Genomic DNA, 115343 nt, shown 5'->3' on the forward strand with positions numbered 1-115343 from the left:
AACACAGGTCCCTGCAAATCCGTAAGGAGAAGTATAGGGGCTGACGCCTGCCCGGTGCTGGAAGGTTAAGAGGAGAAGTTAGCGCAAGCGAAGCCTTGAATTGAAGCCCCAGTAAACGGCGGCCGTAACTATAACGGTCCTAAGGTAGCGAAATTCCTTGTCGGGTAAGTTCCGACCCGCACGAAAGGCGTAACGATCTGGACACTGTCTCAACGAGGGACTCGGCGAAATTGTAATACCCGTGAAGATGCGGGTTACCTGCGACAGGACAGAAAGACCCCATGGAGCTTTACTGCAGCTTGACATTGGATTTTGGTATAAAATGTACAGGATAGGTGGGAGGCTTGGAAGCCAGTACGCCAGTATTGGTGGAGCCGCCGGTGGGATACCACTCTTTTTGTACTGAAGTTCTAACCTAGGCCCCTGAATCGGGGTTGGGGACAGTGTCAGGCGGGCGGTTTGACTGGGGCGGTCGCCTCCTAAAGAGTAACGGAGGCGCCCAAAGGTTCCCTCAGCGCGGATGGAAATCGCGCGAAGAGTGTAAAGGCAAAAGGGAGCTTAACAGAGAGACAAACAAGTCGACCTGGTACGAAAGTAGGGCTTAGTGATCCGGTGGTTCCGAGTGGAAGGGCCATCGCTCAACGGATAAAAGCTACCCTGGGGATAACAGGCTTATCTCCCCCAAGAGTTCACATCGACGGGGAGGTTTGGCACCTCGATGTCGGCTCATCGCATCCTGGGGCTGTAGTAGGTCCCAAGGGTTGGGCTGTTCGCCCATTAAAGCGGTACGTGAGCTGGGTTCAGAACGTCGTGAGACAGTTCGGTCCCTATCCGTCGCAGGCGCAGGAAATTTGAGGAGATCTGACCCTAGTACGAGAGGACCGGGTTGGACGGATCACTGGTGTACCAGTTGTCTCGCCAGAGGCATAGCTGGGTAGCTATATCCGGAATGGATAAGCGCTGAAAGCATCTAAGTGCGAAACCAGCTTCAAGATGAGATTTCCCACAGAGTTAATCTGGTAAGACCCCTGAAAGATGATCAGGTTGATAGACCGGGAGTGGAAGCATGGTGACATGTGGAGCGGACCGGTACTAATAGGTCGAGGTCTTGACCTTTAGATTCCTAGATTGATGATTGAATGCATGAAGCTGATTTGTTGTGCAGTTTTGAGAGAACGAGCTAGAAGCACGGGAAAGATTAAAGAAGGAATCGGTAAGCCGATTCCAACTAGATCGAACCTTGAGCTTCGAACCTCCAACCTCGAAAAGATCTGGTGACTATACCGGAGGGGTACCACCCGTTCCCATCCCGAACACGGAAGTTAAGACCTCCTGGGGCGACGATACTGCAAGGGAAAATAGCACGTTGCCAGGTAATTAAGAACAGAGCATCTATTTTGGTGCTCTGTTTCTTATATACAAAGGGTGTTCAATTAGGAAGTTTGAGTATCCTCCTGGGGCGACGATGCTATAAGGAAAGATAGCTGTTGCGACGGCTATGGATGGCTTAGTGCCATGTGGGAAGTACAATCCATCTCTAAAATTAGCATTTGATATTGCCAAGGTTTTTCGTACGACGGTAGATGATTTATTTATAGTCACCGAAGATTAAGAGGGAATATAAGACCATCCTTGTTACAAAACAATTTTTGCTTAAACAGAGTATAATCAGTAAAAAATTGTAAGTTGACGTTCTAATGTGGATCTGATATTACAATTTTTTCTGTCGCTTAAAAGAATAATGCAATTATGTATAAAATACATATTGGTATTTATTTTAAGGTGTAGATTTTTTGTCTCTGCAAAGTATTGAAATTTTGACAGTATTAACGATTTAGCATGTTAGAAAATTTAGCAGTTGACTTTGCGTAATGAGTCTGATATTATAAGTCTCTGTCGTTGATGGAACTGCATCACAGACGCTGCAATCGACGAATGACGTGATGTGAATAAAATTAAGCTTTTTTTATTCAAAAAAGCAACGATGAAGAAATTGGTAGTTGACATTTCTAAAAAAAACTGCTAAAATCAACAATTGTGACTAGAGAACAAAAATGTCTCTGGTGGCGCAAAGGTCATTGAAAACTGAACAACAAGAATGAATTAAAAGCTAGACTCGTCAATGAATTTTTGGTAAACAAACGAGCTGAATCAAGCTCCGTAAATAGTTTTTATGGAGAGTTTGATCCTGGCTCAGGACGAACGCTGGCGGCGTGCCTAACACATGCAAGTCGAACGGAGATAGTTAATGAAGCTTGCGATTTAGCTATCTTAGTGGCGAACGGGTGAGTAACGCGTGGGTAACCTGCCCTTAAGACCGGGACAACAGCTGGAAACGGCTGCTAATACCGGATGTATTGTCCGAGAGGCATCTCTTGGAGAAGAAAGCTGGCCTCTGAAAATGCTAGCGCTTAGGGATGGACCCGCGTCTGATTAGCTAGTTGGTGGGGTAGCGGCCTACCAAGGCGACGATCAGTAGCCGGCCTGAGAGGGTAAACGGCCACACTGGGACTGAGACACGGCCCAGACTCCTACGGGAGGCAGCAGTGGGGAATCTTCCGCAATGGACGAAAGTCTGACGGAGCAACGCCGCGTGTATGAAGAAGGCCTTCGGGTTGTAAAATACTGTTGTTAGGGAAGAACGGCATCTGTGTAAATAATGCAGGTGATTGACGGTACCTAACGAGGAAGCCCCGGCTAACTACGTGCCAGCAGCCGCGGTAATACGTAGGGGGCAAGCGTTGTCCGGAATCATTGGGCGTAAAGGGCGCGTAGGCGGCAATATAAGTCTGATGTGAAAGTGCGGAGCTTAACTCCGTAAAGCATTGGAAACTGTATGGCTTGAGGACAGGAGAGGAAAGTGGAATTCCACGTGTAGCGGTGAAATGCGTAGAGATGTGGAGGAACACCAGTGGCGAAGGCGACTTTCTGGACTGTAACTGACGCTGAGGCGCGAAAGCGTGGGGAGCGAACAGGATTAGATACCCTGGTAGTCCACGCCGTAAACGATGAATGCTAGGTGTAGAGGGTATCGACCCCTTCTGTGCCGCAGTTAACACAATAAGCATTCCGCCTGGGGAGTACGGCCGTCAAGGTTGAAACTCAAAGGAATTGACGGGGGCCCGCACAAGCGGTGGAGCATGTGGTTTAATTCGACGCAACGCGAAGAACCTTACCAAGGCTTGACATCCAACTAATCCCGTAGAGATATGGGAGTGCCCTTCGGGGAAAGTTGAGACAGGTGGTGCATGGTTGTCGTCAGCTCGTGTCGTGAGATGTTGGGTTAAGTCCCGCAACGAGCGCAACCCCTATATTTAGTTGCTAACAGGTAAAGCTGAGAACTCTAGATAGACTGCCGGTGACAAACCGGAGGAAGGTGGGGATGACGTCAAATCATCATGCCCCTTATGTCTTGGGCTACACACGTGCTACAATGGACGGTACAGACGGAAGCGAAGCCGCGAGGTGAAGCAAATCCGAGAAAGCCGTTCTCAGTTCGGATTGCAGGCTGCAACTCGCCTGCATGAAGTCGGAATCGCTAGTAATCGCAGGTCAGCACACTGCGGTGAATACGTTCCCGGGCCTTGTACACACCGCCCGTCACACCACGAAAGTTTGCAACACCCGAAGCCGGTGGGGTAACCGTAAGGAGCCAGCCGTCGAAGGTGGGGTAGATGATTGGGGTGAAGTCGTAACAAGGTAGCCGTATCGGAAGGTGCGGCTGGATCACCTCCTTTCTAAGGAGAACCGATTGAAGCTAGACTTCAATCTACTCCAAGGTCGGTACTTAGAGTAAAGCAGTGCAAACTGGACTGACTCTCAAGTAAGGTGAGTTTAGCAATTTATTTCTTGTTGTTTAGTTTTGAGTGACCTGAGCACAGTAATGTGTAAAAGAAACACTCAAATAATGTCCATACATATCAGAGATTCTGGTAAGTATGGAAAAACATCCTTGTTCTTTGAAAACTGCACAACGAGAAAAGCAGAATGCGAAATGCGAAAGTAAAGACAACGAAATGGCGTTCAAATTCTAAAGCGCAAAAACTTAACGTTTTCGCGCGTGGCAAATTTGAACTTAGGAGCATCTATGCTCCGTCAGGTAAGAATTACTAAGCGCATAGGAGACATTCAAATCATCTATAACAAGTCGAGGAAGAACCAGAAGGTCAAGATATAAAGGGCATACGGTGGATGCCTTGGCGCCAAGAGCCGAAGAAGGACGCGGTTAACAGCGAAATGCCACGGGGAGTCGTAAGCAGGCATAGATCCGTGGATGTCCGAATGGGGCAACCCATCCAGAGTCATATTTGGATATCCTGTACTGAATAAATAGGTACAGCGAAGGCAAGTCGGGGAACTGAAACATCTAAGTACCCGGAGGAAAAGAAAGAATAATCGATTCCCAGAGTAGCGGCGAGCGAAACGGGACTAGCCCAAACCAATCCAGAAGACAGAGGCCAGAAGCCAGAGGTCAGAATGCAAGCAAGCATCTGGCGTCCGGAATCTGATTTCTGACTTCTGGGTTGGGGTTGTAGGACTCTCAAAACGGGACAGTGTTTTTAGCTGAAGCGAACTGGAAAGTTCCGGCATAGGAGGTAAAACCCCTGTAAGCGAAAAGAAGACTGGCTTAGAGAGTATCCTGAGTACCGCGGGACACGAGAAACCCCGTGGGAAGCAGGGGAGACCACTCCCCAAGGCTAAATACTACTTGGCGACCGATAGTGAACAAGTACCGTGAGGGAAAGGTGAAAAGCACCCCGGGAGGGGAGTGAAATAGAACCTGAAACCGTATGCTTACAAGCAGTCAAAGCGTTTAGGCGTGATGGCGTGCCTTTTGTAGAATGAACCGGCGAGTTGTGATATGCAGCGAGGTTAAGTATTTAAGATACGGAGCCGAAGCGAAAGCGAGTCTAAATAGGGCGACTAGTTGCATGTTGCAGACCCGAAACCGTGTGATCTACCCATGGTCAGAGTGAAGGTGAGGTAAAACTCATTGGAGGCTCGAACTCACTGTCGTTGAAAAGGCAGGGGATGAACTGTGGGTAGGGGTGAAATGCCAATCGAACACGGAGATAGCTGGTACTCCCCGAAATAGCTTTAGGGCTAGCCTCAATGGATGAAATACGGGGGTAGAGCACTGAATGGGCTAGGGGCTTAAAAGTTACTGAACCCTATCAAACTACGAATACCGTATTTTTAGAAGTTGGGAGTCAGACTGTGGGGGATAAGCTTCATAGTCGAGAGGGAAACAGCCCAGACCGACGGCTAAGGTCCCAGAGACTACGCTAAGTGGAAAAGGATGTGGAACCGCAGGGACAACCAGGATGTTGGCTTAGAAGCAGCCACCATTTAAAGAGTGCGTAATAGCTCACTGGTCGAGTGGTTCTGCGCCGAAAATGTAACGGGGCTCAAGCGTAGCACCGAAGCCGCGGCATACAGAGGTCAGATGACAGAGACCAGAAGTCGGAAAGAGGTAAAAGATGATAGAAAGCTATCGTGATCTGAGGGTATATCAGATTGCATATAAGCTAGCACTAGAAATTCATCGAATAAGCCAAAGATTTCCTGACTTCGAAAAGTATGAGATTGGGAGCCAAATAAGATAACAGATGACAGATGACAGAAGCCAGAGGTCAGAACGAGAATCTGACATCCGGCATCTGGTATCTGGATTCTGGAATTACAAATGGCCCAAGGATCAAAAGAAGAAACGAAGGTCTTGTTAGAGATAGTGAAAGATCTAGGTTATATCCAAGAAGAAGAGTATAAAGAATTGTTTAACAGATATGATGAGTTAGGCAAGCAACTCTATAAGCTTCATCAGAATTGGGAATAATCTGGCTTCTGGAATCTGTCATCTGACTTCTGAATGGGTAGGGGAGCATTGTCACAGCGTAGAAGGATAACTGTAAGGTTTACTGGAGTGGTGACAAGAGAGAATGCCGGTATGAGTATGCGAAAAGGAAGGTGAGAATCCTTCCCGCCGAAAATCTAAGGTTTCCTGGGGAAGGCTCGTCCGCCCAGGGTAAGTCGGGACCTAAGCTGAGGCCGAAAGGCGTAGGCGATGGACAATTGGTTGAAATTCCAATACCACCATAAATCGTTTGAGCGATGGGGTGACACAGGAGGATGACCTGAGCGTGCTGTTGGTTATGCACGTCCAAACATCAAGTGGGTGCTGTAGGCAAATCCGCAGCGCTAAACCGTGAGATGTGATGGGGAGCGAAAATAAGTAGCGAAGCGGGATAGTTCATACTGTCAAGAAAAGCCTCTAGTGAGAAATGTGGTGCCCGTACCGCAAACCGACACAGGTAGATGAGGAGAGAATCCTAAGGCGCGCGAGAAAACCCTCGTTAAGGAACTCGGCAAAATGACCCCGTAACTTCGGGAGAAGGGGTGCTCTGGCAACAGAGCCGCAGAGAAATAGTCCAGGCGACTGTTTAACAAAACACAGGTCCCTGCAAATCCGTAAGGAGAAGTATAGGGGCTGACGCCTGCCCGGTGCTGGAAGGTTAAGAGGAGAAGTTAGCGCAAGCGAAGCCTTGAATTGAAGCCCCAGTAAACGGCGGCCGTAACTATAACGGTCCTAAGGTAGCGAAATTCCTTGTCGGGTAAGTTCCGACCCGCACGAAAGGCGTAACGATCTGGACACTGTCTCAACGAGGGACTCGGCGAAATTGTAATACCCGTGAAGATGCGGGTTACCTGCGACAGGACAGAAAGACCCCATGGAGCTTTACTGCAGCTTGACATTGGATTTTGGTATAAAATGTACAGGATAGGTGGGAGGCTTGGAAGCCAGTACGCCAGTATTGGTGGAGCCGCCGGTGGGATACCACTCTTTTTGTACTGAAGTTCTAACCTAGGCCCCTGAATCGGGGTTGGGGACAGTGTCAGGCGGGCGGTTTGACTGGGGCGGTCGCCTCCTAAAGAGTAACGGAGGCGCCCAAAGGTTCCCTCAGCGCGGATGGAAATCGCGCGAAGAGTGTAAAGGCAAAAGGGAGCTTAACAGAGAGACAAACAAGTCGACCTGGTACGAAAGTAGGGCTTAGTGATCCGGTGGTTCCGAGTGGAAGGGCCATCGCTCAACGGATAAAAGCTACCCTGGGGATAACAGGCTTATCTCCCCCAAGAGTTCACATCGACGGGGAGGTTTGGCACCTCGATGTCGGCTCATCGCATCCTGGGGCTGTAGTAGGTCCCAAGGGTTGGGCTGTTCGCCCATTAAAGCGGTACGTGAGCTGGGTTCAGAACGTCGTGAGACAGTTCGGTCCCTATCCGTCGCAGGCGCAGGAAATTTGAGGAGATCTGACCCTAGTACGAGAGGACCGGGTTGGACGGATCACTGGTGTACCAGTTGTCTCGCCAGAGGCATAGCTGGGTAGCTATATCCGGAATGGATAAGCGCTGAAAGCATCTAAGTGCGAAACCAGCTTCAAGATGAGATTTCCCACAGAGTTAATCTGGTAAGACCCCTGAAAGATGATCAGGTTGATAGGCCGGGAGTGGAAGCATGGTGACATGTGGAGCGGACCGGTACTAATAGGTCGAGGTCTTGACCTTTAGATTCCTAGATTGATGATTGAATGCATGAAGCTGATTTGTTGTGCAGTTTTGAGAGAACGAGCTAGAAGCACGGGGAAGATTAAAGAAGGAATCGGTAAGCCGATTCCAACTAGATCGAACCTTGAGCTTCGAACCTCCAACCTCGAAAAGATCTGGTGACTATACCGGAGGGGTACCACCCGTTCCCATCCCGAACACGGAAGTTAAGACCTCCTGGGGCGACGATACTGCAAGGGAAAATAGCACGTTGCCAGGTAATTAAGAACAGAGCATCTATTTTGGTGCTCTGTTTCTTATTTGCTTTCCATGAATAATTCAGTATACTATAGGGTAAATTGATTGAGAAATAGCAGTAAATGGAGAGTAAATGATGGATACACTTCGGACTAAAGAAAATCAGCCCGTGAATAATGGTGCAGACGATAACTATTTATTTTTTTCCAGCCTGGAGCTCATTGACTATTTTGTTAATAACTTAGCAGATAAAGACATCAGAACTCAAACGAAAAGAATACTTGAGATGGCCAGAGTTTTTATGAGAAAAAAAGATTTTAAGCTGGAAGATATTTATTCAGTACTCATTATGGTTAAAAATATCGGACTTGGTTCCCAGATTGATGAAGTCTTTTCTTTATATTTTAAAGAAGGAAATTACCCTATTCGGGTTTTTATTCAAATTGCAGATTTAGAAAGCACAGCCGATGTTGAACTGGAATTTTCAGCCTATCGGGGCCAAAAAAAATATATCAATAACGGAAAGCTTTTTCTGTCTGAAGGGCCTTTCTCACAAGGGGTTATCATAGAAAATTATTATCACGGTTCTGCTATACAGCCCTTTTCTTCACTTGACCAAAGGCTTATTGAGGGTGACTTCAAGCAGGCTGTCAGGCAGTGCTTGGAGAACCTGAAGAATACTCTGGAGTCCGCAGGGAGCAGTTTAAATCAGATTTATTCTTTTATGGTTTATTTAAAAGATTTGAATGCACTTCCCGAGGTTGAAGAGATCGTCGGACAGTATATCTCTAATCAGAGTGAAATACTCCAAGACGCGATAAAGATTGAGCAGTTTAAGGGCAATCATAATATCGAAATTGCTTGTTCTGCTTATTTGTGCTAATTATATTGGGATTTATTACCTATTTTTATTTTTGATAGAATTCTAAGACAATTTTAAGAGCAGGCTGGTAATCTGATTATCAAGATTTAATATTAGCCGTTTCTTGTTCTTTTGTCATGGTTATATTACTATATTAAAGGCAAGGAAATGATTCAAAAATCTAACGTGTTTATTTAAAATGCTTGTTTGAATGAAGGAGAATTTGATGGAATTTATTACGAGTTTGATTGATATTGTCTTACATATTGACAAATACCTGGATATGTTGGTCCAAACGTACGGTGTCTGGGCGTATCTGATTATCTTTTTAATCATTTTTTGTGAAACCGGACTTGTTGTAACACCGTTTCTGCCGGGGGATTCTTTGCTTTTTGTCATCGGGGCTCTGGGAGCAACAGGGGCGATGGATATTAAATTTGCTTTTATCCTACTGCTTATTGCGGCAATCGCAGGAAATACGCAGAATTATTTCATTGGAAGATTTTTTGGACAGAAAGCCTTCAATTGGAAAGACAACAGACTCTTTAAAAAGAAATATCTCATTCAAACCCATAGTTTTTATGAAAAACATGGCGGGAAAACGATTTTTATTTCACGGTTTTTACCAATTATCCGGACATTTGCACCATTTGTCGGAGGGATCAGCAACATGAGGCTGTGGAAGTTCATGCTCTACAATATATGTGGGGCTTTGGCCTGGATTTCACTTTTTGTGATGGGCGGATATTATTTTGGGAACATTCCGACAGTCGAACAGAACTTTTCATTAATCATTTTTGCGATTATTTTCATCACTGTTTTACCAAGTGTCATTTTTGCTCTTCGCCAAAAGTTTTCGTCGTAAAGGTGCATTCAGGAGGATAGAAAAATGGCTGATAATATTAAGGAAATTGAACAATACGAAGATGCAGAGATCATAGTTGAGCCACAGGAGATGGAGCGCTGGCAGAACAAGGCTAAAGACTATGTGGACAACCCTGTAAAGACGGAAAATTTGCTTACTGAAGCTCTGAAAAAAGCGGATAACAATAAAAACCGCGATGTAATCCAGAATATCTGGGATAAAATTCAGTTGCTCTTTTCTTTATTAAAAGACTGGTTAAACGGTGATTACAGAACGATCTCCAAAACGGCCATAATTTCTGTCATTGCCGGGCTTATCTATTTCGTATCCCCTGTTGATCTTGTTCCTGATTGGATTGCTGCACTGGGACTAGTCGATGATGCTGCTGTTCTTGGGCTAATATTCAACCAGTTAGACAAGGAATTGACCAAGTATAAAAAATGGAAAAGCCCTGAGTTCTAATATACAATAGGACAACGATAGACAACGATAGAATTAATGACATGAGAAACACAAACAACCCGAGAATTAAATCCCGGGTTGTTTTTATTATATTTAGTGGGGTTGATCAGGAGTATTGAATCTTGGCGCTTGGGGGTCTTTAAGTTCATTGAAGTACTTTCCAGGTGTTGAGAGATCAAAGTATACCTTGGAATCCTGAGTAACTCCCCAGTCTTGGAGTGAGCCTGTATTCTGGAGCATATTGAATGCTTCCCGGAAAAGTGTATTATGTGCTTCTTCCCTATTCAAAAGGAAGTCAATCGTTTCTCTTACCCCTTTATCGTTAATCTGCCGGTAGAGATATTCATAAACTACTTTTGCCCTTGTTTCAGCCGATATATCTGACAGCAAATCCGCAGCGAGATCGCCGGTACACTCGATATATGCTCCGGTCCAGGGATAGCCTGAAGCATTGGTTAACATGGGGGCAAGTCCGCCGATGACATGTGATTCCACGGTGCCAACAGAAGTATTCATGGCTTCAAGCGTGTGGCCGTTTAATAGATTGACTGTCTGGGCGACCATTTCCATATGACTTAATTCTTCTGAAGCAATATCCATGAAAAGATCCTTAATCTTTTCATCTTTGATGCGATAACTCTGAGACAGATACTGTAAAGCTGCTTTGAGCTCACCATGCGGTCCGCCTAACTGATCTAACATTAAAGACGCATAATTTGGGTTAGGACCGTCGACGCGTACATCTTTCAGCAGCTGCTTATCATGTTTGAACAAATGTATTTCTCCCTTCATTCAGATTTTAATCGTTCGTTACCATCTATAGTCTTGCAATATTCTGATTGATTATACAAAGAAGAACAATTGAATTTTAACTTTTTGCATAATAACAATAGATTTTCAGCAAAATATAATGGAGATTGATAATAGGAGGAAATGAAATGCAATTAAGCCAGAAAGAAAAAATGCTTTTAGAAGACCTGAAAAGCCACGAGCAAATGTTTGCTCAAAAATGCAGTGAATTTGCCAATCAAGCTCAAGATCCACAACTCAAACAACTCTTTCAGAACATGGCGCAGCATGAACAGCAGCATGTCCAAAAAATTGATCAAAGTTTGAGCCAAACTTCCGGAATATCAGGCCAGCCTCAGGGCATGACGGGTCAAAAAGATTCGATGCTTTGCCATGATATGCTCTCAACAGAAAAATATCTCTCTGGGGCCTATAATACAGTAATTTTTGAAATCCAGGATACCTCCCTCCGTCAGGACCTGAATAGTATACAGAGTGAAAAGCAAAGGCAGGGGGAAGAAATCTTCAGGTATATGCAAAATAAAGGAATGTATACGGTTCACTAAAAAATGAAAGAGGGTATCGCTAACACTACAAAGTAGTAGTTTTGCGGTTCCCTCTGTCCTTTTCGTATCTTTAGGGACAATTTCAGCAAGATCATAGATCATCAAAAATGTTGGAGGGTTACATGATGCAGCTTACAAGTAAAGAAAGATCTTTATTGGAAGATTCCAAGAGCCATGAAGAACTGTGTATTAAGAAGTACAATAACTATGCCGGTCAGACCCAGGATCTGCAGCTTCAACAGTTGTTTCAGAGTCTGGCACAAAAAGAGCAGGAGCATCTGACAAGCCTTAACCAGATTTTAAGCGGCGGAATTCCGAATATCCAACAGGGTCAACAGCAGCAACAGCCCCAATTTATGACGTCCGGTATGGGACAGGCCGGAATGGTCAATCAGCAGGATGCCGATCTTTGTCAGGATATGCTTTCAACGGAAAAACATATTGCTTCGACGTACAATACGGCCATTTTTGAATTCAGAGATACCAACATCCGCAGAGTATTAAATCATATCCAGACGGAAGAGCAGCAGCATGGCGAATCTATTTATAATTATATGCAAAGCAAAGGGATGTATCAGGTCCATTAAGATACACGAATATCTCAAAACCTCAGCTTTTTAAATTTCCAGACCCCGGAGCGATATTTTATTCGCGCCGGGGTCTGATTGTTCATTGTGATTGCTTGTAAGTAAAAGCTATACCGAAAAATAATTTTCGGTTGTTTTTTCTGTAATTTTTTAAAGCCTAAGACTTATCTGCACACCTCATGTCCTAAAAAGCATATTTATAAGCATGTACTGAAATATTGGTTAAATTTAACACAAAAAAGAATTTCTAATAATAAAAGGAGGAAAAATGGTGGTTGATAACCCCGAAAATGAACAAAAAGCAAGTGGAAAAATATCTCGCAAAAATTTTGTTGACTGCTTACAAATCATAAAAGATGAATTAAGAGATATTCAATCGTCAGTAAGCAGTATAAAAAATGTTGGGGATATACAAGGTCCGGATGGTTCTGAAAAAGGACTTTATTTTTCAGAAATTAAGGCTTCCAGCGCGAGAGCATTTAATAGCTATAAATCTATACTGGACACCTTAAAATTTATTTCTAATAAAACCGGTGTTAAACCCAGTATACTGGAATCGGTAATTAATGTTATTGAAAACGGTTTTGTATCAATAAGATCCCAGATAGACAATATCAAAGAAAGCCCTGGAGTTGAAGCGGTATTACGGAAAGAGGATTCTTTAACAACGATTAAACAAATATGTGACAAGTTATTAATATGTATTGAGGTACTGGGGGGACTTTTCTTATGTGGTGAGACGTTAAAAATTGTTCATGAAAGAAAGCCAGATAATGAAACATGTCCCAAGAATTTGCCGGGCAGAAAAAAGATTGTGATTGTTAATAATAGAAAAATATGTGTTACTGCAGCAGGCGTACTATTTCTCTGCAATAAGGCATTTAAATTCCATTGTAAAAAAAAGGAACACTGTCATAAGCATTCTGACTGCAAGAAAATATTGAAATTGCTTGAAAGCCCGACTTTTGGACTAGCAGAAATTAAAACAGAAGTAAAATCTATAGAAGACGCTGTTTACCATCCGTTTTTTGGCCTGCAGGAGATCAAATCCGAGGTTCAGCTTATCGAGTTTGAAGTCCAGAATATTGAGGAAAAGTTAGATAGTCCAACATTCGGACTTGCTGAAATTAAGACAGAAGTGTTCAGTATAGGCACACTGCTGGAGAGCATCTATACGAGCATAATCGGTGCAACCTTTGGGTTAGCAGAGATCAAATCCGAGGTCGCAGCAATCGAGGGAGCAGTGTTCAGCCCAACATTCGGATTGGCTGAGATTAAGACCGAAGTGTTTAGTATTGGTACTCTGATTGAGAGTATCTACACGAGCATCATCGGAGCAACCTTTGGGTTAGCAGAGATTAAATCCGAGGTCGCCGCGATCGAAGGAGCAGTGTTTAGTCCAACATTCGGGTTAGCCGAGATTAAAACGGAAGTATTCAGCATCGGCACCCTGGTCGAAGGAATCTACACGACCTTGGTAAGCTCAACCTTTAGCTTAGGTGAGATCAAGTCTGAAGTAGCGGCGATTGAAGGAGCGGTCTTCAGCCCGACATTCGGATTGGCTGAGATTAAGACCGAAGTGTTCAGTATAGGCACACTGCTGGAGAGCATCTACACGAGCATCATCGGAGCAACCTTTGGGTTAGCAGAGATTAAATCCGAGGTCGCCGCGATCGAAGGAGCAGTGTTTAGTCCAACATTCGGGTTAGCCGAGATTAAAACGGAAGTATTCAGCATCGGCACCCTGGTCGAAGGAATCTACACGACCTTGGTAAGCTCAACCTTTAGCTTAGGTGAGATCAAGTCTGAAGTAGCGGCGATTGAAGGAGCGGTCTTCAGCCCGACATTCGGATTGGCTGAGATTAAGACCGAAGTGTTCAGTATAGGCACACTGCTGGAGAGCATCTACACGAGCATCATCGGAGCAACCTTTGGGTTAGCAGAAATCAAATCCGAAGTAGCAGCAATCGAGGGAGCAGTGTTTAGTCCAACATTCGGGTTGTCGGAGATCAAGACCGAAGTCTTTAGCATTGGCACGTTAGTCGAAGGCATCTACACGACCTTGGTAAGCTCAACCTTTAGCTTAGGTGAGATCAAGTCTGAAGTAGCGGCGATTGAAGGAGCGGTCTTCAGCCCGACATTTGGGTTGGCTGAGATTAAGACCGAAGTGTTCAGTATAGGCACACTGCTGGAGAGCATCTACACGAGCATCATCGGAGCAACCTTTGGGTTAGCAGAGATTAAATCCGAGGTCGCCGCGATCGAAGGAGCAGTGTTTAGTCCAACATTCGGGTTAGCCGAGATTAAAACGGAAGTATTCAGCATCGGCACCCTGGTCGAAGGAATCTACACGACCTTGGTAAGCTCAACCTTCAGCCTAGGTGAGATCAAGTCTGAAGTAGCGGCGATTGAAGGAGCGGTCTTCAGCCCGACATTTGGGTTGGCTGAGATTAAGACCGAAGTGTTCAGTATCGGCACATTGGTCGAAGGCATCTACACCACTTTAGTTAGCTCGACATTTAGCTTAGGTGAGATCAAGTCCGAAGTAGCAGCAATCGAAGGAGCAGTGTTTAGTCCAACATTCGGGTTGGCGGAGATCAAGACCGAAGTCTTTAGCATCGGCACGTTAGTCGAAGGCATCTATACGGCGTTAGTAGGTTCCACTTTCAGTCTGCAAGAGATCAAATCCGAGGTCGCAGCGATCGAGGGAGCAGTGTTTAGCCCGACATTTGGGCTAGCAGAGATCAAGACAGAAGTATTCAGTATCGGCACCCTGGTCGAAGGCATCTACACGACCTTGGTCAGCTCAACCTTCAGCCTAGGTGAGATCAAGTCTGAAGTAGCAGCGATCGAAGGAGCGGTGTTCAGCCCGACATTCGGGTTAGCCGAGATCAAGACGGAAGTCTTTAGCATTGGCACGTTAGTCGAAGGCATCTATACGGCGTTAGTAGGTTCCACTTTCAGTCTGCAAGAGATCAAATCCGAGGTCGCAGCGATTGAGGGAGCAGTGTTCAGTCCGACGTTTGGGTTGGCCGAGATTAAAACCGAAGTCTTTAGTGTTGGTACCCTGGTCGAAGGAATCTACACGACTTTGGTAGGCTCGACATTCAGCCTGCAGGAAATCAAGTCCGAAGTAGCCGCAATCGAGGGAGCAGTGTTTAGCCCGACATTTGGGCTGGCAGAGATCAAGACAGAAGTATTCAGTATCGGCACCCTGGTCGAAGGAATCTACACGACCTTAGTAAGCTCAACCTTCAGCTTAGGTGAGATCAAATCTGAAGTAGCAGCAATCGAGGGAGCAGTGTTTAGCCCGACATTCGGGTTAGCCGAGATCAAGACGGAAGTCTTTAGCATCGGCACATTGGTCGAAGGAATCTACACGACCTTGGTAAGCTCAACCTTCAGCCTAGGTGAGATCAAATCTGAAGTAGCGGCGATTGAAGGAGCGGTCTTCAGCCCGACATTTGGGTTGGTTGAGATTAAAACCGAAGTATTCAGTATTGGCACTCTGGTCGAAGGAATCTACACGACCTTGATCAGCTCAACCTTCAGCTTAGCTGAGATCAAATCCGAAGTGGCAGCGATAGAGGGAGCAGTGTTCAGTCCGACATTTGGGTTGGCTGAGATTAAGACAGAAGTGTTCAGTATAGGAACACTGCTGAAGGCATCTATACGGCGTTAGTAGGTTCCACTTTCAGTCTGCAAGAGATCAAATCCGAGGTCGCAGCGATTGAGGGAGCAGTGTTCAGTCCGACGTTTGGGTTGGCCGAGATTAAAACCGAAGTCTTTAGTGTTGGTACCCTGGTCGAAGGAATCTACACGACTTTGGTAGGCTCGACATTCAGCCTGCAGGAAATCAAGTCCGAAGTAGCCGCAATCGAGGGAGCAGTGTTTAGCCCGACATTTGGGCTGGCAGAGATCAAGACAGAAGTATTCAGTATCGGCACCCTGGTCGAAGGAATCTACACGACCTTAGTAAGCTCAACCTTCAGCTTAGGTGAGATCAAATCTGAAGTAGCAGCAATCGAGGGAGCAGTGTTTAGCCCGACATTCGGGTTAGCCGAGATCAAGACGGAAGTCTTTAGCATCGGCACATTGGTCGAAGGAATCTACACGACCTTGGTAAGCTCAACCTTCAGCCTAGGTGAGATCAAATCTGAAGTAGCGGCGATTGAAGGAGCGGTCTTCAGCCCGACATTTGGGTTGGTTGAGATTAAAACCGAAGTATTCAGTATTGGCACTCTGGTCGAAGGAATCTACACGACCTTGATCAGCTCAACCTTCAGCTTAGCTGAGATCAAATCCGAAGTGGCAGCGATAGAGGGAGCAGTGTTCAGTCCGACATTTGGGTTGGCTGAGATTAAGACAGAAGTGTTCAGTATAGGCACACTGCTGGAGAGCATCTACACGAGCATCATCGGAGCAACCTTTGGGTTAGCAGAGATCAAATCCGAGGTCGCAGCGATCGAGGGAGCAGTGTTTAGTCCAACATTCGGGCTTGCAGAGATCAAGACGGAAGTATTCAGCATCGGCACCCTGGTCGAAGGAATCTACACGACCTTGGTCAGCTCAACCTTCAGCTTAGGTGAGATCAAGTCCGAAGTGGCAGCGATCGAAGGAGCAGTGTTTAGTCCAACATTCGGGTTAGCCGAGATTAAAACGGAAGTATTTAGCATCGGCACCCTGGTCGAAGGAATCTACACGACCTTGGTAAGCTCAACTTTCAGCCTAGGTGAGATCAAGTCTGAAGTAGCTGCGATCGAAGGAGCAGTATTCAGCCCGACATTTGGTTTGGTTGAGATTAAAACCGAAGTATTCAGTATTGGCACTCTGGTCGAAGGAATCTACACGACCTTGATCAGCTCAACCTTCAGCTTAGGTGAGATCAAATCCGAAGTAGCAGCGATTGAAGGAGCAGTGTTTAGCCCGACATTTGGGCTGGCAGAGATCAAGACAGAAGTATTCAGTATTGGCACCCTGGTCGAAGGAATCTACACGACCTTGGTCAGCTCAACCTTTAGCTTAGGTGAGATCAAGTCTGAAGTAGCAGCGATCGAAGGAGCAGTGTTTAGCCCGACATTTGGGTTAGCCGAGATCAAGACCGAAGTATTCAGCATTGGCACGTTAGTCGAAGGCATCTATACGGCGTTAGTCGGTTCCACTTTCAGTCTGCAAGAGATCAAATCCGAGGTCGCAGCGATCGAGGGAGCAGTGTTTAGCCCGACATTTGGGCTGGCAGAGATCAAGACAGAAGTATTCAGTATCGGCACCCTGGTCGAAGGAATCTACACGACCTTGGTCAGCTCAACCTTCAGCCTAGGTGAGATCAAATCCGAAGTAGCAGCGATCGAGGGAGCAGTGTTTAGCCCGACGTTTGGGTTGGCCGAGATTAAGACGGAAGTCTTTAGCATTGGCACGTTAGTCGAAGGCATCTATACGGCGTTAGTCGGTTCCACTTTCAGTCTGCAAGAGATCAAATCCGAGGTCGCAGCGATCGAGGGAGCAGTGTTTAGCCCGACATTTGGGCTGGCAGAGATCAAGACAGAAGTATTCAGTATCGGCACACTGGTCGAAGGCATCTACACGACCTTGGTCAGCTCAACGTTCAGCCTAGGTGAGATCAAATCCGAAGTAGCAGCGATCGAAGGAGCGGTGTTCAGCCCAACATTCGGTTTGGCGGAAATCAAGACAGAAGTATTCAGCATTGGTACCCTGGTCGAAGGGATTTACACGACTTTGGTAAGCTCAACCTTTAGCCTAGGTGAGATCAAGTCTGAAGTAGCCGCGATCGAAGGAGCAGTATTCAGCCCGACATTTGGGTTGGCGGAGATCAAGACCGAAGTCTTTAGCATTGGTACCTTGGTCGAAGGAATCTACACGACCTTGGTAGGCTCGACATTCAGCCTGCAGGAAATCAAGTCCGAAGTAGCCGCAATCGAGGGAGCGGTGTTCAGCCCAACATTCGGATTGGCGGAAATCAAGACAGAAGTCTTTAGCATTGGAACGTTAGTCGAAGGAATCTACACGACCTTAGTAAGCTCAACCTTCAGCCTAGGTGAGATCAAATCCGAAGTAGCAGCCATAGAGGGAGCAGTGTTCAGTCCAACATTTGGGTTAGCCGAGATTAAGACCGAAGTATTTTCAATTGGAACCTTGGTTGAAGCCATTTTCACGACAGTAGAAAATTTGTCCGGGAGCACATTTATCGAAGCAATCTATACAGCAGTCTATAGCCCGACGTTTGGGTTGGCGGAGATCAAGACCGAAGTCTTTAGTATCGGTACCCTGGTCGAAGGCATCTACACGGCTATTTATAGCCCGACCTTTGGTTTAGAAGAGATTAAAACCGAAGTATTTCAAATATTGAAACAAAGTTTCAGTCAGGATTTGACCACCGGTATTGCTCAACGGGATAATCCGAATAATAATGACGATTTTTACGTCGAGGTTTTGAACAATAGAACAGCTACTGTCAGTGTGACGCTTACAGTCTTTGATTTTTCTTCAGGCACGGGGATCTCGGCACTTGGGACACCAACGCTACTGACCATTGGGCCAGGCAATGTAATAGAATTTGCTAGTTTGAATCTTAATGCAACAGTCTTGAATAGGTATGAGGTTACACTAACCAATGTCACGGATGGAATCTATATTTGGTCGGCTTTTCGGCTGGCCAGTGGGGAATTGAGCCCGGCGAATACCTTCAGAGCGGGTGAATTTGTACCGCTTCTGCCCTAATAACAAAAACACGCTGGGGGAAAGCTTCATTTCAGCGTCATTAAATCAAATTCTGTTTTTCATCCGGTCAGCGATCAATACGCTGGCCGGATGCTTATAATCAAATAAGAATTGAAAACGTTCCTTATTGTTTGGCATTTGAATATAGTAGCAAAGAGGAGGGTGCTATGATTACCATCAGCTTATGTATGATCGTCAAAAATGAAGAAGAACATCTGCCCAATGTCCTTCATTGTGTGAAGAATATTGTAGATGAAATCATCGTGGTGGATACCGGTTCGGATGACAAAAGCAAGGAAATTGCTCGCTTGTACCAGGCCGGAATCTATGACTGGGATTGGACGGACGATTTTGCGGCTGCCAGAAATTATTCCTTTGGCAAGGCAACAATGGATTATATCCTGTGGCTGGATGCTGACGATATTTTGGAACATCAGGAACAGCTTGCCCTGCTGCAATTGAAGCATGTGCTTAATCCCAATGTGGATGTTGTGCTGATGAAGTATTGTGTGAACACCGGGGTAATAGGAGATTCCATGTCAACTTTTTACCGGGAACGACTTGTAAAGCGGAGCAAGAATTTCCAGTGGCGTGAGCCGGTACACGAGTATCTGGATTTTAACGGCGAAATTTTAACGACAGATATCTGTATCTGTCATGCCGGCACAAAGTTCAATTCGCCAAGGAATTTACGCATTTATGAAAAAATGCTGGCCGAAGGAAGAAAGTTGAACGCCAGAAACAGTTACTATTTTGCTAGAGAACTCTATAACTGCGGGCGATTGGCAGAAGCCATCCACTATTTTGAGGATCTGTTAGTCGGCAGTGAAGATATTATGCTTTATTATCTGGATGCGTGTATCCGGTTAGCTATTTGCTATGCTGCCCAAAACAATCATGACAAAGTGCTGGATTCCCTGCACAAAAGTTTTAAGTACGATATACCGCGGGCTGAAGTTTGCTGCAGGCTTGGTTATTATTATAAGAGCAGAGAAGATTATAAAAAGGCCATTTTTTGGTTTGAACTGGCTACTAAATTGAAAAAACCGAATCAAACATGGGGCATGGTTGAACATGATTGTTGGGACTTTATCCCTTATACGGAGCTTTGTTCGTGCTATTACCGGGTGGGGCATCCCAAAGAAGCCTTATACTACAACAGCTTGGCATTGGAAACAAAGCCGAAAGATGCGATGAGCCTGAGTAACAAAGCTTTCCTGGAAGGTGTAATAAAAGGATCATCCCCTGTTTCACCTGACGCATTGCATGAGTCGCTAAATTTACTGTATCCAAAGAGTTAATATTGCCAAGTAACAGATTCCGGAGTTTTGCATATTTTGTAGTACAAGTTTAATAAATGGAGGTAGAAAAAATGGCATACTTTCCCGATCTTTGCAGTAGGTTGGGCTCGGCATCTTTTACTGCGATCAATGACTCGGAAACCTTGACACTCGGCAGCAGGATCTATACGTTTTTAGATACTCTTGGAGCAACACCTCCCGCGGGAAATGTTCATATCGAGATCCAAGCTGGATTGGCTGACACAGTAAAATTATTAGCCAAAGCGATCCGAGGCGAGGCGGATATCAGTATTCTATATGCAGCAGGCGAGAGTAATAACCCTGAATGCACAGCCTATTGGACAAGTCAGAGATTTGCACTTGACGATGTCCAAGTGACGGCAGGTCAGAATGTTTATATTGTGGAAAGAGAAGAGGATTCCAATACACCCATAACCCTGTCAACAACATGTAGCGGCTGTTCTCTGAACTCTTTAAGGCGTGCCGGCTTTTCAAGGTATTTTCTTGATGGAAACAATGCAACAGATGCTCAACAAAGTATAAGAGGTTCCTACCAGATGATTCTGCCAATAAATTTTGTTGGCCTTGCGTATACAATTAATTGTATTAATAAAATTTATTGCTCGATGAGTTCTGCAAGTTGTATTGAAATTGACTTATACCGGAGCCCTGATGAAGTTACTTTTACCAGAGTCGTAAGAAGTACGAGTTTTCCGGGTGCATCATATGGCGCACTAATATGTGAAGATGTGGATTGTGATTCGATATCAGCAAATGAAGGGCTTTATTACCGACTTGGCACCGATGGAACTGATCCGACAAATTATATCGATATCAAAGTCTCCTATGTGGCGGTGTAGTAACAGAATGACAATGGTCTTGTCTTGAAAGGGGAACAGTTGTTGAAAATTGCCTGCTTTTCCGCATCACCGATCATGAAGTATGGGCTGATGCCTGGTTTTGAAAAAAATGGAGAGGAAACAAAAATATTCCCTATGGCCTGTATGGGTGACGAAATGGTGACTCTGGAATTGGACGGACAGGTTATCCGCGTTCCCTATACCGAGCAGGACAAGATTAATAGCTATATTGGCAAATGCGTAGCCCAATATGGACCGGATTACGTTATCCTGGAAGGCTATCAGGGGGAACTGGCACTTGGCATTTCCATGGCCTGTGAAAAGTATGGCTGTGGGTTCATTTACTGGAGTATTGAAGATCCGGTGGGTTTTGCTAGAACACTGCCTATAGCAAAAATGGCCGATATTGTATTTACGACCGCTTTGGAGTGTATCCGTGAATACCGGAATCAAGGAATTCAGGCCCATCTTCTTATGTTTGGCTGCAATCCTGAATTCCACCAAAGCGGGGTATATAGGCCCCAGTATGACCTGGATTTTGCTGTGCAGGCTAGTTGGTACAATTTTGCTTCCAGAATAGAGGGCTTTAACATTTTGTTAAAGCCTTTGCTGGGATTAGGTCATAAGTATCGCATTTGGGGATACAATTGGGACAGTGATCCACAGGCCCGCGCTTTTCTAGGAGATAATGGGGACCATTTCGCCGGGATTCTTCCCAATGAGAAGCTGCCGGATCTATGTGCTTCTGCCAGAATCATTCTAGGATTTCAGTGTGACTCCTCCAGTATTACGCAGACCAGTATGCGGAATTATGAGGTGCTTTCTTGCGGGGGATTCTATCTTTGTCAATATACCAAGGCCAGTGCCTATATTTTCCGTGAGGGAGCCCACCTTGAACTTGCCAGGGATAAAGAAGAGGCCGTGAGTAAAGTGTTATTTTACTTGGCCCATGACCAGGAACGTATCAGGGTTGCCCGGCTGGGGCAGGAGTATGTGCATAGAAGGCACTCATATGAGGTCAGGGTTAGTGAGGATGTTCTTCCTCACATTGAACGGAGAGCATAAGGGAAACCGCTAAGATCAGAGAACTACGGGTCTGAATTGTTTTGTGCGGCTGAAAGCCTTTTATAGATCATTAACATTTGCTGGCCGCACCAGCATCCTTTGTTTTGGGAATTTATGATTTTCAAAAAGCATCTCCCAAAGCCATTGATTTCTGAGGGAAAACTGTTTTCTGAAAGAATAATCTGATGTTCAGGACAAATCGGAGGCTTTTCATTATAAGGAACTAGAAGTATATAATATTGGCCGGTACTTAAGAGATGTTGAGCAAATACTTCAGCCGGGTTCGGAAAGTGCTCAAGACAGTTGCTGGAGATAATAACATTAAAGCGATCTTTTTGAGGATCGAGGATTTCTGAACGGAAGTTGCCGGACGGGTAATCAGCTTTGCATTTTTTGACAGCAGTCTCTGAAAAGTCCAGACCGGTTACATGAGCGTTTGAAAATCTTTTGCTAATCTCCTCAACTCCTTGTCCCAGAGCGCAGCCCCAATCCAGGATAAAGGGACTCCCATCCTTAATGTATTTACACACTTCTTCGGGCAGATTCTCCAACAGCATCCTCATGAAAAATCTTGTCTGATTCTTTCCTCCTGCCGTTTCCCAATTAACATCAAACCGGCTGTCCCAATACTCTTTAGAGTTTATCGTCGTCATATTTTTGTCTCCTCCTCATTCGTGTAATAACAGCATATTCATCGTACAAAGCATTGTTCACCAAAGGCCTATTATCATAGATTCTCAAGTATCCGGCAAAGAGGAGATGGAATTAAAGCGGGTCCATTTATTAAAATACGATATTAAAAAGTCTAAGGTTCTTGGGATTGCTCCACAATTGACGGCAATAAAAGGGCCATTTGGTCTGCTTTGATTATGGATAGCTTGGCAAACACTTCTTTACCCGTACCGTTTTCTCCTTGAAGGAGAAAATGAGCATCGAATTTGGCAAATTTTTGAGCCAGTTTGACGGAATTCACCATCGGCTCAGAACTGCCGATAATTTTATCAAACATAAATTTGGTTTCCGACATCACCGTATGGGATACATTTCTTCCGCTATGTTTTCGTATGGCTAATAGACATCCGAAATTTTGTCCAAACTTATTTGACATTGAATAAATAGAAGTCAGTTTCAATTTTTGATGTGCATAGGTAATGTCGATATCAACATCGTCTAAAGATTCTCCTGATTGAAGTACAGACTGGATCAGAGGCTGCTGCCCGAATACGGATTCAATTTGCTGACCGATTATTTCCTGACCCAGATTACTGACAATCTTTTCAGCATTTCCATTAACCTGAGTAATAATCCCTTTATTATTTATTTTACATAAATATTTGGGAAATTGGTCCATCACAGAATAGACTTGATCGCAGTCGTACCGTTGTTATCAAAATCAAAAATTAGTAAGAGTTAGAATTGTGTATCTGTTCCAAATACTTTACCAAGCCCCCGGAGGCTTGAATAATATTTTTCGAAATTTGCGCTTACATCAAAAAAAAATTTTATGATAAACTTAAACTACAGCGTGCGATTTGGTAAACGTAAGTCCATTTGCCATCACCGGGGCTGTATTTTTTACGGTTGGAGCCGAATATTTGATAGGGGCGGAGCATGGATAATTATATCAGCATCACAGGTGCAAGAGAAAATAATCTAAAAAATATAAGTCTAAAAATCCCCCGCAATAAGCTGACAGTATTTTCGGGTGTTAGCGGCTCGGGATCCCACGGTTGAAACGGAAAATAGGCGCTTTATGTCAGGTTGGCCTCGGCTATATTAAACTCGGTCAGGCGTCAACAACTTTATCAGGCGGTGAAGCGCAGCGTGTAAAGCTGGCAACCGAGCTGCTTAAACCAGCTACGGGATCGACCGTATATATATTTGACGAGCCGACGACGGGATTGCATATGGCTGATATTCAAATACTTATCGATATGATCCATAGACTTGTTGACGCCGGGAATACCGCAGTTATTATAGAACATAATCTCGATTTAATAAAGAATGCGGATTTTATTATCGACCTTGGGCCAGAAGGAGGGGTTGACGGAGGAAACGTCATATGCAGCGGCACACCCGAACAGGTTGCCGGGTGCGGCGAAAGCTATACAGGTCAGTACTTGAAAAAGTATTTAGGTATAGAATGAGGCAAATAAATGACATATACACGCTACTCAAATCTTGAATTGTTGAAACTGCCCGATTGTGACGGGCTTCTTGAAAACGGCAAATGCAAATATCTGGATGTTCCTGCTTGTCTGGGGGAAAACTGTTCGTAATATCATAACAGCCGGGAAAAGGTATTTGCGCGCCTGCGTTCGTTAGATAAAGAAAAGCAGGAGCATATCTCCCGGAAATATTATAGCAGTAAACGCCCTTGGGCGAAAACCGAAGTAAAACCAAGGAGGGAACATAGGTATGTACAAGATAAACGATCTTATAGTATATGGAAAAACGGGTGTTTGCAAAATCATGGATGTCACGATCCCCAAAGATAACAGCTTTGAAAGAGACCAGCTTTATTACGTCCTGCAACCGTTGTATGAGAATAGCGTAGTCTATACGTTGGTCAATACGAATGTATTCATGCGTCCTATCATATCCGCGGAGGAAGCCGAACGCCTTATTGATATGATCCCCAAAATTCAAGCCGAGCCGTATTACAACGATCGTATGCAGGAGCTTACGCAACACTATGAAGCTGCTATAAAAGCTTATAATTGCGCGGATTTAATTGAGCTTGTCATGTCTATCTATGCTAAAAAGCAGATTGTCAAACAGCAAAACCACAAATTCGGACAGATAGACCAGAAATTTATGAAACAGGCGGAAGAACTTCTATTCGGCGAGATTTCAGTCGCGCTCGGTATTCCACTAGACAAGGTGCAGAAGTATATTGCATCAAGAGTTGAAGAACAATAAATACTGTTAATTTTGTACAAAATCCCATGGCAGTTGATTGGTTGAAGGTAAAAAGTACCTGATTGGTTAAAAATAAATAGAAATTTTGTGAAGTACTGCCAAACGCAGTGCTTACTTATTTCCCAAAATGGTGATAATAAAACAAAGTTGAATAATGGGAGGTGATTGCCATGATGACGACAAAGATACCCAATAGGTTGGCTCAAGAAAAGTCTCCGTATCTCCTCCAGCATGCCTACAACTCGGTTGATTGGTTTCCTTGGGGTGAGGAAGCTTTTCAGAAAGCCAAAACGGAAGATAAGCCTATCTTCCTATCTATTGGGTATTCTTAAAGAAAAAGCTTGTTGTCATTGGTGTCAGTTTCGTAAAAGCATGTAACTTAATATCGCTTGAATCCTTAGTTTTCAGCACTTTGCGCGATATATGACTTTCATGACGGATGGCGATGATTTCAGGAATAAGGTGTTGAGAGATAAAGTTGATGTTTCGGTTGTATTGGAAATGGAGTGTGTAGACATGTTTACACAGTGCTTTAATTAGAGTGTTTAGGCATGTCGATATTACGCAGTGTCGGGCAAATTTGAGACTGGGCAATGATGAGAGAATGTCGGTTTTTTAGCGGCATTCTCTTTTTATATAGGGTTCAACAGAATAATTGGAAATAAATTCATATAAATCGTATAATTAGATCAATAAATTGTTTTCACTGATTTTATATGTTGATTAGGCCATTTTGTTATTGGAAAGGGTTAGATCGGATTCATATAAGGCGAATAGTACAATCACAGGAACCTCGTATTTCAGAGGTTCTGAGTCGCGAAAATGGGAATTACATATTCATTCTAACGCCTCAGACGGATATTGTTCTCTTCCGATATTATTGAGAAAGCCAAGGAAAGAGGCCTAGTGGTCATTGATTGATTACTGTAAACAAAATAAAGTCCTCAACCCTGTGCTTGACAAATATTAGTGATAAGCAGTATGAATTTTATAATAGGGGGAAGAAAGCGTGTCAACAAATATTTCAAAGCATAAAAGAGATGACCTTGTGAATAAAATCAAGGCCATTCGTTCCTATATTGCCAGTTCTTATCAAGATGAAAATACGGGTAATCTTTTAACATATTTGAGTGAACTGGAAAAAGAGATAAAGGCAAAGAAGTATGGACTTGTGTTTGAGGAGCATCGTGAACGCATTGATAAACTCTTAGATACACATACCCCCTTGCTGACCGAGGAGCGAAATTTATTCATTGATAATGGTGGTCTGCTGAACTTTCTAATTGAAGGCGATAACCTTGCCACATTACAACTACTCACGAAAACCCATCGTGGGAAGATAGATCTTATATATATCGATCCGCCGTATAACATGGGAAAGGACGATTTTGTGTATGATGATAACTTTGTTGATAAAGAAGATGGCTTTCGGCATAGCAAGTGGTTATCGTTTATGGAGCGGCGACTAACTATTGCGCGAAACTTACTCACGCCGAATGGCGTTCTTGTTATAAGCATCGGGTATCATGAGTTAAACAATCTCATCCTGCTCTGTGAGAATCTGTTTTTTGGCAAGCAGGTTGTTACTGTGACTGTGCAGACATCTGGCGGTAAGCCCTCTGGCGGATTCAATTATTTGCAGGAGTATCTGGTGTTCGTGACACCGCAAGACTTCAAGGCTATGCCTACCAGCTTTGCTGGCGGCAACACAAACGCCCCATTTCATGGCATGAATCTAGCGACATTCGATCAAACTCAGCGACCGAACCAAGCCTACCCCATATACATCAATAAAGAAACTGGTCAGGTTGTCGGCTGTGGATTATCGCTGACAGACCGGGTACGCAACGGGAGCTATACAGGCGAATTGCGGGATTTTAAATTTGACTATGAGGAAGCCCCAGAAGGTTGTGTAGCAGTCTGGCCAGTAAGTAACAAAGGCATACCTTGCATTTGGAGACTGATTGCCTCCCGTCTAATGAGAGATTTAGCAAAAGGGTACATCAAGGTTATTAAGCAGAAAGCATCGCGAAACAAAAATCAGTATGCCATCCAGTTTCTTGCAGCAGGTATCATATCAAAAATCGAAAGCGGTGAGGTATCTGTTGCGGGGAGAGAAACAAGCAACCAAACCATTATACTCGGTGATTATAAAAGTGAGGGCGTTGGCATTCCGACAATATGGACAGAAAAGGTTTTCTATACTGCAAAGGGAAGCAGTCAAATACTCAGTATTTTCGGCAATAAGAAATTTACATATCCCAAACCGATGGAGTTGATTCAAGAGGTTATCCGTGCCTGCTGCGCTTCCGATTCAACAATACTCGACTTTTTTGCTGGTTCAGGCACAACGGGGCACTCTGTGATGGGATTAAATGAGGAGGGCGGCACTGGACACCGCTTTATCCTATGTACTAATAATGAAAACAATATTTGTCGTGATATAACCTATGAGCGCATGAAGCGCGTGATCGACAAAGAGGGTTATGCCGCCAGTTTGAAGTATTATAAAGTTGACTTTGTCCCCATCAGCGAGCGCATGTATTATGAGTATGCTGATGAACTTCTGCGACATGTTCGGGAACTAGTGGAGTTGGAAAACGGCATCAACTTTACGGGTAACGCAGAACTTGCCATTGTGCTAACCGATGAAGAATTAGACGGATTTACCAGGAATATTAACGTGTTTAAAAAATGTCGCAAACTCTACCTTGGACATGATGTTTTGCTGAGTGGAGAGCAGGAAGCCCTGTTAAAAGAGCAACATATTCAAGTAAATATAATCCCTGACTATTATTACAAAGAATTGGAGGGCTGATCATGAATATAACGCTTGCTAACTTTCAGTTGAGAGCAATCGCAGAGTTGATGGATGGGATGAATTCCGATAAACGGGAAATCATTTTAAAAAGTTGTACCGGTAGTGGTAAAACGATCATTCTTACTCATTTTATGGATACATATTTTAAGAGCTTCCATAAAAAAGTGTTTGTTTGGTTAACACCCGGCAAAGGTGGGCTTGAAGAACAAAGCAAAGCTAAAATGGACAGATATATTCATGGAGCTTCTACGAAACTCCTTTCTGACGTAATGACAAGCGGATTTGAGGAAAATGATTCTTGTTTTATTAACTGGGAGAAACTCACAAAGAAAGGCAATAATGCGCTGAAAGACGGAGAGCGTGCAAACTTTCTTGACCATATTGATAAGGCTTTAGACGGAGGGCTATCATTTATCATCATTGTGGATGAGTCCCATCAAAATGATACAATTAAGGCAGATGACATAATTGAATATTTTAAAACCAAAAAAATGATTCGCTGTTCGGCAACCCCTAAAAATTATAAAAATGCCTTTATGGTTAATATACCTGAAGAAGATGTCATTGCCGAGGGACTTATTAAAAAAGTATTAATCATTAATGAGGATTTTGAACATGACATTAGCGTAGATGATCAGGTGACATATCTTATAGATAAAGCAATTGCTAAGCAGCAAGAGATTCATTCAGAATTTCTACGCCGTAAGATTGAAATTAACCCATTAATTATTGTTCAACTGCCGAATAACTCAGATGCTTTACTTGAAAGGGTGGAGTCGTACTTTGATTCTAACGGGATTACTTATGAAAACAATCAACTTGCAGTTTGGCTGGCCGATAAAAAACAGAATCTTGAAGAAATAGAAGAACCCAATGCAGCGCCGATAGCAGTAATTATTAAACAGGCAGTTGCAACAGGCTGGGACTGTCCACGGGCACAGATACTTGTGAAACTTCGAGATAATATGAGCGAAACATTCGAAATTCAGACTATCGGGCGTATTCGTCGCATGCCGGAAGTAAAGCATTATGAAAATGATTTATTGGATAGCTGTTACCTTTACACATTGGATGAAAAATTCACTGAAGGAGTCAGATTAGGACTTGGAAAAGGTGCACTGGACGCCATAAAGCTTTTCTTAAAGCCCGAGCATCGAAAATTTGCAATCATAAGTGAATACAAAACCGATGTTCCCTTCCCTCGAGATGCTAAGCTTGCGCTAAAGGTCATCTATAAATACTTTGAAAAAACCTATCATATAGATGATAAGATTGCTGAAAACAAAAAAAGACTGGAGGCTCATCACTATTACTTTAAAGGGGAGATTGTTGATTCCACAAAATCTGGATCCGTTTCCACCCTTGTTAAAGAGTCGTTCGATAATTTATATGAAATTAACGTCCACGAAACTTTGAATACACACAAACATGGAAAGGAATATCACCATTGTGCGGCTGAAATAGGCTTAAAGATTAGCCTCGATTATAGTACTATCAATACATTGTTGCGCAGACTGTATCTGAAAGATTTAAAAAGTCCTGAAAAGATATTAGAACTCGAAGTTAGGAATCTATATTCATTTGTCATAAACAATAAGCAAAGGCTAAAAGATGATATTGCTGCAGCAATGGCAAGTGAGATGGAGCAATTAGGCTGGCCAGTAAAAAATATTACTGAAAAACCTGTCCCGTTTCCGCAACAATTTCTTTTTACATACGATGGTAGCGCTAAATCGCAGATTGAAATGGCCAAGAATGTTTATAAAGGCTATTTATCTTCTGCAGAAGTCCGTTCAACCTCTGAGAAATTGTTTGAAAAATACTGTGAGAAAAGCGATGCTATTGAATGGTTTTATAAAAATGGAGATAAGGGTATTGAATATTTTTCCATAGTATATGAAGATAATTTCGGCAAACAGAAATCCTTTTATCCGGACTATATTGTTGGCACAAAGGAAGAAGTTTGGGTCGTCGAGACCAAAGGTGGCTTTACAAAATCAGGGCAAAGTGAAGATATAGACCAGTATACCCCAAAGAAATTTGCTGTCTTGAAAAAATATCTTGCTAAATATAACTTAAATGGCGGCATTATACGACAAGACAAACAAAGTCAAGAGCTTTGCATTTGCATCGATGATTACAACGACGATATAAAAAGTAAGAGCTGGAGATTGTTAAGTCAAGTCTTATAGATAAGCAGAATGGAGGAGAGTAAATGAACACTTCTGAAAATAGTAAGGATATACCTATTTATTTCTATTACCTCGCTATTGAAAAAAGGAAATCTGAAAATGATGATGTCGCGTATAATATGCAAGATATTGTTTTATCATTTTCAAATCTCCTCGCATTTATCTACAAAAAGGCCTTGACTGAACGTAATATAAAAAATGAAATCCTTGAAAAAGTCATCTGGCTTGATTCATTTGAAGATTTAAAAGATGGTAATTACAACTTGATATTCAAATCTGCAAAATATAATCACGTTCGAAATGAGATTGATACAATTACAATGGAAGAATTAGGGCCTAGGAAGCGCCCGCAAGACGGGGATGAAGAAAAAACACATCTTTGCATTCGTCTTAACAAAAAACAAAATCGGTTTCTTGCCGTTCATGAAAGTAACCATTATGGCATATCCATTACTAGCATTACATCATATCTCAATCAACAGTTTGAAAAATATAATGAGGAAACTGATGATAAAAACCATTATAAACTTACATATGAAATTATGCCTGGAGATGAATTCTTAACTGAACTTAAAAAAGCTAAATCAATCTCGTTTCTTCAATTAACTGTTGATAGAGGCGAATTAAACAATCCATTTCTTAAGTTTGCGAATCGAGCAGATATTGCTGAAACAGTAGATATTATTATTAGAAGACCCAAGCGCAGCAGGAATTTTCCCGAGAACCTAATTAGAGAATATTACAATGATATGCAACAAGACAATAAAATCAGGCGTATTGTTGCAAAAGGATCGCGAACAGGCGGCAGTTTTGAAGCAGCCACCGATTTAGTAAAAATGAAACATTCGTTGAAAGTGAAAAGAGTATCGATTACAAACGAAGTGGATAGTGCAGATTTTTTCGCTCACGCTCAATTATTTATTGATGAAGCGAGGGAGGTTCAATGAAAAGGATGTTATTATTTCTGCCAATTTTTGATTACTTAAAAACACGTAGAAACCTTGCAAAAAAAATTTTGATTTCGCTTATACCGGCATTAATAGTAATAATTTATGCTCTATTTTTTAATGTACGGAATGGTATCAACATTTCGGAAGTGTTTATGAATTTTGTGAGTGTTCAAATAAACGCTGTCGCGATACTGATTTCTTTTTCACTTGCAATTATCACTATTTTGGTCTCTGCCGACAATAATAATGTCCGCAGATTGAAAGAGCAGGAAGTCACTGAGGGGGAATACAAACCACTTGACGGAAAGCCATTAACACTATTTCAAGTTCTCTTGTCTAACATTACTTACAACGTATTTATAGAGATTGTTTATTTAGCTATTTTAATCGGTTTTATATTTTTGCAGACGGTACTACCTATCGAAGCGATAAAGTATTTGACTGGAATGAGCATATTCTTTATCATACATATTCTGCATGTATTGCTGGAATCCGTGGTTCAAATGTATTTGACCTTTTGGGAAGATAAATCCAAGGCTTAATTTATACATAGCAACAATAACGAGATCGCTTGCTGGAAATCTTATAGCTATCTCCCCCAGCCTGTGGTAGTGTATGTGGCTGAAGGGAGGTAGTTTTTCTATGAATAAGATTATAACCAGCATAATTCTTACAGTCATGTTTTGCGTTTTGTGTAGTCATGTGGGTACGGTTTCCGAAGCAAGTCAGTTTATTGTGTGTGCTGGAGGTGGTTAAAATGAAAATATCACAGAAAAAAATACCCTAAACTGTTGTTACAGAATTGATAAGAAAAGGGCGTACTGAATATGTGATATATATTAAATATGCCCCCGACTGAAAGGGGACTTATGAATTTATGGCAAAAAAGATATCTACTCATCCTTACCTGCCTTTATTCTTCGTCAACCAAAATTAGTAAACATAAAGAAAGTCGTTTGCTTTATTATCGGATAAAGCAAGCGGCTTTTTTTGCGTATGAGGAGGAAATTAAAAGTGTCAAAAGTAATCGCTCTCGCCAATCAAAAAGGTGGCACAGGGAAAACCTCGACGGCGGTCAATCTCGGGATCGGGCTTGCAGTACAGAGTAAAAAGGTGTTGCTGGTGGACTCAGATGCACAGGGGAATCTGACAGATTCATTGGGTTATCAGGAACCAGACAATCTGCCCATTTCGTTGGCTACCATTCTGACCAAGACAATGATGGAGGAATCGTATGAGATTGACGAAGGAATTCTTCACCATGCGGAAGGTGTTGACCTGATGCCGGGCAACATTGAACTATCCGCCATTGAGGTATCCCTGGTCAACACTATGAGCCGGGAAACGGTACTGCGCACATATATCAACACGGTCAAAGACAAATATGATTATGTGCTGATCGACTGTATGCCCTCTCTCGGCATGATGACCATCAATGCCCTTGCCGCCGCGGACAGTGTAATTATTCCCGTTCAGGCCCACTATCTGCCCGCCAAAGGAATGACACAGCTTTTACAGACCATTGCCAGGGTAAGAAGGCAAATCAACCCGAAATTGACCATTGACGGCGTTCTGCTCACAATGATGGATAACCGCACCAATTTTGCAAAGGACATTTCCTTTGTCCTGCGGCGGGACTATGGTGACAAACTGCGAGTTTTTCAAACTGAAATCCCCCTGTCCATCCGGGCGGCTGAAACAAGCGCGCAGGGAAAAAGCATCTATGCGTTTGATCCGCACGGAATAGCCGCCAAAGCCTATAAAGCCTTTACAAAGGAGGTGCATGACATTGGCGAAAAGCAGCGCAAGAGACAGCATCAAGCTAACCTCAGTAGATGAACTGTTTTCTACGGAGGAAAGTCGCACAGATAGCCAGAGAGAAAAGGTGCTGGAAATTCCTCTTTCGGAAATCAGCGATTTTCCCAGCCATCCTTTTAAGGTGAAAGCGGATGAAGCCATGTTGGAAATGGCGGACAGCGTTAATCAGTACGGCGTTTTAGTTCCAGGCCTTGTTCGCCCCAAAGCGGATGGCGGCTATGAAATGGTGGCTGGACACCGACGCAAAAAAGCAAGTGAGCTTGCAGGCAAGGAAACAATACCCTGTATTGTCCGCGAATTAGACGACGATGCCGCAACAATTATCATGGTTGACAGCAATCTGCAACGGGAAAGCATTTTACCGAGTGAAAAAGCCTTTGCCTATAAGATGAAGCTGGAAGCAATGAAACGACAAGCAGGCAGGCCAAGTAAAAATTCCGCCCAAGTTGGGAGTAATTCTTTTGGCAAAGAATCACGTGAAATACTTGCAGAACAAGTTGGAGAAAGCCGAAATCAAATTTCCAGATATATTCGACTTACTGAACTCAAACCGTCACTTCTTGAAATGGTGGACGAAAAACATATTGCCTTTAATCCGGCTGTGGAGCTTTCCTACTTAGCCGAAAAGGAACAGCAGGACCTATTAAAAACCATGCAATCGGAGGACTGCACCCCGTCTTTGGCACAGGCACAGAGAATGAAAAAACTCAGTCAGGACGGCAAGCTAAGTGAGGATGTTATCTTTTCCATTCTTACCGAGGAAAAGCCAAACCAAAAGGAAAAATTCAACATTCAGAGGGAGCGTATCGACCGCTTTTTCCCTAAGAACTTTACCGAGAAGCAAAAGGAGGACTTGATTGTCCAGTTGCTGGAAGGCTGGTACAAAAAGCGGCAGCGGGAACAGGAACGATAGAACAGAATATGTTCGTGACATATGGCGATTCATTCTCATGGACGAGGATGTTTTTTTATGCCCTTTTTGAAAGGAGGTGCTTCCATGTACTTTACAGAAGGGCGGCTGCGCGCATACGAGAGCATGATGCAGAAAAAACCGAAGCAAGGCCATGAACCACCTGATAAACCTGTGAGTGATGAGGCTTGTAAGCAGTACCGGTACTCTGATAGGCCCAGTGAAAAATGTGGCAAAGAAAAACACGTCATACCTGATGATTAACAAGGTAATTTTACACCAGGGGGTAGTCTGTCCTTTTGCTTGCAGATGTGGTACAGCGGCTTTGCGGTTTCCCCCTCCCCCCACCCTTCCTCTTAAATTTTACCAGCCGAAAAAGGAATATTTTCGCCTTTCGGCTAGTAATACCGTGAAATTCATGTAGAAAGGAGCCCTTTATGAAACAGATAACACAAAAGAAACCCAAAACCTTCCGTACCCTGATCCGGCGAATCAATATGGGCAGCAAAGAACTGCAGAATGAAGATAAAGTGCAGGGTGGCGGGAAGAGCGTAAAAACATTCCCCTTTCTTTTTCGGCCAGTAATAACGCTTTCTGTGAAAACACAGGAAGTTTTTTTATTTATCACTACAGAAGGAGGCATAAAACAGTTTGAAAGCCAGCGAACTGGCGGGTAAAGGAACCATGCCCTGTATTGTCCGCGAGCTAAACGATGATGAAGCGATTGTCGCCATGGTAGACAGCAACCTGCCGCGGGAAAGTATTTTGCCAAGCGAAAAAGCCCTAGCCTATAAAATGAAGCTGGAAGCTATGAAATGGCAAGCGGGTAGGCCAAGCAAAGAAAATTCTACCCAAGTTGGGCAGGATTTAAAGGGGAAGTATTCCGTAGAGATTCTGGGTGAGCAAGTTGGCGAAAGCAGAAATCAAATTCAACGTTACATCCGTCTAACCGAACTTATCCCGCCCATCCTGGAAATGGTGGACGAGAAGCAGATTGCCTTTAACCCTGCCGTGGAAATCTCCTACCTGACCGAAAAGGAGCAGACAGAACTGCTGGAAACTATGAAGCAGGAGGAAAATACACCGTCTTTATCGCAAGCCCAGCGGCTGAAAAAGTTCAGCCAGGAGGGCAGGCTGAGTGCGGATGTCATCTATTCTATTCTCACCGAAGAAAAACCGAACCAAAAGGGAAAATTCAATATTCGCCGTGACCGTATTGAACAATATTTCCCAAAGAACTATAACGAAAAACAAAAGGAAGACCATATTGTTCAGCTGCTGGAAAGCTGGTACAAAAAGAGGGAAAGAGAGCAGGAACGGTGAGATATAGCTGTCAGAAGCACCCGATATATTATCTTGTGTATAAATATTTGTATGTCGAGCCAAGGGGGTAGTCTCTTAATTTTTGGAGGCGGCACAAAGTGTTGCTGTTTTGTCCCCCTCTCCACACCTCACCCCCTGAAATTTACTAGCCGAAAAAGAAATAACTCTGACTTTAAGAAGGTATATCTAAGAACTACTTGTGGAAAGGAGAATTTTGTGAAACAGGTAGCGCAGAAAAAACCAAAGACCTTCCGGACCCTGATCCGCAAGACTCATAGCGGAAACAGGGAGGCACCGAATGGAGAAAAAAGTATGAATATGATGAATAACGGTGTGAAGCAAGTGGATAACGCCGGAAAAGAACGGAGAAAACAGCTGACTTCTTTTTTCGGACGGTAAATGGCTCTCTGTAAAAATGCAGGGAGCTTTTCATTTGCAAAAAAGCAGAAAGGAGGATTCAAAAACATGAAAACACTATGCTGACATAATTTATTTACTTGGTCTGCATGCCAGATGGTAACTAAAAAAACGAATACGGCAGAGAAATAAGGGCGGAAGCCCTTTACATATCGGCCTGGATTGGAGTGTGAAGGAAAATGGACGATAAAAAACGGATGGTGGATACCTATGAGGTAAAACATGCTGTCTGCATCGGAGATAAGGAAATCCTTTTTATGGAGGACGGAAAAAAACCCTATCCGTATTTGGTGTGCAATTGCACCTGGGATAATCCTTTGGGTGTCAACCAATATTCAGATGCGGTAGTAAGCGCCGACTATCTGGAGATGATGGCCGAATTTGCCTCCCGCGTAACAGCCCAGATTGAAGCGGTCAAAGCGGAACGGGCAAAGATATCCGTCTCCCTGGGGCCTTTTACTTTGGAACACTGTGTTCCGGATGATACTGGGGAGAGCATACAGGACAAAGTGGCGGTTATTCGTCAGGAGTGTCTGCGCCCGGAATACCGCACCGCCGACAAGCAGCTGGTGCTCGTCACGGGCGGTTTCGGATCCCAGGGCAAGGCCAGGGGACGGGCGGTTTACGTCGTCAATCTTTATTCCAGCAAGGAATCCCGCTGGAACCGCGGAGATATTTTGGGTGTCGTCAAACCGGAATGCATGCCCGACTGGGTCAAGGAACGGCTGCAGCAGATTGAATCCGAAAGGCAAGTTAAACATAGAAAACAGGAACAGGTGCGGTAGGAGGTGTCTTGAATGGAGAAAGAAAATAACGCAGGATATACCATTACTGACCGACTGAGTGTGGGAAACTTGGAATTTGTTATTGGACAGAGCGAAAATGCTCCGGCCAAGTATGTGACCTGGAGATGCAACGAGGGTGAAAAGGATTACTACTGGGGGCATTACGTAGCGACCGCCTGACCGCCCTTGAAGATCTCTGCAACCGGGCATTGGATGAAATCCATCATCTGAAAAGTCTTCGGCAGGAAAAGGAGGGAGACAAAAGACCGGAACAGCTGGTTCAAAAGAAGAAGCACGAGGCGGTGCGGTAAACGTATCCGTTATATAAAAGAAAAAGCAGGGTGACTAAGGGAGGCCACCTTGCTTTCGGCTTATTTTACAAGATCACTTTTTAATAGGAAAATAGATTTCCGTGACATACTCACTTGGCTGGACGTTATCTTCACAGCCCTTGACATATAGTTCAAACGGCGGTCCGGAAATGGTATAGCCTTCATTGTCTATCCATTCCATCAGGGCGGTATAGCAGGGAGTAAAGTCGTCATACGAGCCGATATGCGTTGCAAAACAGCAGAGCCCCGGAGCAAGCATCCGTACGTGTTCGCCGCTTGTGCCGGGCGATACCTCGACACCTACCTCAATATCCGTGCATTCATGATTGAAATCCTCGTCATGATAGACGGATAAAAATGGTCCGGCAGGCTTGCAACGGTTCTTCTCCAGACCGGCGCACAATGTTTCAAAGGCTTCTTGAAAGTCCCGAATACTCATTTTACGCCTGAGGGAGTAGATAGTTTTTGACTGCATTTCTACGGTTTTAACCAAATAATTGGATTGCATAATGTTTTCACACCTTTCAATTTTCTCAATATCTTGCTCCATTTGGAGCAGGATGTGCTGCTGATTTTGGGTTTGCCGCAAAAACATTTCTTTTTTTGTTCTCATCAGTTCGGCAAAGTGCTTGCTGTCGCCGGATGCGAGGACGGCGGATATTTCCGGCAATGAAAACCCATACCGTTTCAGCCGCAAGATCAGCAGCATATCCCGGAGCTGTGAAACTTCATAATACCGATAGCCGGAATCCTTGCTGACAAATCCAGGCTTTAGAAGACCAATTTGATCGTAATAGCGAAGCGTTTTTGTAGACACCCTGCTGATTTTGGAGAATTCTCCGATTGTAAGCATATGAATAATCACCACCCGAAGGTATTTGAACATGTTCTGCTTAGAGTATACGGGTTCCAGCAAGGGCAAAGTCAAGCAAAATTATTTACAACAATACATTTTAAAGCAAGAGGGGGGATAAACGTGGCGATAAAGCTGCAGCTGATTACAGAGCTGGCGGAAAGCACGGCGCACCGAATTGCGAAAAATCCCGCCAACTGGACTTCCTTTTTGAAGACGGCGGCCTGGAACTACAAATACCCGTTCCAGGACCAAGTTTTGATTTACGCTCAGCGTCTAGACGCGACCGCCTGCGCTCCGATTGAAGTATGGAATGAGAAGTTGGGCCGATGGGTAAACAAGGGTGCCAAAGGCATCGCCCTTATCGACGACAGCGGGGGAAGGTTGAGTCTGCGCCATGTGTTTGATGTGTCGGATACCAACAGCCGCTACAACCACCCTGTCGTACTTTGGGAGATGAAGGACGGATATGCGGGGGCTGTTACAGAAAGGCTAGAAAACACCTTTGGTGGGCTAGAGGAAAAGCTTGAGTTGGCGGCCGCCTTAATTTCTGCCGCTCGCAACGCTGTGGAGGACAATTTCCCGGATTATCTCTCTGAACTGGTGGAATGTCGGGAGAACAGCTTTCTGGAGGAACTTGACGGCCAGAATGTGGAAGTCATCTTCAAAGAAGTGCTGATAAGCTCCGTAGCCTATATGCTCTTAATCCGCTGCGGCTGCGATGCCGGCAAATATTGGAGTTTTGAGGACGTCCAAAGTGTTTCGAACTTCAATACTCTGGATACCGTTTCCTGTTTGGGGGCCGCCACCAGCGACATTTCCGAAATGATCCTGCGGGAAATCGGAGCAACGGTCAGGGAGTTGCAAAAGGCAGAGGAAAATCCAAACCGCACCTTTGCTAAAAATCAGGAAGCGGGACACAATGAAAGTGAAAAGCAAAATATAAGTTTTGAAAGGGGTGGCGAAGATGGAACTGACCTACACGCTGCAGGGCGATTACCTGATTCCCGACCTGACGCTGCCGGAGAAAGCGGCGCACATCGGCAAGTATGGGATGTTGCGCAAGACATATCTGAAAAACCACAGGAAAGGAATATACGCGAGCTTGATGCTGGCGGGCAAACTGAACGGCCACCTGGCGGAGACCGACCGGACGGCGAAGGAGAGGATCGAACGGATCATGGAAAAGATGCTGACAGAGAGTCCTCCGTTGGACAAAGCAGCAAACCCGCTGAGCTGGACGGGGCACCTGAACAGCCTGCGGCATTCGGCGGAGGAAACAGTACTGGCGGAGATCGTTTACAGCTAAGCATTTTCCCGACGGTTGAACAGCAAATTGAAACCATAGAACAGGCGGAGGACGAAAAATCCTTCGCTTTTTCTATTTCCCAGGAAGAAATCGACCATGCTCTATGCCGGGGTACGGGTTTCCAAAACGGTAAATACCGTGTTTATCTCCACTATAGGGAGCAGCATACCGCAAAAGAAACCATTGGTTTTTTGAAACGAGAGTACGGAATCGGCGGCGGTACTCATATTTTTACGGATGGAACCTGTGGCAACCACTGGCATGACGGCAAAGGGATCTCCTTAAGCAAAAGCGGCAGCTTAATAACAAATCCGGAATTAAGACTGTCTTGGAACCAGGTTGCCAAACGGCTTGGAGAATTGATTGCCGCCGGCCGCTATTTGAACGGCAAGGAAAGAGAATACCTGGAAATAGAATACCTCCCAATTTATGAGCAGCAGGTGGAGGAACGCCGCCGGCAGCTTGCCGAGCAGGCTTATGCCCGGGAAATCCTGAACCGGGAACCGGCTCCTTTACAAGAAGAGAAACTCCTATTAAGTGAGAATACTCGTTATGCCTTTTCTCCCGGCGACACGGTGTATCTGGGTGCAGACGAATACGAGATTTTTTCTTTAGAAGGCGGAAAGGTGATGTTGCGGGACACAAGCTTTCCGTTGTTCAGCAGAGAACTGGCACGGGATGACTTGGAGAATATGCTGCGGGAAAACCCGTTGAATGACCATCTACTTGTTATCGGGGAAGAACCGGTGCAAATTATCGAAGAACAAAGCGGCCAAAAAAATACGGAAGAAATGTTTCCCCGCGACTTGTACCAAGCATACTTGCCCGGAATCGTCAATCGGATACGAACCGGTGAGAGCTATCCCTACCTGCGGGATCGGGACATTGATCCGGAAAGCGCCGAACAGGAGCTGAAGGAGGCTATCAACCGTATTGTTCTTTCCATGAGGGGAGAGCATCCGGCTTTTTTCGAAGCTTATGCAACCCTACCGCGGTTCAAAGAATGGCTGGACGAGGACGTATTCCAACGAACCTATGAAGATTTTCTGACGGAAGAAAGGGATAGTGTTACCCTTCATGCTGATGACCCTGACGCACCCGCATGGGTACGGGCAACCGGAGACATCACCATCACTCGCGAAGGCGGTACCGTCACTATTGACAGCGGCGGCGATGGTGATAGAAACTATGTAGAATTTGACCTGGAGCTGCCGGGCGAACAGGAAGAAAAACCGGCCGAAAAAGAAATGGCCATAGGCATGAAGCTTGTCATTGAGGACAGGCGTTTTGAAATCGAGGCAATTAACCAGGAAGCCGAAACGGTCAGCTTGCGGGACATTACTTTTCAGCAGAGTACGGATTTTCCCATTTTCCGCAGGGAAAGCATCACTTTTGTGCGCGGCATTTTGGCGCAGGTTAAAGAACCCGTACAGCAACAGACACAGCACGGTAAAATATCGAAAGTCAGTAATAATATTCAGCCGGAAACATCAAAACAGCCCCGTGTCAATTTCCGTATCACCAGCGACAATTTGGGAGTGGGAGGACAGAAAACAAAATACGGCTGGAATTTCGCCGCCATCCGTCTGCTCAATCAACTGGAAGAGCAAAGCCGTCTGGCCACACCGGAAGAAAAAGAGACTTTATCAAAGTACGTTGGATGGGGCAGTCTGCCGCAGGTGTTTGACGGGCAGAACAGCCAATGGGCGAAGGAATATGCGGAATTGAAGGAACTGCTTACAGAAGACGAGTATACATCTGCCCGGGCATCCACCTTAAACGCCCATTATACATCCCCAATCGTCATCAAGGCCATCTATGACTGTTTGGCTAATATGGGCTTTAAGACCGGCAACATATTGGAACCAGCCTGCGGAATCGGCAACTTTTTTGGGCTTGTACCGGAGAGTATGAAGAATTCCAAGCTGTATGGCGTGGAACTGGACAGCATCACGGGCAGGGTTGCCAAGCAGCTGTATCAAAACGCCAGCATCGCGGTGCAGGGTTATGAGGAAACCAGCCTGCCCGACAGCTTTTTCGACGTGGCTGTCGGCAATGTGCCCTTTGGCAGCTATGGCGTGGCGGACAAAAAGTACGACAAGCACAAGTTTTACATCCATGACTATTTTTTCGCCAAAACGCTGGACAAGGTGCGGCCCGGCGGCATTATCGCCTTTATAACATCCAAGGGCACGATGGACAAGCAGAATCCCGAAGTCCGTAAGTACATCGCCCAGCGGGCCGAGCTGCTGGGAGCCGTCCGGTTGCCCAACAACGCATTTCTGGCTAACGCCGGTACGGAGGTCACAGCTGACATCCTGTTCCTGCAAAAGCGCGACCGGGTAATCGACATCGAGCCGGATTGGGTGCATCTTTCCACTACTGAGGGCGGTATTCCCGTCAACCGCTACTTTGCCGACAATCCAGACATGGTGTTGGGTACAATGGACTATGATGAGCGGATGTACGGCAACAAAAGCGAAACCACCTGCATTCCCTATGAGGACGCCGACGTAGGCGAGCTGCTGCGTGAGGCGCTGGAAAACATCCACGCTGAAATTACGGAATACGAGCTGGACGAATTAGCCGACGACGCAGACGCTTCCATTCCGGCAGATCCCAATGTGCGCAACTTCAGCTATTGCCTGGTGGGCGGTGCAATCTACTACCGGGAAAACAGCCGCATGAACCGGGTGGAAACTTCCGTCACAGCGGAGGGCCGTATCAAAGGCATGATTGCCATCCGTGATTGTGTGCGGGATTTAATCGAATACCAGACCGAAGATTATGGTGACGAAACAATCCAGGAACAGCAGCGCAAGTTAAATAATTTATACGATGCTTTTGTCGCCAAGTACGGACTTTTGAACAGTAGGGGCAACAGCATGGCTTTTTCCGATGACAGCTCCTACTGCCTGCTTTGTTCCCTGGAAATTCTGGACGAGAACGGCGAGCTGGAGCGCAAGGCGGATATGTTCACTAAGCGCACCATCCGGCAGCGTACGAATGTTGCCCATGTGGACACTGCTGCCGAGGCCTTGGCCATCTCCATCGCGGAAAAAGCGCGTGTAGACTTGGAGTTAATGCAGAGCCTGACCGGGCTTTCGGAAGAACGCCTTGCCGACGATCTTCAGGGCGTGATTTTCCGCGACTTCGGCAAAGTGGTGCCTGAAAACGTCCCCAGCGCTTTCTTTCAGGTGGATTCTTTTCCCTATGTAACGGCGGACGAATACCTATCCGGCAACGTTCGTGAAAAGCTTAAACAGGTACGGGAACTCGCCACAATCCTGTCGCCTGAACAAGGGGAAAAGCTAGCTTCCAACATTAAAGCTCTGGAGGCGGTGCAGCCGAAGGATCTGAGCGCTTCCGAAATCGACGTGCGTCTGGGTGCGACCTGGCTTCCTCCGGAAGTGGTCAAAGACTTCATCTTTGAACTTCTGGAAACACCCTATATGTACAGGCGGTATATCGACGTTTTCTATTCCTCCTATACCGCCAATTGGAACGTCAAGGGCAAAAACGACGACCGCAGCGACAACATTAAGGCAAACGTGACCTACGGCACGAAGCGCATCAATGCATACAAAATTGTTGAGGAAACTCTGAACCTCCGGGATGTACGCATATTTGATACCGTTTGCGAGGACGGTGTGGAGAGGCGTGTGCTGAACAAAAAGGAAACTGCTATTGCCCAGCAGAAGCAGGAGGCCATCAAGGAAGCTTTCCAAAACTGGATATGGAAAGACCCTGAGCGTCGGGAAGTTTTGACCAGGATTTACAACGACCGCTTCAACTCCATCCGGCCCCGCGAATATGACGGCAGCCATATCCGGTTTACCGGCATGAATCCGGAAATTAGTCTGCGCAAGCATCAGGTGGACGCGGTGGCGCACATCCTGTATGGCGGCAACACCCTGCTGGCCCACTGCGTGGGTGCAGGCAAGACTTACGAGATGACGGCGGCGGCGATGGAAAGTAAGCATTTGGGCCTTTGCAATAAAAGCCTGTTTGTCGTTCCCAACCACCTGACCGAGCAGTGGGCTGGGGAGTTTTTGCAACTCTATCCTTCTGCCAATATCTTGGTGGCCACCAAAAAGGACTTTGAAACCCAGACCCGCAAAAAATTTTGCGCGAGAATAGCCACCGGCGACTACGACGCCGTCATTATCGGGCACAGCCAGTTTGAGAAAATTCCCATCTCCCAGGAACGTCAAAAGCGGCAGTTGGAGGAACAGATGATGGAGATCACTAGCGGCATCCAGGAACTCAAAGAGGAACGGGGCGAGCGTTATGCCATCAAGCAGCTGGAGAAAACAAGGAAAACGCTGAAGCTAAAGCTGGATAAATTAAACGACACCAGCCGTAAGGATGATGTGGTCACCTTTGAGGAGTTGGGAGTTGACCGGCTGTTTGTGGACGAGGCGGACTTTTACAAAAACTTGTTTTTGTATACCAAGATGAGGAACGTTGCAGGCCTGTCCCAGACCGAGGCGCAGAAGTCTTCAGACCTGTTTGCCAAGTGCCGCTATCTGGATGAGCTGACCGAAGGGCGCGGCGTGATCTTTGCAACAGGTACACCCATTTCCAACTCTATCACCGAAATGTATACCATGCAGCGGTACCTGCAATATGAAGTGCTGCGTCAAAACGGACTCCAGCATTTCGACTGCTGGGCCTCCACTTTCGGGGAAACCGTAACGGCTATCGAGCTTGCACCGGAGGGTACCGGCTACAGGGCCAAAACGAGGTTCGCCCGTTTCTACAACCTGCCGGAACTCATGAACATGTTCAAGGAGGTTGCGGACATCAAGACAGCGGACATGCTCAACCTCCCCGTGCCGAAAGCCAACTACCGCAATGTCGCGGTGAAGCCGAGTGAATTCCAGCAGGACATGGTTGCCGAGCTGGCCGAGCGCGCTGAAAGGGTGCGCAACCGGATGGTAGAACCGAATGAAGACAACATGCTGAAAATAACCAACGATGGGCGCAAGCTGGCCCTTGATCAGCGGTTGGCCAACCCCATGCTTCCTGACTATGAGGACAGCAAGGTAAACGCCTGTGTGGAAAATATATTTCGCTTCTGGCAGGAAAACCGTGATAAGAAGCTGACCCAGCTTGTGTTCTGCGACCTGTCCACACCCAAAGGCGACGGGAATTTCAACGTGTACGAGGACGTGCGGCAAAAGCTTACCGCACGCGGCGTCACCGCCGAGGAGGTTGCTTTTATTCACGACGCCAACACGGAAACCAAGAAAAAAGAGCTATTTGTCAAGGTGCGCAAGGGACAGGTGCGAATCCTGCTAGGCTCTACTTTTAAAATGGGAGCCGGAACCAACGTGCAGGATAAGTTGATTGCCCTTCATGACCTGGACTGCCCGTGGCGGCCGCGGGATTTGGAGCAGCGTTCTGGACGTATAGTTAGGCAGGGCAATAAAAATGGTGAGGTCCATATTTTCCGATATGTCACGGAGAACACCTTTGACGCCTATCTGTATCAGATTTTGGAGAACAAACAGCGGTTTATCAGTCAGATTATGACTTCCAAGTCCCCTGTGCGAAGCGCGGAGGACATAGACGAAACGGCGCTTTCCTACGCCGAAGTTAAGGCACTGGCGACGGGCAATCCCTATATTAAAGAAAAGATGGACCTGGATATTCAGGTGTCCAAATTAAAGCTCTTGAAGGCCAATCATTTAAGCCAGCGCTACGCTTTGGAGGACCGGATGTTCAAGCACTACCCGCAGCAGATCAGATTCACCGAGGAAAGGATTGGCGGTTATGAAAAGGATATTGCCTTGTATAAACGGCATAGGATTTCCGCGATTTCCGCGCCTGATGAGGGCAGCGCAGATGACGCTAAATTTGCGGGCATGACCATCAAAGGCGCCCGCTATGCCGAAAAGGCCGAGGCGGGTACGGCAATCCTGGAAGCCTGCAAGCAGATGACTTTGCCGGAACCGCAGGAAATTGGCAGCTACATGGGATTTCCGATGCTGGTTTCCTTTGACGGATTTAGCAAGCAGTACCAGGTTACCCTGCGGGGAGCTCTGAGCCATCCGGTGACACTGGGCACGGATATTTACGGAAATATTGCAAGAATCAACAATGCTTTGGCCGAAATACCAAAAAAGCTTGAATACTGCCAGGAGCAATTAAAAACACTCCGTCAGCAGGTGGAAACAGCCAAAGAGCAGATTGAGATCCCGTTTGAGAAGGAACAGGAGCTGCAAACAAAGTCCGCCCGGCTGGCGGAGCTGAATATTTTGCTCAACATGGATAAACGGGAAAACGAGGTGCTGGACGACGAGCCGGATGAAGAGCCTGTGTTTCAGGAAAAGAAAGTCGTCGTTGGCTACGAAAGATGAGGTGAAAAAATATGCCATATGTAACACCGGAGCAGATCGAGCGGGCCAAGCAAATGGACCTGCTGACTTATCTGCAATATTACGAGCCGCAGGAACTGGTACATTTTTCCGGAAATGTTTATAGGACACGGAGCCATGACAGCCTGAAGATCAGCAACGGAAAATGGTGCTGGTGGTCCCGTGGCATCGGCGGGCGTTCCGCTCTGGATTACCTGGTTAAAGTACGGGGACTGTCCCTGCCCGAGGCGGTGGTACAAATAGGCGGACAGACAGCTGCACTGCTGCCTGTGCCGTCTAAAGAACCGGCATCCGCCGGGCCGAGAAAACTACTCCTACCGGAGAAAAACGAAAACAATGACAGAGTTATAGTCTACCTGGCAGGACGCGGTATTAAGAGGGATATTATCGACTACTGCATCCAAACCAAACGTTTGTATGAAAGCCGTTGTTACCACAATGCGGTATTTGTTGGGTTTGACAGTCAAGGTGTTCCCCGCTACGCGTCGCTCCGGGGCACATCGCGCAGACGGTTTATGGGTGAAGCGAACGGGAGTGATAAGCGCCTTTCCTTTTCCATCCCGGCAAGGGATAATAGCAGCAAGCTTCATCTGTTTGAAAGCGCTGTTGACTTGATGTCTTATTGCACTTTGGAGTTGCTTTCCGGCAGAGAATGGCGTCAAGATTTTTGTCTGTCTCTTGCCGGTATTTATAAGCCAAAACAGGACATTAGTGAAAGCACTCTGCCAGCCGCTTTAACGCAATTCTTGAAAGATTTCCCACAGATCAGTGAAATTGCTTTGCACTTGGATAACGACGCAGCTGGACGGTTGGCGGCAAAAACCATTCAAACTATCCTACCGTCTCATTACATTGTTTTCGACGAGCCGCCGGAACGAGGGAAAGATTATAATGAGTATTTGAGAAGCACCTTGAAGATACGACGGATACAAGAACGGGAATAAGCTGGATTATTGCTGTTACCACTTTAAATTATTTAAAAATTTCTTTACAAATGAAGAATAACTTGCTATTTTTAAAGAAATAATATATTTAAAATTTGATTAGAAATCTTTAAAAATAAAGAAGATATCGCACGATTTAAAGAGGGTGATTGATATGGTCGGCTATACGGAGCTTGCAAAAATGAATACATTTACTTTGGATGATGTATGCAATCTTGTAGGCAATAAAAAAACGGCTTCTTCTCTTGTGTTGAGGCTTTCTAAAAATAGGTTAGTGAAAAAAATCAGAAACAATCTTTATACTTGCGTTAATGTAGCTGACGGACAGGTAATAGCTTCCAAGTATCATATCGCCTGTGCAATCAATGAAAACGCTTATCTATCACACCATTCCGCTTTTGAATATATGGGGATATCCAATCAGGTGTTTTACGAAATATATGTAGCATCTTCGAAAAGGTTTACCGATTTCGAATTCGAAGGTATTACTTATAAACATGTTCCTTCACAATTTGATTCGGGAGTAATCTTTCCCAAAAACACAAAGGGAATCCAGATTACTTCGCTAGAACGTACTGTAGTGGAGAGTATAAAGGATTTTGAAAAAATAGGAGGACTGGAAGAACTTCTGAATTGTATCGCTTCTATCCCTTATTTGGATGAGAATCAATTGATCCATTTTTTGTCTGCTTATGACCTGCAGTTTTTATATCAGAAAACAGGATTTATCCTGGAGCATTATAAAGATCAGCTGCATCTTTCCGGTGAATTTATTGATTACTGTAAAAGCAAAATCGGAAAAAGCACCAGATATTTAACGAAAGAAAGCACCAAGTATAATAGTCAATGGAAATTGGTTGTTCCCGACGGCATGTTTCAAATGGTAGAGCAGGGAGGAATGCCCCTTGTCTAACTATGACAAAAACTATATCGCTCAAAGAGCGTCCAACTTTGGATTTATCCGGGATACCTTGGAAAAGGTATATCGCTTGGCGGATGTCTTAGAATATATCAACAGTGATCCGATATTGAAGGGCAAATTAGCGTTAAAAGGCGGAACCGCAATCAATTTGACCATATTCAATCTACCAAGATTGTCTGTGGATATTGACCTTGATTATTTAAGCAATGACAGTAAAGAAGAAATGCTCCAAAACAGGATGGTGATAAACACTGCTCTCGCTAAATTTATGAAGCTTAACGGTTACCAGCTCAGTCCCAAAACTAAAACACCGCACAGTCTCGATTCTTGGATTTATGAGTATGCTAATTGCGGCGGCAACAAAGATACTATTAAGATAGAGATCAACTATTCTTTAAGGTCGCATGTTTTTCCGGCTCAAGAAATGAAAATCATTACAGAACACTTTGAAAGTGAATATACTTTGAATTGCCTTCATGCTCTTGAGATTTTCGGCAGCAAGATTAATGCCCTTATAAGCAGAGCTGCGGCTCGGGATTTATATGATGTTTACAATATGATTAAATTTAGGCTATTTGATGAAAGTGAAGAACAGCTTCTCAGAAAATGTGTGGTGTTCTACGCTGCAATATCAGCCAGGGAAATAAATACAAACTTTGATACAGGGGCTATTGATGGCATTACCCAATATAAAATCAGGACTGATTTGTTGCCGGTGTTGACCAAACATGATCGATTCGACTTGGATTCAGCTAAAAAAGCCACAAAGAAATATATATCAGAGTTAATGGTATTGCCACCTCAGGAACAGGAATTCTTAGAGCGATTCCAAGCAAAAGAGTATAAACCGGAACTGCTGTTTGATGAGGACGATATTATTAATCGCATTAAATTACATCCAATGGCATTGTGGAAGATCAGAGAACGAGACTGAATACCACAAATATTTAAATGAGGCCAGCGATGCTTGGGATAAGCTAGTTAAAATGGGTATCAGCCAAGAGCAGAAAGACATAATTGAGAATATTGAACGGGCTTCCGCCTGTATAAGGTCTATCAATCTGAAATCTCCTATGAGAAGGGTTTCAGTGATACCATTAAGCTTATTATTGAATCAATTGTATCGTCATAGCTGATTAGTGATGGAGCGATTTGTGTGTGGGGATATAATAATGATAAACATTAATAACGGTAACGTGAATTGACATATACGATAATTGGAGAACACCACTTGACAAAATATAAATATATAGTAAAATAGTAGAAAGGAAATAATTTTTTGGGGGTTCTATAATGGGACAACGAAATGATTTAGATAGACTTTCGGAACAGGTAATTCAAAAAGTTTATCAATGTCTCTTTCAAGCTGTTGGGGAAGATTATCAGGAAGCAGAAAGTCATCTCGAATTAGAAACTCATATTTCAAGACCCTTTATGATATGGGATTTTATCAATCGAAATCTTATTAAAAGCTTTTCTGAAACTAATGTATTATACTCAACTAAAAAGCGAGGCATGTGGGAAGTTTTACTCCTCTATGATAAGCAGAGTAAAATGTTATTATCCTTTATGAAAGACACACGATTTAAAGATATTCGAAAAGCAAAGCGAGGACGTCAACCCCAATATATTCGAGCTCTGCTTTTACTTAATAAAAGCCTACAGGCTACAGTTAAACAGCAAAAGTTATTCTACATAACTGAATCGGAGTGTGATAATGATCAACTAAAAGCTCTATTGGATTCCCTTTGTGCCAATTTTATGGAGCCTGTTATTAGTGAGATAAAACATCATGCTCTGATTGTTTTTTCCTCAAACTATGATCAATTAACGTCTTTGAATGCATATATGTTGGATTCAGATCTAGATATTGTTTCTGAGAAAGATATGTTAAATGTGGCTAAACCTATAATGTCTAATGAAGTTGATAAAGTGTCAAAGGACGATGCTAAACATAAGCAGCCGAAGCTTACAGGAAAAGCAAATCATCGGTTAAAGCAAAAGGAATTAGTGGCCTTGAAATCTATGCAAAAGGATAAACAAGAATAATTTAACTTTGTCCTCAGAAAGAGAGTGAACCATTATGAAACAGTTTAATGGGAACAGACTAAAAAATGCCCGATTATATAGAGGTTTGACGGTTGAAGAACTGGCCGAAAAGATTGAGGTAAGCAAACAAACTGTATCGCAATATGAAAATGATAAGATTGTTCCAACATTTGAAAAAATACTCTCTCTATCAGGGGAGCTACAATTCCCTTATGAGTATTTTATTCAATCGGATTCTTTCAAAGTAAAATCCGGATCGACGTATTTTAGGTCATTACTGAAAACTAATAAAAAATATAGAATAGAACAATCTGTTAAAATGGAGCATTTGGCAGTTATTTATTCCTTTTTAAAGGACTATGTTGAGTTCCCGAAATTGAACTTACCGAAAAATGAAAAATATGCGTCTCCTACCGAAGCTGGACGGATACTACGTGAATTTTGGGGATTAGGAGAAGAACCTATATCGGATATGATCCGAGTTCTTGAAGAAAACGGTGTTATTGCAACTATGTTTCGAACATCAACAGATGATATTGATGCGTTTAGTCAGCTTATTGAAGTTGACGGGCAAGATATATTTCTTGTTGCATTGTCCAAAAATAAAGATACTGCAGTAAGAACACACTTTGATGTTGCACATGAATTAGGACATATTATGCTTCACGAATGGAGTGAGGATGTAGAATCGTTAACACGAGAGCAATTTAAGGAAAGAGAAAAGGAAGCAAATGAATTTGCAGCGGCTTTTTTACTTCCAGAAACGCCCTTTAGACGTGATGTATCAGTATATTCTAATAACTTAGAATACTATATTCAACTGAAAAAGAAGTGGAAAGTATCTACTGCCGCCATGTTATATAGGAGTTGTGATCTAGGGCTAATCACACAAAACCAGTATCAGTATATGATTAGAATTATGCAAAAGAAAAATTGGCGTAAGAATGAGCCTTTTGACAATATTCTTAAAACGGCAAAACCATCTTTGCTAAGTGATGCTATAGAGGTTCTTTTAGTGAACAATGTATTTACTCCGTCTGAGTTTATGAAGGAGCTTTCCAAGGAGGGTTTAGCTATGAACAGTAGAGAGGTTGAGATGTTGCTTGATTTACCACAAGATATGTTGAAGCCACGACAAGCTGGCATGGGTAAAATTGTTTCTCTGAAAGCTGATTTAAGTGGCATAGATAGCTAGAATAGGATAGGCATAGTTTAACTTGTAGAGATAATGAAAAAAACTTAATATATAAGCCTATACAGTATTTAAAAGACAAAAAGCAAGGGGACTGGTATATGAGCGTCAGTTTCCTTGCTTTTTATCTAAAAAAATTTATTTCACCCATTTTATGAATATTCCAATTGCAGAAAAATACGATATCACAGAGGAAGGTAGAATTCTATTTCGTTTCGGCAGGTAATATTTGAAACACCATAAACACCATAACTGTGATGGAAACACAAGACTGCTGTCTTATGTTTCAGCAAGCACTGAATTTGGTCTCCCAAATTCGCTTGTTAGGGGGATGCCCCCTAAAACCCCAAAAAAGTACCGGGCTCACAGGTATTCCTATTCCGTCTTGCGCCCGCTTTCATGTGCCCATGCACTGAATCATGAATGAAGGTACATCAAAGCGTTCGCGGGGACCGGGCCGTCGTACGCTGAGTGGGTGACACTCTCTGTACCACGGCCTTTTGGATTACTTGAAGAATGCTTATTAAAAGGCGTCGCCATTGGCTCCGCCTTTGTGTTTTTTATAAGAACATTTAATACGAAAGGGAGGAAAATGAATGATCAATTATGATACTGTTGAGCGTTGGCGTGATGAATACTACTTAAAATTGCGGGACTGCAAGAAGGCAATGATGACTAACAATGCTTTATCTCACGCTTACAACTGTCAAAAACTCAAGGAATTTATGGAACAGCTTATCGGGGCGCACGGATTGGAACGTGTGTCCCTTTTGCTGTCCAACACTATAAGGGAAGTTCCGTGGGATGAGCGCTACTCCAAAGAGGTCAAAGCCTGGGCAAACCACTATCCGGAAATTCAGCCGGCACCTGCTGAACAGAAAGAACCTATGCGAGTTTTTGCTTTAAACCTATATGAACATCCGGTTATTTTGAACCAGGCTGCAAGGATTGCCATGCAAAAAGAAAAAGACCTTCCCCATCCCAAGCAAAAGGAGCGGGAACGATGAGAAGACGCAACATCCGTGTCCAAGTCTGGCTTAACCGGGAAGAAAGGGAGAAACTACAAGCCAGTGCCAAAAAATCCGGTCTTTTCGGAGAAAACTACTTGCGCACCCTCATAAACGGCTTTGTGCCCAAAGAGCTTCCTCCGGCAGATTATCATGTCATGGTGAGGGAGCTTCACGCCATCGGCAATAACCTAAACCAGATTGCAGCTAAGGCCAATGCCACGGGACATATTGACAGGGCGATTTTTCAGGATGAAGCCAACCGGCTCCGCCAGGCCGTGCTGGACATCCGGGCGGCGGTTACGTCGCCGCAAAAGCTGGAGTAAATCATGGCTACCACAGCAATATGGGATGTCAAAGACCGGTTAGACCGAGTAATAAACTATGCCTCTAACCCCGACAAGACTGAAAATCTAGACTTTTCAAGCCGGAATTTGCAGGGTTTGCAGAATGTATTGGAATATGCAGCGCGGGAGGACAAAACAGAAATGCAGTATTATGTTACCGGTATCAATTGCGATCCATCTGCCGCCCATAAGCAAATGATCCAGACTAAGCTGCAGTTTCAGAAAAAGGACGGCATTCTTGCCTTCCACGGCTACCAATCCTTTGCACCAAGGGAAGCAACTCCCGAAACAGCCCATGCTATCGGCCTTAAGCTGGCGCAGGAGCTTTGGGGCGGGCGTTTTGAGGTTGTCGTTTCCACCCATTTGGACAAACACCATCTGCATAACCATTTTGTTCTTAACTCCGTTTCTTTTGTTGACGGCAAACGCTATTACGATAACAAAGCCACTTATGCTCAACTGCGCAAGGCCTCCGACCGGTTGTGCAAAGAATACTCTCTGTCCGTTATTGAAAACCCGCAGGAGGACAGGTCGAAACATTATGCCGAATGGAAAGCCGGGCAGGAAGGCAAGCCAACCTGGCGGGGACTTATCCGCGAGGATGTGGACAAGGTAATTTTCGCATCCATGACGTTCACGCAGTTTATTGCTACTCTCCGAAAACAGGGTTATGAAGTTAAAACAGGCGTCAAATATATTGCTGTTCGCCCGCAGGGCAAGGAACGGTTTGTCCGGCTGAAGACTCTTGGGGAAAATTATAGTGAGGATGCCATCAAGCAACGGATACTTCAGAACCGTTCTCCGAAGCGGCAGGAAGTTTTGCCGGAGCCCAGACGAAAACGCATTATCACCGGTAGAAGTACTGATCGGAAAAAGACCAGAAAACTCAAGGGCTTGCAAGCCTTATATTTTCACTACCTCTATAAGATGGGCATATTGCCAAAACACACCGCGTCCAGGAAACAGACGCATTTTTTATTGCGCGAGGATATCAGGCATTTGCAGGAACTAACAGCTCAAACCAAGCTGCTCTGCAAGCACCGGATTGAAAACGCTGAGCAGCTTTTGAGCCATCAGTCCATGCTGGAGCAGGAAATGGCAGGCTTGGCAGCCGACCGCAAATCTCTTTACCACCTTCTGCGCCGCTGTAAAGATGGTACGCGGATTACCGAATACAAACAGCAGATTACCGGGTTTTCCAAGAAACTGTCCCTGCTCCGGAAGGAGCTGAAGCTTTGCACGGGAATCCTGTCCCGCTCCGAAGCGATGAAGGAGAAACTATCTCAGATAAGACATGAGAAAAATGAGAGAAGAAGGGAGGAAAAAGAGCATGAACAGCGGAGCCGAAGCGGCCGACCAAATGGTCAATATGAGCCTTAAAGGGATTGAGGTAATGGCCAAAATCTCGGGCGAGGGGGCGAAAAATCTTGCTACTTACCTTTATGCCGTCTTAAAAGACCAGAAAAAAACTAAAGGCAAAACCCGGCTGGAGGGGCTTTTGCGGAGCGGCAAAGAGCTGAAAGTCTTTGCAGTCAAAAACAAGGATTTGCAAAAGTTTTCCCAGGAAGCCAAGCGCTATGGCGTTTTGTACTGTGTACTAAGGGATAAAAAGAATCTGGACGGGATGTGCGACATCATGGTGCGGGCGGAAGACGCTTCCAAGATCAGCCGCATTGTGGAACGTTTTAAACTTGCCACCGTGGATACGGCAAGCATCAAGAGCGAAATCGAGAAAGCGAAAGCTATACGGGAGTCGCAGAAAGAGCCGGCTGTCAAAGTAACTCCCGCCGAAAAAAGTCCTGAAGATTCTATAATGGAGCGGATAGCTAAGCCCGCTCATATGGAAAAAGCCACTGAGCCGGTCGACAATCCAAACCCCACGACGGCGACGACGGAGAAATCCCGTCCGTCCGAGCCTATCTCCGCGCGCAGCGGGAAAACCGCCGAGGGTGCTGAGCATCAAAGAAAATCCGTCCGCGGAGAACTGCGGGAAATCAAGGACACTCAGAAGGAACAGGCGGAGCGGCTTAAGCGCAGGACGGTTAGAGAACAACCACAAGTTTTAAAGCAGAACGCCGGTCCTCAAAGGCAAGTTAAATTTCCAAAGTCAAAGACCCAAGAGAGGTAAGACTTAATTAAAATCTAAAACGTACTGCTGGTTAGAATCAAAAAAGATAGGAGGAAAGTGTCATGAAAGACGCGGAACGGGTGCTTACCATAGACATTTATGAGCAAGGCGTGATGGTCAATGCCTTAAACGAACTCAGAAACGACCTGATTCAAGAAGAACGACCGACCGACGCTGTGGACGAACTGCTGCTCAAAACCATTGACGCTCCGGCTAAAAAGCTGAAACGAAGGAAGCAAGATGAGGCGCGCTGAGACTGCAAAGAGCAACCTGGTACTCTTTGCGGTTTTTTTAATTCCCGTAGTATGGGCGGCCATGCTGACTGCTCCGGCCATGTCGGGCGGGTTTCTAGAAATTCTTGCTAAACTCACGGCGGCGCTGAATAATCCCTTTGACCTGGTCTGGGTGAAAGATACACCCAAGTGCATTTTTCTGTTCATAAGCGCCTATGCCCTCGGCATCGGGATTTACCTTTCCACCAAACGCAATTACCGACGGAGGGAGGAACACGGCAGCGCCCGATGGGGCGGCGCTGCCGCTGTCAATAAAAAATACCGGGATAAAGACCGGTTCCAAAATAAAATCCTGACCAAGGATGTCTGCATCGGCCTAAATGGCAGGAAGCACAAAAGGAATTTAAACGTGCTGGTAGTCGGAGGTTCCGGCTCCGGCAAGACCCGTTTTTACGCCAAGCCTAACGTGATGCAGGCCAACACCTCTTTTGTCGTGCTCGACCCCAAGGGCGAAATTCTACGGGATACGGGCAGCCTGCTGAAAGCCAAAGGCTATGAAATCAAGGTATTGGATTTAATCAACATGCAGCTTTCCCATTGCTACAACCCCTTTGCTTATCTGCAGGACGACAAGGATGTGCTCAAACTGGTGACCAACCTGATCCGCAATACCACACCCAAAGGCTCCAATACCAACGACCCTTTTTGGGAGCGTTCCGAAACCGCGCTCTTGGAAGCATTAACGCTGTACCTGCTGTACGAAGCGCCGCCGGAAGAACAGAATTTTCCGATGGTTATGGAATTAATCGCCGCAGCTGAAATCCGGGAGGATGACGAAACTTACCAAAGCCCGCTCGACGAGTTGTTTGAACGGCTGGAAATGCGCGAGCCGGAGCACCTGGCGGTCAAGCAGTACAACATCTTTAAGCTTGCGGCGGGGAAGACGGCCAAATCTATTTTGATCAGTCTGGGTGTTCGCTTAGAGAAGTTTAACCTTGCCTCTATTGCAGGTATCACTTCAACGGACGAGTTGGAGCTCCCGTTCATGGGAGAGTGCAAGACAGCGCTTTTTGCCGTCATACCCGATAATGATTCGTCATTTAATTTCATCGTCGGCATGCTCTATACCCAACTCTTCCAGCAGCTTTATTTTTTGGCTGACAACGTGTACGGCGGGCGGCTTCCCATCCATGTCCATTTTGTGATGGATGAATTCAGCAATGTTGCTTTACCGGACGAGTTTGACAAGCTGCTTTCCACCGTACGCTCCCGGGAGATCAGCGTATCCATTGTCCTGCAAAACCTGGCGCAGCTAAAAGCGCTGTTTAAAGACAGCTGGGAATCCATTGTCGGCAACTGCGACGAGTTTTTGTATTTAGGCGGCAACGAGCAATCGACTCATAAGTATGTTTCCGAGCTTTTAGGCAAGGAAACAATCGATGTCAACAGTTACGGACAGAGCCGGGGAAGGAACGGCAGCTATTCTACCAATTATCAATTATCGGGGCGAGAGCTTCTGACTCCCGATGAAGTGCGGATGCTGGATAACCGTTATGCTCTTCTGTTCATCCGAAGCGAACGGGCGGTACTTGATGACAAGTACGATATATTCAAACATCCCAATTTGAAGCTGACGGTTGATGGCGGCGGAGAACCGTATCGGCACGGAGGCGCGGAAAACGCTTTGGACTGGAGAGCCTTAAGCCTTAACGAAGAAAGCAATTACGAGCTTCTCTCCGGTGAAGAGCTGGAAGTTCTTTTGCAATCCTAAAAAATATATTGAAGGTGGTAACTTGTGAAAATGTCTAAAAAGGCAAAAAAGATCATTGCGATAAGTTGCTTGTTAGTGTTGATAACTGTTGCCGTTCCCGTAACTGCTTACGCAGCGGGCGATCCTTTGACAGTCGTCAACAACCTGTCTGATTTTATTTTCGGACTCATCCGTGCTATCGGGATGATTCTCTTAGGCTTCGCCATTGTGCAAATTGGTCTTTCCCTAAAATCCCACGACCCGTCCCAGCGGGCCAACGGCTTCCTGACGCTGGCGGGCGGTGTGGTTATTACCTTTGCCAAAGAGATCCTTATCCTGATTACAGGAGGATGATCGCAATGTTTAACAACTTCCCCATCAATGAAAAAATGCATATTCATTCACTAAACGGTGAGCTGCGGGAAGCTACCATTCTCAAGAGGCTTGGTGACAACGATTATCTTGCCAAATTTAACGGCATCAAGTGTCATGCAATCTTCAACCCGTTTGTCAATAAATTCTATGTTGATGACAAGTATGGCGTCATCAGGGATAAAATGTCTGGCAGGGATGAACCATGCCGATAGGGGAACATTAAGACAAGCCCGCCTATAAATGCGGGCTTGTCTTGGGAAGGCGGGAAGTATGCTCTCCCAAATAAAAATGATTTCTACAAAAACTATCATGCATGGCGCATTGCCGATAACGGCTGGACGTTCCCGAAGCGTCTTTCCTCATTCATCAGACAAAGTTTCGGCGAACGCCTTGTTTAGCTGAAGTGCTACTCTACGGAGCCCTTCTGATATTATAAAATTGAGAACAACTTTAAAGTTTCTTCATTAGTCAATTTTCTCGATCTGCTTATTGAAGAACTTGCAATTATCTCAAGAATAGATCCGTAATTGAATAAGATATCTTTCCCTGTGTCTTCTCCTAATCTCCTTATAGATACTATTAACTTAAATTCATATCCAAGCTTAGAGTCAACAACTGTTATTTCTTGAGTAACACGGTTATTATCTTTAATTAAAAGCTTAAGTTCTTGACCCTTGCTAAAGTTTTCTGCAAATATAGTAAGAACATTTATCTTCATGACCCAATCCAGCCCGATATCAACATACTCTTTATATCTTTTAGTAGCTTTATCATTAGCAACTATGGTCGCGTTTGCTAAAATAGACCATGCTTGATCTTTTGCAAAGCTAATTGAATCTATATATAGAACAAATGAATCATCAGGTGTAAGCAATCCCCAGTCCAGGCCCCAGTCTGTTAAGTATTGGGGGGTTCCTACTCGCCCCAGATTTGAATTAATCTCTTTAGATAAAGCAGAAATTAAAGCGTTAAGTCCTGTAGTAAAGTCATTCCGAAAATCTGCATAAAGTTTATCGCGTAGAAACAAAGGTATTTGACAATCCTCCGTTAAAATTGGAAGGATAACGACTCTTTTCTCCTCAAGTTCTCGTATTAGGCCTGCATTTATTTCTCGTTTGCACCAATCAGAGTCAACAGAATACTTAGATAATACTACACACAGAAATGATGCCTCTGTAAGTGCAGTCTGAATTTTATCAGTAAGTGAATCCCCTACATTTAATTCCCATCTGTCCATCCAAAAATAAATGTTTCTTTCTATTAAAGCATTCGCTAATTGATCAACAAAATCTGAATCCTTATGAGAATAACTTATAAATACTGACATTCCTTTACTCTCCTCATTGGCTTGTATAGTAGCATTTCGCTAACGTGGTGCCCGGATTCATGAAGTTCCCACGAAGTGGGAATTTGGGCATCTGCCGGAAATCTGGCAGATTGGCGACGTCGCGGGCGTTCCGACCCCAGATATGAGTCACCGTGGCCTCTGGGAAGCCGAGCTGTTATATTGTCGGCCCTTGAATCTAAATTATACGTCTAATCTATTCATGACATTTTGATAAACCTCAAAGATATCTTTACACTTTAATTCTTCATGATCACATTCATAGTGGTATATATAACTTGTATATTCCGGATTTTCAGTAAGGTAGGCAATTGTATCATTATATTCCAATATTACTTTTTCAATTTCTATTATTATTTGGGGGTCAGTAATACTATCGATAAAAGAAACACTGTATATCTTATTGTTAAACTTGAATGCATCTCCTAATCTCAAGTTGTTATCTAAGATAACTCCGAAACCCCATAAGAACGCCGCTTCCCGCCTATCAATAATTTCCAAGACATCATCATATATCTTAAATTCAAACGATTTATCATTTTCAGAGATATTATACTTCTCAATTAACAATTTAAAATCTCTTTGTAATATACCATTCCCAATTTTTTGATATAGCTCTGTCGCGATAGCTTTTTTCTCCAAACATGCCTTTTTAAGTTCTTCTAATTTTTTTGAGTTTTCCATAAAAATCACTCCCCTTTAAAAATTAAAATGTTCATTGTATGCACTAATAATTTTGTTATAATTACTCTCATTGGAAAAATATATAAATTCCGCACCTTGTCCATAGAAATTAATCTTCATATTAAGTTCTATCTCTAACAATCTGGCAAGTACTTCAGGAATTTGGTTTTTTAAAAAACTATAATCATCACTATAGATGCGGCCAGCTCTAATAAAAGAATTCTTTATTCTAGTCTTGAATTGTTGTATTTCTAATTGTAAATGTTTTATTTCTCTTTCCGAATAAGTCTTAGGTAAATAGAAATCCTCCTTTTTTCCTTTTCTGAAAAACTCCTCATTCTCACCATCAATAATGGCAGTAGCAATTAAATATTGATCATCCATTCCGAACCTCCAACAATCATCTAATGTATATCTGTTGCGCGCCAGGACGGCGCGGCGTTTGCGACCAATTTCATTTAACAACTAAGAATCGCACATACACTCGCATATACCCGTATTTATGGGAATAACAATAAGTAATTTTAACAGATTATTCCTTTAGTAGCATAATTCGCCTTATGACAAAAATAACCTTTTGTATTCTGTTTCTTTAAATATAATTTTTTTATACACAGCATTTTTAGGTTTACTTCCAATTATTCAACATACACATAGTATATTGCGATGTAAAAATAAAAGAAAAAAGGATTTAAGATATAAATTAATCATGTAACGGCATTACCTATGAAAAGAATAAGAGATTAAAGGGAACAGACAAATACAAAGCCTGTTCCCTATTTTTTTTGGAGGTGGTCAATCTTTGGAAAGCGGCAACTGGGTCATCGACAATCTCAATAACGCCCTGGCAACCTGGAATGCAAAGCTGGCGGAGATACTTCAAATTATCACTCAATCGCCAACGGAATTTAAAGGCGGCGGTATTTGGACTGTTATTGTCAATATTCACGGTGCGTTGCAGGCCGTCGGCATGGCATTGCTGGTTCTGTTTTTTGTCATCGGCGTAGTCAAAACCTGCGGAAGCTTAGCTGAAGTGAAAAAGCCGGAACATGCGCTCAAGCTGTTTATCCGGTTCGCCTTGGCCAAAGCGGTTGTAACCTACGGGCTGGACTTGATGATGTCACTATTCAGCATCGTTCAGGGGATTATTTCCACTATTATAAGCAGTGCCGGTTTCGGAACGGCCAACCAAAGCGTCCTGCCGGATACGATTGTCCAGGCTGTCGAGAATTGCGGTTTTTGGGAGAGCATTCCCTTATGGGCTGTTACGCTGCTCGGCGGCTTATTCATCACGGTGCTGTCCTTCATTATGATTCTAACCGTGTACGGCCGGTTTTTTAAAATTTATCTTTATACGGCCATCGCTCCCGTGCCGTTGGCTTCATTTGCCGGGGAGCCGAGCCAGAGCATCGGCGTATCCTTCTTGAAAGGCTATGCTGCCACCTGCCTGGAAGGGGCGATGATTGTCCTGGCCTGCATTATCTTTTCCGTCTTCGCAGCTTCTCCGCCGGTGGTGGATACCGGTGCCAGCGCAGTGACTATGGTATGGTCCTATGTCGGGGAACTCATTTTCAATATGCTGGTGCTGGTCGGCGCGGTGAAAATGGCTGATCGTGTGGTGCGGGAAATGATGGGATTATAAAAAGATATAGGAAATGAAAATCCGGTATTCTCATATATCCTTGAACTGAACATCCTCCCCATAAATGACAGGTACACCTGTCATTGGGTCAAGCAAATCCCCCTGTTCGTTAAACTGAATTTCGTCAAGCGGTATGCCCATCTCCCTTGCCCGCCGGATCTGCCACGCGACATCATCCTCAAAGTGTTTCTCGTTCCGTTTACACCGTATCGCCTTTACAAGCGACACAATCCAGCTTAATACGGTCAGGCCAAGCAGTGAGAAAAGAATGGTGTACGCTAAAGTCTTATGTTCTCCTGCCCACTTGTTCAGCACGGTGCCAAACAGCAACAAGCAGACAATAGGAATTGTCAGCCGGAGCTTGCCTGCTACCTTAAATATTAAAGAAAATATAAACAATCCTGCCGTAAGACAGAGGGATATAATTGCCACGATTGACATAATCGTCACTCCTTTCCTATGCTTATTATCCCGCATTCAGGAATAAAATGGAAGTTTATTGCGTTGATTCAAACAATCGGAGGTCTTAGCATGAAGAAGGAAAACTTAAACGAAAAGCTGGAAAAAGAAAAGGGAAAACTTCATAAGCTTGGAGAAGAAGCCATGAAAAAGGGCATTCCCATTAGAGAGGATGAGGCATTTATGAAGCAAAACCGCAAGGTTGACGAATTGGTATATAAGATCCAAAAAGAGAAAGAAAAACTTAAGAAAAACCAAAAGGAAAGGTAAGAATCCGAACGGCGCTTAGTTATTAAGGGCTTTTTTTATTGGAGGCGATTAAATTTGGAAGTCAAAATCAACCGGGAAATCCGGGATTACACGGAAAGCTTGTTTTTTGGACTGTCCATGCGGCAGTTTATTTTTTCCCTCCTGGCTGTTGGCGTTGCCGTCGGCATCTACTTCGGCCTGCGAAATGTCATAGGCACGGAAACTGTAAGCTGGGTATGCATTTTAGGCGCGTTCCCTTTTGCAGCCATGGGGTTCATCCGCTATCATGGCATGACGGCGGAACAGTTTTTATGGGCGTACCTCAAATCAGAGTTTCTCCTGCCTAAAAAACTGACTTTCCATCCAACAAACATGTATTACGAAGCGTTGAAACAAACCATGCAGAATAAGGAAAGTGAGGAATGGAAACGCCATGATTAAGACCCTGCAAAAAATGATGAAGCAGGATAAGGAGAAGTTTGTTATCCCCAAAGGCGTTCAGCAGGTCATTCCCATCAAGGCTGTCTGGCCGGACGGAATTTTCAAGGTGGGCAACAAGTTTTCCAAATCCTTTCGTTTTACGGATATCAATTACGCAGTAGCCTCCAAAGAAGACAAGGAAGCGATGTTCCTGTCCTATTCTGAGCTGCTCAATTCCTTGGACAGTGGAGCGACTACCAAAATCACCATCAACAACCGCCGCTTGAACAAAACGGACTTTGAAAGCTCAATTCTAATTCCGCTTAGGGAGGACGCGCTGGACGAATACCGGGCGGAATACAACCGGATGCTTTTGGACAAGGCCACTGGTGTGAGCAATATCGTCCAGGATAAGTATGTAACTGTTTCTGTGCTGAAAAAGAATATCGAGGAAGCACGGAACTATTTTTCCCGCATCGGTGCGGATCTGATCACCCATTTTTCCCACCTGGGTTCCAAGTGTGCGGAGTTGGACGCTGTTGACCGCCTGCGCATCCTACATGATTTTTTCCGTGCCGGCGAGGAAACGGATTTCCGGTTCGACCTGTCCGAGACCATGCGAAAAGGACACGACTTCAAGGACTATATCTGTCCCGATACCTTCGAATTTGAAAAAGACCATTTCCGCATGGGAAACAAGTTCGGGCGCGTCATTTTCTTAAGGGAATACGCCAGTTACATCAAAGACAGCATGGTGTCCGAGCTCTGCGACTTGAACCGCAGTATGATGCTCTCTTTGGATATTATCCCCATCCCCACGGATGAAGCGGTTCGTGAAGTGGAAAACAGGCTGCTCGGGGTGGAAACCAACATAACCAACTGGCAGCGGCGGCAAAACCAGAACAATAACTTTTCTGCCGTTGTACCCTACGACATGGAGCAGCAGCGCAAAGAGAGTAAGGAATTCCTGGACGACCTGACCACCCGCGACCAGCGGATGATGTTTGCAGTTCTCACCATGGTACATGTTGCGGACAGCAAGGAGCAGTTGGACAGCGACACCGAGACTCTCTTAACTACGGTGCGGAAGCATCTCTGCCAGTTTTCCACCCTGACGTTTCAGCAGATGGACGGGTTGAACACGGCGTTGCCTATCGGATTGAGAAAGATTGAGGCTATCCGGACGCTGACCACCGAAAGTACAGCGGTGTTTATTCCTTTCCGGGCTCAGGAGATTTCCCACAGCGGCGGAATTTACTACGGGCAGAATGTTATTTCCAAGAACATGATTATTGCCAACCGCAAATGTCTTCTCAATGGAAATTCCTTTATTTTAGGCGTCTCCGGTTCCGGCAAGAGCTTTACTGCCAAGCGGGAGATAGTCAACCAGATCCTGTCCAGTGATGATGACATTATCCTGATAGACCCGGAAAGGGAGTATTCGCTCTTGGTCAAAGCCATGGGCGGCGAGATCATCCATATTTCCGCAACCTCCCCCAATCATATCAATGCTATGGACATGAACCGGGATTACGGGGACGGGGCCAACCCTGTCATCCTGAAATCCGAATTTGTTCTTTCCTTATGCGAGCAGCTGATCGGCGGCCAAAACCTGGGGGCCAAGCAAAAGTCCCTGATTGACCGCTGCACCGCGAGTGTATACCGGAAGTACCTGCAAAGCAATTTCGAGGGAATAACGCCTACCTTGCAGGATTTTCATGCGGAGCTTATAAAGCAGGACGAATCGGAAGCGCAGGAAATTGCCCTGGCCATCGAACTGTTTACCAGCGGCAGTCTGAACACTTTCGCCAAGCCGACCAATGTGGACGTGAACAACCGCCTGATTTGCTACGACATCCTGGACTTAGGCAAACAGCTTTTGCCCATCGGCATGCTGGTGGTGCTGGACAGCATCCTGAACAGGATTACTCAGAACCGGGCCAAGGGGAAAAACACCTTTATTATCATTGATGAAATATACCTGTTGTTTCAGCATGAGTATTCCGCCAATTTTCTTTTCACCCTGTGGAAGCGCGTCCGGAAATACGGCGCGTTTTGCACGGGCATAACCCAGAATGTCGATGATCTGTTGCAGAGCCATACGGCCAAGACAATGCTGGCTAATAGCGAATTTATTGTCATGCTCAACCAGGCTTCGACCGACAGGATGGAACTGGCCAGGCTCTTGAATATTTCCGATCTTCAGCTCAGCTATATTACGAATGTGGACGCGGGAAACGGACTGATTAAGGTGGGTAGTTCCCTGGTACCCTTTGCAGATCAATTCCCCCGAAACACCAGGCTTTACCGCCTGATGACTACTAAACCGGGTGAACAGGTGGAAGTCCAGTAAATTAGTTTAATGCGAAAAGCCGTATAAGGGCAGCCTTTTCATTTATTGAGGAGGGAAGAACAATGGAAACTATCCGGCTGCGCTATCCCGAATATTGCCGGAGTCTGGAATATCCCCTAATGCAGCTTTCCGTAATGGAACGGTAAATCCTTCAGAAAGATGGGGACTAGCGGGGAAGACGGTGAGGGTTATGAAAGAAATAAGGACAAAATCGACTATTAAAGATATCAAGGTGTTAGATAAGGCCTCGGATGTATCCCGTAGGATGAAAAACGCCTATATCCGTACGAAGGAGCAGACTAGACAAAACGGGCATAACGAAGACGGCAACTATGTGAATGAGGCAGTGGGTAAAGTAAAAGACGGTTCGGAAACAGTTGGTCGAAAAACGGCAACTGCGGGAGATTACGGCAAAAACACAGTTTGGAGATTAAAGAAACATACCTTCAAAACCGGAGCCAGTGTTCCAAGAACAGAACAGAAATTTGTTCAAAAACCAGTTTTTCAACCGGCAGAAAAAGCAACGTTGACGGCTGAAAAAACTTACAGCCAAACAGGGCGCAGGATCAAGCAATTTGACGCAGCGAGCGGCAAAAGCGTAAAACAAGCGGCTAGAGACACGTTTAAAATGGTACAAGGAAGAGTCAAGACCGCTGAACGCAGTGCCAAAACTGCTATTAAGACCTCGCAATCAGCAGCTCAGACTGCCGTTAAAACCGCCCAATCTGCCAAAAAGATGGCGCAAGCAACGCGGGCCGTAGCGAGAGTAGCAGGTGTCTCGGCAAAAGCGGCGACAAAAACAATGGTGGCCACAATTAAAGCGATCATTGCAGCATTAAAGACCCTGATTGCTATGATTGCCGCAGGAGGCTGGGCGGCAGTTGTAGTTATCCTGCTGGTATGCCTTGTAGGGCTTATGTCAAGCTCGGTTTTCGGGGTTTTCTTTTCCAACGAAGACAGCGGCAAGAACACGCCGGTAATGTCGGAGGCCGTCAGTCGGCTGAACGGAGAATTCACGGCACAACTGGAACAGATAGAGAAGGAAAACCCGCATGATACGCTGGATTTGTCCAACAACGGCAACAGCACTATGGTCAGCAACTGGCGGGACGTCCTGGCAGTTTACGCGGTGAAAGTGGCTGCCGATCCGGAAAAAGGCATGGAAGTTGCCACCCTTGACGACACAAAATTGGGAATAATGCGGGACATCTTTTGGAATATGAATAAAATCGACTACTGGCTGGAAACGATTGAGCACACGGACGGGAAAACAACCAGTACCGAGACTGTTTTGCATATCTGTGTGACCGCAAAATTTTATTCGGACATGCTCGCCCAATATCATTTCAATCCGCAGCAAGTGGGGATGTTGAATGAGTTGATACAGGACAAATACCGAGAGCTATTTATGAAGCTTATCGGCAGCTATACGAATATTACTCTTTCTCCGCAGGAAATCGCTTCTATTTCACAAAACCTGCCGCCGGATTTAGATGAACAGCGCAGAAATACTGTTCTGGCAGCTTATTCCCTTATCGGCAAAGTAAGCTATTTTTGGGGCGGCAAATCCACAGTCATCGGCTGGGACAGCCGGTGGGGAACACTTACCAAGGTAACAGCTGAGGGAAGCCTAACCACCGGGGCAGTACGGCCTTACGGACTGGACTGCTCAGGATATGTGGCATGGGTATTCGTCAACGCGGAAAATAATAAAGATGCTGTAGATATAATAGGAAGCGGTACTTCAAGCCAGTATGCCGCCTGTACGCCAGTAAACTGGAGCAACGCACAGCCGGGGGATCTGGCGTTCTATCTCGACTTAAGCCATGTGGGTATAGTTGTTGGCAAGCAAAACGGAGATATGTTGATTGCCAATTGCAATGCCGGAGAGAACAATGTAGCGGTAACCAGTGTTTCCGGCGCAAGTTCATCAGGCTTCTATATGATTGGCAGACCTAAATTTTTTGAATAGCTGTCTCCTTATCTTGAAAGTAAAGGCGGGTGATTATCACGGATGGCCAATCAAGAAGTTCAGTCTGTTTTCTGGACAATATTTTGTCCGGCAGGATAAAAACAGAAATAGCTTTTCAGCCAATTTGGGACTTGCAGAAAATAAAGGTATTCGGTTTTGAAGCTTTAGCCAGATGGAAAAATCTTAAGCCGAATGAAGTCTTTTGGGAAGCTGCCCAAAATAATTTAGTGCTGGAATTGGAAACTTTGATTTTGACGGAAATATGCCGGATCGGAAAAAGTACAAAAGGAAAGACGTTTATAAACGTTCATCCAAGCTTGCCCGATCCTTATTTTTGGGAATGTTTAAAAGGTAAAAATGTAGTTTTAGAAATAACGGAATCGGATACAATCTGCTTTACGGCTTTAAATGTCTTAAGAGATTTAGGTTTTATTTTGGCGTTAGATGATTTTGGTACCGGTTCGGCAACATTAGAATCTTTGTGTCTTGTCGAGCCTGAATATATTAAGCTTGATAAAAGCCTCATCCAATCAAAGAATATTTTAAGCCGGGATAGCCTGATAACGGCTTTTGTCGGACATGCCACAAGAATGAATACCAAGGTGATAGTTGAAGGCATAGAAAACCGTGAGCAATTGCAGGCTGCAAGGATAAACGGTTCTCACTACGGACAAGGTTATTTCCTCGGAAAACCTGAAATTATTTGTTGAAGGTGATAATAAATTAAGGAGTGGTTTTTTTGAGAAGAGTATTATTTATTTTAGGTTTGGTTATCGCTTTAGGGAGCGGCATAGGCCTTTATTTTTATATGGATTATGCAAAAGGTTTGATTTCTGTGGTTTATGCCGCCACAAATATTACTGAAGATACCGTTATAAGCGCACAACAATTGAAAGTTAAAAATGTTCCAAGGGAAAGTGTGCCTTCAGGAGTTGCAGCAAGTATCAACCAGGTAGTAAATAAGTCTCTTAATTGGCCTTTAAAAGAAGGCGATCCGGTGCGGTTGGATAAGATAGAACAAAACACGAAGGCGGAGGTTGAGAATTCGCGATTAATTGCCTTCAAAACAGATTACAACGGATCCATTGCCGGTCTCGCCAAATACGGACAAACCGTCGATCTTGTTTTAACTCTTGACCCGAAACAAACAGGCAATTTATCGCTTTCAGGATATATTGTCACAGGTTTATTTATTGAAGCGACTGCTGATTCATCGGGAAAGATATTATCTTCTGCAGATATCCCGAATTTAAATAGATCAGCATCTGTTGTGAGTTTATCAGGCAGTGAGCAAACAACCGGTATCCCAACAGAAATAATAGCAAAGGTTACGTCTAAACAGTTTTTAGTAATAAAACAAGCCGAAACAATGGGAACTATTTCGTTGGGGCAGCGCGATAAGAATGCTATGGATCTATACAACATAAACAATGTTATCGAAAATTCACAGATGAATATTGGTAAAGATTTTATTGTTTCATTGCTTCAGCTTCAAAAGTAAATGTTATTGGAGGAAATCTTATGGCTGATGAAAATAAAGCGGTTAATGAGCAGGTGAAGAAAATAGTCGCGTTGTGGAGTGTGTGCAGTGTTGGAAAGTCGACACTTGCTTGCAATCTTGCCCGAAAACTGGCAAAGGAAACAAACTTAAAAATTGGGTTGTTGGATTTTTCGTTAATAACGCCCTGTCTCCACTTTTTTTTAGATCTGGAAGATAAAGAAAGCTCGATTGAATATATCCTTAAGTCTTGGCAGGATAAATATTCTTATCACGAGTTACTTAAGGAAAACGCCCACATAAATAAGAACCTTCCAAATTTATTATGTTGGACAGGATTAATAAAAAAACCTGAATTGATAGATAAACTTGGGGATATTCAAGCTCGTACAATAATCTCTGAGTTGTCCGGTCTTGTAGATATTCTCTTTATTGATGTACAAAGCGATACGCTGATTATTCCTACAGACGTATCGCTTAAAACAGCAACAGATGTTTTGGTTATTGTTGACCAGAACAGAAACACAATTGAAAACACCGCTAAATGGCTTAACAATTTGCATGCCCGAAATATGGAAATAAGCAAATTCAAACTGATCATTAACCAATATTCAAATAAGGCACTGTACACAAAAAATAAAATTGAGAGCAATCTTGCGTTGCCGTTGCTCGGAACAATTCCGGGTGTTTCCAAGGTAATTTATGATAACGCGACTGTTTCGTTGATGCCATTGTTAAAATGCGGTAAATTTGATAAATCAATTGAAAACATTCTGTTGCAGCTTCATTTATATAAAGCCGTAAAAAAACGTCGTATATTTTTTTGATGCGGAATTCGAATTGGGGGATATTTAAATGAGAATCAGTTCAGCTAAAGCTGTTGAACAAAAAGCATATGACACAGACAGCAGAAATCAACTAGATAAAACAACAAGTATTATCCAGTCAGTATTGACTGAAAATCACCAAAAATTGCTTAATGATGCTATTTACGGGGTAGGTGAATGTCAAAAACAAATCCGCAATGTAATAAAAGATATCATTCGGCATGAGAAACTGGATGTACCCGATATGAGTATCGATGAAATTGCCTGGGGCGTATATAAATTCATTATTGGGTATGATGTTATCCATGACCTTCTTCTTGATACGGAGATAACAGAAATATGCGTAAATGGTCCGTATCAAATTACTTATAAAAAGAATGGAATCAGGTATTTCGCAAAGGATATTAAGTTTACAGATCTGTCCCACCTTGAAAAAATAACAGAACGCATATTGCTCACCTGCCACTCAGAAGCCAACGAGGGCAGCCCTATGGTGGATAATGCTTGGCTTCCGGATCGAAGCAGGGTTGTAATCAATAAAAGCTCAATCGTCCCCAGCCATGGAATTACCTTAAATATCCGGAGATTCAGGGATAAAAACTTTTCCTTGGAAGAACTTGAAAAGATCGGGACGTTAAAAAAGGCTGAGAGGAGCAAATCACGCAACTCTCTTAATAAAGAGTATGAAGAGATCATAAGTATTCTGAGCGAAGAACATTCTTACCGGCAGCTTGATTTTATTCGGGATGTGGTAAGAGCGGGAGCTACTATCATAGTCAGCGGCGGGACTCACACCGGAAAAACAACTTTGATCCGTACCTTGGCCTCGATTTTCCAAGATCTTATTCCGGATGAAAACGGTCCTGGCGATCCCGAAAGCGGTTTGCGGATAATAACTATCGAAAACGGACCGGAGCTGCAGCTGGTTAAATACTACCCCGGCCTTGAGGTTGTTGAAATGCTGGAACGCGACACAAAATACAATCCTATAGGGGTAGAGGATATCTACCCGCAGGTTATGAGAATGGACCCGGATGTGATTTTGGTTGGCGAGATCCGTTTTCCGGTCGAGGCAATGTATACTTTGCGGGCCATGCGCTCCGGCCATGCAAATACAATGGCTTCAATTCATACCTATGATGCTGAATCATGCTGTCAGGAATTACGAACCAAGGTTCAAGCTATCTCCAATGTCAGTGACAAGGTAATTAACACTGAAATCGTCACGGCAGTAGATATTATTATCCAGTTAGGGATAGTGGATAGAAAAATTGAAATCACCCAAGTAGCTGAATTGGATTTGGATCCGGAGTGCAATATTGTCATTAAAGATATTTTTAAAAGAGACAGCGACGGGAAAATGATCTTTAACCCCATAAGCAAAAAACTTGCTTATCGTCTTATTGCCAAGGGCAGAAAAAATGCTGGTGATGTTAAGAGGTGGTTGGTATGACGCTTGTTCTTTGTTATGGAATAAGCATCGGGCTTTTATTGTCTGTAATTGTATGGTTTCTCGGGAAAAAAGAAAAGAAGCAAATATCAGGTTTCATAAATAAAAGAATAAACTATTTGCATGACAAAGTGAAAAATAACAATAGGATAAGTAATTTTGCAAGATATTACAATCAAAGAATCTATATTACAAATTTGAAGTTGAGCTTAAAAGCTCTTCTTTTTATTAGTATAGGGTTTTGTTTTATTGCTTTTTTCCTGTCAATAGTGATCCTTTCTGAAAAAATTCCGAATCCAATCTATCAGAATCCGGGGGCTGTAATCGTAAGCCATAATATTTTCGGGATTGTTATTTTTATGATTGTCGGCTTCATGATCCCGTGGGTATTGTTAAATTTAATCTATCACAGTATGCGAAGAATGCTGAATAAACAAGCCTTGAACACTTTCAATCTTATATTAAACAATTATATTGTGCGTAATAATCTTGAAGCTGCAACCTGGGATTCAATTGCTGCCATGCCTTCTCAAATGCGCTCTTTGTTTAGCCGAATCCAGTCCCGGGTCAATAATGGGGAAGAATTCGACACGGTTATATATAAAATATCGATACTTCTAAAACTGCAGTCTTTCAGGGATTTTTACAACGTTATCGTTTCTTCGAGAATGGCCGGGGGCAACACGGAAGATCTTTTATACAGGCTTTCAGACAAAATCAGATCAAGAAAAAACAGGGCCCAATCAATTAAAGAGGATCTTAATCCGCTAATCTCTAAAGCTGTGGCTTTTACGCTGGTAATGATTCTTACGTATTTCGGCGTAAGTCTTGTTTGGCCGGATTCAATCGCCCTGGTAAAACAATCCTCAATAGGACATCTTTATATCAATGCCATAATAATCTCCATTTTAATTGAGGCTGCTCTGTTACTGAAATTCTTATCAATGGAGGATTAAGTAAATATGAATATACTATTGATCTGTTCTATAGGAATTTCAATGGGTTTATTGCTACTTTCTGCGGCGTTTTTTATTAAGACAAACCTCAAGGAGTTTAAGAGGATAAATTCTCTGCGCACTACTGTGCTTTCATATAGACAAGCCCAAGATACTGCTTTGAAAAAACTTCGCAAAAAGACGGCAAATTATATCACGAAATTATTAAGCAAAAAGCCGGGGCATAATCGTTCGGATAACATGCTGGAAATACTCAAACAGCCTGGGAAACCAATGCCGATAGGATATGCGGAATATAAGACTTTTAAAAATGTATCCCCGTTCATATTTGCGCTCTTATTTGGCTTTGCAGGCTTTTCCACGAAAGATTTGCTGATGGCAATAGGGTTGATCTGTGCAGGCTTTTTTGTGGGGATAATAGCGCCTACGGCCATTCTTGCGTATTTTTATAACCAATACAAAAATGATCTTATCAATGAGCTGTCGGAAATTATGACCTATATTGTTGATTTAAGAAAAGCGGGGCAAACCATACCTGATTCTATTCGCGGGGCTTTATTTGCAACAAATAAATTACGGCCTCACTTAGAAAAACTCTTGCAAGAGATGTCAATAACAGGGCCAAAACCGGCACTCGCAAAATTGAGTAAAGAAACTGATATTGATGAATTGAAAAACTTAGCGGATATTTTAATGCAATCTATCACAATTGATAGTTCTAATATGGTTGCATATTTAGCAAGCCGGTCACGGGATATTGATTATATTGAAGGATTAAAAGAAGTAAGGCGGTATAAAAACAAAAAAATGCTTGTCGAAGCATTGACCGCAATTCCGTTTATTATGATCCCGATAATAATTCTTGTCCCGCTGCTATACCAGGCTAATCAAAGCCTTGGTCAAATAATGTAGGGAGGTGGCAATATGTGAAAAAAATTGTCTGCTATCTGACAACAGTATTGCGTGATGAAAGGGGGGATCTTGTTCAAAATATCGTCTTGCTGTTTGGCGGCATTCTAGCAACGATAGGCATTGCAGTGATTCTATATAATACAATAACATCCAAAATAGCAAATGACTCGGCCGGAATGAGCAAACTTAATTAAGAAGGGGGGTTATTTTTTTATGGGAAAAACTCTAAAAAACCTTTATCAGGATGAAGGCGGTGATTTAGTCCAAAACATCATCTGGATCTTCGGTGGTGTTCTGGCCACGGTGGCAGCCGTATCGGTGTTGTTTGTTACAATCCGGGGCAAATTGACGGATATGAATACCAGTATAACAAATATCACCACTCCATAATTAAAATATTCCTCACCGTGAGGAGGAAGGGAGAGGGCGGATAGTATATGTTCAGACGTATACTATCCGCTTAAAATTATGCTTAAATTACTAAAAAAACAAATGAAAAATCCTGATAATGAACGCGGATCTACCTTGATTGAATTCTTGATTGTCTTTGCCTTATGGATGGCGATATTCTTCACATTTATATCGATGTTTTTCCTTAATAACTTACAGGGTTCAATGGTTAATGCCGTGAATCTCGGGTTGGAAAGGGCTGCTATTGTTGGAGGAACTACGACAGAGGTCCGAAATCTAATTAAAGATCAACTGAAACACACCGGCGTCGATACTGGTTTATTTTCGATTACAGGGTCGGGCAGTGATACAAGCCGCGTTGCTTATGGACAATATATAACAATTTCCATAACAGGACCCCGAAAATTTACTGATTGGTCAAGCGGGAACCCGGTTTCCAAATCGGAGACGGTTACAGTAACCAAAACAATCATGAGTCAATATTTGCCTTAAATGAGGGTGTTTATGAAGAAGCTATATAAAATAATAAAAGACGACCGGGGTTCAACTTTAATTGAACTGCTGATTTTTTTGGGTATTTTTCTAGCCCTTATTGGCTGGGCGACGGATTACTACCACGCAATAAACATAAAACGAGGAATAACAGACAGTATAAAATTTGCCGCTTTAGCGGCCAGCCAGCAAACCGACCAGGCCAGATTAAACCAAGGTATTTTGGCTATAGACTCAACGCAAGCGGATGTTGTTTTTTTAGAGATGTTAAAGAAAAATTTATCTTTGGACAATAACCTCAATCCGCTACCGGGCTCGCCGGTGATTTATGTTAATAAAGCAACGCTTTATTATCAAACCTATAATTCTGATGTTTTGCCGGCAGTAAGCCCGATAGACAGTCACGCTATCACTGAGCCGTCCTATGTGGTTTATATTGAAGTCAGAGTAAGTCGCGGCTTAACACAAATCGTAAATTCAACTCCATATTGGACTATTAAAGTAGCCAAAGACGCTGCTTTAAAAATCTCACCATAATTTGAAATGTAAGGATGATGCAAGAAATGGTCAATGATTTAGCATTTTTGGTACCTTTAATGATGCTGTCAATTTGTGTTTTGACGGATTGGCGGAAGCGGAAAATATATAATTGGGTGACAATACCCGGTTTTGTTATTGGGATAATTTATATCATATACGCCAAAACATATTCAGTAAGTTATGGCTTTTCTTTTTTATTCCTTTTCTTAATTCTCTTATTCGTCTATTCCCACGGGGCGATGAGGGGAGGTGATGTTAAATTGCTGATGGCTCTCAGCCTGTTTTTAACACCCGGGGCCTTCTTCTTTAATTCAGCTCTCTTCATGTTTTCAGCTTTCTTTTATTTCTTTTTCCAAACTGTACGGGTTAAAGGCTTATCCCAAACTATTAATGATGTAAAAACAGATTCCCTTGTTTTGATAGCTATCGGAGAAAATAATAATTCCTTTGCAAATGGTGTAGAAAGCAGGTTTTTCCCCGGCGGCGGAGCCGCTTTGATCTCTTTATGCTATATAGTTACATCATTCTTGTTTTCGTATTAAAATTATTTCTAAGGGGATGTGGATATGGTGAAATGGGAATTGGATGTTTCGGATAACTTAAATCAAAGAACGGAAGGATTTAGTGCTTCGATAGGGATGAGCAGGGAAAGGTTTATCACGCTTGCCATATTGTCTCAGCTGGAGGAAATGGAGATGAATATGGACGAACGTCGCAAAACTGCTGACCCGTCGGAGAAAAAAACACTTTCCCAAACCTATATTAAAATAGGTGATGAGGATGTTCCGGTAGGTCCGAAAGGAGGATACGACCATGTTAAAGTTAAGAGTTAAAACATTTTCTATTCTGCTTCTTGTTTTGTCCTTGATTCTTTTTGGGTGCAGTTCCAAAAAGGCCGAGCCGGTACAAAATGTTCCGGTCCAGCAGGATACCCAGACTCAAAAAAATATTCAAAGCCCGGAAAAGGAGCTTGAGCCGATTAAAGAGGCTGAACCTGAGCAAGTTCCACAGCCGGAAGTCAAAAGCGAAACAAAAGCTGAGTCCAGTGCTGAGCCCAAAGTCCAGCCAAAGCCTGAGCCGGATCAGCCAAGCAAGCCGGAGCCGGAGCAGAAACCTCCCGCCAACTCCGGGTTATCTTTGTATAGCTTGGGGCATCAGGTTGATGTCCAAAACAATGTTACCAAAACAGACAAAGAGAAAGTCGTTTATGAAGCGGCCGCCAGGTGGCTGGTAGAGTTCAAATCTACCGATTATAAAAAGCTTGAGGCAATGTCGCAAATGCCGGGAAGCAGTTACACGACGGCAAATTTCCAAAATTCGTTGGACAACTTTTATCCGAATTTCAAATCGGAAAGCATCAAAAATAAGGATACCAGACAAGTGAAGTCTTTATGCCTTGACGATATAAGTTTTAGCCAAATCCCCCAGTTAAATAATCAAGAAGGGGCTTTCCTGAAGTTGACCATCGTAATTAATGCAGCGCAAAATGGGGGCAACTATTGGGTAAGCAAATATGAAGAAAGAATTATTTTGCTTCAGGCAAACGGGGTTTGGAAGGTTGATTCTGAAGAAAACACCCAGCTGAAGATGTAGGGGGGTATACCTATGAATTTAATAGCCAAAGATGAATTGTATCAGTTCCGTAAATTCAACAACAAATACGAAAGGGAGTTGCGCAGCTCAGTTTACCAGGAAATTATGCCCGCCATGAGTTCCGGGGAGATTCTGGACGTTATTGCCGGCAATAAAAGCATGATGTTCTCTATGTCTCTCAAGCAAATAAAAAGGCATAACGATTACTTTGAGGGGGATATCGACTTCAAAAAGATGGCTGCGGCGGAAAATATTACGTACCCCGATAAAACTACTTTGATCGTAAAAACGACGCATGCCTGCAACTTGCATTGCCCGTATTGTTACGACGTGATGTTTCGTAAGGATCTTAATGCGGAAGGCAACAAGATCACGCTGGAAGTGGTCACGCAGATTTTAAAAGTGTTCAAAGACGTGAATGTCGGCACCTGGATATGGCACGGCGGGGAGCCTTTGCTGATCGGGAAAGAATTCTATGAAGAGGCAAATGCCCTGATCAAGCAGCAATTCAAGAAAGCAAATATTTGCATGCAATCCAATTTGACGCTGATTGACGATGAGAACGCCGCTTTGTTAAGGAAGTGGAACATCCGGCCGGGGTTTAGTTTCGATGGCTTAACAAACCATTTGACCCGGAAAAATACCAATAGATTAATGCGGTCCATTGCCACAGCGGATAAAAACGAAGTCTTGGGCGGCGCAATCATGATCATTACGAAAGATAATATCCACCAAATGATTGACGAATATGAATACTTTAAGCGCTTAGGCCTGGGCTGCAAGATGAATCTCATCTTTGCGGCCCATAAAAATATGAATTCCTATACCCTGGACGGGAAAATGACTGCCGAGAAGATTTGCCAATTCTTTGACTATTGGATTTTAGATACTTATAGGCCTGCTGATTCTGATCTGTGCGAGAGATATTTAATGGCCACTTTGGATGCTGGCGGTTCGTGCGCTTTTACGGACTGCGCAGGGAAGGATTACTGGTTTTCAACTCAGCCCGACGGTACGATTTATCATTGCGGCCGGGACTGGCCGGAGAGCGCTTCCGTGTCCTTCGGGAATATTTTTGAGATGGAATCGGTTCAGGATATCTTAAATCATCCCAATCATAAAAGATGGCACGAGGGAACCCGGCGGATGCTGCAGCATTGCAGCGATTGTGATTATTTCTACAGCTGCCATAGCGGCTGCTACAATGACAACATCCAGTATGACTTGTCAATGAATAAACCGGAGCCTGATAATTGCTACACGCACCAGCACGTGATCAGCCATATCATAAGCCTTATTAATGAAATTGATTTTGACGATATGCCGAAATATAACCCGAGATTCTTAAACTTTTTATTCCGGCATCAATTCAGGAGCGCCAAGATGATGAAAAATATTTTAGAAGAATCTATTAAACGGATCGAAACTCCTGTTAATGCGGAAAATAAGCTAAAGGAGTTTCTCGTTATTTAAGAGAGGTTGATATTTATGATCAATATTTTTAAGAAAAAACAAAAATTCCAACCCCCAAACCAGCCAAAGGAACTGTACTTCTCAGTTCCTTTATTGTTTGACTATGGGTATATTCAGGAATTGACAAGGCTTAACAGCCAGGATAAGACGAAGTATAAGATCCGCTCTGTTTATAACAGTTTGCCTGTTACTTCCTATGCAAAATCAGGGCATGAACATGGCCGGTCAGTTAATTTGCAGGAAGATAGCGGTAGAATCCGGACCCTGGAAGATTTGAGGCCCTATATAAAAGAACTTTCAGAAAACGGGTTGGCGTTCATTTATCTGATGAATAATATCTCAACCATTTCCCTGTATGACTTTGAATCGAATATTCCCCAACTGAAGCAGTTTGTCGAGCATCTGGCGGATATTGGGGTGCGAAGCATTACGGTTGGAAGCCAGCTTCTCGCCGACTTCCTGAAAGATGAATTCAGCGGGTTGGCAGTAAACGCCTCAACGATGATGGATATTCGGTCAATCAACCAAGCGAAGTATGTCAGCGAGAATCTAGGGATCTCCAATATCATTCCTGCATCCGATCTTAATAAGGATTTTGCTTTTATTGAATCGTTTAAAAAGCTGCTGCCTGGTGTTGGCTTGGAATTGATGGCTGATGAGGGCTGCATATTTTGTTGTCCGACCAAGAATATTCACTATGCCTTGTTTGGCAAGCAGGAAAACATTCATAAATGTAGCCCGTTATTCCGGGAATTCCCTAAATTCATTTGCGATCAGATTACCTTTAAAAGTCCGGCAATTCAAATGGTGCTGAACCGGATTATTTACCCTTGGGAAATCCCTTGTTATGAGAAAATGGGGGTCAACAGCATCAAGCTTGTTGGCAGGGATCACCCCAAGCCGGAATTGGTCAATAAGATTAAGGCCTATATGCTTGGCGTTACCGATCCGGAATATGCATTGAATGAATTCTATAACACTTACAATTCGCGTTTTATGAACAACGTTTTCCATCCGTACGGGACGCTGAAGATGAAGGAAATATTTGAGTTTTTGCCGAAGCTCGATTATTTCATGGAAAATAAGCCGCAATGCGCCGCCAAGTGCGGGGCTATATGCAAGTATTGTTTTAGTAAAGCGGAACAGATTGAGAATTATGTTGCGGGGAAAGGGCAGGCAGATCCATTATCCTGTGCAGTAGGTGAATGACATGGCAAGAACCTTTTCTAGATTGAAAAAATTGCTGTTTGCCTTTCTTTCATTAAGCATCCTTCATACTTCAATAACCCAAGACCTGGTTCTTGACAACAATCATCCGGATCGGCCCAAAGCCAAGGAGGGCAAATACTCCAAGGCTTTGGGCCTTAAGTTTTCCTTGCAGCCCGAAAAGGCGTTCGCTTGGGTGGAATGGTCCTGGCCCAACTCTGGATGGAGCAATTATCAAAATTATGGCGCATATAGTGATGTCTACAACAATACTTATGGCAATTACGTAAATTGGAACGCAAATTACAATAATGCTGGTGTTTGGGAAAACCATTCGCAATGGGAAAATCATAGTGAAACATGGAGCCAATATTCGAATTGGACTGCTTATTCGAATTACAGTAACTACAGCAACTACAGTAATTATGGTGATTGGGGCGCATATAGCAATTATTCCAATTATAGCGATTGGAATAACTGGACACCGCCCCCGTCGGTTGTCGCAAGTGTACAGGCCGTTGCATTTCCAGACACCACAATTCAGATTACAGCAACAACAACCGGAACCACCACTTCCGTCACTGTGACGAATACTTTTAATTCAACAGTAATTGCCTTTACAAATACCGGCGGAAATACATGGGTGGGATATTTTAATATCCCTGCCAGGACAACTGTTCAGCCGATAACTTTTTATGTTACCGCCAGTAATAGTTACGGATCGAGCAATGCTGTTGCCGTCACAAACGTAAAACACTTTCAAAATGTAATTACCCGGTAAATTAAAGCATCATTGCTATTGTTCGGAATGTTCTAAAGATATTTTGTTTATAAGGAGTGTTACCATGAATATTATGTTAAATAATTACTGCAACTTAAATTGTTCATATTGCTTTGCAAATTGTAATCTGAAGAACAAGGTTGATATTTCTGATGATAATTATGGATATATAATCAATTTCTTTAAGAAGTCGGCGCATGTTGATTTAAGATTGCTCGGGGGGGAGCCGACACTGCATCCGAATTTTGAAAAATGGGTGAATCAAGGAACAGACGATCCATTTTTCCGGAGAATTCAGATTTTCACCAATGCCATTGCTTTGGAAAATGCATTGAGCCGCTCGATAGTGGATAATAAGGTTTCGTTTTTGATTAATTTGAATGGGCCCGATGTGATCGGTGAAAATCTATATAATAAGACAATAGACAATGTAGAAAACCTGGTATTTGAATATCGCAGAAGAAATATCGAACCTCAAGTTACGCTCGGCATTAATATCTTCGAGCCGAATTTTAAATATCAATATATTATTGAGCAAAGCAAAAGACTAAAATTAAAGACCATACGATATAGTATTACGGTTCCCTCGGATAATAAGCAGAATGGCAGTCTTGAACATTATGAAAGTTTTGTTCCTGGATTAGTTGACTTCTTAGATGATTGCCATAAAAATGGGATTTCTCCTCATGTTGATTGCAATAATCCACCCAAGTGTATTTTTACTAATGAGCAGCTTGTAAATTTCATTTACTCAGGTTTTGATCTTATCCATAAGGGAATATGTTCACCGGTTATGGATATACGGCCCGACTTGAGCGTCGCCCGATGTTTCGTTTTTGAAGATTATCTAAGGGTAAATATTAAAGATTTTAATACCGTTCGAGATGTCAACGATTTTTTTCTGCGTGAGATTGACAGTAAAAGATATAGCAGTCTAGCGTTTAAGCAATGCGCTGGATGCAGGTTCTGGGACGAAAAGAAATGTATCGGCGGTTGTTTAGGTTATAATATCGAGGGAAAATCATCTGCTTGCTGTGCAGGATAGGTTTCCTCACTGCCGCATAAATATTAACAATTATAATTATAAAATAAGGAAGTTGATTTATCTTTATCCTAAGCTCCAACAAAATGCAACTTAGAGCAAGTTACTCTGGATAGTGGAAATAATTTGTGTTGATGGTAAAATAAAGAAAAATGAATAAGGGTTTGAATCAACGCAGCGTAATTGTGAAAACAATGTCACCAATGCACTAATAGTCGCCTTGTCCATTTATGTTAATTTCAGGTTTCGCTGTTGTTTTATAGCAATGCCAGGAGGCCATAGCATGCTCACTTACTTATTAATGATTACTGGGGAAAAAGATAAAGAAAAATTTGAACTTATTTATGAAAAATACAGAAAGCTAATGTTTTATGTCGCCAATCAGATTTTGAACGATCCCTATATGGCGGAAGATGCTGTTCATCATACTTTTATCAAAATTATAGAAAACCTTGATAAAATCGAAGATGTCCATAGTCACAAAACCAAGAGCTATATTGTTACTATGGTGAAAAACCGCGCTATCAATTTGTATAACCAGCGTCAAAGACACACCATGATTCCCCTTGAAGAAATTAATTATAACTTGGCAGACGATATAACCAGCCATGAAGAACTGGATTACCTTACAAAAGCCATTATTCAATTGCCGGTTATTTATCAGGAAGTACTAAAGCTTAAATACGTTCAGGAATATTCAAACACGGAAATCGCTCAAATGCTGGATATCTCTGAAGTAACGATCAGAAAAAGATTGGAGCGAACCAAAAGAAAACTACAGGAAATTCTGGAAAAGGAGGACCATACAGATGAACTTTAAATTTAATGATGCGATGCTAAAAATTGCAGTTATTAAAGCTGATCTGTATGAACTAAATGCTTTGCCGTCCGATGACAATATAGACCATATGTTTTCACCGGAATTTGAAAGGAAAATGAAGGCGCTTATTCGTCAAAGCAAAAATAATAAATCAGTCAGCAGACGACATAGAAAGTTGGTCGCGATCCTTGTTGCCGCCATCATATTATTGTTTGGATCCGCAATGAGCGTATCGGCTGTACGGGAAACTGTCTTTAAGTTTATAACAGAGGTATATGAAAAATATACGCAGGTATCTTTTGAGAAAATGCAGTCTTCCCAGGCAACCAATGAAGAATTTACAGTCTATGCACCAAGTCAAATGCCCGCAGGGTTTGAGCTAATCAATGAGAATTTGAATGGCATCGTTTCGCTGGAATATGAAAAGGGAAATGACTATCTGAATTATGAGCAAAAAAAACTTGATAAGGTTTCCATGCAGATCAATACGGAAGGTATTGATCTGGAAGAACTGGAGTTTAACGGCTTGCCTGCTAAGTATTATTCCAATCAGGGAGTGCAAAACCTTATTTGGTATGATAATAATTATATGTATATGATATCCTCAACTTTAAACAAAGATATGGTCTTGGACATAGCTAAAAGTGTTGAACTTTATCAAAAGTAAAAAATTATGCTAAACCTTATTTATTTTTCCTTTCTGCTATGTAAGAAAGGTGTTCAAACGTGACTTTACTTGAACTTTTTTACCTGTCCAAAATATTTAAAAAAATATCCAAATAATGTCACAAAATCCTCCTTTGATTTGTTCTATTGTCATAGTAACAAAATAAAGGAGGATTTTTATGTTAACAAAAAAACTTGTATCGTTTGGAATCTGCATGTTGCTCCTGTTTTCGTTTTCAGCACCGCTGCTTGCGGCAAATGAAAGCCCTACGCTCACATCTCCAATAGGGGTGAGGTATGTCTACGTTAACAAGGCAAGCAGTACATTGTCGATTTCTTCTAATGGAACAGCCAGTATCAATGGTTATGTGCAAAAGACGCCTTCGGGCACGAGCATTCAACTTACATCAACTCTCCAGCGTTATTCAAGTGGATCATGGGCAACGGTAGCAAGTTGGTCAACAACTTCCGCATCATCCTCTGCTTCCATATCACAAACCTATACGGTTTACAGTGGTACGTACAGAGTGGCAACATCTTATTCAGTGAGCGGGCCAAGCGGCACGGAGTCGGGTACTGTTTACAGCACAACGGAGACTTATTAGGTTTTAATAAATTGTGGGGGTGATTCCGATGTTTTTCTGATTTATTAAGTGAAGATTGGTGAATGGTTATTATTAACGCTTGAGTTCAAGCAGGGTAGCCAATCAGAATGTTGTGCTACAGCAGACTTCTTATGCAGGGCCAAGTTTTGGCATAAGTTTAAGCTTATAGCTCTCCAATAATAATTATAAGGAGGATCGATTAAATGAAGTTCAATGTTTTAAAAAAAAGTATTGTCTCTTTTTTGGCTATTGGTGTTATTTTCTTACAAGTAGCAGCTCCAGTAAGCGCCGAAGTAGTTGTATCAGGAGCAAAATGGACAAATACAGTTACTGTAAGTGGTGTTAAATATTTAAATACTCCAGTAAACACAACATATTTAGCGACCAATTGGCAGACGCCAGGAAGTACAGCAGTAAGCAATTGGACCAATTATTCGGGCAGTTATGTGAAAGCCTCTGTTCAAAACAATTCGACTTCCAAAGTTGATTGTGCTTCTAAAGTAAGTGGGACTTGGTATAGTTGGGCTCCCGCCAATGCATATGCAATTACTAATATTCAAGATTCCTCCGGAGTTTGGGCGTATAATTTTAATACTGGGGCGTCAAACTCACTCGGAACAAGTTTTGTATATGCACAGATATATACCAATCCTATGTACGATAGTAATTCGGATTTAAGCCAAACAAGTAAAACTTATGTCTTAACACATGAAATAGGTCATACACAAAATCTAGGTCATACCCAAAGCCAAACAACTGCCTCGGTGATGCGTACAGGTTATGCATCTTACTCTTGGGCAAATTATGATAGACCTCAAGATTATGACCGAGCAGTTCTTGTTGCTCTTTATCAAACTTATCTCGGAAGATAATAATTAATTAAGGAGAGTTTATCTTATGAAAAGAAAAATAGCATGGGCAGTTCCCTTGGGGTTGGTTGCAGTATTATTTATTGCAGGGTTTGTCGGATACAATAAAACGTTGATATATAACAACAACCCTGATACAGCAAGTAAGATTATTGGCTCAGAAAGTATGATGATGAGCAGGCCGGAAGCAACAAAAATGGATGATTTGACGAAATACGCTGATTTAATCATTGTAGGAGAGGTCTTATCCGATGCGGTTGATAGTGAGATTGAATTTGATTTTCCAAATGAAGAATTAAAACAAAAGGCAATGGGAGAGTCAAGTGAGGTACCAAAAGTTGCTTTAGCGTGTTCTCAAATAAAAATCATAAAGACACTATACGGCGAATCTCAGCGTGACACAATTACATTGGCACAGGTCGGAAAAGCAGGTAACGATAACGGCGAAACAAAAGTCAAAAAAGGAGATAAAATGCTCTTAGTCCTTCAGCGGCATACTGATGATCCCAATAAATATTCATCAGTTGCAGTTGAAGATGGACTTTTTAAAATCTCCGAAGACAATAAAATTCTTTCACTATCAGATAATAGATTTACTTCGAGATACGATGATCGATCTTTAGATCTTTTGGTTAAAGATATGAATAAAGGAGCAAAGAAAAATAAGTAACTATAAGTGATTAGGGGCTGGTGCAGACGAAAAATTTATTCGTTTGTAATAGCCCCTTTTTGTTAGAAAATCAAGGGTTAGGAAGCCTGAGATGTCGGGATCTACTTATGGAAGATACTATGTAATACTGAAATGGGTGCCGCAATCTTGAAGAAAAATCAGTAACTAGGCACAACAGTAGGGTAGTCGTAATGTAAAAAAGTAAAACAGATGCAAGAATGCAATTGGTGGTAACATCATACACCCACTTACTTTGACCCGGATTCAGACGAAACTAATATAAATATATAGAAATAACCAAATTATGTCACAAAATCCTCCTTTGATTTGTTCTATTGTCATAGAAACAAAATAAAGGAGGATTTTTATGTTAACCAAAAAGCTTTTATCACTGGGAATCTGCATGCTAATCTTATTCTCATTCTCAACACCGCTACTTGCGGCGGAGGCGAACACATCATCCCCACTGGGGGTGAATTATGTTTACATTAACAAGGCAAGTAGTACACTGTCTATTTCTAATGGAACAGCCAGTATCAATGGTTATGTGCAAAAGACGCCTTCGGGCACGAGTATTCAACTTACATCAACTCTCCAGCGTTATTCAAGTGGATCATGGGCAACGGTAGCAAGTTGGTCAACAACTTCCGCATCGTCCTCGGCTTCCATATCACAAATCTATACGGTTTACAGTGGTACGTACAGAGTGGCAACATCCTATTCAGTGAGCGGGCCAAACGGTACGGAATCAGGCACGGTTTACAGTACAACGGAGACTTATTAAGGAAAAATTGTTATGCAGGGGGGTGAGTCCAGTGTTTTGTATATTTGTTAAATATAGACTGTAATATGCATAGCGTTGTCTGACAAATAAAAGGCCCTTGCATATCTCCCCTATCTTGAACCATCCAAACGATCATGATCGGTAGATATTTAAGAGCCCGTATCAAAATTATACAGGATTATAAAGCGAATGTAAATTTAAGATTAACTGCTATATAAAGGAGGAAGTATAAATATGTTAAAGAAAAGTGTTATTTCGGTTCTCTGCGCAACCCTATTATTAATCGGTATCCCAGGAAGTATTTTTGCTGCAAATGATGATTCTAACACGCCATTTCCGTCAACGAAGGTGGATCAGACTACTTATATGCCAGCAGATGTCGTAGCTGCACTCGATGCCACCAATACTGATTCAAATAAGTCCATTGCCCCAAATACTACTACGGGTGATCTTCTTACTGCCATAGTGTTGCCAAGATCAATGAATATCAATACTCCAAAAATTGATATGAAGAAAGTGCACGATACAAATCCTTTAGAAAAATTACAGAAAGAAAATCTTAAAAGTCACGGGTATAGTAACGAAGAAATCAAGGACATGGACGCAGGGGACTATAATGAAATAGAGAAAACATGGAGGATCTCTGAAAGCGACATATCTCTTTATAAGAGCTTTTTCCCTGAGCTTGAAAATGTTGATATCAGCAATTGGACCTATGGCGACTATTTGGCATACGATGAAGAAGCTGCTGCAAATGCAAATGTTTATGCCCCAACACCAGAACAGGCTACAGCTCTTGAGGCTAGAAATATCACTCTCAGTGATGCCAGAACGCTCTTGAAAGATTTCTACTCTTATGATGGTATTTTAGAACAAAGTGATGAAACTTTGAAAGAATATATCGAGGCTTACTATCAGTTCACTGTCGACAACATTTATGCACTTGCTGATATTAGCGAGAAAAAGAATTCAATAAAAAATACCCAGTCTATCAACACAGGTAAATTTACTGTTCAATATCAGGAAGAACCGGATCCTCTTCTGCAAGGAAACACATATCGATATGTTAGTTTTCCCGGAGGGTATGGGTACGATTGGTTCCATGAAGATGCCGGGACTCATGTGAGCCAGACGGTTCGTGATAACCAAAAAGCAGCTGTTGTAAAGGGATATAACAGGCTATACGGAGTATCAGGAACCACTTATACCTGTGGCAACTTATGGGGAACATGGTCCAAGAGCCAAGCAGGTGCGCATGAAGGAATCGACTATAATCGCGGTACAAATCCTACAATCTATACGATGGCTACAGGGTCTGTCTATTACTACTATAACAATGGCTCTACTAGAAGCCAAGTATGTGTAACTGATGCATCATATACGTATACCTATCTTCACATGGCAACAATAAATATTAAAAACAATGGTGTGGTAACTGGACCGACCTATCCATCTGGTGTTAACGTGACAGCAGGGAGCAGTTCTCTGGGAACCCAGGGGTCGGTAGGGAACTCCAGTGGAAACCATGTGCACTTTGAAGTTCATTCCGGCAGCACAATTGGCTTATTTGGAGAAAATGAGGATACACTATCCTGTCTTAATCCATATAACGCTATAAACCGATTCTAAAAAAGTTGTAAGTATTCTATTATACACCTTAAAATAATAAGTATTATCTGAATGATATTTAGGGGAGACCGGCATGAGCTTTTAGCTTGTTTCCCCTGTATCATTTCAATAAAAAAGAGAGGCTGGTGCAGTTATTGAGACGAGTGCTTATTCCATTTATACTCATTGCATTATTATTATACTCGGGTTGTAATAGCGCCCCTGCCACACAACAGGTTCCTCCTGATCAAACCGTTAATCAGGAGTCCCGAACATTCAGCAAAGGATTTACTTTGGAAAACCAAAGTGACCCCGAGTTAACGGATCGATCTTCAAACTACATTACCGAAGAATTTACCGGTATTCAGGGAGTAATTTGGAACCCTATACGTTTCCTGGATAATGATCGTTTCCTTTATTTGGCCACTAATATGGATAATACGGACCCGTGGATCTATTGCTATAACCTCAAAACTAAAAAAGCTGATAAACTATATCCATCCGAAGGCGGTTTCGGAAATTTGTTTATTCAGAATATTGATAGTTATTCTATGGTGGACAGCACTGCTCTGGTGTCAATTAAAAATAATCAGGTTAGCAATAAGGTTTTATTTGAGGACTGGAAACAGAAAAATCAACAATATAAAGCCTGTGATGCCATTGCCAATCCCCGTACCGGTAAAGTAGTTCTCGTGGACAATAATACAAAAAAGTGTACATTAACCGACTTGAATTTGGAAAAGGCAGTAGATTTGCCTTTTATGGGAGTGTATAGTGCTTGCTGGGCCGACGACAACAACATCATTTTTGGGGCCTTTGATAATTTTAAGGAGCGTCAGGGCAGTGCTGTCATTACATACAATATTCAGAACGAAGTGACAGCAAAAACCTATCTTGGGGATGACCAGGTTTTTGTTGGTCCCGGACGAGACTCCGATGATTATTGCGAGTTTGCGTACCAGGATGATTACCACGGCTCTCCGGGGGCTTTGGGGGTAATTGGCTATGCTCAAAATAAAATCATTTTTTTTGAATTTAAAAATATAGCAGATATGGACTTTCAATATCATTGGATCATTGCGGCAGCAACTGAGAAACCGATCGACTGGGAAGCGTGGGGGAGGACAACTGAGGGAACAGTACGCCTGTGCGTTTATGATGTGGCTACGAACGCCTATATTATTAGAGACAAGGCTTTACCCCGTCCGGCAGGAATGATCGTTTCACCGGATGGAAGGACAATCGTTTATAAAACCTTCGGGAAAGACTATATCAACCGGGAGAAATAATACTATCTTATATTTATTTATATATTCAGCTGGACAGTGATGATCTTGGGTCATCAAAGTCAGCAGCTCTTCTTTAGAATATGAACGATAAAGGGCAAACCTGTCCAAAGACAGGGACGCAAAGCCGTAGGGTCTAAGGTGCTTATCCGCACAATGACAGCCTGGCTGCCGAATGATTTAGAGCAATATATAAACCATGAATTTTATTAATGATTGTTCATACGCCATTGTAATTATTAAAACCTTCTGGAGATAAAAGGGAAATGATTAAAACAAAAAAATACAAGGTTTTATGTGGTATTCTCTTCCTGGTTATACTGGTAATCATCTTGGCGGCATGCGGGAATACTAATTCATTAAATGAAGGGGAAAATGTGATTTCTAAAGATAAAGATAATATTTCTTTAAAGATTAAAAATACAAAAAGCATCAGTATTCATGACATAGTCAGTAGCAGTAGCAACAGTATTGTCCATATCACAGACCCAGAAATCATCAATCAGATGGAGAGCTTATTCAACAAAGCCTCTTTTATCAAATGCACAGATAGCATACAAGCACCCCTCCTTTACATTAATTTTTCCAACGACAGTAGCTCAATCAGCTTTTTTGTTTACGCAAATGACATTGTAGATATTGACGGAACAAAATACAAATCGAAGGATATTACCTTCGATGCGATCAATATGTTTTATCTCAAGAAAAAATAGGGCTGCGCGCACATTTATAACATTTTCATACGACAAACATCAGTTTCAAGCTACTTACCGGGGCAATTCCCGGTTTTTCTTTTCTGTTTTCCGTAAGAGGCCGAGCATTTTTAGTATGCGACGGTTCATTTTTGCAGAGTTATATTGGTCCAAACAATTTAGAATTTCATGAGATAATTACAAAAAAATATCCAAATAATGTCACAAAATCCTCCTTTGATTTGTTCTATTGTCATAGTAACAAAATTAAAGGAGGATTTTTATGTTAACAAAAAAACTTGTATCGTTTGGAATCTGCATGTTGCTCCTGTTTTCGTTTTCAGCACCGCTGCTTGCGGCAAATGAAAGCCCTACGCTCACATCTCCAATAGGGGTGAGGTATGTCTACGTTAACAAGGCAAGCAGTACATTGTCGATTTCTTCTAATGGAACAGCCAGTATCAATGGTTATGTGCAAAAGACGCCTTCGGGCACGAGCATTCAACTTACATCAACTCTCCAGCGTTATTCAAGTGGATCATGGGCAACGGTAGCAAGTTGGTCAACAACTTCCGCATCATCCTCTGCTTCCATATCACAAACCTATACGGTTTACAGTGGTACGTACAGAGTGGCAACGTACTATGCAGTCAGTGGACCAGGCGGCACGGAGTCCGGCACTGTTTACAGTACAACGGAGAGTTATTAAGGTTTAGTTTGTATTAATTAGTAGGAAGCCCCCATATAGACGTTGGTAAAATATGAAATGGAGCTACTTCTTAAGTCAATACTCCTTTTGAAACTACAGGGAAAACTAATTTACTATATACACTATATTTTCTTAATAAATGTAAGGAGATATGATATCCATACATTTAAATACATGGATATCATACAAAGTATTTTAATTATGAAAGTAAATAAAAGATTTTCATGGGTTGCCATTAGTCTTGGAGTAGCATTTCTTGCTGTACTATTAATAGTAAATGTCAATACAGCATATTCGGACAGTAATAAATCTCAGGAAGAACTTGCATTTAAAGATAAGGCTGTAGAAATTATGAAAATAGATACCAATGTGGCCAAACCTGTGTATTTGCGAGAAGTATATGATGAAAGTATTGCTGAATTGAGTTCTGATATAAGATATAAATGCGTACATGCTCTTACTTCGTTATCGATGGACGGAACTCACAGAAATGGTGATTTCATGCCAGTATTCTTCATTGAAGGAAATGATAAAGTATCGATAGCAATTAAACACGACGACGGAACCCTAACCCTTGATGAATTTGATATATCGGGAAAAAATCCGGTTAAAACAAATCAAATAGTTAAGGAGCAGAATAATGATTGGTAGAAAGTTGAAAATTTCAATTTTAACATTGGCATTTACCCTATTATGTGCCAATGTTGCATTTGCCTTTAATTGGGGTTCGAGTGGTTGTTATTCTCGCCTCAGTAATCAAATTTATCAAGTATACGGTTATTCCGTTTAGTTATAATATAAGGAGTTTGAAGGTTCGGTTACGATATGTCGATATGGAGGCATTCTTTCTTTCAGTATTTGCCACGATTTATAATAGAAGGGTTTTTTGTCCTATGAAGAAAATAAAACTGATAATCATATACTTGTTAATCACGATTGGCTTTATTTTTAACGGAGAATTGTTCATTCTTTATCTGGATGGTTTTCAAGAATCCTATTACCAGTCAAGCTTTGATTTTGTTAACCGGGAAGCCGCTATAGAGGAAAAAGAAGTCATCCAGGATTTTAACGATGCGGGGAAGGCGTACGATGTCGATTTCTTCTTTGTGGACAGTACAATAATTTCGGCATACGCCAAAGAGATAACGATATTCGGCACGCCGAATGCCTTGAAAACCCTGCAAGCCAATGGTATTTTTGAAGGAAAGCATAACAGCCTTTTTATGGGAGAAACACAAGTTAGATATGCAGATTTCAATAATATTAAGACGATTGAAAAGTTCAAAGACTGTTATTACATAGGCGATCAATCCCAACAGGAAGCGATGCGCTTATTCAAAGCGAGCCTGGTAGGTAAATACGGAGGCGGACTCCCTAAATTGTTCAGTTCCGATAAAGAGACCTGGTTGAATCTATTGGCAGTTTGGTCTATTGTTTTTGGCTTGATCCTGCTGCTGACGATTTATGAAATCATCAGCCTGAAGAAGGAGATCATGGTGCGGATAACCCTTGGGGAGGATGTCAGAGCCGTTTTCGGCAGAAATGCATTGGCTGATATCGGTATCCTGGTTAGCGCGTTCATTAGCGTGCCGTTCATATTAAGCCTATTATCCAATTCCAATGTACTTTTTAAGATTCAAGCCCTGGCCTTGGTCTTTCTGGTGTTCATGCTTGCCAATACCCTGATCAATGCAGCCGTTTTGCGCGTTAACTTTAAAAAAGATATCGCCGCCAGACGCTCCGGCGGCGGACTACTTACAGCCAACTATATCCTGAAAACCATAACCACCATACTGACCATCATTGTCCTATCCAGTAATTTCGCCATACTGACGCAAGGATATCTGATGTATAAGCAAGGCGACTTCTTCTCCGAACATAAGGATTATAGTTACTATCAATTGAATTACAGGGTGAATAATCACCTAGGCAAAACAATATCAGATACCGAGACGATGAATCAAGAATTCTATAAACGATTTCAAAACTATTCCTTGCAATACAACGATTTAACAGCTAATTTCAGCAGCCCGTACCCTGTTATCTTAATCAATAGAAACGCCTTTGAAGAAATATCAAGAGTAAGCAATGCTTTGACAGCGACGGTCGAAAGCACCGACGACGATTATTATATTCTGATCCCGTCCGGTATATCGGAGGATTCTCAGGAATGTTTTATTGCGAAAGAAATGATCACCGCTTTTTTTGGAGAAAAAATTCTTTCAAGCGTTAAAACCAAAGTATATGACGGCAACATGAGTTTTGTGGGCATTCATAATCAGCCGAACAAGTACGTAAGCCGACCAATGGCGAACCCAATCATAATTTTCAATAATACGCTTCAACAAATTGATGAATATCAAGCAGGTAACGATATGTACTATGCCTATGATACGATGTACAATATCCCCGAACAGGACCTCAATCAGTTCATCGCGGAGTATCAGCTGTCAGATCAAATCAGGGTCAAATCCAATGCCCTGGATGTCTATGAACACAATTGGGCGATTATCTTACGCAATGTGAAATTAGTCGTTATTTTATCGATCTTCTTGCTGGCGCTTGAAATCGCGCTGATCAGTTTTATTATCAAACTTGAGTATCAGTTCAACGCTATGGAACTGGCGCTGAAAAAAGTACTTGGATACTCGCTTTTTGCCAGGAATATCCGGTTGATACGCCTCACTTTAGTCGTTTTTCTGCTGAGCGTAATGCTGGCGTTTTTGCTTAGAGGACTTTTGGGGATTGCCGAGGGGGCTGATCTCATCTGGGGAGGACTCATTTTGCTGGCGCTTGAGTCAGTATTTATCGCTAAGAAGGCAGGTACGATGGAAAAAGCCAATGTACCGGCAATTCTAAAAGGAAGGGTATTATGATTGAAGGAATTAATCTCACCAAAAAATTTGATGGGCTGACTCTATTTCAAGACTATAATTTTCTGATCGAAGACAAGGAATTCGTATGTTTTTTTGGCGCCAGCGGAACGGGGAAGACCACATTATTAAACATGATTGGTTTAATAGAGCCGATTGACGCCGGAAGTTTGAGAATTAACGGAATAGAGTACACTACGAATAAGCAAAAACTGGCGTATTATCGCTCTGTCGTCGGTTTTCTATTTCAGAATTTTGCGCTGATCGAGAGTAAAACAGTTGAACAAAACCTTGAGTTGATCAGGCAGGGCAGCCGCACGAATTATACGATTGAAGACGTGCTGGAAAGAGTCGGGTTAGAAAGTAAACTGCATAGTAAGGTTTATACACTGTCCGGCGGAGAGCAGCAGCGCGTAGCGTTGGCTCGTTTATTTCTTAAAAAATGCGATATCATTTTAGCGGATGAACCAACAGGATCGCTGGACGCCAAAAACGCTCAAATCATTATGGATATTCTACTTTCGCTGAATGCCGAAGGTAAAACCGTCATTATCGTGACACATGATCAAAAAATTAAAGATAAGGCACGAAGGGTTATCGAACTATAAATTTTGATTTGAACGTATGCTAAGGCAACGTCATTTATAAGTCAATATGTTTCGGTTAATCTCCATTGCGTATTAGAGCAAACATGTTGCGTCTGTTTAAGACGTTGTGAATAGTGGGCCATTATTCAACCGATCATGCTGATATGAGATTTCAACATCACTGGATCATAGCGGCAGCAACTGAAAAACCTATTGATTGGGAAGAATGGGGAAGTACAACTGAAGAAACAGTATGCTTGTGCGTCTATGATGTTGCCACAAATTCCTATGTTGTTAGGGACAAGGATTTACCCCGTCCTGCCGGAATGATCATTTCGCCGGATAGCAAAACAATTGTATATAAAACCTTTAGGGGGAATTATATCAACCAGAAAAAATAAAACGTACAGCACAGTGCGCTGTTGCTTCATGTTATTTTGAATATGGAAACGAAAAGGGCAAACCTGCCTAAAGGCAGGGACGCAAAGCCGCGGATCTAAGGCATTTTTTGGTGCTATGACAGCCGGGTTGCCGTCGAGGCATATTGCTTAGCCCTTTTATGCGGCTATTTTTTTTGTTAGGACGATAAGGAAGAGTTTTAATTCTATTGCATTAGTATGACAATTTTTATTACAAGGTATAACTGAACTATGTAGTATGTACATGATGCAAATAGTTTTGCTTACAACAGAAAACAGTTAAAAAATCTTATTCGTAATATGCTGTTTCGTTTCCAGTAGAGTTTTCACCATAGCCGTCACAATTCTAAGGTCACGCTCATCACACAAACTAAGAAGCGGGATCAACTGTTCTCTTTCAGTATTCGTGCATTTATTTTCTGGGAAAAAGATCGTATCCGTAGATATCTTTAGTTCCCGAATGACTTGAAAAAGAATTTTATAGCTGGGTTTTTGATTCTCATTTTCAATGGACATAAGGTAGCGCGGCGTTATATGTATCCGTTCCGATAACTGGTCGCGTGTAAGGCCTTTTGCTTTGCGGGCAGTTTTAATAATCCCGCCCAGTCTGTCAAAATCATTGTGATTCATTAGTTCACCTCCAATATCAGTTTACAGTTCCTGTTTGAATGAAAAAACGAGTTACTGCATCTATTTATACAGGAACTAGCAGAACACATTTTATTAAGAGATCGCATTAATGGATTGGCAATAATTAAATATGTCAGGTGGACCCGCTAATAAAAAAAACGTGAGTTTGGCGGGGATATTTTCATGCTTAATTACCGGTACCCCTCTGAATTCGTGTTCAGCGGGGTGTTTTTTTATGCCAAAGCATTATGCGGCAAAAAGACCAGCCGCTATTTATAATTAGCGGCTTGGCGTGATGAAGCATACATCAGTATTTATGCTTGCTTCAAATTTTAATAATGAATTGTTAAAAAAAGTCTCCAATGCACAAGGGGAAAGTTTAGCCTTCATATAGAACTGTCAGAACCTAAAAATAAGAATCTGAAATTCATAAACGCTCATTTGGGCTGTATCCAATTGGGTGTTTTTTGCTGTAAAAGAGGTGTTTTTTCCGGTTGCCGCTCGCCTCCCTCTGTTTTGGTTTTCTACCTAAAAAACCGAAACGGAGGGTTATATTATGGCAAGAATCAATTTGCGGAATTACTATTCGGTTGATATACCTGATCTTTTTGTTGAAGTAACTGAGGAGGTTGCGGATTTACTCAGACAGTATAACCGAAAGGACCATGCAGATTATGAACGAAGGCGTATACACAAGGCGTATTATTCTCTTGATGCTGACGATGGTATTGAAAAAGATGTAGTCTTACTGGTCTTATCTCCGGAGGAAGTCTATGAAAGAAAACTGAGCAATCAAGAATTGTATGCCGCTATAAACAGGTTGCCAGAAAAGCAAGCAAAGCGCCTTTATGCTCATTTCTTTCTGGATATGAGCATAGCACAAATCGCCAGGATTGAAAGGGTTGGCAAAAGTAGAGTATCCCATTCGATAAATCAGGCGCTAAAAAATATAGAAAAGTTTTTAATAAGCAATTTGTAAAGGAGGAAACAAACGGCTGAAAATCTGTTGATACAGACTTGCGAGGACCTCACCGTAAGGCTTGAGAATACAAATCATGCTATTTCCGTTGGATCCGTTGATTTCCAACACTAATCATCGGCTGTTTCGCTCTTGTAATGTATATTTGTAATGGGCTACCATCTGCTGTGCTCGTTGTTACTCATTTTGGCTCGTTCACACGAAAGCCAGATGGGTTTCGGCCAGCTTAAGCGAGTATTTACAATGAGAGAAGGCCGACAGTTTAACGAACGGATTTTTGTTACGCTTATTTGTACAATCAAACCAAAAAATATTGGAGTTTGCATCAGGACATTGTTAGAATCAAGTTGTCCAATTTACTCGGAAAACATAAAATGAAGCAGAAGTCTTATCGGAGCTCGCCGGTATAAGACCGGTGACCATATGCAAGATACTAAATGGATTGAAATAAATCAGATTGATAAAATATGTGCAGTGTTTAAGCATAAAAGTTTTGACCGCTAATCCGCAAGGATGGCGGTTATATTTTGACCTTTTTAATTGTTATAAGATTTTGAGTTTTCTCTAGCATTAGACAGGATATGAGGAAGATAAGGAGAATTGTTACACAAATAGTCAATTTTGCCAGACAAAGATATAAAAATGACAAATATTCGGAGGTTCAATAAAAATGCTTACGCTGATTTATAATAAATCTGTGTGATATCGAATCTCTGAAATTATTAAGAAATACGACAAACGAGCTGCTGTGAAATAATGGATGTGAGCTTTGGGGGTGACTAAATTGTCGGAGCAACACACTTGCAGAATCGAATATCTTAAGAGATTAAAAGAATCATCTAGGGAAGCTGTAGAAAACACTGATTATTTTAGTGATTTTAATGAATATATGCACATTAAGAGACCAGTTGAAGATGAATTGCTAGAACTACTAAAAAAGCAATTCAATCAGAAAAACCGCAACTCATATTACTGTGGTGGTGTGGGTGATGGAAAGTCACATATAATCGCATATCTTAAAAATACTCATCCGGACTTACTAAACAAATTCAATATTCACAATGATGCTACAGAAAGCTTCCAACCAACCAAGACTTCGCTTGAAACATTAAATGAATTTTTAGATGATTTTTCGGATGAAAGAATTGATGTTGAAGGCAATTGGGTTAATGGAGAAGTAGGAGTACGGCATGAGGTTAGTAGAAAGTCGAGAAATAATGCCTATATTTTTGCTTTGATAGACAAAATACGTTAAATGAAGGTGATGGGATGTCTTATAAAAGATATAAAAGTGAAATAGCTTTATCAAAACCAGAAAAAGTGAATATAATGTCCGAATACATTGCTTATTATGAGCGCTTAATAAATGAACAAGGCCTCGATATTCTTAATGTCAAAATACCACGTGATGTATTTGCAAATATATTGGATGAAATAGGTGGCGTTTTAAACCAAATGGCAATCGAAATGGCTAGTGAAGATGGCCCGGTAAAGGAGTTTCTTGAAGCGAATCCATTGCCACCGCATATGAAGGAATTATTGCTAGATGATTTTCGGGTGTTTTCACTTCTTTTAAATGCGCTTAAACAATGGGTTTCCGCAGAATCACAATCAACAGATAGATACCTTCTTGGTGGCACCGCTCGGGCAACTTGCAGAGAGGCTGTGAATAAATGCATTGTTACAGGTGAAGAACTTGGTGAAAATCCTGAGCTGCATCATCCGCTTAGAGATGGCAGACCACCGATTTTGTTAAGTAAAAAAGGACATAACTTGGTCGAACAGAACAACCAGATAAATAGTTCTGCAAATTCTGATGATGATAGCGATAATGAGGTCTGGAATATCATAAAACAAATAAGAACTAAGAAAAGCCAGTCGTGGGCGCAGCTTAGGGAAGGTTGTAATGCGATATTAACCGGAAGTTACAATTGCCGACCGGGAGCTAAATCTTTTGCAAATGTTGTAATAAGGGATACCGGCTTATCAGCAAGTGATATTCTCGAAATGCTCGATAACAAGGGCTTATAAATGATTTACATATAAAGGAGTACAGCCATGGGACCGATTGAAAATAAAATTAATGATGACATGAAGAATATTTACTTTACTGCAAAAAGAGATATTGGCTACACTGCATCGCGTTTTATGCAATTAGTGTCTCAAAAGGGAGGCCTTCAGGCGGCTAAACAACTCATAGCAAAAGAGGGCGGCACATATGGCTTCGAAGTATTATGGGAAAATAAACGACTAGATTTATCTGTTGAAGCTCTTGTTTTAAAGTCTGAGTATGTAACTTTATTTTCTGACGAAGAACGGATGCTTTGTAGGGATAGACTTAAAAAATTCGGATACGATACGACGGCTATGTGATCAAATGAATATCAGAATTTCTGAATTGGCTTTCTGATGGCAATGAAATAAAGACAGGAAGCGAGTAAAGGAGGCGGTCTACTATGATGATTAGCCCGGAAGGCTACTATGAAGAGCATCTCAAGGGAAAAACTAAAGAAAAGATTATGACCGCCATGCGTGGTCTTAAACAAGAAATAGGTCACCTTAAAAATACGATGGAAAGCTCAGACTAGGGAAGTGTCCCTCCCTGAGGGGAAAGCCATCAGCGTACCCGATGTGGAGGGCCTGATCGAAAAGAAGTGGCGGAAGAAAGAAGAATTAATAAGCAACCTCAAATCGCTTGAGGATTTAGCGCACAAGCTGATAGACAGAGTCAACACTCTTTCAAATAAGCTGAAACATCGTGAAAAGGAAATCGCCAAATTAAAAAGCGATAAAGAGAACCTGGAGAAAAAAGTAGGAGACTTAGAGGAAGCGATATTTAAACTTTTTCGCTACATTCAGCTTGATTCAAGCGACCAAACAAAGGTGATTACCCAAAGAGCGTTGAAAGATATCTATACCAATCCGAATCCGATAGACTATTTCATGACGTTTGAATCCAACATTCAATCCTCGCAAAAAACGGATGAGCTGCCTGAAAAGAGTAAAGTTACCAGCCTGACGGATCTACTCCAGGCTAAGTTTAATATAACAGGCCCCATGGGCAGTGATAATGGTTCAAAATAACAGGAGGGTGATATCGTTGACCACTACATACTTCACGGGGTGCGGGATACCATCCTATGAAAAACGGGTGACTATTTCAATCGATTTTATGAGTATCTTCAGTCAAATATCCTCCTTAAAGCAGACTGGACATCATGGGATATTCCTCATCGGCAACGGTTCCACCCGTCATGGGGCTAAGCGCGTTATGCGGAAATGAGGAACGAATAATTGAACGGGGTCCAAATCGTGATCGAATATTATCTACGATCCTATCGAGTGAACTTTGCTTTTCGACGGCTTTCTGGAAGAGAGAAAGCTGGACAAAATCGTTCGTCGAAAGTTTAGATACTCTGACGCCTAAATGCCGAATCGGTTGCCCTTGCCACAATTCGTCGAATAGCTCACACACCGCCGCATGAATTGTATTCGTACAGTCTGTTGGGGTGTGTATTTTTTTTGATGGGAGCAGGAATAAAATTCATTTGTTCTTAAGGAAACAGAAATAACCTGAGCACAGTACTCAGCTTGCCGGAGCCTGGCTCCCACGGTTTCAGTTAACGAGAGCAATGCTAAATGAGCGGTCTCCCGATCGTCAATATCGAAAGCAATAGTCGATGAATTTCCAATGCCTTTTATGACAATACGTAGATTCTCACGTACCGGTGAGAGATCATATCCGTTGGCATAGTTCCAAACCAGCATTCCAGGGCTTTTGAGAAAAAGCTTTATATCCTTGGGATCACTGTTGGCTAAATCCCCTATGGTGTAGATAAGTCTGCTTTTGAATTTCTTAGCCGTAGCGCTGCCGATCATAAACAATTCTTCTATAGGGAGTGGCCACATTTTCGCAGGAATTTCATCCGGAAACAAGGTATGGACCATATCGGTTTTTTTTAGCTCACCGGCCATCTTGGCCAATAATTTATTCGACGAAACCCCTATGTTTACAGTAAACCCGAGTTCAGATCTAATACGATCCTTGATCAAATGAGCTGCCTTAACCGGGTCACCGAACAGCCCTATAGAATGAGTATAGTCCAAGAAATATTCGTCAATCGAGTATTGTTCGACCACTGAGGAATATTGCCTTAGTACATGGCCGAGTGCGGAACTGCATTGCATGAAAAGCTGATAATTGGGTGGGACAATAACAAGATCCGGGCATTTCACATGAGCTGAAAAAATACTCTCGCCCGTTTGGATTCCAAATTTTTTTGCCGGAATCGATTTTGTCAAAACAATTATATAGTGCTTTGTCAAGGTGTGCATTCCTCCGTTGTAAGAGTAGTAATTGTTTTAGCCACTTTTTTTTGAACTAACTGACGTATCAGAGGTCCGGTGGAGCGGTAAAGATGCCAACACTTTAAGGCTTAAAAATATCCTAATATTTGCTTGTAAATAGAAAATATGGACATTAACCCATTAATCCACTAAGGATTAATCCTGCTATTTATGTAATTTTAGATAGGTGAATTGTTTTTTGCATAAGCTGCAAGGAGGGACCTATTTGAAGAAATGGACTAAACTTAAAATTCTAATATTTACATTAATCCTGCTCGGAGGGGCTATTTATCTTACTTCTACCAAAGTGACTGTAGCAGAAGTACAGAATTATGTTTCGCCTTTGGTCCCTGGATATGGATTAAGTATTAATGGCAAAGTACTTGCTATTCTGCCAAACGAAGAAAATATCGATCAAGTTTTAGATAAGTATAAAAACTTACAAACGAAACCTACCGAAGGCTGGATAATCACTTCCAGTGACTTTGATGAGACAGTTGAAAAGGTGCTTACCAATGTTAAACCCTCTGAAATAAAGACTGTCGATGAAGTATATAATATTTTGGTCCAGGGACAACGATCTGCAATCAGCTACACAGTCGATGAAAACGACTCCATCTGGCTGATCGCTCAAAAAAACGGTATGTCTACTGGGGAAATCCTTGCTTCAAACCCGGGATTAACGGAAGAAACCTTTCTCCCAGCCGGGCAGGTTATAAAACTGAATAAAATAACTCCTTATCTTACCGTAGTTACCATAGGACAAATGGTAAGCAAAGAAGTGATCCCATTCGAAGTCGAATCCAAAACAAACAACCAGCTGGCCAAAGGAGTAAGAATCATCAAAGATCTTGGCGAAGATGGGGAAAAAGAGGTTACCTATTCCTACGTTGAAAAAAACGGGAAAATCATATCGCAGGAAAAAATCAAAGAAAATATCCTGGTAAAACCAGTGGTCCAGATAATAGAGCAGGGAACACAAGTAGTTAAAAATCAGGAATATGACCCTGAATCCATAGCGAATAACACATCGCACGGATCAGGATCAATCTCCGGATTGATCTGGCCCTTAAATGGCCCTATCACATCTTATTATGGCAATAGGCATGGAGAATTTCATAGCGGGATCGATATCGCCGGTGAAACCGGACAGCCTTTTAAGGCTGTAAACTCAGGAACAGTTATTTATGCCGGTTGGCACGATATCTACGGCAATATGATCTTAATCGACCACGGAGACGGAGTAGTAACCCGTTATGGGCATAGTATCAAACTATTAGTCACTAAAGGGCAAAAGGTAACCAAGGGTCAAATAATCGGATATGTCGGATCTACCGGAAGATCAACCGGTCCTCATCTTCATTTCGGAATCATGATTAACAGTAAAGCAGTAAATCCAATAAATTATCTTTCAACAAGCAAATGAGATTAATTAAATAATAAATATGAATTAACAATTAGGAGATCTTTAACAGAGATCTCCTTTAAATTTTGCCTAATGTTTAAATAATTTAGGTCCAAAAATGTCTTGGAAGTTTTAACATTATATAAAAGTCAAAGGTAATTATTGTAGAATCAAACAATATATGCTTGTTAAGCCAATTATTATTTAATTTATATTTATATATTCCTTAGATATAAATAATTTACCAATTAAATAAGAAATATTAACTCTATTTCCAAAAATATTATAAAGAAAAAACAATATTTTAAGCTATTTTTAATATGGCATCTAAATATAATTTTTTTTACATGGGAGGAAATGCATGAAAAGGCTTAGTTCAAAATTAATTTCAACATTACTAATCCTTACTCTTTTTTTCACAGGAATCCTGCCTCAAGCAGCATTTGCTGCTTCAGAGACTGAAGCACAAGTCCAGCAGAATGGTGCACAACCGGATTTTACCAGCAAAAAAGAAGTTCATCAATTGCTGGAACTCACAGAATTGAGAGACCAGCATACCAAGCACTACTTAAATGATGACGGCAGCAGGACAGCCGAAGTGTCCTTAGAACCGGTCCATTACAAAGATGCGAACGAGAAATGGCAAGACATTTCTAATAAGCTTGTTCCGTCAAACGAACAAGGTTTTTCGCTGCAAAACGAAGCTAATTCCTTTAAAACCAGGTTTGCGAATAATTCCAGAGCACCTTATCTTGTATCCATACAGAACAGACAGTTGTATTCCGTATCTTGGGGAATCGACAATCCCAATAATGTGAATTTGGTGAAAAAAGAGAATACGGTTACCTATCCTGAAGTGTATTCCGGAGTTGATCTTGAGTATACCCAACTGCCGGATGGGGTAAAAGAAGATATCATTTTAAAAGCACCGGGCACATCCAACTATTTCACATTTAACTTAAAGACAGGTGGACTTACCCCCAAGCTTCAAGATGACGGAAGTATTGGGCTTTTTACTGCCAGCAACGGCAAAACCCCTGGGGAAATAAAATTTTCAATACCCAAACCTTATATGATCGACAGCAATAGCGAAAAAAGCCTGGATGTAACTTTCCAGCTGAAAAGCACCGGGGAGGATACCTGCCAGCTTAATGTCATTGCTGATTACAATTGGCTAAGCGATCCAGCAAGATCCTACCCGGTAAAAATTGACCCGATAGTTACGGTATATGACGAAAGTGCTTCTGTGAACCAAGATACCTATATCCTTGAAAACTATGGTACCCAGGACTATAACAGCATTAATATGTATTCGGGCTATGATTCGACTAATCAAGGCCGTACCCGTTCTCTTGTTCAATTTAACCTGCCATCCATTCCAAGCGGATCAATCGTTACTGATGCCGTGTTTCGAACCTATAAAAACACAACTACGGCCTACGATGATGATTTTCTTGTGGCCCGTATTAAAAGCGGCTGGAGTGTTGGCAGCGTAACCTGGGCTAACAAATATAACGATATTGATTTGACCAATGAGAAAACCCCTACTGCAATTACCCATGTCCTTGGTAGTCATACTGGTTGGGTGGACTTCAATGTCTGGTCAATTGTCAAGGGTTGGTACGCAAGTGAGTTTTCCAATGCTGGTTTCATGCTAATGAACAATCAGGAAGGAAACCCTACTAGTCGTTTCTATACCAGCAATAACGGTTCCAATATTCCAGGATTGAAAATTACCTATATCACCGATCCCCTGGGATTGAATCCTTACTGGGGCTATGCTAACACGCCATGGGGTTCTGTGAATACGATGAGCGGTAATTTTCTTTCGTCATCAATGGATTATTCACTTCCGGGCAGAGGGATCCCTATTGCGGTAAGCCGGACCTATAACAGCCGGAGCAATTTAACCGGAATCTTCGGCAATAAATTGTTTTCCAATCTTGATATGCAGCTTCAATACGAAACCTGGGGCCGTGTCCTGGTGGATTCATCCGGAGCGGAACGGCCTTTCCTGTGGGCAAGCGATGGACAAACTTTTATCGCGCCGACCAACTACCCCATGCAGCTTTATAAAAACGGAGATGGAACATTTACTCTCCAGGAAGCCTATACCAATCCAGGAATTATCGACAAATCACAGTACACTTTAAAAGCTGAACTGCCAAGCGCCACCTTCAACAGCAGCGGAAAACTAATTCAATTAAAAGACGGCAAAGGCAATACCACTTCACTTACTTGGAATGCTTCCTCGGTTGTGATCACAGACCCATCAAACCGCCAAGTAACGATTAATCTTGACGCGAACGGCCGGGCCACAAGCATCCAGGAGCCTGGCGGCGCCCAAAAAGTCACTTACAGTTATGACGGCAGCGGCAACCTGACAAAGGTAACCTATAAAGATGCAGTTACAGGGGACAAGTCTGTAAGCTATGAATGGGATAATGGCGTCATTATTAAAGCGGTAGATAAAAACGGAACGCCAATTTATTTGCAATATAACAGCAGCAACCAAACGGTCAGCATCGGCGCAGTCAATATGCTGGGCAACCCCAGCTTTGAAGATTTAAACGGAGGCAATGATCCATATCTCTGGGACGAATATGTTGACCAGGATAACGGTTCCGTTACCCAGGATGCAACAAATCACTTCTATGACAATGACAGTGTCAAGATAGAAAGTGTTTTTAAAAGCGGAACCAGCGGAACGAGCTACCTATATGCCTACCAACAGGTAAAAGTTAAGCCTAACCAGCAATATACTTTTTCTTCTTTCATCAAGACCAGCGGCCTTAACGGCAGGGCATTCCTCAATGTCCGCCAGCTTGATGCAAATCAGAACCACATTTCATGGACTGATAATAGACCAGGTATTACAGGCACAAACGACTGGACGGACAGCAGACTTACTTTCACGACGTCCGGAACCACGCAATATGTTCAAGTCTATATGGAAATTGATCATGACGCTACCCACTTCGGAGGAATTGCTTATTTTGATGGTGCTCAGCTTGAAGAAGGAAACGCTCCGAGCGGTTCCAAATTCTTCGGCCATACCGATTTCTGGAATTATACCGAAAGCACTACCCAGACTACCTTAGTGACCTCCCCTTCGGGAGAACAGGTTAAATACCAGAACAACAAATGGGGCAACCCTATTCTTATCATGAACGATGTCAAGGACAAGCAAGCCAAGACCATCATGAGCTGGGACACCTCTGACCGCCTGCGTTCATTGATTACGCCCGAACATTCAAAAACTGGCGGTGACGGAAATGGATATACCTACACCTATGATATCGTCGGCAACATGACAAATGCCAAGGATCCTTTGGATCGCCAAACCAGCCATGATTACTACTATAACCATCTCCAGAAAACTACCCTTCCGGACAGCCAACAAGTTGCAACGACCTGGGACCCTGTCAACCTTACAGGAGTAACCAGTATTGACCAATCTCTAAATTCCAAGGCATATATCTATAATACCTACGGTAACCTGTTAGAAGAATCCAATACCATCGGAGTAGCGGATAACCGGATCTTAAACAACAACTTTGAAACCGGCTATGATTCGATTGCCGCTCCTACCTTTGCCCGTTCATCTTCGGCATATACTCTGGACGGCCTGCTGGTTGGGACCAATGAACCCCGCTATGCCACAGGAAAATTCGGACAGGCGCTGACCATTGAAAAAGCGACAACCAACCTGATCGATACCCAGGGCGGCGGGGCCAGCACGGACTGGACCAAATGGAACCACTGGGGAGCAAGATCGTATTGGTCCTCCGAAACCCAGACCGATGATCCCAATTACGGCAAGGTCTATGCCGGGGTCAACGCCAACAGCACGGAGACCTACCTTTATGATTACTATCCCTATTCCATAACTTCCGGTCAGTCATATACGGTCTCTATGTACCTAAAAGCGAGCCAAAACTGGACAGGCACGACCGCGGCCTATTTCACTAATTCAGACTGGAGCTTCTATCAAGGGACGAATCAAAATATTTCTCTGACAACCTCCTGGCAGAAATTTACCTGGACCATTACAGCCAGCCAGACTAAATCCGCGATCGGATTAGGCATTAAATTCGCTAACCTTCCTTCGGGTGTTACACTTCAGGCAGCCAGGCCCCAGCTGGAAAACTTGCCTTATGCGACTTCCTATGCCAACTCTTCCCGCAGCGGGGAAACACTTACCCTTCCTTCGGGACTGTTTTCGGCTTCCCAGGGTACCATTGAAGCCTGGGTCAAACCGTTACGGAATTATGACAGCTCCACCAGCAATAGTATCCAGATGATTACCGATGTCGCCGGTACAGGAAACAACGGCCTTCTGCTGGCAATCGACCAGTATGGGAAATTCTATACCCAGGCGGGGACGGGAAGCAGCGTCGTCAAAGCGATCTCCACCACCACAGCTCAAAAAGACACCTGGTACCATGTGGCCGGAAGATGGAACGCCAGTGGCCTTTCCATCTTTGTTAACGGAGTCAAGGAAACCACTACCCCCAGTGCTTTAAATATCAGCTTGTCTCAGACTCCGATGGTCGGCAGGCAGTCGAGTACGGATATTCGCTATCTCGACGGACTAATTGACGACTTAAGAATTTCCAATATCGCCAGAACGGATACGGCGATCCAGGATTCATATAATCTGATGAAGCCCACCGGCACTGACAGCAGCACCACGTACAAACTTAACTTCGACCAGAGCTTAAGAGCGGTCTACCAGCCGACTGGCTGGAGCAAATCCAGTCCGACCGGCAGGGTCAGCCAGGCTGAATATGACCCCACAGCGCCATATGGCGGCAGTAATGTCCTGCATATTAATCCTGGAACGGATGCAAGTGCTTACCAGTGGACGGATTATATCGCGCTTACGGGAGTAGACGACTTTATTGTGAGCGGAGATATTAAAGTCAATGGTTCAGGAACTGATGGCGTCCGTCTCCATGTTTACTGGTTTGACACCAGCTATACCGAAATAGCACAGGATCGCTGTTTTGTTATTAACCAGACTCAGGACTGGAAACGCTACAGCATGTCCCTTACCCCTCCAACCAATGCCGTCTATGCCAAAGTCATGGCCATTGCCTATACCGGCTTTGACGGTTACTTCGATAACATCCAGTTTGAAAAAAGTTCCCAGGCCAGAGACTATAACTCTTTAGAAAATTCCTCCTTCGAACGGGACATGACCAAATGGACCGCCTCCGATGGCAATTCCAGTATTACCACGGAAGACAAATATTCCGGGACCAAAAGCTTGAAGATCCAGCGTTCCACTACTACAGGAACTTCCTATGTAGAGTCCCAGACCGTCATCCCGGTGAGAAAGGGCCAGTCCTATAGCTTAAGCGGTCTCTTAAAGACCGACTTCGATAATCTGGGGACCGATGGCGGTGCCTGGGTGCATATCTACTATTACGATGAATCAGGTACTTCCCTTAACGACTTTGCCACCAAACTAATTACCAAAGACAGCGGCTGGACCAAGTACGTCTATGTAGTTAAGTCTACCCAGACTACTCAGAATGGCTTCTTCAAGGTTAGGCTGGAAATGAAGAATGCTTCCGGTAAAGTTTATTTTGATAATATTCGTTTTAGTAACGGTGTCCAAACTACTCGAAACGAATATGACGCAAACAACAATTATGTTACCAAAGCCATCAACCAGCTTGGTAAGGAAATAAACTATGTCAACGACAGCTACGGTCAAGCAACCCAGGTCACGACCCCTACGGGTGAAGTTACCCAATTTTCCTACGACGGACAGGAAAACCTGCGGACGGTTACGGACAACGCCGGAAATACGGCGACTTATACCCAGGACAGCAACGGCAATGTCACGGACGTAGAGATCAAGGAGAACGGGACAACAACGGTCTACAAGAATTCGTTCGAGTATGACGAATACGGCAATATGGTCAAAGAGATTGCCAAACCCAACTTGAGCCAATCGGCCAATGACAAAATCACCGAATACCTCTATGACGAATCCGGCAGGCTGACAGGTAAGGTTAATCCCGGAGACAGCGTAAATAACCCCAGCGTTACCCTTGGGTATAAATACTTCGGCCTGGACTTCCTGAAGATCCTGAACGGCCCCAAATACAAATTCGATTACAACCTGGAAGGCCAGGTAACCAAGGAAGAACTGTTAAACAACAGCGATACCAAGATCGGGGAATTCAGCTACACTTATGACGGTATGGACAGGCTCAGCACCTACACCGAAAAAGACGGAAGCGGTACTGAGGTCTCCAAAATCAGCCAGCCTACGGGACAGGACATGTATTCCCCAACGGACCAGCTGAACGGGTTTGATCTGACGGTTAAACAGCAAACATCAAATCCAATAACTTACCTGTTCACGTATCTAAGCAACAATCTTGTCAAAACCATTACAGCCGCAGGTAAACAGTTCAGTCTATACTTCGATGAAAGCGGTCGCTTCTCTTCTATCATAAATCCGAATAATACCAGTGATGAATTAAAGTACAACGATGCCGGTCAGGTCATCGAAAGCAAGACCAATAATATTAGCAAAAGCATTAACGGAAACAACACAACGACCACTGTCTCCACTAAATGGTCAAGCCTTTACACCTACGACAGCGACGGCAGGATAACGGCTATAACCGGTCAGGGTGCGGGAAGCCCGAGTGCGGCTTACACCTATAATAATGGCAGCGAAGAATTGAACCGTTTGACCCAAGCCCAAATCACTTATGACAGCAATAACTACACCTTCGACTACTCCTATGATTCGAGGGGCAATATTCTGAACATGGATCTGTTAATCAGTGGAACCATCCAGAATCAGACGTTCAGTTACAACGACGACAACCAGATCACCACTTCCGGCTTTGTCTATGACAACAGCGGCAACCTGACCAGTGCTGTCGTCAAGGGGGTAACGTATAATTACGTTTATGACAAAGCCAACAGGCTGATAGAGGTCAAAGATGGCAGTAATCAGACTATAGCAACTTACACGTACGATTCCCAAGGTCAAAGACTTACAAAAACAACCGGCGGCAGCACCATCACTTACCACTATGGGAACGGCGGGGTTTTGTACGAGACTAAGAGCGGAGATGCCAACAACATCCTGCATGCGCTATACGTCAAATCACCCAACGGCAAACCGCTGGCAGTAAGCATGAACTACAACATCACCAATCCCGGCTCCAACACCTGGTATTATTACCATTACAACGCTCACGGAGACGTAATTGCCGTAACGGACGGCAACGGAAATGTCTTCCGGGAATATGATTACGATCCTTATGGGAATATATTAAGTGTGAAGGATGGCAGCGGCCAGGCAGTAACTATTTCTGCCGACTCAGCCTTCAACCATGCTTACACTTATGCAGGCTACAGGTTCGATAAAGAAACCGGATTGTATTATCTCAACTCCAGGTACTACGAAGCAGGAATCGGCAGGTTTTTGACGAAGGACTATCTGATCAGTCTTAACAGATATAGCTATACAGGTGGAGATCCTGTCAATTTTGTTGATCCGTCCGGTTCTTGGTTTGAAACAGCGTTAGATATTGCCAGTATTGGGTGGAGTGCAACAGAATTTTGGAATGATTCAAGCTGGGCTAATGCAGGATATTTAGCTTGGGATATAGGAGCGGCATTCTTACCTTTTGTTCCGGGTTCGTATGTTGTCAAAGTTGGCAAGTTATTAAACAAAGCTGACGGAGTTGTCGATGTTGTTAAGTCGACGGGTAGAGTTGATAATGCTGTTGATGCGAGTAAAGGTGTTACAAAAGGTTCTACTGCAACCAAACCTCTTCAGGAACACCACTTCTTAAGTAATAAAAGCAAGAGCTATTCTCCTCAATTTCAAGAAATAACTAATAAATATCGATTAGATTTAAATGGCACATGGAATAAAGAACTATTACCACATCAAGGTAGGCATCCTAATGCATATCATGACTTTATGCTTGATAACATTAGAGGATTTGATAATATAGCAAATGGAGATAAAGTATTATTTCTAGACTTGTTCAATGGATTAAAACAAAATGTTATTAATAATCCTGAGATGCTATATAAAAGCTATTGGAGGAAATAAAAAGTGAGATATTACAAAATAATGTTTGATGATGAAAGAAGCAAAAAAGAAGATATTGTATGTACTTCAGAAGAAGATTTTCTAGAAAAATATGAAGTAAAACAATATGATTTAAATGAGGGAAAGTACTTTGATGATTGGAATAGTAATTTTACATTCTACTATAATTCTAAAGAAGGTACTAAACCTACAGATTTATTAGCTAATAATTTAGGATGGTTTTTAATATCACAAGATTTTCAAGATATATTAAAAAATATTGGAGTGTCAGAAGTACAGTTTTTGCCAGTTAAAATAGTTGAAAAGAATACTGGTAAAAAATTAGAGGGATTTTCAGTTCTTAATATTATTTCCCTGTCCGATGCCCTAGATTTAACTCATTCCACTTATACAGAAATTGAAGCCAGGGGACAAAAGTATTTAACAATAATAAAATATGCCTTAAGCAAAGAAAAATTAAATGGTTTCCATATTGTTAGGTTACAAAATAGTAAATTTGCATCTTTTGTATCCCAAGTAGTAAAAGAACAATTGGAAATTAACAAAATTACAGGATGTGATTTTTTAGAAGTTAAAATTATATAAAATCTCATAAGGTTTCTATAAACAGACAAGTTCCCCTGGAAACTGAAAAATCCAGGGGACTTTTTTCTTGTAATCTACTCTTCCAATTAGAATAGGGTATTATTTTTTTAGCTGGAGGGTACTGTCAATATTGCTGGTAAGTGGTGGAGATCCTGTAACCAGAATATTTACAGCCAGCTAGACCAGATCCTCGTTAGAAATACATCAAATTTGCCAACCTCCCTTCGGGCGTTACACTTCAGGCAGCCAGGCCCCAGCTGGAAAACTTGCCTTATGCGACTTCCTATGCCAACTCTTCCCGCAGCGGGGAAACACTTACCCTTCCTTCGGGATTGTTTTCGGCTTCCCAGGGTACCATTGAAGCCTGGGTCAAACCGTTACGGAATTATGACAGCTCCACCAGCAATAGTATCCAGATGATTACCGATGTCGCCGGTACAGGAAACAACGGCCTTCTGCTGGCAATCGACCAGTATGGGAAATTCTATACCCAGGCGGGGACGGGAAGCAGCGTCGTCAAAGCGATCTCCACCACCACAGCTCAAAAAGACACCTGGTACCATGTGGCCGGAAGGTGGAACGCCAGTGGCCTTTCCATCTTTGTCAACGGAGTCAAGGAAACCACTACCCCCGCTACGTTAAATATCAGCTTGTCTCAGACTCCGATGGTCGGCAGGCAGTCTACGGTGGATATCCGTTACCTGGACGGACTAATTGACGACTTAAGAATTTCCAATATCGCCAGAACGGATACGGCGATCCAGGATTCATATAATCTGATGAAGCCCACCGGCACTGACAGCAGCAGCACGTACAAACTTAACTTCGATCAGAGCTTAAGAGCGGTCTACCAGCCGACCGGCTGGAGCAAATCAAGTCCAAACGGCAGGGTCAACCAGGCTGAATATGATCCCACAGCGCCTTATGGCGGCAGCCATGTCCTGCATATTAATCCGGGAACAGATGCGAGTGCTTACCAGTGGACAGATTATATTGCGCTAACCGGAACAAGTGAAAATTTTATTGTGAGCGGGGACATTAAAGCAGAGGGTTCAGGCACGGATGGCGTCCGTCTCCATGTTTACTGGTTTGACTCAAGCTATACCGAAATAGCACAGGATCGCTGTTTCGTTATTAACCAGACTCAGGACTGGAAACGCTACAGCATGTCCCTTACCCCTCCAACCAATGCCGTCTATGCCAAAGTCATGGCCATTGCCTATACCGGCTTTGACGGTTACTTCGATAACATCCAGTTTGAAAAAAGTTCCCAGGCCAGAGACTATAACTCTTTAGAAAATTCCTCCTTCGAACGGGACATGACCAAATGGACCGCCTCCGATGGCAATTCCAGTATTACCACGGAAGACAAATATTCCGGGACCAAAAGCTTGAAGATCCAGCGTTCCACTACTACAGGAACTTCCTATGTAGAGTCCCAGACCGTCATCCCGGTGAGAAAGGGCCAGTCCTATAGCTTAAGCGGTCTCTTAAAGACCGACTTCGATAATCTGGGGACCGATGGCGGTGCCTGGGTGCATATCTACTATTACGATGAATCAGGTACTTCCCTTAACGACTTTGCCACCAAACTAATTACCAAAGACAGCGGCTGGACCAAGTACGTCTATGTAGTTAAGTCTACCCAGACTACTCAGAATGGCTTCTTCAAGGTTAGGCTGGAAATGAAGAATGCTTCCGGTAAAGTTTATTTTGATAATATTCGTTTTAGTAACGGTGTCCAAACTACTCGAAACGAATATGACGCAAACAACAATTATGTTACCAAAGCCATCAACCAGCTTGGTAAGGAAATAAACTATGTCAATGACAGTTACGGCCAGGCAACCCAGGTCACGACCCCTACGGGTGAAGTTACCCAATTCTCCTACGACGGTCAGGAAAACTTGCGGACAGTCACGGATAATGCCGGAAACACGGCGACTTATACCCAGGACAGCAACGGTAATGTCACGGACGTAGAGATCAAGGAGAACGGGACAACATCTGTCTACAAAAATTCGTTCGAGTATGACGAATACGGTAATATGGTCAAAGAGACAGTCAAACCCAACTTGAGCCAGCCGGCCAATGACGAAACGACCGAATATCTCTATGACGAGTCCGGCAGGCTGACGGGGAAAGTCAATCCCGGAGACAGTCCGACCAATTCCAGCGTAACGTTAGGCTATGAATATTCCGGTCTGGACATCCTGAAAATCCTGAACGGTCCAAAATATTCCTTTGATTACAACCTTGAAGGACAGGTAACCAAGGAAGAACTCTTTAACAGCAGCGATACTAAGATTGGTGAATTCAGCTACACTTATGACGGTATGGGCAGATTGGCTACGCTAACCGAAAAAGACGGAAGCGGTACTGAGGTCTCCAAAATAAGCCAGCCCACAGGACAAAGCATGTATTCCCAGACTGACCAGCTGAACGGGTTTGATCTTACGGTTAAACAGCAAACATCGAATCCGATCACCTACCTGTTCACTTATTTAAGCAACAATCTGGTCAAGACCATCACAGCCGCAGGCAAGCAATTTAATCTCTACTTCAACGAAGGCGGATTATTCCAATCCAGAGTAAACCCCAATAACACCGGTGACGAATACAAGTACAACGATGCCGGTCAGGTTATTGAGAGCAAGACTAACAACATTACTAAAAGTACGAATGGAAATAACACAACAACCGGTGTTTCCGCCAAATGGTCAAGCCTTTACACCTATGACAGTGACGGTAGGATTACGGCTATAACCGGTCAGGGTGCGGGAAGCCCGAGCGCCACTTACACTTACAATAACGGAACTGAAGAGCTCAACCGCCTGACCCAGGCCCAAATCACGTCTGGTTCCAATAATTACACCTTCGACTATTCCTATGATTCGAGGGGCAATATTCTGGACATGGATCTGTTAATCGGAGGCAGTGTCCAGAACCAAACCTTCACATATAACGACGATAACCAGATCACCACTTCCGGCTTTGTCTATGACAACAGCGGTAACCTTACCAGTGCTGTGGTCAAGGGAGTAACGTATAACTATGTCTACGACAAAGCCAACAGGCTAATCGAAGTCAAGGATGGCAGCAATCAGACAATAGCGACTTACACTTACGATTCCCAGGGACAGAGACTGACCAAAACGACAGGCGGCAGTACGATCACTTATCACTATGCGAACGGCGGAGTCTTGTACGAGACCAAGAGCGGCGATGCAGATAATATCCTGCATGCTCTGTATATTAACTCGCCGAGCGGCCGGCCGCTGGCGGTAAGCATGAACTACAATATTAATAATCCCGGATCCAACACCTGGTATTATTACCATTACAACGTTCACGGAGACGTAATTGCCGTAACGGACGGCAACGGAAATATATTCAGGGAATACGTTTACGATCCTTATGGGAATATATTAAGTGTAAAGGATGGAACGGGTAATTCAGTAAACATTTCAGCCGATTCAGCATTTAACCATACCTACACTTATGCAGGATACAGGTTCGATAAAGAAACCGGATTATATTATCTCAATGCCAGGTACTACGAGGCAGGAATCGGCAGGTTTTTGACGAAGGATAATGTGCTTGGGAACCCAGGTAACATTCAGACTTTAAACAGATATGCTTATTGTGGCGGAGATCCAGTAAACTGTGTTGACCCAAGCGGACAAGTATTCATGTTAATTACTGGAGGAATTGGAGCAGTAGCTGGCGGTATTATTGGTGGTATTGTAGCTTATAATAATGGTGGTGATTGGAAAAAAGGTGCATTGATAGGAGCGGCAGCCGGTGGATTAATTGGACTTGGCGCTGGAGCTGCAGCTGGAGTATTGTTAGCAGGAAGTGCAACGGCCTCGACGGGAGCAGTTATGGCCGGAGGGGGTGCACTCTTAGCAGGAGCTGTTGGTGGAACAACGGCAGCAGTTGCTCGGAATACGCAAAGAGTAGCATCAAATGTCGGAACTGTTTATGGCAAGCTTGGGACAGTAATTGAAAAAGCCCCAATAAATAAAATCAGCGGTATGGCATCAAGCCATCCGGTACAGCAAGCTATTAATAGAGGGGTATCACCAAACACTATAATAAATACAGTCCGAAATCCACAAGTAACACTTTCTCAATGGGGTGGAGAACGATTTGCGTATATATCCGAGAATGCTACAATAATAATGAATAAAAATGGACAACTGGTAACTGTATGGGCTAAAAGTGACTTTGGTCCATTAGTTATAAAAGCGTTAGCGGAGAGTAGATAGTATGAAAAACAAGTATTTTTGTCCAATCTTTCAAAGAGAAATTGATAACGGAAAATGTCTTGATATTAATTTCGAAATTGAAAAAATAAAAAAACCTGAAGAAATTATTTTGATTAAACGCATATTAGGTTTTAACGAAAGTAAAATAAAATGCATTTGCATGTCATGTAAAAACTATCCAATGTAAAATTATTATTTGTCAAGTTTTCTTAAATGAGAATTTAAATCATTTAAAATTTAGACTCTATTTTTCTGATCAAAGGCAGGTAAAATCGGTCACAATTAAAGAGAGAGTTGATTCTCCTCGGGAGGACCGACTCTCTTCCTTTTTCAATCAAGGAACCTGTCCCTTTGATTGTGATTGCACTTTGATTACAGCGTTTGAAAAAGGAGTACAAGCTCTAAACAATCCACTTTTAAGGACGGAGGTTTCTTTTAAAAATGCCTTAGAGGTTGCAAGAGGAACTCGTGGCTCTGTTCGATTAGACGTGCTAGAATATAATGCAAACAACACTTTAAAAGCAGTTTATGATTTCAAGACTGGCAGTGCAAATCTGTCGGCACAAAGAATTTCACAAATACAATCACACTTACCTGATATAGTTCCAGTTTTTATGATTAAATAATGGAGAGTGGAAAATGAATCAGGAATTAATTAACAAAAAGAACGTCTATGGACTAATTAAAAAAGCCTTCACAGATTTTGCTAAAGAAAATGGTTTTACCTTTCTTAAAAATGGTATCCTTGTGAGAATACGGGGAGACATTCTTCATACCATCTACTTTGACTTAGGGCTTAGCGGATTGGCCTGTGACATTGCTATTCAGCCACTCTATGTCCCCTCTGAGAATATAGTATTAAGTTTTGGGAATCGAATTAGTAAATTTAAGGTAAACATGAGTGAACGATGGCCCTATGGAAAGACGGAACACCAATTAGAGCAGACCTTAAAAGAAATTAAGGAACTACTAGAAAAAAATGCCTTAAACTGGTTTCAAGAGACAGGAACTCCACGAGGGATTGTTGAATTCATTCAAGCCGGTTATGCGGATGATCAGTCCTTGATATTGGGGCTTCCAAAATTCGTCAAGAAACAATACCTTGCATTTAGTTATTTATATCAAAATGAACTTGAATTAGGAACACAGGAATTAAGGAACTTAGAACAAGTCTTGGTAGATGATAGTCGTCCATGGGCGGTCGGAATTAAAGAATTATCAAAAAATATGCGAGAGTTAATAATAAATTGTCCAGACTTAGTGGAAAAAACATTGAAACAATTTGTATTAAAAACGCGTCAAAATTTAAAGTTACAATCAATTTAGTACTATCAAGACACTTCATTTTTTGAATTCTGCATGAGTTTTTGGTGGTGGAAATCCGGCTAAATCATGAGGCAAAAGGGTCAAGACCAAAATTAGCTTGGCTCTTCTTTTTTTAACTAGACATACTCCCGGGGGTATAGTGAGAGCCTTTCTTTGCTGCAGATAGCCTCCCTAATAAATTCAAGAGATTTCAATATTTATTTCTTAAATCAAAGCAAACGAGTCCGGCACTCTTAACGGTGGGAACGCTCCTTAGTCCAATGACCAAACCCAAACCCAAAACCAAATACTGGACCAAGTACGTCTATGTCATTAAACCTACTGAGATTACCCAGGACGGCAACGGTAATGTGGAAGAGGTGGAAATCCAGGTAAACAGGACAACTTCTGTCTATAAAACACTTTGAATACGATAAATACGGCAATATGGTCAAAGAGACAGTCAAACCCAACTTGAGCCAGCCGGCCAATGACGAAACGACCGAATACGTCTATGACGAGTCCGGTAGGCTGACAGGGAAAGTAAACGCGGGAGACAGTATAAATAACCCTTGGGTATGAATACTCCGGCCTGGACTTCCTCAAAATCTTAAACGGCCCCAAATACACCTTTGAATACACATTGAAGGCCAGACCACCAAAGAAGAACTCTTTAACAGCAGTGATACCAAGACAGGTGAATACGACCCCGACTATGACGGTACGGGCAGATTGGCTACCTTCACCGAAAGAGACGGCAGCGGGACAGATGTATCCAAAATCAGCTAGCCTACAGGACAAAGCATGTATTCAGCAACCGACCAGCTCAACGGGTTCAACCTCACGGTTAAACAGCAAACATCAAATCCTATCACTTACTTGTTCACTTATCTAAGCAACAATCTTGTTAAGACCATCACTGCCGCAGGCAAACAATTCAGCCTATACTTTGACGAAGGCGGACAGTTTATTTCCAGAACAAACCCCAATAATACCGGGGACGAATTTAAGTACAATGATGCCGGGCAGGTTATTGAGAGCAAGACCAACAGTATTACACAAAGCAACAATGGAAGTCAAGGATGGCAGCAATCAGACAATAGCGACTTACACTTACGATTCCCAGGGACAGAGACTGACCAAAACAACAGGCGGCAGCACGATCACCTACCATTATGGGAACGGCAGCGTCTTGTACGAGACCAAGAGCGGCGACGCTGACAACATCCTGCATGCGTTGTATATCAACTCGCCAGGAGGAGAACCGCTGGCTGTAAGCATGAACTACAATATTACTAATCCCGGTTCCAACGCCTGGTACTACTATCATTACAATGTCCATGGGGATGTTGTGGCTGTAACCAGTGCAGACGGAAGTATAATGGTCTAAAAAATCTTGTCGAGTTTTCTTAGACCATTATAGGCACAGTTCGTAAATCCAGAGAGTCACCATGCTGGAGCCTATAAACAGCAGTCCATGACAGATATGCGGAGTTCGCGTCAATGTGCATGATAATGCGTTTACCTTCCAAGTTGATCACCCCTTTTAGGTCTAAAGTAGTTGTAGAATAGAGGACCTGAGACAATTATGCCTATATCTGATAGGCATAATTGTATGTAATGCCGAGTGCAGCTCAGATTAACCAAATGTGCCTATCCACTTTTTACATATAATTCATCAATTGAGTACTGCTCCACTTGAGGGGAGTATTCCCGGAGAATATCTCCAAAGGCCGTACTGCATTGCATATATAAAAGATAATTTGGCGGAACAATAATCAGTTTAGGGCACTTTGCCTTCGCTTCATAAACCGATTCCCCGGTTTTGATACCATACTTTTTGGCGGGAATCGACTTCGTCAAAATAATTCCGTGTCTGGTTTCAGGGTTGCCCCCGACAACAGAAGGTACAGTTCGTAAATCCAAAGGATCACCGTGTTGGAGTCGGTGGACGGCTTCCCAGGACAGATATGCTGAATTGACGTCGACGTGAAAAATGATACGCCTGCTCAAAAGAAGTCACCTCTATATTTTGAACAAAAACCATTTGCCGGTACTTGGCTCAAATTTCAATTCAAAGACTTTTAATAATCCGTTAATCGTACTCTGGCATTGAAACGTAATCATTTTATTGCCTGCGAGTTTATCCTCAGACCGAAAACAGACATGTTCCACTTTAATGATGGTAGGGGAGTCTTGTTCCTGAATTCTAAATTTTAACGGTGTAGACATTCCGTCAACTTTGAAGGATGCTATCACTTCAATCGGTTTCATAACAGTTTTCATGAAGATCCCACCTAAAACGTTATTCTCCAGAACGTATGTTCGTATTATAGATTATACATTTGACTTGAATTTAATACAACATTTTGGGATGGTAATATTAGTTAAAGAATTAATATTGTGTCTTACTGATGAGAAAATATATAAAAGTTGGAGAGCCGTGAGGAGACTTGTTATGTATATTTGAATTTAGACAGCTAAAATTCTAAAAAAGAAAGAAAGATATAAATCTAAATCTAAATCGAATTCAACATAAAAGGTTACATTGGATTCTAATTACTAAACTCACAAAGAGCTCAAGGACTTTTCTTATTATAATTGTGTAAATACAATACGTAATGATGTTGTGTCAATATTAAAAGCGAATTCAATATATAAATGCGCATTTAATATTGACACAACATCAAAAGAGAGCTATTATGTGGTTGTGCTTAAAAATTATTATATAGGAGGTATCTGAAAAAATGTTAAAAGTAAGCAGCCATGCATTTGAAAGGTTATCCCTGAGACTTAGCCTCGATTCTGTGAAAAATAATAAAGAAATAAAAAATATGATAGAAGAATCATATGAAGTTACTCTTGAAGTTGCATCGAAACTAGTAAACATAATTCATAACAAAAAAAGAACAAATATTATATTGCCTTTGATCCGATAAAAAACGATCCTATTATTATAATTGTTAGGGA

99 protein-coding genes, 5 rRNA genes, 5 pseudogenes and 2 riboswitches (1 of these 111 cut by a window edge) are annotated in these 115343 nt (G+C 42.8%); of the genes and pseudogenes, 97 read left to right on the forward strand and 12 right to left on the reverse strand.

All coding sequences use genetic code 11. The features are described 5' to 3' along the window. The 8 genes from DEHRE_RS01655 to DEHRE_RS01690 form a co-directional block, all read left to right on the forward strand. Window positions 1–1116: ribosomal RNA gene (locus tag DEHRE_RS01655) — 23S ribosomal RNA — on the forward strand (it extends 2284 nt beyond the left edge of the window). 154 nt (window positions 1117–1270) lie between these two features. Beyond that, a 5S ribosomal RNA gene (gene rrf / locus DEHRE_RS01660) occupies window positions 1271–1375 on the forward strand. A gap of 795 nt (window positions 1376–2170) precedes the next feature. Beyond that, window positions 2171–3737, forward strand: a 16S ribosomal RNA gene (locus DEHRE_RS01665). A gap of 427 nt (window positions 3738–4164) precedes the next feature. After that, window positions 4165–7563, forward strand: a 23S ribosomal RNA gene (locus tag DEHRE_RS01670). Between the two features lie 154 nt (window positions 7564–7717). Further along, window positions 7718–7822 (forward strand): 5S ribosomal RNA (gene rrf, locus DEHRE_RS01675). Together the 16S, 23S and 5S rRNA genes form the textbook arrangement of a ribosomal RNA operon. A 111-nt stretch (window positions 7823–7933) precedes the next feature. Further along, the gene (locus DEHRE_RS01680; RefSeq protein ID WP_025205086.1) at window positions 7934–8683 is read left to right on the forward strand and encodes a Rid family hydrolase; all 750 of its coding nucleotides are present in this window, start codon (window positions 7934–7936) and stop codon (window positions 8681–8683) included. 205 nt (window positions 8684–8888) lie between these two features. Then, window positions 8889–9527, forward strand: coding sequence for a DedA family protein (locus DEHRE_RS01685; RefSeq protein ID WP_019225157.1), 639 nt, complete (start codon window positions 8889–8891; stop codon window positions 9525–9527). Between the two features lie 24 nt (window positions 9528–9551). Next, window positions 9552–9989: a YkvA family protein gene (locus DEHRE_RS01690; RefSeq protein WP_019225158.1), complete on the forward strand. Its 438-nt coding sequence runs from the start codon at window positions 9552–9554 to the stop codon at window positions 9987–9989. Between the two features lie 93 nt (window positions 9990–10082). On the opposite strand, the gene DEHRE_RS01695 is transcribed toward DEHRE_RS01690, so the two are convergent. Next, window positions 10083–10763, reverse strand: coding sequence for a manganese catalase family protein (locus DEHRE_RS01695; protein ID WP_015043991.1), 681 nt, complete (start codon window positions 10761–10763; stop codon window positions 10083–10085). Window positions 10764–10927: 164 nt separating this feature from the next. On the opposite strand from DEHRE_RS01695, the gene DEHRE_RS01700 reads away from it, so the two are divergent. From DEHRE_RS01700 to DEHRE_RS01730, 7 genes are all read left to right on the forward strand, one after another. Beyond that, window positions 10928–11344, forward strand: coding sequence for a spore coat protein (locus tag DEHRE_RS01700; RefSeq protein WP_025205089.1), 417 nt, complete (start codon window positions 10928–10930; stop codon window positions 11342–11344). A gap of 122 nt (window positions 11345–11466) precedes the next feature. Continuing rightward, complete coding sequence (locus DEHRE_RS01705; RefSeq protein WP_025205092.1) at window positions 11467–11931, forward strand: spore coat protein; 465 nt, start codon at window positions 11467–11469, stop codon at window positions 11929–11931. A 268-nt stretch (window positions 11932–12199) separates the two neighbouring features. Then, window positions 12200–15613: a hypothetical protein gene (locus DEHRE_RS01710; RefSeq protein ID WP_242837006.1), complete on the forward strand. Its 3414-nt coding sequence runs from the start codon at window positions 12200–12202 to the stop codon at window positions 15611–15613. A gap of 59 nt (window positions 15614–15672) precedes the next feature. Continuing rightward, a complete protein-coding gene (locus DEHRE_RS01715) occupies window positions 15673–18669 on the forward strand; it encodes a hypothetical protein (protein ID WP_242837007.1) in 2997 nt (998 codons plus the stop codon). A 167-nt stretch (window positions 18670–18836) separates the two neighbouring features. Then, on the forward strand, window positions 18837–19970 hold the full coding sequence (locus DEHRE_RS01720) for a glycosyltransferase (protein ID WP_025205095.1): 1134 nt from the start codon (window positions 18837–18839) through the stop codon (window positions 19968–19970). A 71-nt stretch (window positions 19971–20041) separates the two neighbouring features. Continuing rightward, window positions 20042–20830: a hypothetical protein gene (locus DEHRE_RS01725; RefSeq protein ID WP_025205097.1), complete on the forward strand. Its 789-nt coding sequence runs from the start codon at window positions 20042–20044 to the stop codon at window positions 20828–20830. Between the two features lie 42 nt (window positions 20831–20872). Then, window positions 20873–21895 (forward strand): CgeB family protein, encoded by a 1023-nt coding sequence (locus DEHRE_RS01730; RefSeq protein ID WP_242837008.1) that lies wholly within the window; start codon window positions 20873–20875, stop codon window positions 21893–21895. A gap of 23 nt (window positions 21896–21918) precedes the next feature. Here the strand turns inward: DEHRE_RS01730 and DEHRE_RS01735 are convergent, their stop codons facing one another. Both DEHRE_RS01735 and DEHRE_RS01740 read right to left on the reverse strand, forming a co-directional pair. After that, window positions 21919–22548: a class I SAM-dependent methyltransferase gene (locus DEHRE_RS01735; protein WP_025205099.1), complete on the reverse strand. Its 630-nt coding sequence runs from the start codon at window positions 22546–22548 to the stop codon at window positions 21919–21921. A 152-nt stretch (window positions 22549–22700) separates the two neighbouring features. Next, window positions 22701–23246 carry a sigma 54-interacting transcriptional regulator gene (locus DEHRE_RS01740; RefSeq protein ID WP_025205101.1) on the reverse strand — a complete coding sequence of 182 codons (546 nt, stop codon included), beginning with the start codon at window positions 23244–23246 and terminating at the stop codon, window positions 22701–22703. A 370-nt stretch (window positions 23247–23616) separates the two neighbouring features. Between DEHRE_RS01740 and DEHRE_RS01750 the strand changes: the two are divergent. From DEHRE_RS01750 to DEHRE_RS15155, 16 genes and pseudogenes are all read left to right on the forward strand, one after another. Continuing rightward, window positions 23617–24042, forward strand: a pseudogene (locus DEHRE_RS01750) (excinuclease ABC subunit UvrA); the annotation flags it as partial. A 9-nt stretch (window positions 24043–24051) separates the two neighbouring features. Continuing rightward, window positions 24052–24174: a hypothetical protein gene (locus DEHRE_RS15445; RefSeq protein ID WP_282432009.1), complete on the forward strand. Its 123-nt coding sequence runs from the start codon at window positions 24052–24054 to the stop codon at window positions 24172–24174. A 139-nt stretch (window positions 24175–24313) separates the two neighbouring features. Further along, complete coding sequence (locus tag DEHRE_RS01760; RefSeq protein ID WP_025205105.1) at window positions 24314–24817, forward strand: CarD family transcriptional regulator; 504 nt, start codon at window positions 24314–24316, stop codon at window positions 24815–24817. A gap of 170 nt (window positions 24818–24987) precedes the next feature. Further along, a pseudogene (locus tag DEHRE_RS01765) lies at window positions 24988–25146 on the forward strand (DUF255 domain-containing protein); the annotation flags it as partial. A 680-nt stretch (window positions 25147–25826) separates the two neighbouring features. Continuing rightward, window positions 25827–27635 carry a site-specific DNA-methyltransferase gene (locus DEHRE_RS01770; RefSeq protein WP_025205107.1) on the forward strand — a complete coding sequence of 603 codons (1809 nt, stop codon included), beginning with the start codon at window positions 25827–25829 and terminating at the stop codon, window positions 27633–27635. A gap of 2 nt (window positions 27636–27637) precedes the next feature. Then, the gene (locus DEHRE_RS01775) at window positions 27638–29830 is read left to right on the forward strand and encodes a DEAD/DEAH box helicase (protein ID WP_025205108.1); all 2193 of its coding nucleotides are present in this window, start codon (window positions 27638–27640) and stop codon (window positions 29828–29830) included. Window positions 29831–29853: 23 nt separating this feature from the next. After that, on the forward strand, window positions 29854–30777 hold the full coding sequence (locus DEHRE_RS01780; protein ID WP_025205110.1) for a hypothetical protein: 924 nt from the start codon (window positions 29854–29856) through the stop codon (window positions 30775–30777). Further along, window positions 30774–31322 carry a hypothetical protein gene (locus tag DEHRE_RS01785; RefSeq protein ID WP_025205111.1) on the forward strand — a complete coding sequence of 183 codons (549 nt, stop codon included), beginning with the start codon at window positions 30774–30776 and terminating at the stop codon, window positions 31320–31322. The genes DEHRE_RS01780 and DEHRE_RS01785 overlap by 4 nt, the downstream gene beginning before the upstream one ends. Window positions 31323–31794: 472 nt before the next feature. After that, window positions 31795–32619, forward strand: coding sequence for a ParA family protein (locus DEHRE_RS01790; RefSeq protein ID WP_025205113.1), 825 nt, complete (start codon window positions 31795–31797; stop codon window positions 32617–32619). Continuing rightward, window positions 32570–33511, forward strand: coding sequence for a ParB/RepB/Spo0J family partition protein (locus tag DEHRE_RS01795; RefSeq protein ID WP_025205114.1), 942 nt, complete (start codon window positions 32570–32572; stop codon window positions 33509–33511). Before DEHRE_RS01790 ends, DEHRE_RS01795 begins: the two co-directional genes overlap by 50 nt. Before the next feature lie 84 nt (window positions 33512–33595). Then, the gene (locus DEHRE_RS14740; protein ID WP_158208136.1) at window positions 33596–33772 is read left to right on the forward strand and encodes a hypothetical protein; all 177 of its coding nucleotides are present in this window, start codon (window positions 33596–33598) and stop codon (window positions 33770–33772) included. Between the two features lie 173 nt (window positions 33773–33945). After that, on the forward strand, window positions 33946–34185 hold the full coding sequence (locus tag DEHRE_RS14065; protein WP_025205115.1) for a hypothetical protein: 240 nt from the start codon (window positions 33946–33948) through the stop codon (window positions 34183–34185). Beyond that, window positions 34163–34831 (forward strand): annotated as a pseudogene (locus DEHRE_RS01800) (ParB/RepB/Spo0J family partition protein); the annotation flags it as partial. The gene DEHRE_RS14065 and the pseudogene DEHRE_RS01800, both read left to right, overlap by 23 nt. Before the next feature lie 216 nt (window positions 34832–35047). Beyond that, entirely contained in the window at window positions 35048–35230 is a 183-nt protein-coding gene (locus DEHRE_RS01805) for a hypothetical protein (protein WP_025205119.1), read from the forward strand. A gap of 197 nt (window positions 35231–35427) precedes the next feature. Then, entirely contained in the window at window positions 35428–36033 is a 606-nt protein-coding gene (locus DEHRE_RS01810; protein ID WP_025205121.1) for a hypothetical protein, read from the forward strand. Between the two features lie 12 nt (window positions 36034–36045). Continuing rightward, a complete protein-coding gene (locus DEHRE_RS15155) occupies window positions 36046–36213 on the forward strand; it encodes a hypothetical protein (protein ID WP_242837009.1) in 168 nt (55 codons plus the stop codon). Window positions 36214–36417: 204 nt separating this feature from the next. On the opposite strand, the gene DEHRE_RS01815 is transcribed toward DEHRE_RS15155, so the two are convergent. Next, on the reverse strand, window positions 36418–37251 hold the full coding sequence (locus DEHRE_RS01815; protein WP_084544179.1) for a MerR family transcriptional regulator: 834 nt from the start codon (window positions 37249–37251) through the stop codon (window positions 36418–36420). 90 nt (window positions 37252–37341) lie between these two features. Here DEHRE_RS01815 and DEHRE_RS01820 point away from each other — a divergent pair, with 90 nt between their 5' ends. The 14 genes from DEHRE_RS01820 (at window position 37342) to DEHRE_RS01885 (ending at window position 56069) form a co-directional block, all read left to right on the forward strand. Next, the gene (locus DEHRE_RS01820; protein WP_025205123.1) at window positions 37342–44892 is read left to right on the forward strand and encodes an N-6 DNA methylase; all 7551 of its coding nucleotides are present in this window, start codon (window positions 37342–37344) and stop codon (window positions 44890–44892) included. 11 nt (window positions 44893–44903) lie between these two features. Beyond that, a complete protein-coding gene (locus DEHRE_RS01825) occupies window positions 44904–45854 on the forward strand; it encodes a DUF3991 and TOPRIM domain-containing protein (protein WP_019225161.1) in 951 nt (316 codons plus the stop codon). A 154-nt stretch (window positions 45855–46008) separates the two neighbouring features. Continuing rightward, on the forward strand, window positions 46009–46767 hold the full coding sequence (locus DEHRE_RS01830; protein ID WP_019225162.1) for a type IV toxin-antitoxin system AbiEi family antitoxin domain-containing protein: 759 nt from the start codon (window positions 46009–46011) through the stop codon (window positions 46765–46767). Beyond that, on the forward strand, window positions 46760–47710 hold the full coding sequence (locus DEHRE_RS01835; protein ID WP_019225163.1) for a nucleotidyl transferase AbiEii/AbiGii toxin family protein: 951 nt from the start codon (window positions 46760–46762) through the stop codon (window positions 47708–47710). Before DEHRE_RS01830 ends, DEHRE_RS01835 begins: the two co-directional genes overlap by 8 nt. Window positions 47711–48069: 359 nt before the next feature. Then, on the forward strand, window positions 48070–48825 hold the full coding sequence (locus DEHRE_RS01840) for a DUF5986 family protein (RefSeq protein WP_019225164.1): 756 nt from the start codon (window positions 48070–48072) through the stop codon (window positions 48823–48825). Window positions 48826–48859: 34 nt separating this feature from the next. Beyond that, complete coding sequence (locus DEHRE_RS01845) at window positions 48860–50020, forward strand: helix-turn-helix domain-containing protein (protein WP_019225165.1); 1161 nt, start codon at window positions 48860–48862, stop codon at window positions 50018–50020. A 593-nt stretch (window positions 50021–50613) separates the two neighbouring features. Beyond that, complete coding sequence (locus DEHRE_RS01850) at window positions 50614–51024, forward strand: DUF3849 domain-containing protein (protein ID WP_019225166.1); 411 nt, start codon at window positions 50614–50616, stop codon at window positions 51022–51024. Next, window positions 51021–51350: a plasmid mobilization protein gene (locus tag DEHRE_RS01855; protein ID WP_019225167.1), complete on the forward strand. Its 330-nt coding sequence runs from the start codon at window positions 51021–51023 to the stop codon at window positions 51348–51350. The genes DEHRE_RS01850 and DEHRE_RS01855 overlap by 4 nt, the downstream gene beginning before the upstream one ends. A 3-nt stretch (window positions 51351–51353) precedes the next feature. Next, a complete protein-coding gene (locus DEHRE_RS01860) occupies window positions 51354–52751 on the forward strand; it encodes a relaxase/mobilization nuclease domain-containing protein (protein ID WP_025205129.1) in 1398 nt (465 codons plus the stop codon). After that, on the forward strand, window positions 52702–53499 hold the full coding sequence (locus DEHRE_RS01865) for a PcfB family protein (RefSeq protein ID WP_025205131.1): 798 nt from the start codon (window positions 52702–52704) through the stop codon (window positions 53497–53499). The genes DEHRE_RS01860 and DEHRE_RS01865 overlap by 50 nt, the downstream gene beginning before the upstream one ends. Window positions 53500–53561: 62 nt before the next feature. After that, the gene (locus DEHRE_RS01870; protein WP_025205132.1) at window positions 53562–53753 is read left to right on the forward strand and encodes a hypothetical protein; all 192 of its coding nucleotides are present in this window, start codon (window positions 53562–53564) and stop codon (window positions 53751–53753) included. Beyond that, a complete protein-coding gene (locus DEHRE_RS01875) occupies window positions 53740–55503 on the forward strand; it encodes a VirD4-like conjugal transfer protein, CD1115 family (protein WP_025205133.1) in 1764 nt (587 codons plus the stop codon). The genes DEHRE_RS01870 and DEHRE_RS01875 overlap by 14 nt, the downstream gene beginning before the upstream one ends. Window positions 55504–55533: 30 nt before the next feature. Beyond that, on the forward strand, window positions 55534–55836 hold the full coding sequence (locus DEHRE_RS01880) for a hypothetical protein (RefSeq protein ID WP_019225170.1): 303 nt from the start codon (window positions 55534–55536) through the stop codon (window positions 55834–55836). A 5-nt stretch (window positions 55837–55841) separates the two neighbouring features. Beyond that, window positions 55842–56069, forward strand: a complete 228-nt coding sequence (locus DEHRE_RS01885) for a hypothetical protein (RefSeq protein WP_019225171.1) — start codon at window positions 55842–55844, stop codon at window positions 56067–56069. A 218-nt stretch (window positions 56070–56287) separates the two neighbouring features. Here the strand turns inward: DEHRE_RS01885 and DEHRE_RS01890 are convergent, their stop codons facing one another. The 3 genes from DEHRE_RS01890 to DEHRE_RS01900 form a co-directional block, all read right to left on the reverse strand. Next, window positions 56288–57184, reverse strand: a complete 897-nt coding sequence (locus DEHRE_RS01890) for a toll/interleukin-1 receptor domain-containing protein (protein ID WP_025205136.1) — start codon at window positions 57182–57184, stop codon at window positions 56288–56290. Between the two features lie 201 nt (window positions 57185–57385). Then, window positions 57386–57886: a hypothetical protein gene (locus DEHRE_RS01895; RefSeq protein ID WP_025205138.1), complete on the reverse strand. Its 501-nt coding sequence runs from the start codon at window positions 57884–57886 to the stop codon at window positions 57386–57388. Between the two features lie 15 nt (window positions 57887–57901). Continuing rightward, window positions 57902–58270 (reverse strand): hypothetical protein, encoded by a 369-nt coding sequence (locus tag DEHRE_RS01900; RefSeq protein ID WP_025205139.1) that lies wholly within the window; start codon window positions 58268–58270, stop codon window positions 57902–57904. A gap of 418 nt (window positions 58271–58688) precedes the next feature. Here DEHRE_RS01900 and DEHRE_RS01905 point away from each other — a divergent pair, with 418 nt between their 5' ends. After that, window positions 58689–59528 carry a VirB6/TrbL-like conjugal transfer protein, CD1112 family gene (locus DEHRE_RS01905; RefSeq protein ID WP_025205140.1) on the forward strand — a complete coding sequence of 280 codons (840 nt, stop codon included), beginning with the start codon at window positions 58689–58691 and terminating at the stop codon, window positions 59526–59528. A gap of 30 nt (window positions 59529–59558) precedes the next feature. Here DEHRE_RS01905 and DEHRE_RS01910 read toward each other — a convergent pair whose 3' ends face one another. After that, entirely contained in the window at window positions 59559–59969 is a 411-nt protein-coding gene (locus DEHRE_RS01910; RefSeq protein ID WP_025205141.1) for a hypothetical protein, read from the reverse strand. A 90-nt stretch (window positions 59970–60059) separates the two neighbouring features. Between DEHRE_RS01910 and DEHRE_RS01915 the strand changes: the two genes are divergently transcribed. The 34 genes from DEHRE_RS01915 to DEHRE_RS02080 all read left to right on the forward strand — a co-directional run bounded on the left by DEHRE_RS01915 (window position 60060) and on the right by DEHRE_RS02080 (window position 90732). Further along, window positions 60060–60257, forward strand: coding sequence for a hypothetical protein (locus tag DEHRE_RS01915; RefSeq protein WP_025205142.1), 198 nt, complete (start codon window positions 60060–60062; stop codon window positions 60255–60257). Window positions 60258–60311: 54 nt separating this feature from the next. After that, window positions 60312–60677 (forward strand): PrgI family protein, encoded by a 366-nt coding sequence (locus DEHRE_RS01920; RefSeq protein WP_025205143.1) that lies wholly within the window; start codon window positions 60312–60314, stop codon window positions 60675–60677. After that, window positions 60670–63009, forward strand: a complete 2340-nt coding sequence (locus DEHRE_RS01925; protein ID WP_025205145.1) for a VirB4-like conjugal transfer ATPase, CD1110 family — start codon at window positions 60670–60672, stop codon at window positions 63007–63009. The genes DEHRE_RS01920 and DEHRE_RS01925 overlap by 8 nt, the downstream gene beginning before the upstream one ends. A gap of 190 nt (window positions 63010–63199) precedes the next feature. Next, window positions 63200–64981 (forward strand): C40 family peptidase, encoded by a 1782-nt coding sequence (locus tag DEHRE_RS01930; protein WP_025205146.1) that lies wholly within the window; start codon window positions 63200–63202, stop codon window positions 64979–64981. 131 nt (window positions 64982–65112) lie between these two features. Beyond that, window positions 65113–65691, forward strand: coding sequence for an EAL domain-containing protein (locus DEHRE_RS01935; protein ID WP_242837010.1), 579 nt, complete (start codon window positions 65113–65115; stop codon window positions 65689–65691). 20 nt (window positions 65692–65711) lie between these two features. Then, the gene (locus DEHRE_RS01940; protein ID WP_242837011.1) at window positions 65712–66482 is read left to right on the forward strand and encodes an SAF domain-containing protein; all 771 of its coding nucleotides are present in this window, start codon (window positions 65712–65714) and stop codon (window positions 66480–66482) included. Between the two features lie 20 nt (window positions 66483–66502). Next, a complete protein-coding gene (locus tag DEHRE_RS01945) occupies window positions 66503–67306 on the forward strand; it encodes a nucleotide-binding protein (protein ID WP_038603060.1) in 804 nt (267 codons plus the stop codon). 28 nt (window positions 67307–67334) lie between these two features. Next, complete coding sequence (locus DEHRE_RS01950; RefSeq protein ID WP_025205151.1) at window positions 67335–68759, forward strand: ATPase, T2SS/T4P/T4SS family; 1425 nt, start codon at window positions 67335–67337, stop codon at window positions 68757–68759. A gap of 266 nt (window positions 68760–69025) precedes the next feature. Continuing rightward, window positions 69026–69712 carry a type II secretion system F family protein gene (locus DEHRE_RS01955; protein WP_242837012.1) on the forward strand — a complete coding sequence of 229 codons (687 nt, stop codon included), beginning with the start codon at window positions 69026–69028 and terminating at the stop codon, window positions 69710–69712. Between the two features lie 6 nt (window positions 69713–69718). After that, complete coding sequence (locus DEHRE_RS01960) at window positions 69719–70624, forward strand: hypothetical protein (RefSeq protein ID WP_025205153.1); 906 nt, start codon at window positions 69719–69721, stop codon at window positions 70622–70624. 14 nt (window positions 70625–70638) lie between these two features. After that, the gene (locus tag DEHRE_RS01965) at window positions 70639–70818 is read left to right on the forward strand and encodes a hypothetical protein (RefSeq protein ID WP_025205154.1); all 180 of its coding nucleotides are present in this window, start codon (window positions 70639–70641) and stop codon (window positions 70816–70818) included. Window positions 70819–70837: 19 nt separating this feature from the next. Continuing rightward, a complete protein-coding gene (locus DEHRE_RS14955; protein ID WP_167539422.1) occupies window positions 70838–71014 on the forward strand; it encodes a hypothetical protein in 177 nt (58 codons plus the stop codon). Between the two features lie 102 nt (window positions 71015–71116). Then, complete coding sequence (locus DEHRE_RS01970) at window positions 71117–71527, forward strand: TadE/TadG family type IV pilus assembly protein (protein ID WP_242837013.1); 411 nt, start codon at window positions 71117–71119, stop codon at window positions 71525–71527. 12 nt (window positions 71528–71539) lie between these two features. Then, window positions 71540–72064 (forward strand): TadE/TadG family type IV pilus assembly protein, encoded by a 525-nt coding sequence (locus DEHRE_RS01975; RefSeq protein WP_025205157.1) that lies wholly within the window; start codon window positions 71540–71542, stop codon window positions 72062–72064. 26 nt (window positions 72065–72090) lie between these two features. Further along, window positions 72091–72609: a prepilin peptidase gene (locus DEHRE_RS14275; RefSeq protein ID WP_141690677.1), complete on the forward strand. Its 519-nt coding sequence runs from the start codon at window positions 72091–72093 to the stop codon at window positions 72607–72609. A 24-nt stretch (window positions 72610–72633) separates the two neighbouring features. Next, window positions 72634–72900, forward strand: coding sequence for a hypothetical protein (locus tag DEHRE_RS01990; RefSeq protein WP_025205159.1), 267 nt, complete (start codon window positions 72634–72636; stop codon window positions 72898–72900). After that, a complete protein-coding gene (locus tag DEHRE_RS01995) occupies window positions 72881–73660 on the forward strand; it encodes a hypothetical protein (RefSeq protein WP_025205160.1) in 780 nt (259 codons plus the stop codon). The genes DEHRE_RS01990 and DEHRE_RS01995 overlap by 20 nt, the downstream gene beginning before the upstream one ends. 12 nt (window positions 73661–73672) lie before the next feature. Continuing rightward, window positions 73673–75133, forward strand: a complete 1461-nt coding sequence (locus tag DEHRE_RS02000; RefSeq protein ID WP_025205161.1) for a radical SAM/SPASM domain-containing protein — start codon at window positions 73673–73675, stop codon at window positions 75131–75133. Window positions 75134–75148: 15 nt separating this feature from the next. Beyond that, entirely contained in the window at window positions 75149–76342 is a 1194-nt protein-coding gene (locus tag DEHRE_RS02005; protein WP_025205162.1) for a U32 family peptidase, read from the forward strand. A 1-nt stretch (window position 76343) separates the two neighbouring features. Next, the gene (locus DEHRE_RS02010; protein ID WP_025205163.1) at window positions 76344–77120 is read left to right on the forward strand and encodes a hypothetical protein; all 777 of its coding nucleotides are present in this window, start codon (window positions 76344–76346) and stop codon (window positions 77118–77120) included. Between the two features lie 64 nt (window positions 77121–77184). Continuing rightward, a complete protein-coding gene (locus tag DEHRE_RS02015; protein WP_025205164.1) occupies window positions 77185–78165 on the forward strand; it encodes a radical SAM protein in 981 nt (326 codons plus the stop codon). A gap of 280 nt (window positions 78166–78445) precedes the next feature. Then, on the forward strand, window positions 78446–78982 hold the full coding sequence (locus tag DEHRE_RS02020) for an RNA polymerase sigma factor (protein WP_025205166.1): 537 nt from the start codon (window positions 78446–78448) through the stop codon (window positions 78980–78982). Next, window positions 78972–79649, forward strand: a complete 678-nt coding sequence (locus DEHRE_RS02025; RefSeq protein WP_025205167.1) for a DUF4367 domain-containing protein — start codon at window positions 78972–78974, stop codon at window positions 79647–79649. The genes DEHRE_RS02020 and DEHRE_RS02025 overlap by 11 nt, the downstream gene beginning before the upstream one ends. A 178-nt stretch (window positions 79650–79827) precedes the next feature. Further along, window positions 79828–80253 (forward strand): hypothetical protein, encoded by a 426-nt coding sequence (locus DEHRE_RS14280; protein WP_167539423.1) that lies wholly within the window; start codon window positions 79828–79830, stop codon window positions 80251–80253. A 203-nt stretch (window positions 80254–80456) separates the two neighbouring features. Further along, a complete protein-coding gene (locus DEHRE_RS02035; RefSeq protein ID WP_025205169.1) occupies window positions 80457–81125 on the forward strand; it encodes a M10 family metallopeptidase domain-containing protein in 669 nt (222 codons plus the stop codon). Window positions 81126–81150: 25 nt separating this feature from the next. Next, window positions 81151–81792, forward strand: coding sequence for a hypothetical protein (locus DEHRE_RS02040; RefSeq protein ID WP_025205170.1), 642 nt, complete (start codon window positions 81151–81153; stop codon window positions 81790–81792). Window positions 81793–82810: 1018 nt separating this feature from the next. Next, complete coding sequence (locus DEHRE_RS02050; RefSeq protein WP_025205172.1) at window positions 82811–84205, forward strand: M23 family metallopeptidase; 1395 nt, start codon at window positions 82811–82813, stop codon at window positions 84203–84205. Between the two features lie 410 nt (window positions 84206–84615). Further along, complete coding sequence (locus DEHRE_RS02055) at window positions 84616–85473, forward strand: hypothetical protein (protein ID WP_242837014.1); 858 nt, start codon at window positions 84616–84618, stop codon at window positions 85471–85473. Window positions 85474–85556: 83 nt separating this feature from the next. Then, a riboswitch (cyclic di-GMP riboswitch) is annotated at window positions 85557–85646 on the forward strand. 90 nt (window positions 85647–85736) lie between these two features. Beyond that, the gene (locus tag DEHRE_RS02060) at window positions 85737–86183 is read left to right on the forward strand and encodes a hypothetical protein (protein ID WP_025205174.1); all 447 of its coding nucleotides are present in this window, start codon (window positions 85737–85739) and stop codon (window positions 86181–86183) included. Between the two features lie 262 nt (window positions 86184–86445). Further along, a complete protein-coding gene (locus DEHRE_RS14290; protein ID WP_167539424.1) occupies window positions 86446–86871 on the forward strand; it encodes a hypothetical protein in 426 nt (141 codons plus the stop codon). A gap of 174 nt (window positions 86872–87045) precedes the next feature. Continuing rightward, entirely contained in the window at window positions 87046–87522 is a 477-nt protein-coding gene (locus DEHRE_RS02065) for a hypothetical protein (protein WP_038603490.1), read from the forward strand. A 242-nt stretch (window positions 87523–87764) separates the two neighbouring features. Next, the gene (locus tag DEHRE_RS02070; RefSeq protein WP_025205176.1) at window positions 87765–89747 is read left to right on the forward strand and encodes a hypothetical protein; all 1983 of its coding nucleotides are present in this window, start codon (window positions 87765–87767) and stop codon (window positions 89745–89747) included. After that, on the forward strand, window positions 89744–90352 hold the full coding sequence (locus DEHRE_RS02075) for an ATP-binding cassette domain-containing protein (RefSeq protein ID WP_025205177.1): 609 nt from the start codon (window positions 89744–89746) through the stop codon (window positions 90350–90352). The genes DEHRE_RS02070 and DEHRE_RS02075 overlap by 4 nt, the downstream gene beginning before the upstream one ends. A 143-nt stretch (window positions 90353–90495) precedes the next feature. Continuing rightward, a complete protein-coding gene (locus tag DEHRE_RS02080; protein ID WP_144284032.1) occupies window positions 90496–90732 on the forward strand; it encodes a hypothetical protein in 237 nt (78 codons plus the stop codon). Window positions 90733–90778: 46 nt separating this feature from the next. Further along, a riboswitch (cyclic di-GMP riboswitch) is annotated at window positions 90779–90867 on the forward strand. Between the two features lie 162 nt (window positions 90868–91029). Here the strand turns inward: DEHRE_RS02080 and DEHRE_RS02085 are convergent. Next, window positions 91030–91380: a helix-turn-helix transcriptional regulator gene (locus DEHRE_RS02085; RefSeq protein ID WP_025205179.1), complete on the reverse strand. Its 351-nt coding sequence runs from the start codon at window positions 91378–91380 to the stop codon at window positions 91030–91032. Window positions 91381–91936: 556 nt separating this feature from the next. On the opposite strand from DEHRE_RS02085, the gene DEHRE_RS02090 reads away from it, so the two are divergent. From DEHRE_RS02090 to DEHRE_RS14895, 7 genes are all read left to right on the forward strand, one after another. Beyond that, on the forward strand, window positions 91937–92359 hold the full coding sequence (locus DEHRE_RS02090) for a sigma factor-like helix-turn-helix DNA-binding protein (RefSeq protein WP_025205180.1): 423 nt from the start codon (window positions 91937–91939) through the stop codon (window positions 92357–92359). A 784-nt stretch (window positions 92360–93143) separates the two neighbouring features. Then, on the forward strand, window positions 93144–93614 hold the full coding sequence (gene dptF / locus DEHRE_RS02095; RefSeq protein WP_025205181.1) for a DNA phosphorothioation-dependent restriction protein DptF: 471 nt from the start codon (window positions 93144–93146) through the stop codon (window positions 93612–93614). Window positions 93615–93628: 14 nt separating this feature from the next. Further along, window positions 93629–94390 (forward strand): hypothetical protein, encoded by a 762-nt coding sequence (locus tag DEHRE_RS02100; RefSeq protein WP_025205182.1) that lies wholly within the window; start codon window positions 93629–93631, stop codon window positions 94388–94390. 27 nt (window positions 94391–94417) lie between these two features. Further along, window positions 94418–94732: a hypothetical protein gene (locus DEHRE_RS02105; RefSeq protein WP_025205183.1), complete on the forward strand. Its 315-nt coding sequence runs from the start codon at window positions 94418–94420 to the stop codon at window positions 94730–94732. 83 nt (window positions 94733–94815) lie between these two features. Beyond that, on the forward strand, window positions 94816–94947 hold the full coding sequence (locus DEHRE_RS15450; protein ID WP_282432037.1) for a hypothetical protein: 132 nt from the start codon (window positions 94816–94818) through the stop codon (window positions 94945–94947). Between the two features lie 4 nt (window positions 94948–94951). Beyond that, a complete protein-coding gene (locus DEHRE_RS02110) occupies window positions 94952–95443 on the forward strand; it encodes a hypothetical protein (protein ID WP_144284033.1) in 492 nt (163 codons plus the stop codon). A gap of 16 nt (window positions 95444–95459) precedes the next feature. Further along, complete coding sequence (locus tag DEHRE_RS14895; protein WP_162147876.1) at window positions 95460–95642, forward strand: hypothetical protein; 183 nt, start codon at window positions 95460–95462, stop codon at window positions 95640–95642. Here DEHRE_RS14895 and DEHRE_RS02115 read toward each other — a convergent pair. Continuing rightward, window positions 95559–96694: pseudogene (locus DEHRE_RS02115) on the reverse strand (Y-family DNA polymerase). The gene DEHRE_RS14895 and the pseudogene DEHRE_RS02115 overlap by 84 nt on opposite strands. Before the next feature lie 238 nt (window positions 96695–96932). Between DEHRE_RS02115 and DEHRE_RS02120 the strand changes: the two are divergent. The 9 genes from DEHRE_RS02120 to DEHRE_RS02150 all read left to right on the forward strand — a co-directional run bounded on the left by DEHRE_RS02120 (window position 96933) and on the right by DEHRE_RS02150 (window position 113763). Continuing rightward, entirely contained in the window at window positions 96933–98132 is a 1200-nt protein-coding gene (locus tag DEHRE_RS02120) for a M23 family metallopeptidase (protein WP_025205185.1), read from the forward strand. Between the two features lie 340 nt (window positions 98133–98472). Then, window positions 98473–106212 carry a DNRLRE domain-containing protein gene (locus DEHRE_RS02125; RefSeq protein ID WP_025205186.1) on the forward strand — a complete coding sequence of 2580 codons (7740 nt, stop codon included), beginning with the start codon at window positions 98473–98475 and terminating at the stop codon, window positions 106210–106212. A gap of 3 nt (window positions 106213–106215) precedes the next feature. Then, window positions 106216–106797 carry an imm11 family protein gene (locus tag DEHRE_RS02130; RefSeq protein ID WP_019225173.1) on the forward strand — a complete coding sequence of 194 codons (582 nt, stop codon included), beginning with the start codon at window positions 106216–106218 and terminating at the stop codon, window positions 106795–106797. 266 nt (window positions 106798–107063) lie between these two features. Next, a complete protein-coding gene (locus tag DEHRE_RS02135) occupies window positions 107064–111068 on the forward strand; it encodes an RHS repeat domain-containing protein (protein ID WP_019225174.1) in 4005 nt (1334 codons plus the stop codon). Window positions 111069–111436: 368 nt separating this feature from the next. Beyond that, window positions 111437–111694 (forward strand): hypothetical protein, encoded by a 258-nt coding sequence (locus DEHRE_RS14595; RefSeq protein WP_144284034.1) that lies wholly within the window; start codon window positions 111437–111439, stop codon window positions 111692–111694. 13 nt (window positions 111695–111707) lie between these two features. Beyond that, window positions 111708–112394: a hypothetical protein gene (locus DEHRE_RS02145; RefSeq protein WP_025205187.1), complete on the forward strand. Its 687-nt coding sequence runs from the start codon at window positions 111708–111710 to the stop codon at window positions 112392–112394. A gap of 260 nt (window positions 112395–112654) precedes the next feature. Beyond that, window positions 112655–112801, forward strand: a complete 147-nt coding sequence (locus DEHRE_RS14745; protein ID WP_019225177.1) for a hypothetical protein — start codon at window positions 112655–112657, stop codon at window positions 112799–112801. A gap of 19 nt (window positions 112802–112820) precedes the next feature. Then, window positions 112821–112955 (forward strand): hypothetical protein, encoded by a 135-nt coding sequence (locus DEHRE_RS14600; protein WP_144284035.1) that lies wholly within the window; start codon window positions 112821–112823, stop codon window positions 112953–112955. Between the two features lie 322 nt (window positions 112956–113277). Further along, window positions 113278–113763 carry a hypothetical protein gene (locus DEHRE_RS02150; RefSeq protein ID WP_156804680.1) on the forward strand — a complete coding sequence of 162 codons (486 nt, stop codon included), beginning with the start codon at window positions 113278–113280 and terminating at the stop codon, window positions 113761–113763. Window positions 113764–114038: 275 nt separating this feature from the next. Here DEHRE_RS02150 and DEHRE_RS02155 read toward each other — a convergent pair. Next, window positions 114039–114386: pseudogene (locus DEHRE_RS02155) on the reverse strand (DNA polymerase Y family protein); the annotation flags it as partial. 12 nt (window positions 114387–114398) lie between these two features. Continuing rightward, on the reverse strand, window positions 114399–114659 hold the full coding sequence (locus DEHRE_RS02160) for a hypothetical protein (protein ID WP_025205188.1): 261 nt from the start codon (window positions 114657–114659) through the stop codon (window positions 114399–114401). A gap of 461 nt (window positions 114660–115120) precedes the next feature. Here DEHRE_RS02160 and DEHRE_RS02165 point away from each other — a divergent pair, with 461 nt between their 5' ends. Further along, on the forward strand, window positions 115121–115312 hold the full coding sequence (locus DEHRE_RS02165) for a hypothetical protein (RefSeq protein WP_025205189.1): 192 nt from the start codon (window positions 115121–115123) through the stop codon (window positions 115310–115312). Window positions 115313–115343: the final 31 nt, after the last annotated feature.

Origin of the sequence: Dehalobacter restrictus DSM 9455 (assembly GCF_000512895.1) — a bacterium.
In the GTDB taxonomy this organism is placed as follows: domain Bacteria; phylum Bacillota; class Desulfitobacteriia; order Desulfitobacteriales; family Syntrophobotulaceae; genus Dehalobacter; species Dehalobacter restrictus.

Excerpts from the sequence above, each read along its gene's own strand:
- DEHRE_RS01875 (WP_025205133.1), top strand. The coding sequence starts at position 53,740 with ATGAGGCGCGCTGAGACTGCAAAGAGCAACCTGGTACTCTTTGCGGTT.
- DEHRE_RS01850 (WP_019225166.1), top strand. The coding sequence starts at position 50,614 with ATGATCAATTATGATACTGTTGAGCGTTGGCGTGATGAATACTACTTA.
- DEHRE_RS01740 (WP_025205101.1), bottom strand. The coding sequence starts at position 23,246 with ATGGACCAATTTCCCAAATATTTATGTAAAATAAATAATAAAGGGATT.
- DEHRE_RS01680 (WP_025205086.1), top strand. The coding sequence starts at position 7,934 with ATGATGGATACACTTCGGACTAAAGAAAATCAGCCCGTGAATAATGGT.
- DEHRE_RS01815 (WP_084544179.1), bottom strand. The coding sequence starts at position 37,251 with ATGTTCAAATACCTTCGGGTGGTGATTATTCATATGCTTACAATCGGA.
- DEHRE_RS02080 (WP_144284032.1), top strand. The coding sequence starts at position 90,496 with ATGAGATTTCAACATCACTGGATCATAGCGGCAGCAACTGAAAAACCT.
- DEHRE_RS01995 (WP_025205160.1), top strand. The coding sequence starts at position 72,881 with ATGTTAAAGTTAAGAGTTAAAACATTTTCTATTCTGCTTCTTGTTTTG.
- DEHRE_RS02085 (WP_025205179.1), bottom strand. The coding sequence starts at position 91,380 with ATGAATCACAATGATTTTGACAGACTGGGCGGGATTATTAAAACTGCC.
- DEHRE_RS01725 (WP_025205097.1), top strand. The coding sequence starts at position 20,042 with ATGGCATACTTTCCCGATCTTTGCAGTAGGTTGGGCTCGGCATCTTTT.
- DEHRE_RS15450 (WP_282432037.1), top strand. The coding sequence starts at position 94,816 with ATGATGATTAGCCCGGAAGGCTACTATGAAGAGCATCTCAAGGGAAAA.
- DEHRE_RS01925 (WP_025205145.1), top strand. The coding sequence starts at position 60,670 with ATGATTAAGACCCTGCAAAAAATGATGAAGCAGGATAAGGAGAAGTTT.
- DEHRE_RS01880 (WP_019225170.1), top strand. The coding sequence starts at position 55,534 with ATGTCTAAAAAGGCAAAAAAGATCATTGCGATAAGTTGCTTGTTAGTG.
- DEHRE_RS01810 (WP_025205121.1), top strand. The coding sequence starts at position 35,428 with ATGGACGATAAAAAACGGATGGTGGATACCTATGAGGTAAAACATGCT.
- DEHRE_RS01860 (WP_025205129.1), top strand. The coding sequence starts at position 51,354 with ATGGCTACCACAGCAATATGGGATGTCAAAGACCGGTTAGACCGAGTA.
- DEHRE_RS01825 (WP_019225161.1), top strand. The coding sequence starts at position 44,904 with ATGCCATATGTAACACCGGAGCAGATCGAGCGGGCCAAGCAAATGGAC.
- DEHRE_RS02060 (WP_025205174.1), top strand. The coding sequence starts at position 85,737 with ATGATTAAAACAAAAAAATACAAGGTTTTATGTGGTATTCTCTTCCTG.
- DEHRE_RS14065 (WP_025205115.1), top strand. The coding sequence starts at position 33,946 with ATGAAACAGATAACACAAAAGAAACCCAAAACCTTCCGTACCCTGATC.
- DEHRE_RS01785 (WP_025205111.1), top strand. The coding sequence starts at position 30,774 with ATGAAAAGGATGTTATTATTTCTGCCAATTTTTGATTACTTAAAAACA.
- DEHRE_RS02100 (WP_025205182.1), top strand. The coding sequence starts at position 93,629 with ATGTCTTATAAAAGATATAAAAGTGAAATAGCTTTATCAAAACCAGAA.
- DEHRE_RS02005 (WP_025205162.1), top strand. The coding sequence starts at position 75,149 with ATGATCAATATTTTTAAGAAAAAACAAAAATTCCAACCCCCAAACCAG.
- DEHRE_RS02105 (WP_025205183.1), top strand. The coding sequence starts at position 94,418 with ATGGGACCGATTGAAAATAAAATTAATGATGACATGAAGAATATTTAC.
- DEHRE_RS02050 (WP_025205172.1), top strand. The coding sequence starts at position 82,811 with ATGTTAAAGAAAAGTGTTATTTCGGTTCTCTGCGCAACCCTATTATTA.
- DEHRE_RS02035 (WP_025205169.1), top strand. The coding sequence starts at position 80,457 with ATGAAGTTCAATGTTTTAAAAAAAAGTATTGTCTCTTTTTTGGCTATT.
- DEHRE_RS01690 (WP_019225158.1), top strand. The coding sequence starts at position 9,552 with ATGGCTGATAATATTAAGGAAATTGAACAATACGAAGATGCAGAGATC.
- DEHRE_RS01865 (WP_025205131.1), top strand. The coding sequence starts at position 52,702 with ATGAACAGCGGAGCCGAAGCGGCCGACCAAATGGTCAATATGAGCCTT.
- DEHRE_RS01890 (WP_025205136.1), bottom strand. The coding sequence starts at position 57,184 with ATGTCAGTATTTATAAGTTATTCTCATAAGGATTCAGATTTTGTTGAT.
- DEHRE_RS01780 (WP_025205110.1), top strand. The coding sequence starts at position 29,854 with ATGAACACTTCTGAAAATAGTAAGGATATACCTATTTATTTCTATTAC.
- DEHRE_RS01970 (WP_242837013.1), top strand. The coding sequence starts at position 71,117 with ATGAAAAATCCTGATAATGAACGCGGATCTACCTTGATTGAATTCTTG.
- DEHRE_RS01870 (WP_025205132.1), top strand. The coding sequence starts at position 53,562 with ATGAAAGACGCGGAACGGGTGCTTACCATAGACATTTATGAGCAAGGC.
- DEHRE_RS01855 (WP_019225167.1), top strand. The coding sequence starts at position 51,021 with ATGAGAAGACGCAACATCCGTGTCCAAGTCTGGCTTAACCGGGAAGAA.
- DEHRE_RS02010 (WP_025205163.1), top strand. The coding sequence starts at position 76,344 with ATGGCAAGAACCTTTTCTAGATTGAAAAAATTGCTGTTTGCCTTTCTT.
- DEHRE_RS01960 (WP_025205153.1), top strand. The coding sequence starts at position 69,719 with ATGAATATACTATTGATCTGTTCTATAGGAATTTCAATGGGTTTATTG.
- DEHRE_RS02070 (WP_025205176.1), top strand. The coding sequence starts at position 87,765 with ATGAAGAAAATAAAACTGATAATCATATACTTGTTAATCACGATTGGC.
- DEHRE_RS01775 (WP_025205108.1), top strand. The coding sequence starts at position 27,638 with ATGAATATAACGCTTGCTAACTTTCAGTTGAGAGCAATCGCAGAGTTG.
- DEHRE_RS02090 (WP_025205180.1), top strand. The coding sequence starts at position 91,937 with ATGGCAAGAATCAATTTGCGGAATTACTATTCGGTTGATATACCTGAT.
- DEHRE_RS01720 (WP_025205095.1), top strand. The coding sequence starts at position 18,837 with ATGATTACCATCAGCTTATGTATGATCGTCAAAAATGAAGAAGAACAT.
- DEHRE_RS01915 (WP_025205142.1), top strand. The coding sequence starts at position 60,060 with ATGAAGAAGGAAAACTTAAACGAAAAGCTGGAAAAAGAAAAGGGAAAA.
- DEHRE_RS01710 (WP_242837006.1), top strand. The coding sequence starts at position 12,200 with ATGGTGGTTGATAACCCCGAAAATGAACAAAAAGCAAGTGGAAAAATA.
- DEHRE_RS14740 (WP_158208136.1), top strand. The coding sequence starts at position 33,596 with ATGTACTTTACAGAAGGGCGGCTGCGCGCATACGAGAGCATGATGCAG.
- DEHRE_RS02025 (WP_025205167.1), top strand. The coding sequence starts at position 78,972 with ATGAACTTTAAATTTAATGATGCGATGCTAAAAATTGCAGTTATTAAA.
- DEHRE_RS01885 (WP_019225171.1), top strand. The coding sequence starts at position 55,842 with ATGTTTAACAACTTCCCCATCAATGAAAAAATGCATATTCATTCACTA.
- DEHRE_RS01705 (WP_025205092.1), top strand. The coding sequence starts at position 11,467 with ATGATGCAGCTTACAAGTAAAGAAAGATCTTTATTGGAAGATTCCAAG.
- DEHRE_RS01895 (WP_025205138.1), bottom strand. The coding sequence starts at position 57,886 with ATGGAAAACTCAAAAAAATTAGAAGAACTTAAAAAGGCATGTTTGGAG.
- DEHRE_RS01975 (WP_025205157.1), top strand. The coding sequence starts at position 71,540 with ATGAAGAAGCTATATAAAATAATAAAAGACGACCGGGGTTCAACTTTA.
- DEHRE_RS14600 (WP_144284035.1), top strand. The coding sequence starts at position 112,821 with ATGGTCAAAGAGACAGTCAAACCCAACTTGAGCCAGCCGGCCAATGAC.
- DEHRE_RS02040 (WP_025205170.1), top strand. The coding sequence starts at position 81,151 with ATGAAAAGAAAAATAGCATGGGCAGTTCCCTTGGGGTTGGTTGCAGTA.
- DEHRE_RS02075 (WP_025205177.1), top strand. The coding sequence starts at position 89,744 with ATGATTGAAGGAATTAATCTCACCAAAAAATTTGATGGGCTGACTCTA.
- DEHRE_RS02000 (WP_025205161.1), top strand. The coding sequence starts at position 73,673 with ATGAATTTAATAGCCAAAGATGAATTGTATCAGTTCCGTAAATTCAAC.
- DEHRE_RS01950 (WP_025205151.1), top strand. The coding sequence starts at position 67,335 with ATGAGAATCAGTTCAGCTAAAGCTGTTGAACAAAAAGCATATGACACA.
- DEHRE_RS02160 (WP_025205188.1), bottom strand. The coding sequence starts at position 114,659 with ATGAAAACTGTTATGAAACCGATTGAAGTGATAGCATCCTTCAAAGTT.
- DEHRE_RS01700 (WP_025205089.1), top strand. The coding sequence starts at position 10,928 with ATGCAATTAAGCCAGAAAGAAAAAATGCTTTTAGAAGACCTGAAAAGC.
- DEHRE_RS01930 (WP_025205146.1), top strand. The coding sequence starts at position 63,200 with ATGAAAGAAATAAGGACAAAATCGACTATTAAAGATATCAAGGTGTTA.
- DEHRE_RS02165 (WP_025205189.1), top strand. The coding sequence starts at position 115,121 with ATGTTAAAAGTAAGCAGCCATGCATTTGAAAGGTTATCCCTGAGACTT.
- DEHRE_RS14275 (WP_141690677.1), top strand. The coding sequence starts at position 72,091 with ATGGTCAATGATTTAGCATTTTTGGTACCTTTAATGATGCTGTCAATT.
- DEHRE_RS14280 (WP_167539423.1), top strand. The coding sequence starts at position 79,828 with ATGTTAACAAAAAAACTTGTATCGTTTGGAATCTGCATGTTGCTCCTG.
- DEHRE_RS14955 (WP_167539422.1), top strand. The coding sequence starts at position 70,838 with ATGGGAAAAACTCTAAAAAACCTTTATCAGGATGAAGGCGGTGATTTA.
- DEHRE_RS02055 (WP_242837014.1), top strand. The coding sequence starts at position 84,616 with ATGGATAATACGGACCCGTGGATCTATTGCTATAACCTCAAAACTAAA.
- DEHRE_RS01900 (WP_025205139.1), bottom strand. The coding sequence starts at position 58,270 with ATGGATGATCAATATTTAATTGCTACTGCCATTATTGATGGTGAGAAT.
- DEHRE_RS02125 (WP_025205186.1), top strand. The coding sequence starts at position 98,473 with ATGAAAAGGCTTAGTTCAAAATTAATTTCAACATTACTAATCCTTACT.
- DEHRE_RS01685 (WP_019225157.1), top strand. The coding sequence starts at position 8,889 with ATGGAATTTATTACGAGTTTGATTGATATTGTCTTACATATTGACAAA.
- DEHRE_RS02020 (WP_025205166.1), top strand. The coding sequence starts at position 78,446 with ATGCTCACTTACTTATTAATGATTACTGGGGAAAAAGATAAAGAAAAA.
- DEHRE_RS01830 (WP_019225162.1), top strand. The coding sequence starts at position 46,009 with ATGGTCGGCTATACGGAGCTTGCAAAAATGAATACATTTACTTTGGAT.
- DEHRE_RS15445 (WP_282432009.1), top strand. The coding sequence starts at position 24,052 with ATGACATATACACGCTACTCAAATCTTGAATTGTTGAAACTGCCCGAT.
- DEHRE_RS01840 (WP_019225164.1), top strand. The coding sequence starts at position 48,070 with ATGGGACAACGAAATGATTTAGATAGACTTTCGGAACAGGTAATTCAA.
- DEHRE_RS14290 (WP_167539424.1), top strand. The coding sequence starts at position 86,446 with ATGTTAACAAAAAAACTTGTATCGTTTGGAATCTGCATGTTGCTCCTG.
- DEHRE_RS15155 (WP_242837009.1), top strand. The coding sequence starts at position 36,046 with ATGGAGAAAGAAAATAACGCAGGATATACCATTACTGACCGACTGAGT.
- DEHRE_RS02015 (WP_025205164.1), top strand. The coding sequence starts at position 77,185 with ATGAATATTATGTTAAATAATTACTGCAACTTAAATTGTTCATATTGC.
- DEHRE_RS14745 (WP_019225177.1), top strand. The coding sequence starts at position 112,655 with ATGACCAAACCCAAACCCAAAACCAAATACTGGACCAAGTACGTCTAT.
- DEHRE_RS02145 (WP_025205187.1), top strand. The coding sequence starts at position 111,708 with ATGAATCAGGAATTAATTAACAAAAAGAACGTCTATGGACTAATTAAA.
- DEHRE_RS01760 (WP_025205105.1), top strand. The coding sequence starts at position 24,314 with ATGTACAAGATAAACGATCTTATAGTATATGGAAAAACGGGTGTTTGC.
- DEHRE_RS01845 (WP_019225165.1), top strand. The coding sequence starts at position 48,860 with ATGAAACAGTTTAATGGGAACAGACTAAAAAATGCCCGATTATATAGA.
- DEHRE_RS01735 (WP_025205099.1), bottom strand. The coding sequence starts at position 22,548 with ATGACGACGATAAACTCTAAAGAGTATTGGGACAGCCGGTTTGATGTT.
- DEHRE_RS01945 (WP_038603060.1), top strand. The coding sequence starts at position 66,503 with ATGGCTGATGAAAATAAAGCGGTTAATGAGCAGGTGAAGAAAATAGTC.
- DEHRE_RS01910 (WP_025205141.1), bottom strand. The coding sequence starts at position 59,969 with ATGTCAATCGTGGCAATTATATCCCTCTGTCTTACGGCAGGATTGTTT.
- DEHRE_RS02065 (WP_038603490.1), top strand. The coding sequence starts at position 87,046 with ATGGATATCATACAAAGTATTTTAATTATGAAAGTAAATAAAAGATTT.
- DEHRE_RS01990 (WP_025205159.1), top strand. The coding sequence starts at position 72,634 with ATGGTGAAATGGGAATTGGATGTTTCGGATAACTTAAATCAAAGAACG.